The 111,733-nt window shown below is 68.5% G+C and carries 106 protein-coding genes, 2 tRNA genes and 2 pseudogenes (2 of these 110 only partly in view); 54 read left to right on the top strand and 56 right to left on the bottom strand.

Annotated elements, in window-relative coordinates; all coding sequences use genetic code 11:
• From alc to MNI96_RS08415, 3 genes and pseudogenes are all read right to left on the bottom strand, one after another.
• Positions 1–716, bottom strand: the 5' portion of a protein-coding gene (gene alc, locus MNI96_RS08425; protein ID WP_249692073.1) for an allantoicase. Its footprint begins 298 nt before the window's first position; 716 of the gene's 1,014 nt are visible here — the first part of the coding sequence; the start codon lies at positions 714–716; the stop codon falls past the left edge of the window.
• 108 nt (positions 717–824) lie between these two features.
• Positions 825–1,355, bottom strand: a pseudogene (gene uraD / locus MNI96_RS08420) (2-oxo-4-hydroxy-4-carboxy-5-ureidoimidazoline decarboxylase); the annotation flags it as partial.
• A gap of 424 nt (positions 1,356–1,779) precedes the next feature.
• Positions 1,780–2,700, bottom strand: coding sequence for a LysR family transcriptional regulator (locus tag MNI96_RS08415; RefSeq protein WP_249692071.1), 921 nt, complete (start codon positions 2,698–2,700; stop codon positions 1,780–1,782).
• Between the two features lie 262 nt (positions 2,701–2,962).
• Between MNI96_RS08415 and MNI96_RS08410 the strand changes: the two genes are divergently transcribed.
• The 4 genes from MNI96_RS08410 to MNI96_RS08395 all read left to right on the top strand — a co-directional run bounded on the left by MNI96_RS08410 (position 2,963) and on the right by MNI96_RS08395 (position 7,112).
• Positions 2,963–4,198 carry a urate hydroxylase PuuD gene (locus MNI96_RS08410; protein ID WP_249692069.1) on the top strand — a complete coding sequence of 412 codons (1,236 nt, stop codon included), beginning with the start codon at positions 2,963–2,965 and terminating at the stop codon, positions 4,196–4,198.
• A 213-nt stretch (positions 4,199–4,411) separates the two neighbouring features.
• Entirely contained in the window at positions 4,412–5,422 is a 1,011-nt protein-coding gene (locus MNI96_RS08405; protein WP_249692067.1) for a methyltransferase, read from the top strand.
• Between the two features lie 159 nt (positions 5,423–5,581).
• Positions 5,582–6,409, top strand: coding sequence for a MipA/OmpV family protein (locus MNI96_RS08400; RefSeq protein ID WP_249692065.1), 828 nt, complete (start codon positions 5,582–5,584; stop codon positions 6,407–6,409).
• Positions 6,410–6,449: 40 nt separating this feature from the next.
• Entirely contained in the window at positions 6,450–7,112 is a 663-nt protein-coding gene (locus MNI96_RS08395; RefSeq protein WP_249692063.1) for a DNA-3-methyladenine glycosylase family protein, read from the top strand.
• Here MNI96_RS08395 and MNI96_RS08390 read toward each other — a convergent pair whose 3' ends face one another.
• The 5 genes from MNI96_RS08390 to htpX form a co-directional block, all read right to left on the bottom strand.
• Positions 7,113–7,520, bottom strand: coding sequence for a YkvA family protein (locus MNI96_RS08390; RefSeq protein WP_249692061.1), 408 nt, complete (start codon positions 7,518–7,520; stop codon positions 7,113–7,115).
• Between the two features lie 186 nt (positions 7,521–7,706).
• Positions 7,707–9,323, bottom strand: coding sequence for a bifunctional phosphoribosylaminoimidazolecarboxamide formyltransferase/IMP cyclohydrolase (gene purH, locus MNI96_RS08385; RefSeq protein ID WP_249692059.1), 1,617 nt, complete (start codon positions 9,321–9,323; stop codon positions 7,707–7,709).
• A gap of 140 nt (positions 9,324–9,463) precedes the next feature.
• On the bottom strand, positions 9,464–11,221 hold the full coding sequence (locus tag MNI96_RS08380) for a heparinase II/III family protein (protein ID WP_349629140.1): 1,758 nt from the start codon (positions 11,219–11,221) through the stop codon (positions 9,464–9,466).
• A gap of 153 nt (positions 11,222–11,374) precedes the next feature.
• Entirely contained in the window at positions 11,375–12,781 is a 1,407-nt protein-coding gene (locus MNI96_RS08375) for an RsmB/NOP family class I SAM-dependent RNA methyltransferase (protein ID WP_249692057.1), read from the bottom strand.
• Positions 12,782–12,926: 145 nt separating this feature from the next.
• The gene (gene htpX, locus MNI96_RS08370) at positions 12,927–13,946 is read right to left on the bottom strand and encodes a zinc metalloprotease HtpX (RefSeq protein ID WP_249692055.1); all 1,020 of its coding nucleotides are present in this window, start codon (positions 13,944–13,946) and stop codon (positions 12,927–12,929) included.
• A gap of 173 nt (positions 13,947–14,119) precedes the next feature.
• Between htpX and MNI96_RS08365 the strand changes: the two genes are divergently transcribed.
• The 5 genes from MNI96_RS08365 to MNI96_RS08345 all read left to right on the top strand — a co-directional run bounded on the left by MNI96_RS08365 (position 14,120) and on the right by MNI96_RS08345 (position 20,458).
• Positions 14,120–14,341: a DUF1674 domain-containing protein gene (locus MNI96_RS08365; protein ID WP_249692233.1), complete on the top strand. Its 222-nt coding sequence runs from the start codon at positions 14,120–14,122 to the stop codon at positions 14,339–14,341.
• Between the two features lie 211 nt (positions 14,342–14,552).
• A complete protein-coding gene (locus MNI96_RS08360; RefSeq protein ID WP_249692053.1) occupies positions 14,553–15,785 on the top strand; it encodes an aminotransferase class I/II-fold pyridoxal phosphate-dependent enzyme in 1,233 nt (410 codons plus the stop codon).
• Between the two features lie 3 nt (positions 15,786–15,788).
• Entirely contained in the window at positions 15,789–18,617 is a 2,829-nt protein-coding gene (locus MNI96_RS08355; protein WP_249692051.1) for an FtsK/SpoIIIE family DNA translocase, read from the top strand.
• 134 nt (positions 18,618–18,751) lie between these two features.
• Complete coding sequence (locus tag MNI96_RS08350) at positions 18,752–19,396, top strand: outer-membrane lipoprotein carrier protein LolA (protein WP_249692049.1); 645 nt, start codon at positions 18,752–18,754, stop codon at positions 19,394–19,396.
• Positions 19,397–19,432: 36 nt separating this feature from the next.
• Entirely contained in the window at positions 19,433–20,458 is a 1,026-nt protein-coding gene (locus tag MNI96_RS08345; RefSeq protein WP_249692047.1) for an ATP-dependent carboxylate-amine ligase, read from the top strand.
• 477 nt (positions 20,459–20,935) lie between these two features.
• Here MNI96_RS08345 and acnA read toward each other — a convergent pair whose 3' ends face one another.
• Positions 20,936–23,686: an aconitate hydratase AcnA gene (gene acnA / locus MNI96_RS08340; RefSeq protein WP_249692045.1), complete on the bottom strand. Its 2,751-nt coding sequence runs from the start codon at positions 23,684–23,686 to the stop codon at positions 20,936–20,938.
• Between the two features lie 389 nt (positions 23,687–24,075).
• Between acnA and ccmA the strand changes: the two genes are divergently transcribed.
• The 7 genes from ccmA to MNI96_RS08305 all read left to right on the top strand — a co-directional run bounded on the left by ccmA (position 24,076) and on the right by MNI96_RS08305 (position 28,899).
• Positions 24,076–24,726, top strand: coding sequence for a heme ABC exporter ATP-binding protein CcmA (ccmA, locus tag MNI96_RS08335; protein ID WP_249692044.1), 651 nt, complete (start codon positions 24,076–24,078; stop codon positions 24,724–24,726).
• Positions 24,723–25,412, top strand: coding sequence for a heme exporter protein CcmB (gene ccmB / locus MNI96_RS08330; RefSeq protein WP_249692042.1), 690 nt, complete (start codon positions 24,723–24,725; stop codon positions 25,410–25,412). Before ccmA ends, ccmB begins: the two co-directional genes overlap by 4 nt.
• Positions 25,413–25,478: 66 nt before the next feature.
• Positions 25,479–26,237 carry a heme ABC transporter permease gene (locus tag MNI96_RS08325; protein WP_249692040.1) on the top strand — a complete coding sequence of 253 codons (759 nt, stop codon included), beginning with the start codon at positions 25,479–25,481 and terminating at the stop codon, positions 26,235–26,237.
• Positions 26,234–26,428, top strand: coding sequence for a heme exporter protein CcmD (gene ccmD / locus MNI96_RS08320; RefSeq protein ID WP_249692038.1), 195 nt, complete (start codon positions 26,234–26,236; stop codon positions 26,426–26,428). The genes MNI96_RS08325 and ccmD overlap by 4 nt, the downstream gene beginning before the upstream one ends.
• Positions 26,425–27,051 (top strand): DsbE family thiol:disulfide interchange protein, encoded by a 627-nt coding sequence (locus MNI96_RS08315; protein WP_249692036.1) that lies wholly within the window; start codon positions 26,425–26,427, stop codon positions 27,049–27,051. The genes ccmD and MNI96_RS08315 overlap by 4 nt, the downstream gene beginning before the upstream one ends.
• A 140-nt stretch (positions 27,052–27,191) precedes the next feature.
• Positions 27,192–27,914, top strand: coding sequence for a DUF1223 domain-containing protein (locus MNI96_RS08310; RefSeq protein ID WP_249692035.1), 723 nt, complete (start codon positions 27,192–27,194; stop codon positions 27,912–27,914).
• A gap of 97 nt (positions 27,915–28,011) precedes the next feature.
• Entirely contained in the window at positions 28,012–28,899 is an 888-nt protein-coding gene (locus MNI96_RS08305) for a cation diffusion facilitator family transporter (RefSeq protein ID WP_249692033.1), read from the top strand.
• Positions 28,900–28,927: 28 nt separating this feature from the next.
• Here MNI96_RS08305 and MNI96_RS08300 read toward each other — a convergent pair whose 3' ends face one another.
• Complete coding sequence (locus MNI96_RS08300) at positions 28,928–30,139, bottom strand: hybrid sensor histidine kinase/response regulator (RefSeq protein ID WP_249692032.1); 1,212 nt, start codon at positions 30,137–30,139, stop codon at positions 28,928–28,930.
• 126 nt (positions 30,140–30,265) lie between these two features.
• Between MNI96_RS08300 and MNI96_RS08295 the strand changes: the two genes are divergently transcribed.
• Complete coding sequence (locus MNI96_RS08295) at positions 30,266–31,219, top strand: AEC family transporter (RefSeq protein ID WP_249692030.1); 954 nt, start codon at positions 30,266–30,268, stop codon at positions 31,217–31,219.
• 3 nt (positions 31,220–31,222) lie between these two features.
• On the opposite strand, the gene gluQRS is transcribed toward MNI96_RS08295, so the two are convergent.
• Positions 31,223–32,110 carry a tRNA glutamyl-Q(34) synthetase GluQRS gene (gene gluQRS / locus MNI96_RS08290; protein ID WP_249692028.1) on the bottom strand — a complete coding sequence of 296 codons (888 nt, stop codon included), beginning with the start codon at positions 32,108–32,110 and terminating at the stop codon, positions 31,223–31,225.
• 68 nt (positions 32,111–32,178) lie between these two features.
• Entirely contained in the window at positions 32,179–33,045 is an 867-nt protein-coding gene (locus MNI96_RS08285) for a pentapeptide repeat-containing protein (protein ID WP_249692026.1), read from the bottom strand.
• A 201-nt stretch (positions 33,046–33,246) separates the two neighbouring features.
• Between MNI96_RS08285 and MNI96_RS08280 the strand changes: the two genes are divergently transcribed.
• Positions 33,247–33,720 carry a L,D-transpeptidase gene (locus MNI96_RS08280; RefSeq protein WP_283776376.1) on the top strand — a complete coding sequence of 158 codons (474 nt, stop codon included), beginning with the start codon at positions 33,247–33,249 and terminating at the stop codon, positions 33,718–33,720.
• A 475-nt stretch (positions 33,721–34,195) separates the two neighbouring features.
• Here the strand turns inward: MNI96_RS08280 and MNI96_RS08275 are convergent, their stop codons facing one another.
• From MNI96_RS08275 to MNI96_RS08260, 4 genes are all read right to left on the bottom strand, one after another.
• On the bottom strand, positions 34,196–35,212 hold the full coding sequence (locus tag MNI96_RS08275) for a patatin-like phospholipase family protein (RefSeq protein ID WP_249692024.1): 1,017 nt from the start codon (positions 35,210–35,212) through the stop codon (positions 34,196–34,198).
• A gap of 90 nt (positions 35,213–35,302) precedes the next feature.
• Positions 35,303–36,085 carry a 3-hydroxybutyrate dehydrogenase gene (locus MNI96_RS08270; RefSeq protein ID WP_249692022.1) on the bottom strand — a complete coding sequence of 261 codons (783 nt, stop codon included), beginning with the start codon at positions 36,083–36,085 and terminating at the stop codon, positions 35,303–35,305.
• A 180-nt stretch (positions 36,086–36,265) separates the two neighbouring features.
• Positions 36,266–37,018, bottom strand: coding sequence for a hypothetical protein (locus tag MNI96_RS08265; RefSeq protein ID WP_249692020.1), 753 nt, complete (start codon positions 37,016–37,018; stop codon positions 36,266–36,268).
• A gap of 101 nt (positions 37,019–37,119) precedes the next feature.
• Entirely contained in the window at positions 37,120–38,034 is a 915-nt protein-coding gene (locus MNI96_RS08260) for a 4-hydroxy-3-methylbut-2-en-1-yl diphosphate synthase (RefSeq protein ID WP_249692018.1), read from the bottom strand.
• 190 nt (positions 38,035–38,224) lie between these two features.
• Between MNI96_RS08260 and ispG the strand changes: the two genes are divergently transcribed.
• From ispG to MNI96_RS08245, 3 genes are read left to right on the top strand one after another with little or no spacing between them, the layout of a single operon-like run.
• Positions 38,225–39,493, top strand: a complete 1,269-nt coding sequence (ispG, locus tag MNI96_RS08255; protein ID WP_249692016.1) for a flavodoxin-dependent (E)-4-hydroxy-3-methylbut-2-enyl-diphosphate synthase — start codon at positions 38,225–38,227, stop codon at positions 39,491–39,493.
• On the top strand, positions 39,490–40,374 hold the full coding sequence (pdxY, locus tag MNI96_RS08250) for a pyridoxal kinase (protein ID WP_249692014.1): 885 nt from the start codon (positions 39,490–39,492) through the stop codon (positions 40,372–40,374). The genes ispG and pdxY overlap by 4 nt, the downstream gene beginning before the upstream one ends.
• Before the next feature lie 20 nt (positions 40,375–40,394).
• Entirely contained in the window at positions 40,395–41,123 is a 729-nt protein-coding gene (locus MNI96_RS08245; RefSeq protein ID WP_249692011.1) for a DUF429 domain-containing protein, read from the top strand.
• Between the two features lie 21 nt (positions 41,124–41,144).
• Here the strand turns inward: MNI96_RS08245 and MNI96_RS08240 are convergent, their stop codons facing one another.
• From MNI96_RS08240 to MNI96_RS08230, 3 genes are all read right to left on the bottom strand, one after another.
• Complete coding sequence (locus tag MNI96_RS08240; RefSeq protein ID WP_249692009.1) at positions 41,145–42,467, bottom strand: L,D-transpeptidase family protein; 1,323 nt, start codon at positions 42,465–42,467, stop codon at positions 41,145–41,147.
• A 214-nt stretch (positions 42,468–42,681) separates the two neighbouring features.
• Positions 42,682–43,635 carry an acetyl-CoA carboxylase carboxyltransferase subunit alpha gene (locus MNI96_RS08235; protein WP_249692006.1) on the bottom strand — a complete coding sequence of 318 codons (954 nt, stop codon included), beginning with the start codon at positions 43,633–43,635 and terminating at the stop codon, positions 42,682–42,684.
• A gap of 204 nt (positions 43,636–43,839) precedes the next feature.
• Positions 43,840–44,703, bottom strand: a complete 864-nt coding sequence (locus tag MNI96_RS08230) for a DUF3108 domain-containing protein (RefSeq protein WP_249692004.1) — start codon at positions 44,701–44,703, stop codon at positions 43,840–43,842.
• A gap of 604 nt (positions 44,704–45,307) precedes the next feature.
• On the opposite strand from MNI96_RS08230, the gene rpmB reads away from it, so the two are divergent.
• The gene (gene rpmB / locus MNI96_RS08225) at positions 45,308–45,607 is read left to right on the top strand and encodes a 50S ribosomal protein L28 (RefSeq protein WP_067340754.1); all 300 of its coding nucleotides are present in this window, start codon (positions 45,308–45,310) and stop codon (positions 45,605–45,607) included.
• Positions 45,608–45,779: 172 nt separating this feature from the next.
• On the top strand, positions 45,780–46,454 hold the full coding sequence (locus MNI96_RS08220) for a VUT family protein (RefSeq protein ID WP_249692002.1): 675 nt from the start codon (positions 45,780–45,782) through the stop codon (positions 46,452–46,454).
• A 244-nt stretch (positions 46,455–46,698) separates the two neighbouring features.
• Here MNI96_RS08220 and folD read toward each other — a convergent pair whose 3' ends face one another.
• The 3 genes from folD to MNI96_RS08205 are packed head-to-tail and all read right to left on the bottom strand — an operon-like array spanning position 46,699 to position 48,319.
• A complete protein-coding gene (gene folD, locus MNI96_RS08215; protein ID WP_249692001.1) occupies positions 46,699–47,595 on the bottom strand; it encodes a bifunctional methylenetetrahydrofolate dehydrogenase/methenyltetrahydrofolate cyclohydrolase FolD in 897 nt (298 codons plus the stop codon).
• 60 nt (positions 47,596–47,655) lie between these two features.
• Entirely contained in the window at positions 47,656–48,006 is a 351-nt protein-coding gene (locus MNI96_RS08210; RefSeq protein WP_249691998.1) for a DUF167 family protein, read from the bottom strand.
• 22 nt (positions 48,007–48,028) lie between these two features.
• A complete protein-coding gene (locus MNI96_RS08205; protein WP_186394277.1) occupies positions 48,029–48,319 on the bottom strand; it encodes a YggT family protein in 291 nt (96 codons plus the stop codon).
• A 209-nt stretch (positions 48,320–48,528) separates the two neighbouring features.
• Here MNI96_RS08205 and MNI96_RS08200 point away from each other — a divergent pair.
• Both MNI96_RS08200 and MNI96_RS08195 read left to right on the top strand, forming a co-directional pair.
• Positions 48,529–48,604: transfer RNA gene (locus tag MNI96_RS08200), tRNA-Ala, on the top strand.
• 166 nt (positions 48,605–48,770) lie between these two features.
• Positions 48,771–49,949, top strand: coding sequence for a GGDEF domain-containing protein (locus MNI96_RS08195; RefSeq protein WP_249691996.1), 1,179 nt, complete (start codon positions 48,771–48,773; stop codon positions 49,947–49,949).
• Between the two features lie 9 nt (positions 49,950–49,958).
• Here the strand turns inward: MNI96_RS08195 and MNI96_RS08190 are convergent, their stop codons facing one another.
• Positions 49,959–50,831 carry a DMT family transporter gene (locus MNI96_RS08190; protein WP_249691993.1) on the bottom strand — a complete coding sequence of 291 codons (873 nt, stop codon included), beginning with the start codon at positions 50,829–50,831 and terminating at the stop codon, positions 49,959–49,961.
• 448 nt (positions 50,832–51,279) lie between these two features.
• Between MNI96_RS08190 and MNI96_RS08185 the strand changes: the two genes are divergently transcribed.
• A complete protein-coding gene (locus MNI96_RS08185) occupies positions 51,280–51,798 on the top strand; it encodes a hypothetical protein (protein WP_249691992.1) in 519 nt (172 codons plus the stop codon).
• A 274-nt stretch (positions 51,799–52,072) separates the two neighbouring features.
• Here the strand turns inward: MNI96_RS08185 and MNI96_RS08180 are convergent, their stop codons facing one another.
• The 5 genes and pseudogenes from MNI96_RS08180 to MNI96_RS08160 all read right to left on the bottom strand — a co-directional run bounded on the left by MNI96_RS08180 (position 52,073) and on the right by MNI96_RS08160 (position 56,559).
• Positions 52,073–53,254: an ABC transporter substrate-binding protein gene (locus MNI96_RS08180; protein WP_249691990.1), complete on the bottom strand. Its 1,182-nt coding sequence runs from the start codon at positions 53,252–53,254 to the stop codon at positions 52,073–52,075.
• A 145-nt stretch (positions 53,255–53,399) separates the two neighbouring features.
• Positions 53,400–54,635 (bottom strand): flavin-dependent oxidoreductase, encoded by a 1,236-nt coding sequence (locus MNI96_RS08175; protein ID WP_249691988.1) that lies wholly within the window; start codon positions 54,633–54,635, stop codon positions 53,400–53,402.
• Positions 54,632–55,090: a cupin domain-containing protein gene (locus MNI96_RS08170; RefSeq protein ID WP_249692229.1), complete on the bottom strand. Its 459-nt coding sequence runs from the start codon at positions 55,088–55,090 to the stop codon at positions 54,632–54,634. Before MNI96_RS08170 ends, MNI96_RS08175 begins: the two co-directional genes overlap by 4 nt.
• Positions 55,091–55,141: 51 nt before the next feature.
• Positions 55,142–55,972, bottom strand: a pseudogene (locus MNI96_RS08165) (hormone-sensitive lipase); the annotation flags it as partial.
• 146 nt (positions 55,973–56,118) lie between these two features.
• Positions 56,119–56,559, bottom strand: a complete 441-nt coding sequence (locus MNI96_RS08160) for a cupin domain-containing protein (protein WP_249691986.1) — start codon at positions 56,557–56,559, stop codon at positions 56,119–56,121.
• A gap of 181 nt (positions 56,560–56,740) precedes the next feature.
• Here MNI96_RS08160 and MNI96_RS08155 point away from each other — a divergent pair, with 181 nt between their 5' ends.
• Complete coding sequence (locus tag MNI96_RS08155; RefSeq protein WP_249691983.1) at positions 56,741–57,766, top strand: AraC family transcriptional regulator; 1,026 nt, start codon at positions 56,741–56,743, stop codon at positions 57,764–57,766.
• 216 nt (positions 57,767–57,982) lie between these two features.
• Positions 57,983–58,059: transfer RNA gene (locus MNI96_RS08150), tRNA-Arg, on the top strand.
• Position 58,060: 1 nt separating this feature from the next.
• Here the strand turns inward: MNI96_RS08150 and MNI96_RS08145 are convergent.
• Positions 58,061–58,996: a LysR family transcriptional regulator gene (locus MNI96_RS08145; protein ID WP_249691981.1), complete on the bottom strand. Its 936-nt coding sequence runs from the start codon at positions 58,994–58,996 to the stop codon at positions 58,061–58,063.
• Between the two features lie 132 nt (positions 58,997–59,128).
• Here MNI96_RS08145 and MNI96_RS08140 point away from each other — a divergent pair, with 132 nt between their 5' ends.
• The 3 genes from MNI96_RS08140 (at position 59,129) to MNI96_RS08130 (ending at position 63,405) form a co-directional block, all read left to right on the top strand.
• Complete coding sequence (locus MNI96_RS08140) at positions 59,129–60,352, top strand: MFS transporter (protein ID WP_249691979.1); 1,224 nt, start codon at positions 59,129–59,131, stop codon at positions 60,350–60,352.
• A 196-nt stretch (positions 60,353–60,548) separates the two neighbouring features.
• On the top strand, positions 60,549–61,964 hold the full coding sequence (locus tag MNI96_RS08135; protein WP_249691977.1) for a lipopolysaccharide biosynthesis protein: 1,416 nt from the start codon (positions 60,549–60,551) through the stop codon (positions 61,962–61,964).
• 313 nt (positions 61,965–62,277) lie between these two features.
• On the top strand, positions 62,278–63,405 hold the full coding sequence (locus MNI96_RS08130; protein ID WP_249691976.1) for a GNAT family N-acetyltransferase: 1,128 nt from the start codon (positions 62,278–62,280) through the stop codon (positions 63,403–63,405).
• 43 nt (positions 63,406–63,448) lie between these two features.
• Here MNI96_RS08130 and MNI96_RS08125 read toward each other — a convergent pair whose 3' ends face one another.
• The 3 genes from MNI96_RS08125 to ccrA form a co-directional block, all read right to left on the bottom strand.
• Positions 63,449–65,092, bottom strand: a complete 1,644-nt coding sequence (locus MNI96_RS08125; RefSeq protein WP_249691974.1) for an acyl-CoA synthetase — start codon at positions 65,090–65,092, stop codon at positions 63,449–63,451.
• 13 nt (positions 65,093–65,105) lie between these two features.
• On the bottom strand, positions 65,106–65,624 hold the full coding sequence (locus MNI96_RS08120; RefSeq protein WP_249691973.1) for a CAP domain-containing protein: 519 nt from the start codon (positions 65,622–65,624) through the stop codon (positions 65,106–65,108).
• A 213-nt stretch (positions 65,625–65,837) separates the two neighbouring features.
• Complete coding sequence (ccrA, locus tag MNI96_RS08115) at positions 65,838–67,133, bottom strand: crotonyl-CoA carboxylase/reductase (protein ID WP_249691972.1); 1,296 nt, start codon at positions 67,131–67,133, stop codon at positions 65,838–65,840.
• 466 nt (positions 67,134–67,599) lie between these two features.
• Between ccrA and MNI96_RS08110 the strand changes: the two genes are divergently transcribed.
• Positions 67,600–69,636 carry an ethylmalonyl-CoA mutase gene (locus MNI96_RS08110; RefSeq protein ID WP_249691971.1) on the top strand — a complete coding sequence of 679 codons (2,037 nt, stop codon included), beginning with the start codon at positions 67,600–67,602 and terminating at the stop codon, positions 69,634–69,636.
• A 102-nt stretch (positions 69,637–69,738) separates the two neighbouring features.
• On the opposite strand, the gene MNI96_RS08105 is transcribed toward MNI96_RS08110, so the two are convergent.
• Together MNI96_RS08105 and lysM are read right to left on the bottom strand one after the other, a co-directional pair.
• Positions 69,739–70,458: a glycoside hydrolase family 25 protein gene (locus tag MNI96_RS08105; RefSeq protein ID WP_249691970.1), complete on the bottom strand. Its 720-nt coding sequence runs from the start codon at positions 70,456–70,458 to the stop codon at positions 69,739–69,741.
• A gap of 318 nt (positions 70,459–70,776) precedes the next feature.
• Positions 70,777–71,214, bottom strand: coding sequence for a peptidoglycan-binding protein LysM (gene lysM, locus MNI96_RS08100; RefSeq protein ID WP_249691969.1), 438 nt, complete (start codon positions 71,212–71,214; stop codon positions 70,777–70,779).
• 279 nt (positions 71,215–71,493) lie between these two features.
• Between lysM and MNI96_RS08095 the strand changes: the two genes are divergently transcribed.
• Complete coding sequence (locus MNI96_RS08095) at positions 71,494–72,297, top strand: exodeoxyribonuclease III (RefSeq protein WP_249691968.1); 804 nt, start codon at positions 71,494–71,496, stop codon at positions 72,295–72,297.
• Between the two features lie 33 nt (positions 72,298–72,330).
• Here the strand turns inward: MNI96_RS08095 and MNI96_RS08090 are convergent, their stop codons facing one another.
• A complete protein-coding gene (locus MNI96_RS08090) occupies positions 72,331–73,305 on the bottom strand; it encodes an NADPH:quinone oxidoreductase family protein (protein ID WP_249691967.1) in 975 nt (324 codons plus the stop codon).
• A gap of 165 nt (positions 73,306–73,470) precedes the next feature.
• On the opposite strand from MNI96_RS08090, the gene MNI96_RS08085 reads away from it, so the two are divergent.
• Positions 73,471–74,022 (top strand): RNA methyltransferase, encoded by a 552-nt coding sequence (locus MNI96_RS08085; RefSeq protein WP_249691965.1) that lies wholly within the window; start codon positions 73,471–73,473, stop codon positions 74,020–74,022.
• A 26-nt stretch (positions 74,023–74,048) separates the two neighbouring features.
• Here the strand turns inward: MNI96_RS08085 and holA are convergent, their stop codons facing one another.
• The 3 genes from holA to leuS are packed head-to-tail and all read right to left on the bottom strand — an operon-like array spanning position 74,049 to position 78,270.
• Entirely contained in the window at positions 74,049–75,089 is a 1,041-nt protein-coding gene (gene holA / locus MNI96_RS08080; RefSeq protein ID WP_249691964.1) for a DNA polymerase III subunit delta, read from the bottom strand.
• A gap of 6 nt (positions 75,090–75,095) precedes the next feature.
• Positions 75,096–75,674 (bottom strand): LPS assembly lipoprotein LptE, encoded by a 579-nt coding sequence (lptE, locus tag MNI96_RS08075; protein WP_249691962.1) that lies wholly within the window; start codon positions 75,672–75,674, stop codon positions 75,096–75,098.
• Entirely contained in the window at positions 75,661–78,270 is a 2,610-nt protein-coding gene (gene leuS / locus MNI96_RS08070; RefSeq protein ID WP_249691961.1) for a leucine--tRNA ligase, read from the bottom strand. Before leuS ends, lptE begins: the two co-directional genes overlap by 14 nt.
• Before the next feature lie 188 nt (positions 78,271–78,458).
• Here leuS and MNI96_RS08065 point away from each other — a divergent pair, with 188 nt between their 5' ends.
• From MNI96_RS08065 to rimM, 5 genes are all read left to right on the top strand, one after another.
• Complete coding sequence (locus MNI96_RS08065) at positions 78,459–79,157, top strand: YggS family pyridoxal phosphate-dependent enzyme (protein WP_249691959.1); 699 nt, start codon at positions 78,459–78,461, stop codon at positions 79,155–79,157.
• 277 nt (positions 79,158–79,434) lie between these two features.
• A complete protein-coding gene (ffh, locus tag MNI96_RS08060; RefSeq protein ID WP_249691958.1) occupies positions 79,435–80,985 on the top strand; it encodes a signal recognition particle protein in 1,551 nt (516 codons plus the stop codon).
• Positions 80,982–81,299 carry a chorismate mutase gene (locus MNI96_RS08055; protein ID WP_083202341.1) on the top strand — a complete coding sequence of 106 codons (318 nt, stop codon included), beginning with the start codon at positions 80,982–80,984 and terminating at the stop codon, positions 81,297–81,299. The genes ffh and MNI96_RS08055 overlap by 4 nt, the downstream gene beginning before the upstream one ends.
• Positions 81,300–81,335: 36 nt before the next feature.
• Positions 81,336–81,731, top strand: coding sequence for a 30S ribosomal protein S16 (gene rpsP / locus MNI96_RS08050; RefSeq protein ID WP_249691955.1), 396 nt, complete (start codon positions 81,336–81,338; stop codon positions 81,729–81,731).
• A gap of 181 nt (positions 81,732–81,912) precedes the next feature.
• Positions 81,913–82,470: a ribosome maturation factor RimM gene (rimM, locus tag MNI96_RS08045; RefSeq protein WP_249691953.1), complete on the top strand. Its 558-nt coding sequence runs from the start codon at positions 81,913–81,915 to the stop codon at positions 82,468–82,470.
• Here the strand turns inward: rimM and MNI96_RS08040 are convergent.
• Positions 82,428–82,922, bottom strand: coding sequence for a VanZ family protein (locus MNI96_RS08040; RefSeq protein ID WP_249691951.1), 495 nt, complete (start codon positions 82,920–82,922; stop codon positions 82,428–82,430). The two genes, rimM and MNI96_RS08040, sit on opposite strands and share 43 nt — an antisense overlap.
• A 106-nt stretch (positions 82,923–83,028) precedes the next feature.
• On the opposite strand from MNI96_RS08040, the gene trmD reads away from it, so the two are divergent.
• Together trmD and rplS are read left to right on the top strand one after the other, a co-directional pair.
• The gene (gene trmD / locus MNI96_RS08035) at positions 83,029–83,724 is read left to right on the top strand and encodes a tRNA (guanosine(37)-N1)-methyltransferase TrmD (protein ID WP_249691949.1); all 696 of its coding nucleotides are present in this window, start codon (positions 83,029–83,031) and stop codon (positions 83,722–83,724) included.
• Positions 83,725–84,004: 280 nt separating this feature from the next.
• Positions 84,005–84,466 carry a 50S ribosomal protein L19 gene (gene rplS / locus MNI96_RS08030; RefSeq protein ID WP_249691947.1) on the top strand — a complete coding sequence of 154 codons (462 nt, stop codon included), beginning with the start codon at positions 84,005–84,007 and terminating at the stop codon, positions 84,464–84,466.
• Positions 84,467–84,591: 125 nt separating this feature from the next.
• Here the strand turns inward: rplS and MNI96_RS08025 are convergent, their stop codons facing one another.
• Both MNI96_RS08025 and ftsE read right to left on the bottom strand, forming a co-directional pair.
• On the bottom strand, positions 84,592–85,638 hold the full coding sequence (locus MNI96_RS08025) for a cell division protein FtsX (RefSeq protein ID WP_249691945.1): 1,047 nt from the start codon (positions 85,636–85,638) through the stop codon (positions 84,592–84,594).
• On the bottom strand, positions 85,631–86,290 hold the full coding sequence (gene ftsE / locus MNI96_RS08020) for a cell division ATP-binding protein FtsE (RefSeq protein WP_067224277.1): 660 nt from the start codon (positions 86,288–86,290) through the stop codon (positions 85,631–85,633). Before ftsE ends, MNI96_RS08025 begins: the two co-directional genes overlap by 8 nt.
• A gap of 244 nt (positions 86,291–86,534) precedes the next feature.
• Here ftsE and MNI96_RS08015 point away from each other — a divergent pair, with 244 nt between their 5' ends.
• Genes MNI96_RS08015 through MNI96_RS08005 form a run of 3 tightly spaced genes read left to right on the top strand, consistent with a single transcriptional unit; the run spans position 86,535 to position 88,547 of the window.
• Positions 86,535–87,584, top strand: a complete 1,050-nt coding sequence (locus tag MNI96_RS08015; protein WP_249691943.1) for an MJ0042-type zinc finger domain-containing protein — start codon at positions 86,535–86,537, stop codon at positions 87,582–87,584.
• Positions 87,581–88,123: a hypoxanthine phosphoribosyltransferase gene (hpt, locus tag MNI96_RS08010; protein WP_249691941.1), complete on the top strand. Its 543-nt coding sequence runs from the start codon at positions 87,581–87,583 to the stop codon at positions 88,121–88,123. Before MNI96_RS08015 ends, hpt begins: the two co-directional genes overlap by 4 nt.
• Before the next feature lie 28 nt (positions 88,124–88,151).
• On the top strand, positions 88,152–88,547 hold the full coding sequence (locus tag MNI96_RS08005; protein ID WP_158194063.1) for a response regulator: 396 nt from the start codon (positions 88,152–88,154) through the stop codon (positions 88,545–88,547).
• Positions 88,548–88,673: 126 nt separating this feature from the next.
• On the opposite strand, the gene MNI96_RS08000 is transcribed toward MNI96_RS08005, so the two are convergent.
• From MNI96_RS08000 to argH, 4 genes are all read right to left on the bottom strand, one after another.
• Positions 88,674–91,298: a TIGR02302 family protein gene (locus tag MNI96_RS08000; RefSeq protein WP_249691939.1), complete on the bottom strand. Its 2,625-nt coding sequence runs from the start codon at positions 91,296–91,298 to the stop codon at positions 88,674–88,676.
• Between the two features lie 140 nt (positions 91,299–91,438).
• Complete coding sequence (gene lysA / locus MNI96_RS07995; protein ID WP_249691937.1) at positions 91,439–92,713, bottom strand: diaminopimelate decarboxylase; 1,275 nt, start codon at positions 92,711–92,713, stop codon at positions 91,439–91,441.
• 67 nt (positions 92,714–92,780) lie between these two features.
• Positions 92,781–92,978, bottom strand: a complete 198-nt coding sequence (gene lptM / locus MNI96_RS07990; protein ID WP_249691926.1) for an LPS translocon maturation chaperone LptM — start codon at positions 92,976–92,978, stop codon at positions 92,781–92,783.
• Between the two features lie 158 nt (positions 92,979–93,136).
• A complete protein-coding gene (argH, locus tag MNI96_RS07985; RefSeq protein ID WP_249691924.1) occupies positions 93,137–94,534 on the bottom strand; it encodes an argininosuccinate lyase in 1,398 nt (465 codons plus the stop codon).
• A 43-nt stretch (positions 94,535–94,577) separates the two neighbouring features.
• On the opposite strand from argH, the gene tlpA reads away from it, so the two are divergent.
• Positions 94,578–95,258, top strand: a complete 681-nt coding sequence (tlpA, locus tag MNI96_RS07980; protein WP_249691923.1) for a thiol:disulfide interchange protein TlpA — start codon at positions 94,578–94,580, stop codon at positions 95,256–95,258.
• An 89-nt stretch (positions 95,259–95,347) separates the two neighbouring features.
• Here the strand turns inward: tlpA and MNI96_RS07975 are convergent, their stop codons facing one another.
• From MNI96_RS07975 to MNI96_RS07935, 9 genes are all read right to left on the bottom strand, one after another.
• Positions 95,348–95,548, bottom strand: coding sequence for a hypothetical protein (locus tag MNI96_RS07975; RefSeq protein WP_158194068.1), 201 nt, complete (start codon positions 95,546–95,548; stop codon positions 95,348–95,350).
• 96 nt (positions 95,549–95,644) lie between these two features.
• Complete coding sequence (locus tag MNI96_RS07970; RefSeq protein ID WP_249691922.1) at positions 95,645–96,526, bottom strand: 3-hydroxybutyryl-CoA dehydrogenase; 882 nt, start codon at positions 96,524–96,526, stop codon at positions 95,645–95,647.
• Positions 96,527–96,775: 249 nt separating this feature from the next.
• A complete protein-coding gene (locus MNI96_RS07965; RefSeq protein ID WP_249691921.1) occupies positions 96,776–97,717 on the bottom strand; it encodes an electron transfer flavoprotein subunit alpha/FixB family protein in 942 nt (313 codons plus the stop codon).
• A 25-nt stretch (positions 97,718–97,742) separates the two neighbouring features.
• On the bottom strand, positions 97,743–98,492 hold the full coding sequence (locus tag MNI96_RS07960) for an electron transfer flavoprotein subunit beta/FixA family protein (RefSeq protein ID WP_158194071.1): 750 nt from the start codon (positions 98,490–98,492) through the stop codon (positions 97,743–97,745).
• 210 nt (positions 98,493–98,702) lie between these two features.
• Positions 98,703–99,395 (bottom strand): rhomboid family intramembrane serine protease, encoded by a 693-nt coding sequence (locus MNI96_RS07955; RefSeq protein WP_249691920.1) that lies wholly within the window; start codon positions 99,393–99,395, stop codon positions 98,703–98,705.
• Between the two features lie 73 nt (positions 99,396–99,468).
• Entirely contained in the window at positions 99,469–100,044 is a 576-nt protein-coding gene (locus MNI96_RS07950; RefSeq protein ID WP_249691919.1) for a cob(I)yrinic acid a,c-diamide adenosyltransferase, read from the bottom strand.
• A gap of 39 nt (positions 100,045–100,083) precedes the next feature.
• A complete protein-coding gene (locus tag MNI96_RS07945; protein ID WP_249691918.1) occupies positions 100,084–100,281 on the bottom strand; it encodes a twin transmembrane helix small protein in 198 nt (65 codons plus the stop codon).
• A gap of 45 nt (positions 100,282–100,326) precedes the next feature.
• Positions 100,327–101,205: an SDR family oxidoreductase gene (locus MNI96_RS07940; protein ID WP_249691917.1), complete on the bottom strand. Its 879-nt coding sequence runs from the start codon at positions 101,203–101,205 to the stop codon at positions 100,327–100,329.
• Between the two features lie 41 nt (positions 101,206–101,246).
• On the bottom strand, positions 101,247–102,476 hold the full coding sequence (locus MNI96_RS07935) for a ubiquinone biosynthesis hydroxylase (RefSeq protein ID WP_249691915.1): 1,230 nt from the start codon (positions 102,474–102,476) through the stop codon (positions 101,247–101,249).
• A 119-nt stretch (positions 102,477–102,595) separates the two neighbouring features.
• Here MNI96_RS07935 and tesB point away from each other — a divergent pair, with 119 nt between their 5' ends.
• Entirely contained in the window at positions 102,596–103,471 is an 876-nt protein-coding gene (gene tesB, locus MNI96_RS07930) for an acyl-CoA thioesterase II (RefSeq protein ID WP_249691914.1), read from the top strand.
• On the opposite strand, the gene MNI96_RS07925 is transcribed toward tesB, so the two are convergent.
• Positions 103,472–104,680 (bottom strand): CobW family GTP-binding protein, encoded by a 1,209-nt coding sequence (locus tag MNI96_RS07925; RefSeq protein ID WP_249691912.1) that lies wholly within the window; start codon positions 104,678–104,680, stop codon positions 103,472–103,474. It lies immediately after the preceding gene.
• Positions 104,681–104,725: 45 nt separating this feature from the next.
• Positions 104,726–106,132 (bottom strand): D-alanyl-D-alanine carboxypeptidase family protein, encoded by a 1,407-nt coding sequence (locus MNI96_RS07920; protein WP_249691910.1) that lies wholly within the window; start codon positions 106,130–106,132, stop codon positions 104,726–104,728.
• Between the two features lie 342 nt (positions 106,133–106,474).
• On the opposite strand from MNI96_RS07920, the gene MNI96_RS07915 reads away from it, so the two are divergent.
• The 8 genes in view from MNI96_RS07915 to MNI96_RS07880 are tightly spaced (at most 42 nt apart) and all read left to right on the top strand, a layout consistent with a single transcriptional unit that may run on beyond the window.
• Complete coding sequence (locus MNI96_RS07915) at positions 106,475–107,323, top strand: urease accessory protein UreD (protein WP_249691908.1); 849 nt, start codon at positions 106,475–106,477, stop codon at positions 107,321–107,323.
• A 32-nt stretch (positions 107,324–107,355) separates the two neighbouring features.
• A complete protein-coding gene (locus MNI96_RS07910; protein ID WP_249691906.1) occupies positions 107,356–107,658 on the top strand; it encodes an urease subunit gamma in 303 nt (100 codons plus the stop codon).
• 18 nt (positions 107,659–107,676) lie between these two features.
• Positions 107,677–107,982, top strand: a complete 306-nt coding sequence (locus MNI96_RS07905) for an urease subunit beta (protein ID WP_158194081.1) — start codon at positions 107,677–107,679, stop codon at positions 107,980–107,982.
• Between the two features lie 20 nt (positions 107,983–108,002).
• A complete protein-coding gene (locus MNI96_RS07900; RefSeq protein WP_502960313.1) occupies positions 108,003–108,431 on the top strand; it encodes a lysozyme inhibitor LprI family protein in 429 nt (142 codons plus the stop codon).
• A 34-nt stretch (positions 108,432–108,465) separates the two neighbouring features.
• Positions 108,466–110,178, top strand: a complete 1,713-nt coding sequence (ureC, locus tag MNI96_RS07895; protein WP_249691904.1) for an urease subunit alpha — start codon at positions 108,466–108,468, stop codon at positions 110,176–110,178.
• 42 nt (positions 110,179–110,220) lie between these two features.
• On the top strand, positions 110,221–110,829 hold the full coding sequence (locus MNI96_RS07890) for a glutathione S-transferase family protein (protein WP_249691902.1): 609 nt from the start codon (positions 110,221–110,223) through the stop codon (positions 110,827–110,829).
• The gene (locus tag MNI96_RS07885) at positions 110,826–111,416 is read left to right on the top strand and encodes an urease accessory protein UreE (RefSeq protein ID WP_249691900.1); all 591 of its coding nucleotides are present in this window, start codon (positions 110,826–110,828) and stop codon (positions 111,414–111,416) included. The genes MNI96_RS07890 and MNI96_RS07885 overlap by 4 nt, the downstream gene beginning before the upstream one ends.
• On the top strand, positions 111,406–111,733 hold the beginning of the coding sequence (locus MNI96_RS07880) for an urease accessory protein UreF (protein ID WP_249691897.1). It continues 419 nt past the right edge of the window; 328 of the gene's 747 nt are visible here — the first part of the coding sequence; its start codon is at positions 111,406–111,408; its stop codon lies beyond the right edge, outside the window. The genes MNI96_RS07885 and MNI96_RS07880 overlap by 11 nt, the downstream gene beginning before the upstream one ends.

The following is a 111,733-nucleotide window of genomic DNA, read 5'->3' as shown; positions in this document are numbered from 1 at the left end:
GCGCCCAGCTCGACGATGATCCAGTCGTGCCCCGGCTCGCGGCGCCGGCGGGTTTCCCAGCCGTCGCCCATGTTGAGCCCGCGTCCCGGCGCCAGCATGCGGTGATAGGCGCCGTAATGCGCGTCGGAAAAGGCGACGATCCGCGCCCCGTTCAGCGCCGAGGCGAGATCCAGCTCCGCAGCGCCCGCCGCCTGCCGGTCGAGCTCCGGCCGGCCATAGACGCGAAGGCGCGCAACGCCGCCGTCGGGATGGATGTGCAGCCGCACATGGGTCCACACGCCGGCGTCGAGACAGGTGAAATAGTGATGGGCGCTCGGCCCCAGCGGCGACATCGGCAGCAGCTCGGTCCACCGGGTCGCAGCGTCCGGCTCGCCGGCGCAAGCAGCCGCCTCGATGCGGCAGGCCGGCGGGTAGTTGCCGGTGAAATGCGAGGTGTCGACGTCGAAGCCGGTGATGCGGCCGCGCACGGCCAGGCGCACCACCGCGATGTCGTGGCCCGGTCCCCGGCGGCGGCGTGATTCCCAGCCGTCCATCCACTTGCCGTTGTCGTCGTAGCGATCCGGATAGAACACCGCCGCATCGTCCGCGAGCATCCGCGAGACCTCGGCGAAGAAGTCGTCGGTGACCGACACCGCGGCGGCTCCGAGGCCGGCGGAGGCGAGATTGATGTCCTTGCGGGCGAAGTCCGGACGGCTGTCCGGCTGATGAGACGTCATGACAAGGGTCCTTCATGCTAAGGCGCGCAAGGCGCGCATCAAAAGGCAGACAAGGGCACGCGGGAGGCGCGCCGAAAAACAGAGGCGAACAGGTCGGACCGCGCCGGCTCAACCGGCAATCAGATCCTTGAGCCGCAGCAGCGCGATCCGCTCCACCTGGGCACAGGCGGTCGAAAACTCGGCCCGCCGGTCGTTGGCGATGCGGGCCTCGAAATTCTCCAGGATTTCCGCCTTGCTGCGCCCCTTCACCGCCAGGATGAAGGGGAAGCCGAAGCGGGAGGTGTAAGCCTCGTTGAGGGCGGTGAAGCGGGCGCGCTCCGTGTCGGTCAGCGCGTCGAGCCCGGCGGAGGCCTGCTCGCCGGCGGACTCCGCCGTCAGGCGCTTGGCCGCCGCCAGCTTGCCGGCAAGATCGGGATGCGCCCGCAACACGCCGAGCCGCTCGTCCTCGCTCGCCGCGCGGAACTCCGCAACCAGCCGCGCATGCAGCCCCTCCGCCGTGTCGGCATCGGGTCCGAGCCCTTTCGCAAGCGCCCGCTCGGCGATCCAGGGCGAATGTTCGAAGACCCCGCCGAACCGGACGAGGAAGGCGGCGCGGTCCATCACCGAGGGACGCGTCGCGGAAGACGGATCGGAATGCTCGCTTGCGGTCACGGATGGATCTCCGGATGGGTTCGTCTATTGGTAATGCAAAACAATGACCCTCTCTTTCAAATTTTTCTTGAAAGAGATGTCCGCCGCGCCGGGGCTTGCGGGGCTGTACGTGACGCCTCCGGAAGCGCCCTTCACTTGTCCCCGTTTGCGCGAAGTTGATCCGGGTTTGCGACGGATTTTGCGCAGCTTTCTCGAAATCTCGCAAAATCCGTCGCAAACCCGCGCAAATTCCGCCGATTTCAGCAAATATTTCAACCGGATTCCGGTTCTTTTCGGGGTGGACGGGGATAGATTCGACCCCGATTTGCTCCCTCGCCGGTGGGGAAACGGCCTTCGCGGCAGATTTACACCCGCACCGCTCGCCTCGCGGCGTGTCGCCACTGCCCGCGCAATCCCCTCTCAGTCTCCCCGCTCAATCTCCGGCAAGGGCGGCATCGACCGCCGCCTTGCAGCGCGCGGTCACGAAGTCGATGAACAGGCGGATCTTCGGGTCCTGGTAGCGCTTGTGCGGATAGAGGCAGGCAAGCTGCACCGGCAGCGGCGGCGTCGCCCGGCAGACCTCGACCAGCCGCCCGGCCCGCAGGTGATGCGCCACCTCGAACAGCGGCTTGTTGACGATGCCGCAGCCGGCAAGCGCCCAATCGGTGAGCACATCGCCGTCGTCGGATTCGAACGGCCCCGACACTTCATGGCGCTCCGGCCCGCCCGGCCCCTTGAGCGTCCAGTTGAATTCGCTGGTGCCGGGAAAGCGCAGCAGCAGGCAGGAATGGCGGCCGCGCACCAGCTCCGCGCCGCTCTCCGGCGTGCCATGGGCGGCCAGATAGTCGGGCGCGGCGCACAGCACCCGCGCGCAGTCGACGACGGGGCGCATCTTCAGGGCCGAATCGGCCGGCTGGCCCAGCACGAAGGCGATATCCAGCCCCTCGCCCAGCACGTCGACCTTGCGGTCGGACAGGCGCAGCCGCACGTCGATATCCGGATAGTCCGCCTTGAACGCCGGGATCAGCGGCGCCACCAGCCGCCGCCCGAGGCCGAGCGGCGCGGCCACGAAGATCGAGCCGCGCGGATGGCGGGCGACATCGGCCACCGCCGCTTCCGCCTCCTCGATGGCGTCGAGGATCTTCACCGCGCCCTTGTAGAAGATCGAGCCGTGCTCGGTCGGCGTCAGCTTGCGCGTCGTGCGGTTGAACAGGCGCACGCCGAGATGCTTTTCCAGCTCGCCGATGCGGCTGGACACCACCGCCGGCGAGACCCGCTGGTCGCGCGCCGCCGCCGACATCGAGCCGAGATCGACGGCCCGCACGAAAACCCGGAGAGTGTTCACATAGGACATGGGATGCCCTTACCGCTTTCAAGAAAATCTTGATAGTGATCGAAGCATATCGCGACTTTTTTGCAAATCGCGGATCTGTCAGTCTCGCGCGGAATCCGTCAGCGCGGCCGCGCGGATCTGCGCAGGTTCTGTGATTCGATTTTGGGCACGACGGACGGCCCGGCAGCGGCGAACATGCTCCTGCCGATGCAATGACCGGGCGCGATGCATCCGGTGTAGGGGGCACGGGGCCTGCACGGCCCTTTGGGAAGGAGAGACTGCGATGGAAGTGGCGATCGCCTGGGACTGGCTGTCCTTCGCCTTGCGCTGGCTGCATGTGGTGACGGCCATCGCCTGGATCGGCTCGTCCTTCTACTTCATCGCCCTCGATCTGGGCCTGCGCAAGGCGCCCGACCTTCCCCCTGGTGCCCATGGCGAGGAATGGCAGGTCCATGGCGGCGGCTTCTACCACATCCGCAAGTATCTGGTGGCGCCCGCCAGCCTTCCCGAGCACCTGACCTGGTTCAAGTGGGAGAGCTACGCCACCTGGCTTTCGGGCTTCGCGCTGATGTGCGTCGTCTACTATGCCGGCGCCGATCTCTACATGATCGATCCCTCGGTCATGGAGCTGTCGCGGCCGGGCGCCATCGCGCTCTCCATCGCCTCCATCGCCTTCGGCTGGATCGTCTACGACCTGCTCTGCCGCTCGCCGCTCGGGCGCAGCACCACCGGGCTGATGCTGCTGCTCTACGTCGTGCTGGTCGCCATGGCCTGGGGCTACACCCAGGTCTTCACCGGCCGCGCCGCCTTCCTGCATCTGGGCGCCTTCACCGCCACCATCATGTCGGCCAACGTCTTCCTGCTGATCATCCCCAACCAGAAGAAGGTGGTCGCCGCGCTTCTGGCTGGAAAGACGCCGGCCCCTTCGCTCGGCGCCCAGGCCAAGCAGCGCTCGCTGCACAACAATTACCTCACTCTCCCCGTCGTCTTTTTGATGCTGTCCAATCATTATCCCCTGGCCTTCGCGACGCAGTACAATTGGGTGATCGCCTCGCTGGTTTTCCTGATGGGCGTCACGATTCGGCACTTCTTCAACAGCACCCACGCCCGCAAGGATGCGCCGTGGTGGACCTGGTTCGTCACCGCCGGGATCTTCCTCGCCGTCGTCTGGCTGTCGACCCTGCGTCCCGGCGAGGAGGCCAGCGAGACGGCGGAACGCACCGGCCGCCTGCCGCCGCAGGTCGCCCGCTTCGTCGAGGACGAGCATTTCGAGGCGGCGCGCGACACGGTGCTGACGCGCTGCTCCATGTGCCATGCGGCCGAGCCGCTGTGGGAGGGAATGGCGGCGGCCCCCAAGGGCGTGCGGCTGGAAAGCGACGCGGAGATCGCCGAGCACGCCCGCGAGATCTACCTGCAGGCCGGCATCACCCACGCCATGCCGCCGGCCAACGTGACCTATATCGAGCCGGACGAACGCGCCGTTCTCGCCGCCTGGTATCGCAGCGCCACGTCCCGCTGACCGGGCGCCCACCGGATGGGCAGTTGCCCGAAAGACTTGCAATCTGTCCCCGGCCGGTGGATTGCCGATCCGTTTCGTATTAAGAAGATCCCATCATCAACAGGGATCCGCCCCGGCCGAAACGTCATCGACGTTCTTCGGCGTGCCGACGTATTTCCATCCGGAATGCCGTAATACGCGGGTCCCGAACCTGACGGGAGGGACGACAGCACGATGACGGTTCTGACAGAGGCCGAGGACATCTCGGACATCGCTTTCGGCTACATGGGATCGAAGGCGCTGTTCGCCGCGCTCCACTTCGGGGTCTTCACCGAGCTGGGCGAGGGCCCGGCCTCCGCCGACGATCTCGCCCCCAGGATCGGCCTGCCGCGCGAACGCTGCCGCACCCTGATGACCGCCCTCACCTCGCTCGGCCTGACCGGGATCCGGGACGGGCGCTACGCCAATTCCCCCGCCGCCGAGCGGTTCCTGGTCAAGGGCGCCCGCCACGACTTCGGCGACTACCTGCGCCTGCAGGTCGGCCAGCAGATGTACCCGCTGATGGACCAGATCGAACCGGCGCTGGCCGGCGAGCTGCCGCAGGAGGCGACCGCCTCCTATGACGACTGGTTCTCCGACCCGGACGAGGCCCGCCTCTACTCCGAGAGCCAGCATGCCGGCTCGCTCGGCCCGGCACGCGGCCTTGCCAAGCGAGTCGACCTTTCGCAGGCGCGCAGCCTGCTCGATGTCGGCGGCGGCACCGGCGCCTTCGCCATCACCCTGTGCAAGGCCTTCCCGCAATTGTCCGCAACCCTCGTCGAGTTTCCGAACGTTGCGGATATCGGCGAGGGCTTCGTCGCCCGCGCCGGCCTGTCGGAACGCATCGAATACCGGCGGGGCAACGCTCTCGAGGCCGAGTGGCCCAAGGACCAGGACGCGGTGTTGATGTCCTATCTGCTGTCCGGCGTGCCGGACCATGCCCATGACGATCTCTTCGCCCGCGCCTTCGCGCATCTGGCGCCGGGCGGGCTGCTGATGATCCACGACTTCGTCGTCGATGCCGACCGCAAGGGCCCGCGCAACACCGCCTTGTGGCAGCTCCAGCACACGGCCTTCACGCCCGAGGCCCGCTCGATCGCCGACGATTGGCTGGCGAAGCGGCTCACGGCCGCCGGCTTTGCCGACGTCTCGGTCGAACCGCTGATCCCCGGCATGACCAAGCTGGCGCTGGGGCGCCGTCCCTGAGCCGGGCACTGCGCCACCCTGCAGGCGATGCAAGCCTGCAACAGGGTGGCGCAAGCCGGTCACATCGCTGCGAAATCGCTTCGCGGTAAGGGTTCGGTCAGCTAAACCGGAATACACAAGTCTTCACAGACGCCGACAGCCGGAGCAGGCCCGACCGCCATGCGCAAGAACACCCTCGTTTCCGCCCTTACCGCCGCCGCCCTTCTGGCCGGCGCGAGCCTGGCCGCTCCGGCGGCCCTCGCCCAGGACGGCATGGCGGCGCCACAGGATATGCCCCTGCCGTCCCGGCAGTATGTCATCGACCTCGGCGTCGGCGCGCTGGTGAAGCCGAAATACGAAGGCGCCGACAAGATGATGGTCTCGCCGCTGCCGATCATCTCCTTCGGCCGATTCTACCTGCCGGGCCTCGGCCAGGTGAGCGACGGCGAGAAGACCACCCGCGGCGTCTTCTTCTTCCCCTCGATCAACTTCGTGGGCGAGCGCAAGGCCTCCGACAGCGTCAAGCTGACCGGCACCGACAAGGTCGACTGGGCGCTGGAGCTCGGCCTCGGCGCCGGTTTCCGCTACGACTGGTTCAGCGCCTTCGTCGAGTTGCGCCAGGGCATCAACGGCCACTCCGGCCAGGTCGGCCAGGTCGGCGCAGACGTCATCCTGAACCCGATGGAACGGTTGGAAATCGCCTTCGGCCCCCGCGCCGATTTCGCCAGCGGCGATTATATGGGCACTTATTTCGGGGTCACCGCCGCCGAGGCGGCCGCCTCGCTCGGCAACCTGACCGCCTATAAGGCCAGCGGCGGCTTCAAGTCGGTCGGCCTCTCGGGTCGCGCCAGCTATGCGGTCACGGATCAGACGGCACTGCACCTGCAGGCCGGCTGGGACCGCTACATCGGCGACGCCCGCAACAGCCCGATCGTTCGCCGTGGCAACGAAAACCAGTTCTCCATCGGCGCCGGCGTCACCTACCGCTTTTCCTTCGACCTGTTCTGATCGAAGTCCCGGTCGCACCGACAAAGCCGGCAGCATCCGCATGAGGGACGACAAGCGCGCCCCGTCCCGGATCGACAACGAGGACCACCTCGCCGCCGGACTGCGGGAGCTTCTGGCCATCGCACCGGATCTCGGCCGTCTTGCCGCGGCCGGCGATCCGCTGCCGCTGCGCCGCCATCCCCCGACCTTCGCCGAGCTTGCCCGCATCGTCACTGCCCAGCAGGTGTCGCTGGCGAGCGCCGCGGCCATCTACGGCCGGCTTGAAACGCTGATCGCCCCGTTCGATGCAGCGACCATCCTGCGCCTGAGCGACGACCAGCTCGGCCAGGCCGGCCTGTCGCGCGCCAAGATCGCCACCTTTCGCGCCATCGCTGAGGCCGTTGCCGACGGCCTCGACCTCGCCGGCCTCGTCGACCTGCCGGCGGAGGATGCCCGCGCCCGCCTCGTCTCCTTGCGCGGCATCGGGCCGTGGACGGCGGATGTCTTCCTGCTGTTCTGCGCCGGGCACCCGGATGTCTTTCCCGCCGGCGATGTCGCCCTGCAGGAAGCCCTGCGCGACGCCCTTGCCCTGGATGTGCGGCCGAACCCGCGCGAGGCCGAACGGCTGGCCCGGCGCTGGTCGCCTTGGCGCGGCGTTGCGGCGCGGCTGCTTTGGGCGCATTACCGCCGCCTCACCGGCCGCGGGACCGGCCTGCCGGTCTGATCAGGCCCTGCTGCTGGCTTGGCTGTTGTCGTCTTCAGTATCGGCCTTGCCCAGCGCTGCGCGCGCCGCCTCCCGGTGCTCCTCGCGCATATGACTGCCGATCAGCGCCAGCACGCCGAGCAGGATGCTGGCATCGTCCGTGAAGCCGATGCCGAGGATGGCGTCGGGGATGATGTCGAAGGGCATGACGAAATAGGCAAGGCCGGCGAAGATCGTGCCGCGTACGCGCACCGGCGTTGCCGGATCCACGGCGCAGTAATAGGCGGCGATGACATCCTCCATGAAGGGGATCTGCCGCGCCGCCTTGCGCGCCACCTTGAAAAGGCGCGCCCCGACCCGCTCCTCGCGGCCCTTTTCGGGGCCGAGGATTTCCGGATCGATGCCGAGATCGTCGTAACGTGCCGCCATGCCTGCCGTCTCCTTGCCGGACCTTGCGAAGGTCCTGCGGACAGCCCCCAACACGGGCCGGAACGGCCCGCTTTTTACCCCATGTGTGGGCCGAAACGGCCCGCGCCCGCCCTTTATGTGGGGCGGGCGCGGTGCATTTTCAAAGATGCTGACAAAACGCGCCCGTGCAGGGCGCCATGACAGCCGTCAGTGACGGAAGTGCCGCATGCCGGTAAAGACCATGGCAAGCCCGGCCTCGTCGGCCGCGGCGATCACTTCCGCATCGCGCATCGAGCCGCCCGGCTGGATCACCGCCGTCGCCCCGGCGGCGGCCGCGGCCAGAAGTCCGTCGGCGAAGGGGAAGAAGGCGTCGGACGCCACCACCGAACCGATGGTGTTCGGCCGGTCGGCGCCTGCCGCCTCCGCCGCGTCCTCGGCCTTGCGCGCGGCGATACGGGCGCTGTCGATGCGGCTCATCTGGCCGGCGCCGATACCGGCGGTCGCGCCCTCGCGCACATAGACGATAGCGTTCGACTTGACGTGCTTCGCGACGCGGAAGGCGAACTTGAGGTCGGCCATTTCCTGCTCGGTCGGGGCGCGCTTCGTCACCACCTTGAGATCGAGATCCTCCACCGTGCCGGTGTCGCGATCCTGCACCAGCAGGCCGCCGGCCACCGACTTGACGATGCGCGCACCGGCGCGCGGATCGGCGAGCCCGCCGGTGATCAAGAGGCGCAGGTTCTTCTTGGCGGCGACGATGGCGAGCGCCTCGTCGCTGGCCTCCGGGGCGATGATCACCTCGGTGAAGATCTTGACGATCTCCTCGGCCGCGGCCGCGTCCAGCTTGCTGTTGAGCGCGACGATGCCGCCGAAGGCGGAAACCGGATCGCAGGCCAACGCCTTCAGATAGGCGTCCTTGAGGGTCGCGCCCGTGGCGACGCCGCAGGGGTTGGCGTGCTTGATGATGGCAACCGCCGGCGACACGCCCGGATCGAACTCGCTGACCAGTTCGAACGCGGCATCCGTGTCGTTGATGTTGTTGTAGGACAGCTCCTTGCCCTGCACCTGGCGGGCGGTGGCGACGCCGAAGCGGCGCTCCGGCGTCAGGTAGAACGCCGCCTTCTGATGCGGGTTCTCGCCGTAGCGCATGACCGAGGCGAGACGGCCGCCGAAGGCCACATGCGCCGGCGCGTCCTCCCCGATGGAAGCGGCGAACCAGTTGGAAACGGCCGCGTCATAGGCCGCGGTGCGGGCAAAGGCCTTCTGCGCCAGCCGCTTGCGCAGCGCCAGCGGCACCTGCCCCTCGTGTTCGCCGAGCGCCTCGATCACCTCGGCATAGTCGGCCGGATCGCTGACCATCGTCACATAGGCATGGTTCTTGGCCGCCGCGCGGGTCATCGCCGGGCCGCCGATGTCGATGTTCTCGATGGCGAGCGCGAAGTCGGCGCCGGAAGCGACCGTCTCCTCGAAGGGATAGAGATTGACGCAGACGAGGTCGATGCCGGTGATGCCGTGCTCCTTCATCGCCGCGGCATGCTCGGCATCGTCGCGGATGGCCAGCAGACCGCCATGCACCGACGGATGCAGCGTCTTGACGCGCCCGTCCATGATCTCGGGAAAGCCGGTGACCTCCGAAATGTCGAGCACCTTCAGCCCGGCATCCGCGAGCGTCTTGCGCGTGCCGCCGGTCGAGACCAACTCGACGCCGAGCCCTGCAAGCGCGGTCGCGAACTCGATGAGGCCTGTCTTGTCGGAGACGGAGAGCAGGGCGCGCCTGACGGGAACGAGATCGGGAACGGGAATGCGTTTCGACACCACGGCCATTGCGGAGGGTCCTTCGGGTTTTCGGCGGGACAGTGATCTGCGTGCGCCTAGCACGAAGCGCGGAAAACCGGAAGCCGAGGAAGGGGGATTGGGTAAAAAATGCGCAAGACGCACAGGCTGCGCACCACAGCAGGACGCCCTTAAAGGTCGAGCTCGCCGCTGGCCGTGTCGCTGACGCGCCGCCGCGTCGCCCGCCCCGCCGCCGTGCGGCAGAACTGCCAGGCCGCCTCGCGGCGATGGGCAAGCCGGCCGTAGAGCACGATCTGCTCGCACCGCCGATGGCCGGAACTGTCGGACAGATAAATGGATTCCTCGATGCCCATCTCGCAGCCCGGCGCGGTGAACTCCCACGCCTCGCCGTCCGGCGCCACCAGCAGGATGCCGGTGCCCGAGCGGATCGAGCTCGCCTTGATCGAGGGGTGCAGATGGAAGCGGATGGCGAATTCGTGGTCGCGTCCGGTGCGCGCGGTCGGGCGGAACCGGTCGATGCCGTCGAGCACGCTGCCGTCCTGCGACAGGGTAATGTCGCGCTCGTGGATCAGGCGCAGGTTGTCCTGGTAGCCGTTGTGGCTGGCGACGATGCGCACGCCGGAAGGACCCTCCTCGCGCTCCACCGGCACGCTGGTCGGCCCGGTGAGGATCGGCGCGCCGAGCCAGCCGCCGAAACGCGCTTCCGACAGGAAGCGCGCGGACGAGGTGTCGTCGATCGTCGCGGTGGAATGGGCGGCCGTTGCCCGCGAGACCGAGCGCCAGGCGCCGCGCTCGCTGTTCGAGACGCCGCAATTGACGACGATGCGCGTGCGCCGCGACGACATCTCGAAGGACAGGCACCCGGCATGGGCGGTCAGGCTCAGCGCCGGCTCCGGCGGCACGCCGGTATCCATCAGCAGCAGGGTGTCGCCGCAGGCGACGCGCTGGTAGCCCGAATGCGGCGCATTGCCCGGCGGACCGCCGCGCGCATCGTCATAGGCAAGGATCGTCGCGACGAGGTCGACCGGTGTCGCGCCCATGCCGTTGAAATGCGCGAAGGTGCCGTCGCCGTGGCGGAAAAAGCGGACCATCGGCATCATCCGGTCGATTGCCTGCATCACCATCGGCGAGGCCGGCATGCCCTGCACGGTCAGCGCCTGGCGCACCGGCAACAGGTCGACGAGGATATCCAGCAGTGCGGCCGGATTGCGCGAGATGTGGCCACCATCGGCAAGGACCTGGCGAGCGAGTTCCTGGTCCAGCCGGCGCAGGCTCTGGCGCACGAAGCGCCCCTGCCCCGACATGGAGACGGTGGCCGCGGCAACGGCCATGGCCGCCTGCAGGCGCGGCACCCCGTCCGGCGTCTCGTTCATGGTGCGGCGCAGGTAGCGGACCTGCCGGGCGAGCGAGCGCAGGAAGCGGCGATAGAACTCGCGGTCGCAACCCTCCAGGATCAGCGGCGATTGCGACAGCCAGGCCAGCACCCGGCGCGCCACCACCTGCTGCTCCCAGGCCGTGTCCTGCCAGTAGCCGCAGCTTCTGATCCAGTCGTCGACCAGCGCCCGCGCATTCTGCCGCGCGACCACGGTCTCGGCCGCCTTGAGGTGGCGGAGCCAGCCGAAGCCGTGCAGGGCGCGGGCCCAGTCGGCGGACGGCGCGTGCACCTCGAACGGGGATTGGCCGGATGTCTCGACCAGTTGGCCGGCGAACAGGAAGCGCCCGGCATAGATGTCGGCGGCATTGGTGCCGTCGGCGGTGCGCAGGTCCTGCGGGGCGATGATCAGGCGTGCGGGCGTGCCGGAAAACAGCCGCCAGCGGAACAGCGGCCCGCCATGCATCCATCTGAGCAGGGACTGCCAGGCGGCCTGCGTGAGGAGACGCCACACCCGTGCCCGTTCGGTCACCGACATTAGCGTCACCTGTGCCACCTTCCCTCCAGCCGCGCTGCCGTCGTGCCGAGCCCTTTCGCGAATCCACTTCGCCTGCAAACTTCAGTTTCCGGCAACAGGGTTAGCGATCCGTTACCCATTTCAGCACGATTCGAGGGTTTCACAGCGGATGCAAGGCGTCTTGAGGGCGGATCAGCGACGGACGAGACGGGCGGCGAAGAAGCCGTCCATGCCGCCGTCCTGGCGCGGCTCGCGCGGCAGCGACACCGGCAGGGTCCGCAGGTCGCCGTCCGCCGTCACCAGACCCGCAAAGCCCGTCTCCGCCTCCGCGATGGGCAGGCGCGCGAAACCGGGGGTGGCGGCAAGGAACCGGGCGATCACCTGCTCGCCCTCCGCCGGCTCCAGCGAGCAGGTGCAATAGACGAGGCATCCGCCCGGCTTGAGCCACCCGCTCACGCGCTCCAGCAGCAGCGCCTGGGCGGCGGCAAGGCTCGCCACATCCTCCGCCCGACGGTTCCAGGCCACTTCCGGATGGCGGCGGATCGTGCCGGTCGCCGAACACGGCGCGTCCAGCAGGATGGCGTCGAACGGCGCGGCGGGTTCGTAGTTGGCAAGGTCGGCGGCCACCACCTCGGCGCTCAAGCCCAGCCTTGCAAGGTTCTGCGAGAGCCGCTCCAGCCGGCGGGCGGAAATGTCGACGGCGGTGACATGGCCGCCGGCCGCCGCCAATTGCGCGGTCTTGCCGCCGGGCGCCGCGCACAGGTCGGCAACGCTCAATCCGGCGACATCGCCGAGCAGCCGCGCCGGGATCGCGGCGGCCGCGTCCTGCACCCACCAGGTTCCGGCGTCGTATCCCTCCAGCGCCTCGATGCGCCCGCCCGGTCGGGTGAGCCGCACCGTGTTGCCGCCGATGGCCGTGCCGCCGAGGCGCTCGGCCCATCCCTGCGGGTCGGCCTTCACGGTGAGATCGAGATTCGGTTCCAGCAGGTGCATCTCGGCAAGGGCGAGCGCCGTTTCCTCGCCATAGGCCTTCTGCCAGCCGGCGAACAGCCAGACCGGCGTGTTGCGCCAGGGCTGTGCCGTGGCGGCGAGCAGCTCCTCGCGTTCGGCCACCATTCGCCGCAGCACCGCATTGACCAGGCCCTTGTAGCGCCGCGAGCGGTTGTCCGCATCGGCCAACGCCACGGCGATGGCCACCGCCGCCCGGTCCGGCACCTCCATGAACAGAACCTGCGCGGCCGCGATATGCAGAATGTCGAGGACGAAGCCGGTCTTTTCCGGCACCGGGCGCTCCAGCAGCCGGTCGACGATGGCCGAGATCTGCCCGCGCCGGCGCAGCGCCGTGCCGAGCATTGCGCGCACCAGGGCCCGGTCGCGGGCGATTAGCGCGGCAAAGCCGGGATGGCCGCCGCTCTCCTTCAGCTCGTCGTCGAGCGGCCGGCGACCGGTCACGACACGGCCGAGGATTTCCACCGCAACGCGGCGCGCCGCCAGGCCCACCGTCGAATGGTCCGGCTGATAGCGGGTGCGCACGGGGTTGCCCCCCTGCCCCTTGCGGGGTCGGGCGCTGCGGTCGCCGTTGTCGGTCTTGTCGCTCACCGGCTCGGATCGCCTCACGGGGCGGGCAGCGCGCGAAGCGCACGGCACCGCCGCATCAAAAGAAGGATAGGCGGTATGCCCGCAAACGGCAGGGAATCACAACCCCTAAAGCAGCATGGCCGGAATCCGGTCCGGTCGACCGCCGTCAGCCCCAGGGGCCGCGCCGGCCGGAACCGCCCCCGGTGCCGCCGTCGTTGCGGCGGCGCGAACGCCCCCAGGGGCCCGGAGGATCGCTGCGCACCGGACCCTCGTTGACCGGGCCGCGATCGCGCGGCCCGGTGGACGCATAGGCGGCCCCGCCGCGCGAATAACCGCCGCCGCCCATCGATCCGGCCAGTTCCTGAAGCGCGCGGATGCGGTTGTCGGTGTTGGGATGGGTGGAGAACAGATTGTCCATCCGCTCGCCCGACAGCGGGTTGATGATGAACATATGGGCGGTCGCCGGATTGCGCTCCGCGTCCGGATTGTGGACCCGCGCCGCGCCGCCGGCGATCTTCGCCAGAGCGGAAGCGAGCCAGATCGGATTGCCGCAGATCTCCGCGCCCATGCGGTCGGCGGCATATTCGCGCGTGCGGCTGATCGCCATCTGCACCAGCATCGCCGCGAGCGGGGCGACGATCATCGCGATCAGCACGCCGATGAAGCCGAGCGGGTTGTTGTTCTCCCGGTTGCCGCCGAAGAAGAAGGCGAAATTGGCGAGCATCGAGATCGCGCCGGCAATTGTCGCCGTCATGGTCATGATCAGCGTGTCGCGGTTCTTCACATGGGCAAGCTCGTGCGCCATCACGCCGGCGATCTCTTCCATGGTCAGGCTTTCCAGCAGCCCGGTGGTGGCGGCGACGGCCGCATTCTGCGGATTTCGGCCCGTGGCGAAGGCGTTCGGCTGCGGATTGTTGATGAGATAGACCTTCGGCATCGGCAGGTCGGCCCGCTCGGCGAGCTGCCGCACCATGTGGAACAGCTCCGGCGCCTGGCTCTCGTTGGCCTCCACCGCATGGTGCATGCGCAGCACCATCTTGTCGGAGTTCCAGTAGCTGAACAGGTTCATCGCCGCGGCAACGGCGAGCGCGATCATCATGCCGCCCTCGCCGCCGATCAGAAAGCCGACGCCCATGAACAGCGCCGTCATCGCGGCGAGCAGAAGTGCGGTGCGGAAATAGTTCATCTCACCTGCCTGTGTCGTGGGGCCGCTATAGCGACAGTTGCATCTTTGATCCTATATGTTGGCGGCAGCGCGATTTTCTGCAAGAGAGCAACGCGAGCCCACCGCAGGACGGCGGCCGAAAGGCCGACCCGGACCGGAGCACGACGACAATGACCGAGACCGAAGACACCGCCATGACCGCCGCCGAAGGCACCGCGACCGAAGACGCCGCCCCGCAGCGCCGCTTCGAGGACCTGCCCCCGGCTGCCCAGCGGGCGCTGCTGGAAGCCGAGGCGCGCCGCCGCGAGATCGACGCGAAGGCCGAAGCCCTGCCGCGCGAGATCGACGGGCGCGGCGGGCTGGAGCCGACCCGCTACGAGGACTGGGAGATCAAGGGCCTGGCCTGCGATTTCTGACGCCCTCGCTCTCGGCCAACCGCACCGTCCGCCGGCAGGACGGCTGATCGCGGCTTGGTTAATGAGGGATTTACCATCGGCGAATAGGCTTGGCGCTGCAGCCGGTCTTCCGTCCGTCGCCCCGTCCGGGCGCCGGCACGGTCGGCCTGACGTCAACAGGCCGGGAGGTCCGCCGCAGGGCTGGCGGGACCCGGTGAATGGTTCGAGCCGAATGTCTTCTGACGCCGCCCCCCAGGCCGCAAGGTCCGCTTCCCTGCCCTCCTCGAATCCGTTCGAGCGGCTGGCCGCGCTGATTGCCGACCTTACACCGGGCATGGACCCGGTCGTGATGACCATCGGCGAGCCGCGCCATGCCGTGCCCGGCTTCGTCGCCCCGGTCCTGGCCGGATCCATCGGCGATTTCAGCCGCTATCCCAATATTCGCGGCACCGATGCCTTCCGCGAATCGGTGACAGCCTGGCTCGACCGCCGCTACGGCCTCGGCGGCACGCTGGACGTTGCCCGCGGCATCCTGCCGCTGAACGGCTCGCGCGAGGGACTGACCTTCGCCGCGCTCGGCGCCCGCGATTATCTCGCGAAGGACACTCTCGCCAAGACGGGCGCCCGGCCGGCCGTGCTGATGCCCAATCCGTTCTACCAGACCTATGCCGCCGCCGCCCATGTGGCCGGCGCCGAGCTGGTCGCGCTCGATGCGCGCGCCGAAACGGGCTTCCTGCCCGATCTCGATGCGCTGGCGCCCGAGCTGCTCGACCGCACCATCGCCTTCTACTATGCCTCGCCGGCCAACCCGCAGGGCGTCGCCGCCGATCTCGCCACCTGGCAGCGGGTGATCGCGCTGGCCCGCCGCCACCGCTTCCTGGTGGTCGCCGACGAGTGCTACTCGGAGATCTACCGCGACACGCCGCCCGCCGGCGTGCTGGAGGCCGCCCATGCCATGGGCGAGGGCTTCGCCAACGTGGTCGGCATCAACTCGCTGTCCAAGCGCTCGAACCTTGCCGGCCTGCGCGTCGGGTTCGCGGCCGGCGATCCGGACTTCCTGGAAGCCTGGGCGCGCTTCCGCGGGCTCGCCGCGCCGCAGGTCTCCATGCCGCTGCAGGCGGTGGCCGCCGCCGCCTTCGCGGACGAGGCGCATGTCGCCGAAAACCGGCGGCTCTACAACGCGAAATACGGCGTGGCGCAGCGCCTGCTGGCGCCGTTGTTCGGCCCGGTCGTGCCGCAGGCCGGCTTCTTCCTGTGGCTCGACGTCGCCCGCTGGGGTAGCGGCGTCACGGTCACCCGGCGGTTGTGGGCCGAGGCCGGCGTCAAGGTGCTGCCGGGTGCCTACCTGGCGATGGACGGGGCCTCGGGCAATCCGGGTGTGGACTATATCCGCATTGCCCTCGTCGACGACGAGACGACCATCGAGCGGGCGCTGTCCCGCGTGGTTGCGGTACTGGGGGACTAGAGGATGCGTCGCGCCACTCCGATGAGAAGCGGCCGGGCCGCAGCGCTCGGCCTCGAGGACACCGAAGCGCCGCTCAAGCGCTTCCTCAGGCGTAACATCATCGGCGCGGCCGGGCTGTCGCTGATCGCGCTGTGCGCCGCGCTCGCCGCCGCGCTCGCCACCTGGTCGACGGGCGATCCGAGCCTCAGCCACGCAACTTCCGCGCCGGTGCGCAACGCGCTCGGCCAGCCCGGCGCGATCATCGCCGACATGTTCATGCAGGCGATCGGCCTTGCCTCGGCCGTGTTCCTCATCCCCGTGGTCCTGTGGGGCTGGCGGCTGGTCGCGGCCCGCGCCCCCCGCATCGCCACCCGCCGCATCGTCTTCTGGGGCATCGGCACCCTGCTTGCCGCCGGCGCGCTCGCCGCCCTTCCTGTTCCTTCCGGCTGGCCGCTGCCCACCGGCCTTGGAGGCTTCCTCGGCGATTTCGTCCACCGCCTGCCGGCGCTGCTGACCGGCGATCTCACCGACGGCATGGCGATGATCGTCGGCATGCTCGGCCTCGGCGTTCCGGCCGTGATCTGCATGCTGCGCGCCGCCGGCTGGCTCGGCCGCGATCCGGAACCCGTGCGGGCTCCCTTGCCCGAGCCCTCGCACCATGCCCGGTCCGTCGGCGCGGTGCCGGATTTCGACGAGGACGACGACGACGAGGATGCCGGCGAGAGCCGCTTCGGCGCGCTGAGAGGCGCCGTCGCCCATTGGGGCCTGCTGGCGCGCGCCAATGCCCGCCGCCTGCTCGGCCGCCGCGCCGCCCCGCGCCGCGCCTCCGATCCTTACGACGATGCCTTCATCGACGAGGAGGGCGAGGACTGGGTCGAGGGGCGCGGTGCCCGCGCGCAAGAGCCGGTGGAACACGAGGACGAGGATCCGGTCGGCCGCCGCGGCGGCTTCTCCGCCCTGCGCCGCCGCCTTGCCAGCAAGCTGCTGCCCAGGGAAGACGACGGCCTCGACGCGTTCTACGACACCTCCGCCCCGGCCGAGCCGGCGTTTGCCGACGCCTATGGCGAGGACTATGACGAGGAAGCCGGCGAGGCCGACGACGCCTATGCGGGCGAAACCGGCGCCACAATCGACGACCTGCCGGATCTCGACGACGACGGCCCGCTCGACGAGCTGTCGACGCCGCTGCCGCGCGCCATTGCGGGACCGGCGAGCCGCGGCCCGGCCGCGCAGCTGCCGAGCCGGGTCGTGCCGCCGGCCGGCCGGCCCAAGCCCGGACGCCGCGCCACCGAGGAGGCGCAGCCCTCCTTCCTGCGCAATCCGTCCGTCTACGAGCTGCCGCCGCTGCATCTCCTGTCCGAGCCGAAGGCGGCCGGCAAGCAGACCGCCGTCAACACCGATGCGCTGGAGCAGAATGCCCGCATCCTGGAGGGCGTGCTGGAAGATTTCGGCGTGCGCGGCGAGATCATCGAGGTCCGTCCCGGTCCGGTCGTCACCCTCTACGAGCTGGAGCCGGCGCCCGGCATCAAGTCGAGCCGCGTCATCGGCCTTGCCGACGACATTGCCCGCTCGATGAGCGCCATTTCGGCCCGCGTCGCGGTGATCCCGGGCAAGAACGCCATCGGCATCGAGCTGCCCAACCAGCGCCGCGAGATGGTGTTCCTGCGCGAACTGCTGGCCGCTAGCGACTACGAGAAGACCAAGGCCAAGCTGGCCTTGACGCTGGGCAAGACCATCGGCGGCGAGCCGGTGATCGCCGACCTTGCCCGCATGCCGCACCTGCTCGTCGCCGGCACCACCGGCTCGGGCAAGTCGGTTGCCATCAACACCATGATCCTGTCGCTGCTCTACCGGCTGGAGCCGGAGCAGTGCAAGCTGATCATGATCGATCCCAAGATGCTCGAACTGTCGATCTACGACGGCATCCCGCATCTCCTGACGCCGGTCGTCACCGACCCGAAGAAGGCCGTCGTCGCGCTCAAGTGGACCGTCCGCGAGATGGAGGAGCGCTACAAGAAGATGTCGAAAATGGGCGTGCGCAACATCGACGGCTACAACACCCGCGTCGCCCAGGCGCTGGAAAAGGGCGAGGTCTTCAATCGCACGGTGCAGACCGGATTCGACCGCAACACCGGCGAGCCGATCTTCGAGAACGAGGAACTGCCGCTGGAGACGATGCCCTATATCGTCGTCATCGTCGACGAGATGGCCGACCTGATGATGGTCGCCGGCAAGGACATCGAGGGCGCGATCCAGCGCCTGGCGCAGATGGCCCGTGCCGCCGGCATCCACCTGATCATGGCGACCCAGCGCCCGTCGGTGGACGTCATCACCGGCACGATCAAGGCCAACTTCCCGACCCGCATCTCCTTCCAGGTGACGTCGAAGATCGACAGCCGCACCATTCTCGGCGAGCAGGGCGCGGAACAGCTGCTCGGCCAGGGCGACATGCTCTACATGGCCGGCGGCGGCCGCATCCAGCGCGTCCACGGCCCCTTCGTCTCCGACGAGGAGGTCGAGGACATCGTCAACCACCTGAAGCGCCAGGGGACGCCGCAATATCTCGAGGCGGTGACGGAAGAGGACGAGGGCGGCGACAGCCCCTACGACGCGCTGGCCGGCGGTGGCGGCAGCGGCGACGACGACGGCAACGACCTGTACGACAAGGCGGTCGCCGTGGTGCTGCGCGACAAGAAGGCCTCGACCTCCTACATCCAGCGGCGCCTGTCGATCGGCTACAACCGCGCCGCCTCGATCATCGAGCGGATGGAGCGCGAGGGGCTGGTGGGCGCGGCCAACCATGCCGGCAAGCGCGAAATCCTGGTCCAGAACGGGGTCGAGGACGACTATTGACGGCGCAAAGCACGCAGCCCGCGGCCCGTCGCAACTTTGCCACAGCTGCCTGTTAGCGCATCCTGACAATTGACGGTATGCGGCGCGCTCGTCCGGTGAGCCGCATACCCGACCGAGCCGACGGAGCCGTTTCGATGACCAGCATCGCCCGCCGCACGCTGCTTGCCCTTGCTGCCAGCGCGGCCCTTGCCCTTTCCGGCCTCGCACCCGCCGGTGCCGCCACGCTGAGCTCGGACCAGAAGACCAAGCTCGCCGAGGTGAACTCCTACTTCAACTCGGTGAAGACCATGCATGGCGACTTCATCCAGTTCGGCCCCAACGGCGAGCGGGCGGAAGGCAAGTTCTATCTCGCCCGACCGGGCAAGATCCGCTTCTATTACAACCCGCCCTCCAAGGTGGACATCGTCGCCGACGGCAAGTCGGTCTCGGTCAAGGACCGCAAGCTCGCCACCCAGGACATCTGGCCGCTGAACGAGACGCCGCTGCGCTTCCTGCTGGCCGACCGGATCAATCTGGAAGCGGACGCGGAAGTCGCCAGCGTCTCGGTCGAGCCGGATCTGGTCACCGTGGTGCTGGCCGACAATTCCACCTTCGGCACCGGCAAGCTGACGCTGATCTTCGACGCCGCCACCACCGAGTTGAAGCAGTGGACGGTGACGGACGCGCAGGGCTACGACACCTCGGTGGCGATCTACAACACCTCGGTGAACGGGCCGACCGATCCGAAGCTCTTCAACATCGACTACAACGCCAACACGATGCAGCGCCGCGGCAACTGACCGCCCGGCCGACGCTCTTCCACAGGCGCATTTCGCGTGAGCACAGCCCAGGCGACCGTGCGACGGCCCGTCTTTGTCGAGATCCTCGAGCGCCTCGCCGCACAACGCGGCGCGCGCATCGAGACCGAACCGCTCTACGGCTATGCCGGGGCGGTGATCGATGCGGTTGGCCGCCGGCATTTCTTCAAGGGTACCCATTTCGACATCAACCGGGCGGGCGCTGCCGCCCTTGCCCGCGACAAGGACTACGCCGCCCGCTTCCTGGCGGCCGCCGGGCTCGCGACCCCGCGCGGCGTGCTGCTGCACGGGCCGCGCCGCACCGTCCAGCTTTCCCTCAAGAACCCGTCCGTCGCCGCGCGCCTGCCGGACCGCGCGACCGCGCATGCCTTCGCCGAGGAGGTCGGCTACCCCCTCTTCGCCAAGCCGAACGAGGGCTCTGAAGGCGACGGGGTGACCCGTGTCGGCGACGCCGCCGGCCTCGACCTTGCCCTCGATGCGCTGCTGGCGCTGCACGACCGGGTGCTGGTGCAGCAGGCGGTCGCCGGCGAGGACCTGCGGGTCGTCGTGCTCGACGGCGAGATCAAGGCCGCCTTCGCGCGCCGTCCGCTTTCGGTCACCGGCGACGGCGCCAGCCCGCTTTCCGCGCTGATCGCCGCCCGGCTGGCGGAATTCGCCAGCGACGGCAAGGGCGCGCGGATCGCCGCCGACGATCCCCGCATCCTCAGCGAGCTCGCCGCCTCGGGCTTCACGCCGGACAGCATCGCGGAAAAAGGCGCGGCCATCGCCCTGCTGGCCAATGCCAACCTGTCGACCGGCGGCAGCGCCAGCGACATCACCGACACGCTCGCTCCCGCCGCCATCGATGCCGCGATCCGCGCCGCTGCTGCGCTCGGCTTGCGCTTTGCCGGCGTCGACCTGCTCGCCGAGCCCGGCGCGCCGCCGGTGGTGCTGGAGGTCAACGCCGCCCCCGGCCTTGCCTATTTCCACCGCATGGGCGCGCAGGCCGCCGCGCGCGTCGAGGCGATCTACGCCGACCTGCTGGATGCGCTGCTGGCGTCCTGAGGGCTTTTCCCCCTTCCCTGCCATGAACGTCATCACCTCATGGTGTCGAGCTGGCGTCCCGGTCCGGCTTTGAAGAGGGCGACGATATTTGGCAAGTCGGCGGGGAAAGCACACCGCCCGCCCCGCCCACAGAGTGTCGTCCCGGTTTCGGCGCAGCCGAAGACCGGGAACCAGTAACCCCGAACGGTTCGGCTCAGGTCGCAAGGTTGCCGCCGCAAGGCCGGAGGTTGCTGCCTGCGTGCCATCATTCGCCCCAGCGGATACTGGACGCCTGCCTGCGCAGGCGTGACAGCGGAGGGGGTGGCCAAGGCCGTCCCGCCTCACGCAAGCACGGCCCTCTCCTCTCGTCCTCCCGGACGGCGCGAGGAAAGGCATCAACCTCCCCAAAAGCAAAAGGGCCGGCGAATGCCGGCCCTTCCTTCTCAGATTGCAATGTCCGGGAACACGCTCTGGCGAACCGGAGGGCGTTCCTGTCCCTCACGACGTGACCAGGTTCCGCAGCACGTAGTGCAGGATGCCGCCGGCGCGGACGTATTCCAGCTCGTCCTCGGTGTCGATGCGGCACAGCACCTCGATGGTCTTGGTCGTGCCGTCGGCGAACTCGACCAGCATGTCGACCATCTGGCGCGGCTTGAGGTCGGTGACGCCCTTGATCGTCACCTTCTCGGCGCCGGTGATGCCGTGCGACTGCCAGCTCTCGCCGTCCTTGAAGGTGAAGGGCAGCACGCCCATGCCGACCAGGTTGGAACGGTGGATACGCTCGAACGACTGGGCGATCACGGCGCGAACGCCGAGCAGGCGGGTGCCCTTGGCAGCCCAGTCGCGCGACGAGCCGGTGCCGTATTCCTTGCCGGCGAAGATGACGAGCGGCGTGCCCGCCTCCTTGTACTCCATCGCCGCGTCGTAGATCCACTTCTGCTCGCCGTCCTTCATGGTGACGCCGCCTTCGACGCCCGGCACCATCTGGTTCTTGATGCGGATGTTGGCGAAGGTGCCGCGCATCATCACTTCGTGGTTGCCGCGACGGGCGCCGTAGGAGTTGAAGTCCTTCTTGGCGACCTGGTGCGCCAGCAGATAGGCGCCGGCCGGAGCCTCCGCCTTGATCGAGCCGGCCGGCGAGATGTGGTCGGTGGTGATGGAGTCGAGGAACAGACCCAGGACCGCGGCGCTCTCGATGTCCTCGAGCGGCTTCGGCTCCATGGTCATGTCTTCGAAATAGGGCGGGTTGGCCACATAGGTCGAGTTCAGCGGCCACTTGTAGGTCATGCCGCCCTCGACCTTGATCCCCTGCCAGTGCTCGTCGCCCTTGAAGACGTCCGAATAGCGCTCGCGGAACATCTCCTCAGTGATCGAGGAGCGGATCAGGTCGGTGATCTCCTGGTTGGTCGGCCAGATGTCCTTCAGGTAGACCGGGTTGCCGTCCCGGTCCTCGCCGAGCGGATCTTCCGCGACGTTGATGAACATGGAGCCGGCGAGCGCATAGGCGACGACCAGCGGCGGCGAGGCGAGGTAGTTCGCCCGCACGTCCGGATTGACGCGGCCCTCGAAGTTGCGGTTGCCCGACAGCACCGAACAGACCACCAGGTCGTTCTCGTTGACCGCCTCGGAAATCGCCGGGTCCAGCGGACCGGAATTGCCGATACAGGTGGTGCAGCCGTAGCCGGCGAGGTTGAAGCCGAGCGCATCGAGATCGTCCTGCACGCCCGCCTTCTTTAGGTAGTCTGTGACCACCTGCGAACCGGGAGCGAGCGAGGTCTTCACCCACGGCTTGACCTTCAGGCCCTTCTTCAACGCGTTGCGGGCGACGAGGCCGGCACCGATCAGCACAGAGGGGTTCGACGTGTTGGTGCAGGAGGTGATCGCCGCGATCACCACGTCGCCGTCGGCCAGGCCATGTGTCTTGCCGTTGACGTCGTAGCGCTGCCGGGCCGGGCCGGTGACGCCGGTGGCGCCTTCGTCGACATAACGCGATTCGCCGGTCGAGCCCGGAAGGGTGGACGGATCCTTGCCGCCGCCCTTGATCTCGTGCAGCGCGACGGCGAACTTCCCGGCCGCCTCGTCGAGCGCAACGCGGTCCTGCGGGCGCTTGGGGCCGGCGAGCGAGGGCACGACGGTGGAGATGTCGAGCTCAAGCGTGTCGGTGAAGACCGGCTCGGCCGTGTCGGAGGTGCGGAACATGCCCTGCGCCTTGGCATAGGCCTCGACCAAGGCGACGCGCTCGGGATCGCGGCCCGTCGAGCGCAGGTATTCCAGCGTGTCCTCGTCCACGGGGAAGAAGCCGCAGGTCGCGCCGTATTCCGGCGCCATGTTGGCGATGGTTGCGGCGTCCTCGAGGCTCAGGTTGTCGAGGCCCGGGCCGTAGAACTCCACGAACTTGCCGACCACGCCCTTCTTGCGCAGCATCTCGACGACGCGCAGCACCAGGTCGGTGGCGGTGATGCCTTCGCTGAGTTTGCCGGTCAGCTTGAAGCCGACGACCTCGGGGATCAGCATGGAGATCGGCTGGCCGAGCATGGCCGCCTCGGCCTCGATGCCGCCGACGCCCCAGCCCAGAACGGCCATGCCGTTGACCATCGTCGTGTGGCTGTCGGTGCCCACCAGCGTGTCCGGATAGGCGAGCGTCTCGCCGTCCTCGTCCTTGGTCCAAACGGTCTGGCCGAGATATTCCAGGTTGACCTGGTGGCAGATGCCGGTTCCCGGCGGCACGGCGCGGAAATTGTCGAAGGCGGACTGGCCCCAGCGCAGGAACTCGTAGCGCTCGCCGTTGCGCTCGTATTCCAGCTCGACATTCTTGGTGAAGGCGTCCTGGGTGCCGAAATAGTCGATCATCACCGAGTGGTCGATGACCAGGTCGACCGGCACCTGCGGGTTGACCTTCTTCGGGTCGCCGCCGAGCTTCACGGCCGCATCGCGCATGGCGGCAAGGTCCACCACGGCCGGAACGCCGGTGAAGTCCTGCATGAGCACGCGCGCCGGACGGTAGGAGATCTCGTGCTCGGAGGTGCGGGTCACCAGCCACTTGGCGACGGCGCGGATGTCGTCCGCGGTCACGGTGCGGTTGTCCTCGAAGCGCAGGAGGTTCTCCAGCACGACCTTCAGCGAATAGGGGAGCCTGGACACGCCCTCCAGCCCGTTCTTCTCCGCCTCGGGGAGGGAGAAATAGGTGTAGGTCTTGTCTCCGACCTGGAGCGTCTTCCTGGCCTTGAAACTGTCGAGTGATTTGGTCACGGCTGGCGGTCCCCTTGTTGTCCTCGGGCGGATGCGGCCCCATGGCCGCCACCCAACGAATGCGCATCCCCGGCGGAAAGCGTCGTCTTGGGATACGCCGCCGGCCGGGTTTGCCGTCTCGCGTCTGCGGGCACCGGGGTGCGCCGCGTGCGGGTTGGCGCCCGTATAGCGAATTTCCGCGCGCGGGGCCAGCGGTTAGCGGCGCGAGCCGTCTCGTCATTATGGCGAGGCCGCAAGCCTTGCCAACGGCAAGCAGCGACGCATTGCCGCTTGATCGCCGCCGGCCTGCATGCCATGCCTCCTGTTGCCGGGCGGGACCATCCGTGCGGGCACGAAAACCGCCGCTGCCGGCCATCCCTGGCCCGGCGCCTGCAGCAGATCCGGGGCCGATGCGTCTTCTTGCCGAACAGCTTGCCTGCGACCGCGGAGGCCGCAGGGTCTTCGCAGGCCTGTCGCTCGCGGTCTCGAGCGGCGAGGCGATGGCCGTCACCGGACCGAACGGCGTCGGCAAGTCGAGCCTGCTGCGCGTGCTGGCGGGCCTGGTCCCGCCGTCCGAGGGCGCGGTCCGCGTCGAGGGCGGCGAGGCGGAGGCCGAACCTTTCGAGCATTGCCACTATGCCGGCCATCTCGACGCGGTGAAGCCGGCCCTCTCGGTCATCGAGAACCTCGCCTTCTGGCGCGATTTCCTCGCCGGCCTGCCGACGCTCGGCGGTCTTTCCCCGCGTTCTCCGCAAGCGGCGCTGGAGCTGCTCGGCATCGGCCACACCGCCGACCTGCCGGCCGCCTATCTGTCCGCCGGCCAGCGCCGCCGCCTGGCGCTCGCCCGGCTGCTGACCATCCCGCGTCCCGTCTGGCTGCTCGACGAACCGACCGCCGCGCTCGACGCCGCCTCGGAGGCGCAACTGAGCGAGCTGATGCGCGACCATGTCGCAAGCGGCGGCATCATTCTCGCCGCCACCCACCAGGCGCTCGGCCTCGACGGGTTGCTGAAGCTGCATCTCGAGGCGCCCGAGCCCGCCGACACGGAGGGTCCGGCATGACCGCGGCCGACCGCCCGCGCGGCTGGCTCGCCGCCCTGTTCTCCCGCGAGCTGCGCCTGTCGCTGCGCTCGGGCGGCGGCGCGCTGATCGGCGTGCTGTTCTTCCTGGCCGTCGTCACGGTCATTCCTTTCGGCGTCGGGCCGGACCTCAACCTGCTCGCCCGCATCGGCCCTGCCGTGCTGTGGATCGGCGCCCTGCTCGCCACGCTGCTCGGCCTCGACCGCCTGTTCCAGGCCGACCGCGACGACGGATCGCTCGACCTCGTGCTGATAGCGGGCCGGCCGCTGGAGATCGTCGTCCTGATCAAGTGCCTCGCCCATTGGGCCGGCACCTGCCTGCCGCTGGTCGCCGCCGCCCCGGTGCTGGCGATCTTTCTCAACCTGGAGCCGCTGGCGATCGGCGCGGTGACGCTGACGCTCGCCGTCGGCACCCCGGCCCTGACGCTGATCGGCGCGGTCGGCGCGGCGCTCACCGTCAGCCTGCGCCGCGGCGGGCTGCTGCTGGCCGTGCTCGTGGTGCCCTTCTCGATACCCGTGCTGATCTTCGGGGTCAGCGCGTCCGGCGCCGCGGTGAGCGAACCGGCTCCCTTCCTGGCGCCGTTTCTCTACCTTTGCGCGATCACGCTGATCGCCGCGGTGGTCGGCCCCTTTGCCGCCGCGGCGGGCCTGCGCTTCTCCGCCGACTGAGGAGCACGCAAAGGTGTCGCATTCTCCCCGATTGAAAGCAGGCCCCCGCGACACTAGAACAGTCCCATGGGATTGATGGATCTTGCCAACCCGACACGCTTCATGTCGTTCTCCGGCCGGCTTCTGCCGTGGCTGGGGGGTGCCTGCGCGCTCGCCTTCGCCGCCGGGCTCTACCTGACCTTCTTCGTCGCGCCCGACGACTACCAGCAGGGCGCCACGGTCAAGATCATGTTCCTGCATGTGCCGGCCGCCTGGCTCGCCATGATGTGCTACTCGATCATGGCGATCTCCGCGCTCGGCACCCTGGTGTGGAAGCATCCGCTCGCCGACGTCTCGGCGCGCGCCGCCGCCCCCATCGGCGCGGCCTTCACCTTCCTGTCGCTGGTCACCGGCTCGCTCTGGGGCAAGCCGATGTGGGGCACTTACTGGGTCTGGGACGCGCGCCTGACCTCGGTCCTCGTGCTCTTCGTCATGTATCTGGGACTGATCGCCCTGTGGCGGACGATGGAAGACCCGATCCGCGCCGGCAAGGCGGCCGCCGTCCTCACGCTGGTGGGCGCGGTCAACCTGCCGATCATCAAGTTCTCCGTCGACTGGTGGAACACGCTGCACCAGCCGGCCAGCGTCATGCGGCTCGACGGCCCGACCATCCACCCGACGATCCTCTGGCCGCTGCTGACCATGGCGCTCGCCTTCACCCTTCTGTTCCTCGTCATGCACCTGATGGCGATGCGCAACGAGATCCTGCGCCGCCGCCTGCGCACGCTGCAGCTCGGCGCCGCCGGCACCCGCGTCGCCGCCGCACGACCACAGGCCGCCGAATGACCGGGCTTCTCGACCTCGGGCCCCATGCGGGCTTCATCTTCGCCTGCTACGCGATCACGCTGGCGACGGTCGCCGGCCTGTTCGCCTGGCTCGCCGCCGACCGCAAGGCCCTCACCGCCGCACTGGCGAAGCTGGAGGCGGACGGCGTGCGCCGCCGCTCGAATACCCCTGCCTCCGGAGAGCGCGGATGAGCACCGAAACGGAAACCGAAACCGGCGGACGGCCGGACGGCGCCGCCCCGCGCCGCCGCGTGCCCTTGCTGGCCTTGCTGCCGCTCATCGTCTTCGGCCTGCTCGCCGTGCTGTTCCTGATCCAGCTGCTCAGCGGCAAGGACACCTCGCAGGTTCCCTCCGCCCTGATCGACAGGCCTGCGCCCGAATTCTCGCTGCCGCCCGTGCCCGAGTTGGTCGACGGCGGCGCGCCCGTCCCCGGCGTTTCCCGCGCCGATCTTCTCGGCAAGGTCAGCGTCGTCAACATCTTCGCCTCCTGGTGCGTGCCCTGCCGCCAGGAACATCCGCTGCTGGAAGAGCTCGCCCGCTCCGGCAAGGCGCAGATGATCGGCATCAACTACAAGGACAAGGCGGAGAACGCCCGCCGCTTCCTCGGCACGCTCGGCAACCCCTATTCGCGCGTCGGCGCCGACGAGAACGGCCGCGCCGCCATCGAGTGGGGCGTCTACGGTGTGCCCGAGACCTTCATCGTCGATGCCGCCGGCACCATCCGCTTCAAGTTCATCGGCCCGCTGTCGCCGGAAACCTATCGCGATGTCTTCCTGCCGCAGTTGGAACAGGTCCTGGCAAGCCCGAACGGCTGACCCCCGGAACCGCCGTTCCCGATTGCGTGATTTCAAGCCCTCGTGAGTGGCCTTCGCCTGCGACCCAACCTATTGTCGGGGCACTCGGGCTGCGGCATCCGCTGCGGTCGCCGCTTTCACAGGAATGGTCAGATCCCCCGATGCGGGCACCGGCACATCTCATTCTGTCCGTCTTGCTGTCGCTGGCTGCGATGCTCCCGGCCGCGCAGGCCGGCGAGCAGCGCGCCGTGGTCGAACTGTTCACCAGCCAGGGCTGCTCCTCCTGCCCGCCGGCCGACAAGCTGATGGGCGAGCTCGCCCGCCGCGGCGATCTCGTGACCCTCACCTATCCCGTCGACTACTGGGATTATCTCGGCTGGCGCGACACGCTCGCCTCGCCCGATTACGGCGCCCGCCAGCGCGCCTATGCCGAAGCGCGCGGAGACCGCGCCGTCTACACGCCGCAGATCGTGGTCAACGGCAGCGGCCATGTGGTCGGCAGCAACAGCGGCGCCCTGCAGGCCGAGCTGGACAAGCAGGCCCCGCTGCCGGTCACCGTCGACCTGGAGATGGCCGGCGACCTTCTCGAGGTCCGCGTCGACGGCGAACTGCCCGCGTCGGTGAAAATGGCGACGATCTATTTCGTCTTCGTCTCCCGCCCGATCGAGGTGGAGATCGACCGCGGCGAGAACAAGGGCCGGAACGTCACCTATCACCATGTGGTGCGCGGCATCCGCGCCATCGGCATGTGGGAAGGCGGCCCCGCCACCTACCGCCTGCCGGCCAGCGAAATGCGCAAGATGAAAGCCGGACATTGCGCCGTGCTGGTGCAGGTGGAGCCGGGCGGCCGGCCGGGCGTGATTCTCGGCGCGGCCATGCAGTGAAGATCCCCGCCAGGTTTGTCTTGAGGGCAAAAAAGGGGTAGGGCTTTGCCCGCAATCGGGTCCTCGTGTCCCGGACCACTTGCGAGGCTGCCCTCCCATGACCCTTCGCCTGCGCGTCGCGCTCGCCAGCATCTTCGTCGGCATCGCCGTCCTCGCGCTGAAATACCTGGCCTATCGCTGGACCGGCTCGGTCGCGCTCTATTCCGACGCGCTGGAATCGATCGTCAACGTCGCCTCCGCGGTCGCCGCCTTCCTCGCCGTGTGGTTCGCCGCAAAGCCGGCCGACAGCAATCACCCTTACGGTCACCACAAGGCCGAATACATGGCCGCCGTGCTCGTCGGCGTGCTGATCGTGCTGGCCGCCCTGTCCATCGGACACGAGGCCTGGAAGAACTACGTCGATCCGCAGCCGGTCGAGTTCACGCCGGAGGGTCTGGGGGTCAACGCGCTCGCCACCGTGCTCAACGGCATCTGGGCGACCGTGCTGGTGCGCATCGGCCGCGGCCATCGCTCCATGGCGCTGGTCGCCGACGGCAAGCACCTCTACACCGACGTCTTCTCCTCGCTCGGCGTGCTGGCCGGCGTCGTCCTGGTGATGCTGACCGGCATTCGCGAGCTCGATTCGCTGCTGGCCGCGCTGGTGGCGCTCAACATCCTGTGGTCGGGCTGGGGTTTGATGAAGGAATCGCTCGGCGGGCTGATGGACGAGGCGGTCGCCCCGGCGCTGCAGGATCGCATCCGCGAGGTCATTTCGACCTCCGGCGACGGCGCCATCGAGGCGCACGACCTGCGCACCCGCTCGGCCGGCCATGTCGTCTTCGTGGATTTCCACCTGGTCGTGCCGGCCGACATGACGGTCGAGCGCGCCCACGACATCTGCGACCGCATCGAGGCGGCGATCTCCAAGGATGTGCCGGGCGCGCGCACGACGATCCATGTCGAGCCCGAGCACAAGGCCAAGCATACCGGTATCGTGGTGATCTGAAGATAGTCGCGCCGGGACGGCAGCTGGATCAGCCCGCCCGCCCGGCGATCGCCCGGTCGAGGGCGGAAAACAGCGCCGCCGGCAGCACCGGCTTTTCCAGCAGCAGGTCGAAGCTCGACAGGTCTTCCCTTTCGCGGGTGGACAGGGTCGCGGCGGTGATGCCCAGCACCGGCAGGCGGGCGGCGGCGTCCCCTCGCCCGCGGATTTCCGCCAGCGTCTCGATCCCGTCCATACCGGGCATGTTGATGTCCAGCAGCACCGCATCCACCGGCTCGCGCGCCAGCAGCTCCAGCGCCTCGCGCCCGCCGCTCGCCAGCAGCGTGTCGCAGCCGAAGGCGCCGAGCATCGCCTCCATCATCCTGCGGTTGGCCTCGTTGTCGTCGACCACCAAAAGCCGGCGGCGCACCAGGCAGCGTATGTTCGGCCGCTCGCGCGCCCCGCGCGGCTTGCCGCTCCCGCGCACCGTGCCGCCGCCCTCGAACGGGCGCAGCGGCAGACGCAGGGAAAACCGGCTGCCCGCCGGCGAACTCTCGGCCAGCTCCAGCCGCCCGCCCTGGGCGACCGCCAGCCGGCCGGCGCTCCACAGGCCGAGCCCGCTGCCCGTTGCCGTGTCGCGGGCGAGTTCCCCGCGCCGCCGGGCGCGGAACAGAAGCCCGCGCTCCTCGTCCGGAATGCCGATCCCGGTATCGGCGAGGCTCAGTTCCAGCTCCGGCGCACCCGCGCCATTCCCCTCGCCGCCGACACGGGCGGTGAGCGTCAGCCCGCCCTCGGCCGTGTATTTCAGCGCATTGTCGTAGAGAACCGAAAGAATACGGCGCAGCGCCAGCGGATCTGCGACGCGGTAGTTCGCCAGCCCGCCGGCGATGTCGCGCCGCTCGGTGAGCCCGCGCACCCGAGCTTCGGCGGAAAACAGCTCGCACACGGACAGGATGTCGGTGGCCACGTCGCAGGCGTCCTCGTCCTCCGGCGTGGCGCCTGCGAGCCCCTGCGTCGTCATCGACAGCAGCGCGTCGATGGCCATTTCCAGGGTTCTGAGCGCCGAAGCCTGGCGCTGGGTGGTGGGATCGGCGCCGATCATCTCGGCCGCCGTGCGCATGGCCGCCAGCGGCGTGCGCAGGTCGTGCAGCAGCACCGCCACCCGGTCGACGGAAGCCGCCTCCTGCGCCGCCTCCCTGTCATCGGCGCCGGCTTGCGGACCGGCTGCGGGCGCCTCGCCCCCCGATGCGATCGTTCCGACCATGGTGCCGAATCTCCTCGCGTCCCCTCGCCTGCCATGGTGCCTTACCTGCCGGGCAAATCAAGCGGGCATGGCCGGCATGCCCGACTGCGGCTTGTCGGCGCACCCCGGGCATGCGAAAGAGCCTTCATGGTCGACCAGATCCTCTCCATCGTTCTGCCCGTCTTCGCGCTGATAGGCATCGGCTATGCCGCCGCCCGCTTCGGCATCCTCGATGCGAAGATCGGCGATGCCCTCGGCCAGTTCATCTACGTGATCGCCATTCCGGTGCTGATCTTCCGCACCCTGGCGACCAGCTCGCTCGGCGGCGTCTCGCCCTGGGGCTTCTGGATCTCCTACTTCACCGGCGTCGCCGTGGTCTGGGCGCTCGGCACGGTGATCGTCCGCCGCCTGTTCGGGCGCGAGGCGCGCGCCGGGGTGATCGCCGGCATCAGCGCCGGTTTCGCCAACACGGTTCTCGTCGGCATTCCCCTGATCACCGCGATCTACGGCGACGAGGGGCTGGTGCCGCTCTTCGTGCTGATCTCCATCCACCTGCCGGTGCTGACCGTGGTCTGCGCCGTCCTGATGGAGCGGGCCGCCGTGCTCGACGGGACCCAGGAGGCGAAGCCCTTGGGCGAGCTGCTGATCGGCATCGCCCGCAATCTCGCCACCAACCCGATCGTCATCGGCATCGTCGCTGGCGGCATCTGGCGCGTGACCGGCCTGCCGATCGAAGGCGTCTTCGCCGACGTGCTCGCGCGCATCGCCGGTTCGGCGATCCCCGTCGCCCTGTTCTCGCTCGGCATGAGCATCGTCGCCTACGGCATCCGCGGCAACCTGGTGCCCGGGCTGCTGCTCAGCCTGCTGAAGATCGGCGTGATGCCCGCGGTGGTCTATCTGATGGCGGCGCATGTGGTGCATCTGCCGCCGCTGTGGGTCTCGGTGGCGACGCTCACGGCCGCCTGCCCGACCGGCATCAACGCCTTCCTCTTCGCCAACCGCTACGGCACCGGCCACGCCATGTCGGCGAACTCGATCACCATGACGACCGGCCTTGCCGTCGTCTCCACCGTGTTGTGGATGGCATTCCTCGGGCTCTGAATATCAGAGCTCCAGCCCGACCAGGCGCCGGACCTCGTCCGGCGTCGCGCCCTTGGCCCTTAGCTCGGCCAGCGCCGTATCGCCCTGCGACTTCGACAGCTTGCGCCCGTCCTCGCCCAGGATCAGCCGGTGATGGCGATAGAGCGGCTCGGGCAGGCCGAGCAGCGCCTGCAAGAGCCGGTGCACCGCGGTTGCCTCGTAAAGGTCGCGCCCGCGCACCACATGGGTGATGCCCTGCAATGCGTCGTCGACCACCACCGACAGGTGATAGCTCGTCGGCGTGTCCTTGCGCGCCAGCACCACATCGCCCCAGCGCGCCGGATCGGCAGCGATGCGCGCCGGCGCCTGCCGCCCCTCGTCGTCCTGCAGTTCCTGCCAGGAGAGCGGCGCCTTGCAGCGGGCGAGCGCTGCCGCCATATCGAGCCGCAGCGCGAACGGCGCCCCTTGCGCCTCGCGTGCGGCGATCTCGTCCAGGCTCAGAACCGCCTCGTCGCCCGGATAGAGCGGCGCCCCGTCGGGATCGCAGGGCCAGGGCGCGCCCCGCGTCTCCTCCAGCCGCGCCACCGCGCGCGCGATCTCGCCGCGGGTCAGGAAGGCCTTGCGCACCAGCCCCATGACGGAAAGGCGCGCGAGAGCGGCCGCATAATCGGGGAAATGCTCGGACTGCCGGCGCACCGGGCGCTCCCAGTCGAGCCCCAGCCAGGCGAGGTCCTCCAGCACCCCGGCCTCGAGCGCCGGCGTGCAGCGGGCGGCGTCGATATCCTCGATGCGGATCAGCAGCCGCCCGCCCAGCGCCCCCGCCATGCGCGCATTGAGCAGCGCGGACAGGGCATGGCCCAGATGCAGGCGGCCGTTCGGCGAGGGAGCGAAGCGGAAGACGGGTCGGCTCATGGCGTGATCTTGTTGGCGATCCCCGCCGCCGCGTCAATCTTCCCGCGGAAGCGAATGTCCGGACCGCCTCAGCGGTCCTTGTCGTCCATGTCGCTGCAGGTCTTGAGCGCGATGCCGTCGGGCAGCTTCGTCGTCGCGTCGCCGCAGGCCCCGACCATGCGCGCTCCGTCGAGGCCGCTGGCGCCCGAAAGATCGGCTCCCACCAGCCGCGTGCGCCGCATCAAGGCCCCGTCGAGCCGCGCGCCCGACAGGTTGGCGCCGGTCAGGTCGGCGCTGGAAAAATGCGCGCCCGTCAGATCGGCATCGCGGAAATCGGCCCCTACCGCGCTCACCCGGTCGAAATCCGCATTGGGCAGCCGCGCGCCGGCGAATGTCGCCGACATAAGGTTGGCGCGTTCCAGGTTGACGCCCTCCATCTTCGCCTTGCTGAAATCGGCTCCCGACGCGATGGCACGGATCAGCAGCGCCTGGCGCAGATCCGCCCCTTGCAGGCCGGCGTCCACCAGATTGGTCTCGACCATGTCGGCATTGCGCAGGTCCGCGCCCGCAAGGCTCGCCCCGGCCAGGATCGCCTTTTCCAGGTCGACGCCGCGCATCGACCCCTTCGAGAGGTTTGCGCCGGTAAGGTCCGTACGCTCCAGTTCGGTGCGCCGCAGGTCCGCGCCCGCAAGGTTCGCCCCGATGAGCGAAGCCTCCTTGAGGTCCGTCTCGCGCAGGTTCGCCCCTGCCAGTTGAGCTTTCTCGATGGTGAGACCGCGCAGCTCGGACAGGCGCAAATCGCACCCTGCGCAGTCGCCGCTGCGCTTCAACCGCTCAAGATCGCTTTCGCCGAGCGCAGAACCGGTCGCCGCCAGCAGCGCGACCATTGCCGCCGCTGCGGCACTCGCTTTCGCCCGGCGCGCCTGGCGCGCAAAACTGGCACCGAATATCGTCATCGCGAACCTCTCCCGTCGGCCCGGCGCCTCTCCCTGAGTCACAGTTAGGGCTGTGGAGCGGGCAATTTAAGGGCGCGGCGGCGCAATGGAGCGAGAATTCGCACCCTCGCCAGAACGGACCTTGCGGCATTGTGGAAAACGACTGTTAATACCCTGTGGAAAATCCGGAGGGAGCCGGCACGAAGGGAATTGGGGGGAGACATGAACCATCCAGGTCTTGCGCTGGCCTTTGCGCGTGCGCGCCAGCTTCTGGTCGCGCTGTCCTGCGCACTCGTCCTGATGCTTGCGCCCGGCCTATCGAGCCCGGCGAAAGCGGCCGGCATCACCGCCCGCATCGACCTGACCGACCAGCGCATGCGGGTCTACAGAAACGGCCGGCAGATCCACGACTGGCCGGTCTCCACCGCCCGGCGCGGCTATCGCACCCCGGTCGGCACCTTCCGGCCGGGGCGCATGCACCGCCGCTATTTCTCGCGCAAGTACGACGGCGCGCCGATGCCGCATTCGGTGTTCTTCCTCGGCGGCTATGCCATCCACGGCACCACCGACATCCGCAATCTCGGCCGTCCCGCCTCCCATGGCTGCGTCCGTCTGCATCCGGACAATGCCCGCCGGCTGTTCGGCCTGATCCGCGACGGCGGTAAACAGAATGCGCGAATCGTCATCACCCGGTAACCTTTACCGGCGATGGCCGGCCCGGCCGGTTGCGCAAGCGACTGGAAATGGGGAATAATCACCGGACGTAGCAGCCGAGCACTGCGCCTTGCGCAGCTTTCGGCAGTCGTCATCCGGCTTCAAGCAGCGCTTGCGTGCCGGATGAGATGCTGGCGGGACGAAGGAAGACAGCGGGGTCGCATTTGCCGCCTTCCCTCGTCCGCCGATCGCTGACGACGCACAACCTGACTATCAGCGTGCCAATGATGGAGCAAAACCCTTGCCAAATCGTTGGCACGCTGATTTTCGCAGATGTGGTGCGCGCGCCCTTTCCGGACCGCAAGATGTCGCCGCCGTTAACGGAGCGCTAACCGCCCTTGCAACGCAATCTGCAAGGCGAAGCGCGAAAGCCGGTTAAGATCGGTTAACGAAGCGTTCGAAGCCACCGGGCGGACCGCGAATCGCCGGCTCGAAAACGAATCACTTGCGGTCGACATCACAGGAATTCGGCGCGCAGGTCGATGCTCGAGCGCTTGCCCACGGCCTCGTAATTCTCGTCCGCCCAATCCTCCGCCGCCTTGCGACCGATGTCGCGCAGATGGGTGAGGAACCGCCATTCCGCATTGACCTTGGAGGACGCCTGCAGCGGATTCAACTCGGTCGCCGAGATCCGGTGCATATGGACCTTCCGGTAGTGCCCGGACTCCAGCTTGCCGTCCTCGATCAACCGGGTGACGAACTCGATGGCGCGCATTTCGCGCAAGAGCGTCGAGTTGAAGGTGATCTCGTTGAGCCGGTTCAGGATCTCGCGCGCCGTGCGCGGCGTTTCCTTGCGCTCCACCGGATTAATCTGCACCAGCACCGTGTCGCTGCTTCCGGTCGTGCCGAACAGCGGGAACAGCGGGGGGTTGCCCATGTAGCCGCCGTCCCAATAAGGCACGCCGTCGATCTCCACCGCCTGGAACACATGCGGCAGGCAGGCCGAGGCCATCACCGCATCGAGCGTGATTTCGCCGTCGGAAAACACCTTGATCTTGCCCGACTGCACGTTGGTGGCGCTGATGAAGATCTTCAGCCGGTCGCAGGCGCGCACCGCCTCGAAGTCGACCGTCTTCTCCACCACGTCGCGCAGCGGATTGATGTTGAGCGGGTTGAACTCGTAAGGCGAGGCGAAGCGCGAGGCGATGTCGAAGGCGAGGTAGCTCGGCGACATGTCGAGGCTCCACTGCCCCATGATGATGTCGATGGGCGAGCGCCGCAGCGGGCTCAGCCAGGCCTGGTCGCTGACCGCCTTCCAGAACCTTTCCAGCGCCTCGCGCGCGCCGTCCTCGCCGCCCTTGTGGAAGCCGTCGGCCAGCACCACCGCGTTCATCGCCCCGGCCGAGGTGCCGCTGATGCCCTCGATGGTGAAGCGGCGGCTCTCCAGCATCCAGTCGAGCACGCCCCAGGTGAAGGCGCCATGCGCCCCGCCGCCCTGCAGGGCAAGGTTGATCGGCTTGGGAGCTTTGCTCATGGATCGCCTCGGGCTGTCGCAGGAATGGGGGAACGGCATCGCCCGGCGGGAGGCCGGGCGATGCGGATCTGGCGGCGCGGCTGCCGGCCCTTACTGGGCGACCCAGCCGCCGTCCATCTGCAGCATGGTGCCGGTGATGGAGGCCGCCTGGTCGCCGGCAAGGTACAGCGCCAGCGAGGCCACCTGGTCGACGGTGACGAACTCCTTGGTCGGCTGCGCGGCCAGCAGCACGTCGCGCTTGACCTGCTCCTCGGTCAGCCCGCGCGCCTTCATCGTGTCGGGAATCTGGCGCTCGACCAGCGGCGTCCAGACATAGCCCGGGCAGATCGCGTTGACGGTGATGCCGCACTGGGCGACTTCCAGCGCAATGGTCTTGGTGAAGCCGGCTATGCCGTGCTTGGCCGCCACATAGGCGCTCTTGAACGGCGAGGCGACCAGCGCATGGGCCGAGCCGGTGTTGATGATGCGGCCCCAGCGGCGGGCCTTCATGCCCGGCACCGCGGCGCGCGTCGTGTGGAAGGCGGAGGACAGGTTGATCGCGATGATCGCGTCCCACTTCTCGATGGGGAATTCCTCGACCGGCGAGACGTGCTGGATGCCGGCATTGTTGACCAGGATGTCGAGCGAGCCGAACGCCGCCTCGGCCTCCGCCACCATCGCGGCGATCTCGTCCGGCTTGGTCATGTCGGCGGCCGAATAGCGGCACTTGACGCCGAACTCGCTCTCGATGCCGGCGCGCTCCGTCTCGATCGCCTCGGCATCGCCGAACCCGTTGATCGTCACATTGGCGCCGTTCGCCGCATAGATGCGGGCGATGGCAAGGCCGATGCCCGAGGTCGAGCCGGTGACGAGGGCGGACTTGTTGCTGAGCATGCGAAGGGATCTCCTGTCCTGGCGGACGCTGGAAACGGTCCGAAAATCGGTGCTGCCGGTGCCGGACCGGCGCGGCAAGGCCGCCCTTTCAGGCGGCCCGCCACATAGAACATGAGATCGCGCTGCGCTGCAACAAGGGTCGAGGCGCCGCCCGGGTCGCCCTGTCGCAGGCCGCTCGCGTCAGTCGGCCGGCGGTGCCGCCGGCGGCGCCATGTCGCGTTCGCGCAAGATGTAATAGCCGCCGGACAGGATGCCGATCTGCAGCGCGGTCAGGGCGATCTGCAGCGCCAGCGACAGGATCAGCACGGCGATCGCGGCGAACACCGCCCCCCCGCCGATCGTGTTGGCGACGAAAGACAGGAGCATGTCCACGGCGGTGATGCACAGGCCCGTACCGATGGCGGCCATCGCCATCGGCAGGCCGAGCCCCTCGCTGCGATAATACGCATCGCCAATGCCGAGCGGCTCGTCCAGCGCCGTTGCCGGCAGGATGAGGAAAAGCCGCATCAAGGATGGCAGGATGAAGAACGCCATCACGCCAGCTGCCATGATAAAGCCCGGCCACCCCGTTACAAACAAGCCTGCGATGGTTATCACCACGATGGCCGGGATCAGACCGATCAGGGACACCAGCAGCGTCTTGCCGAGATAGGCGATCTCGCGCCGGCCGAAGCTGAGATTCACCGGCCCGGGCCGCTCGCCCAGCAGCAGGTTGCGGTGCCAGGCGACGGCGATGGAGGCGGAGGAGCACACCCAAACGCCCGAGGTCACGAAGATGACGACGAAGGAATTGGCGGCGAGCAACGTCCCGAGCACGCCGAGCACGGCGACCAGCGCGTACCAGGCCCAGACGATCCGCAGGAATGCGTCGAAATCGGAAAACAATGCCTTGAACGCACCGGTGAACAGCCGGGCGGTTGTCCTTGCAAACATGGAGCCCCCTTCAAAAGACCTTCCACTTCTGCGACAGGCGGGCGCCCCAGGCAAGCCATGATCGTGCTGCGGATGCGAAGGAATGCAGGGAAGATGCGGCCTCAATCCCGGCGGGAGCGGCTCTCGATGACCGAACGCACCGCCTGGCGTGCCTTGTCGCGGCCGGCCTCCGCCCGCCGTTCTGCCGCCCGTTCCGCGTCAGCGATCTTCAGGCCGACCTGCTCCACGAAACGCTCGCGCGTCAGCGCATAGGCGGTGGCGTGCATCGAGGCGAACAGCCAGGTGACGATCACCATCACGCCCATCGGCACCAGCGCCGAGCGCAGCTCCGCAGCGAGGCCCGTCGCCGGCACGAAAGCCTCGCCGACCAGCCAGACCAGGCCGACCCACAAGCCCGACACCAGGGCGGCCAGCAGCGCCACGACGAGGGCTGCGAGAACCAGCGCCCAGCCGATGCCGGCGGTCAGGCGCCAGGACTCGCCCAGCGACATGCGGTCGTCCAGCGCGGCGGCCGGCAGCACCAGCGACAGGCGCTGCACCAGCATCACCGTCAGGAACGGGCTGCCCAGCAGCAGGGCGAAGCCGGCCGGCGCCATCACCGGCAGCAACAGGCCGGCGACCAGCAGCATCGGCACGAAGAAGACGCCGGCGAGCGTGCCGAGCAGCAAGAGCTTCCAGGCGACCCGCAGGTTGCGGGCACCGAAGGCGAGCGGAAACGCCCGCTCGCCGAGCAGGATGCGCCGCAGATAGGCAACCGCGATGGAAAAGCCGGTGGCGATATTGGCCAGCCCCGCCAGGATGCGCAGCGCCCGCTCGCGGTCGTCGCCTGCCGCCGCGCCGGCCAGCGGCTCCATCATGTAGGAGCCGGTGGAAAAGCCCGTTTCCGGCATCAATTGGCCGCTGATCGCCAGGTTCAGCGCCAGCAGCAGCAGCATGTAGCCCCAGCCGGCGGCGAACAGCGTTCCGAACCGGTCGCGGGCAAGCTCTAAGGTCCGGCTGAGAACGACGAGCAGCATGGGCGGGCTCCCTGCCCCTATTCGAGAAAATGGAGCCCCTGAGATGCGACCTCGCACCGCCCGCGTCAAGCAGGCGCGGGCGGTACCCCTGCTGCGGCCTTGCGAAAGCACGTGGCGCGCCCTATTCAATCGGCGGTATCCTTGCAGGGCGGGGGCGCAGGCCTTCCGCAAGATCGGGACGATCGGCGACATGCAGAGCAACAGCCCCATCCGCGAAACGCAGGCCGGACCGGCCGCACGGCGCGTCTCGGTCCCGGTGAAGGTCGGCTCGGTCACCGTCGGCGGCGGCGCCCCGGTCGTCGTCCAATCGATGACCAACACCGACACCGCCGACATCGACGCCACCGTCGCCCAGGTCTCGGCGCTGGCGCGGGCCGGGTCCGAGATCGTGCGCATCACCGTCGACCGCGACGAGAGCGCCGCCGCCGTGCCGCGCATCCGCGAACGGCTGGAGCGGATCGGCGTCCATGTGCCGCTGGTCGGCGACTTCCACTATATCGGCCACAAGCTCCTCGGCGATCATCCGGCCTGTGCCGAGGCGCTGGAGAAATACCGCATCAATCCCGGCAATGTCGGCTTTCGCGACAAGCGCGACCGGCAGTTCTCCGAGATCGTCGAGATCGCCTTGAAGCATGACAAGCCGGTGCGCATCGGCGTCAACTGGGGCTCGCTCGACCAGGAGCTGCTGACCCACCTGATGGACGAGAACGCCGCCAGCCCCGCGCCCGTCTCGGCCGCGACGGTGATGCGCGAGGCCATCGTGCGTTCCGGGCTTCTGTCGGCCGCAAGGGCCGAGGAGCTCGGCATGGGCCGCGACAAGATCATCCTGTCGGCCAAGGTGAGCCAGGTCCAGGACCTCATCGCCGTCTATGCGGATCTCGCCGCGCGCTGCGACTATGCCCTACATCTCGGCCTCACCGAGGCCGGCATGGGCACCAAGGGCATCGTCGCCTCCGCCGCCTCCATGGGCATCCTGCTGCAGCAGGGCATCGGCGACACGATCCGCGTGTCGCTGACGCCGGAGCCCGGCGGCGACCGCACCCGCGAGGTGCAGGTGGCGCAGGAGCTGTTGCAGGTGATGGGCTTCCGCGCCTTCATACCGGTGGTTGCCGCCTGCCCGGGGTGCGGCCGCACCACCTCCACGGTGTTCCAGGAGCTCGCCCGCGACATCCAGGACGACATCCGCCGCTCCATGCCGGTGTGGCGCGAGAAATATCCCGGCGTCGAGGCGCTCAACGTCGCGGTGATGGGCTGCATCGTCAACGGTCCGGGCGAGAGCAAGTTCGCCGATATCGGCATTTCCCTGCCCGGCACCGGCGAGGCGCCCTCCGCCCCCGTCTTCGTCGACGGCAAGAAGGTGGCGACCCTGCGCGGCACCGGCATTGCCGAGGAGTTCAAGGCGATGGTCGACGACTATATCCGCAACCGCTTCGGCGGCGAACGGTCCGCTGCGGAATGACCAAGCTCATGCCCGCCGCGGCCGACGCGCGCGACGTCCTCGTCGTCAATTCGCAGGTGGTGCGCGGCTCCGTCGGCGGCCGCGTCACGCTCTTCGCGCTGGAACGGCTCGGCCACCAGGTCTGGTTCCTTCCCACCATCCTGCTGCCGTGGAACCCGGACGAGGGGCGCGGCCACCGCCATGTACAGGACGATGAAGGCTTTGCCGCGCTCGCCGACAACCTGATTGGCGCCGACCTGCTGCCGCGCATCGGCGCGGTCGTCTCCGGTTATCTCGGCAGTCCCTCGCAGGCCGCGGCTGTCGCCCGCCTGGTCGCGGCGGTGCGCAAGGCCAATCCGCGAGCGCTCTATCTCTGCGATCCGATCAGCGGCGACGACGGCGATCTCTACGTGCCGCCGGAAACCGCCGCCGCCGTGCGCGACACGCTGCTGCCACTCGCCGACGTGGCGACGCCCAACCTCTTCGAACTGCAATGGATGAGCGGCCGCCGCATCGACAGCGAGGCCGACACCATCGCCGCCGCCCGCGCGCTCGGGCCGCAGCGCGTGCTGGTCACCTCCGCGCCCGCCATGCGCCGCAACTCCACCTGCAACCTGCTGGTGACGCCGCGCGCCACCATCGCCGCCGAGCATGGACTGGTGCCGAACGCGCCGCACGGCACCGGCGATCTGATGGCCGCCATGTTCACCGCCGGCCTGATGGCCGGGCTCGACGACGAGACCGTGTTGAAGCGCTCCGCCGCCACCGTGTTCGAGATGGTCGCCCGCTCGGTCAAGCGCCACGCCCGCGACCTGCTGCTGGCCGACGAGCAGTCCTCGCTGATCAACCCGATGGCGCTCGTCTCCTGCCGGCGCGTGCTCGACGCGCCGCTGCGCGCCTGAGCGGCCGGAAAACGGGAGCCATGCTGCGGGTCGCCGGCATCGACGGCTGCCGCTCGGGATGGATCGCGGTCCTGCGCGACTACGCCGCGCCGGACGCCCCGCCGCGCCACACGCTGTTGCAGCTCCCGCGTTTCGCGGAGCTCCTCGCCGATCCGGACATTTCCGTCCTTGCCGTCGACATGCCCATCGGCCTGCCCGAGCGCGCCGGCCTTGGCGGGCGCGGACCGGAGCGCTGCGTGCGCCCGCTGCTCGGCGAGCGCCAGTCCTCGGTCTTTTCCGTGCCCTCGCGTGCCGCCGTCTTCTGCGAGGACTATGGCGAGGCCTGCGCCGTCGCGCTCGCCAGTTCCGAGCCGCCGCGCAAGGTCTCGCGCCAGGCCTTCCACCTCTTCCCGAAGATCCGCGAGATCGACGCGCTTATGACCCCGGCGCTGGAGGCGCGGGTCTTCGAGGTCCACCCGGAGCTCGCCTTCTGGCGGCTCAACGGCGAACGGGCGATGAGCCTGCCGAAAAAGGTGAAAAGCGCGGCCAGCATGCCGGGCCTCGAGGAGCGCATCGCCCTTCTGTGCCGCCATGGCTACGACGAGGCGTTCCTGCGCCAGCGCCCGCCCTCCGGGGCCGGCCGCGACGATCTGATCGACGCCTGCGTCAACGCGGTGATCGCCGAGCGGATCGCGCAGGGGCGCGCCACGCCGTTCCCGCGCGCGCCGGAGCGCGACGCGAAAGGCCTGCGCATGGCGATCTGGGCGTAGGGCCTGCGCCGACCCCAATGATCAGGGCTTGGCGGGTGGCACCGGCGCATCCGGATCCGGCGTGCCTTCGGCAGCGTCCGCCTCCTGCGAGCCGCCCCCTGAGAACAGCCGGCTGAAGAACCCGCCGGACGTCTTCTTCTCGGTCGCAGCGAAGGCCGTCTGCTGCGTGGCGGCCTCGGTGGCGGCCTCGGTCGTCGCCGTGTCTGCCGCCGCCGTGGCTGCAGCTGCCGGGGCCGTTGCAGCGGCAGGCGCCGCCGTGGTCGCGGCGACCGCGACGGGCTGGCTCGCACCCGCCGCCGGGGTCGTCTCGCCCGACGTCTCTGGCGTCTCGTCGGCCTTGTCCGCGTCGCTGTTGCCGAAGAGCGCGGCGATCTGCGCACGCCGGCGCTCGGCCCGTTCCTCTGCCGCGGCGATCTCGATGATCTTCTGGTCGTCCTTGCGCTGCTTCTGCGCGACTGCGACCTCGATGGCGTCGGGAATGTCGTATTCCGGGCATTTGGCGGTGGCGCGGAAGGGCACGCCCTCCACCAGCGGCACTGCGTCGAAGACATAACGCTTCTCGCAGACGTCGATCTTAGGCGGCTGCTTGGTGACCTCGAAATGGTCGTAGCCGCTCTTCAGCATCCGCCAGAACTCGTAGTGTTCGGACTTGCGGTGCTTGGCCATGTTCTCCGCGGTCATGCGGAAGGGGAAAGCCTGCACCTGGAACGAACGCTGGCCGCCCTTGAAGCTCTCGCGCGCCAGGCCGTAGATGTCCTGCACCTGCTGGTCGGTCATCGCGTAACACCCGCGCGAGGAGCACGCGCCATGCACCATCAGATGCGTGCCGGTGCGGTTGTGCGAGCGGTCGAACTGGTTGGGATAGCCGAGGTTGAATGCCAGGTGATAGCTGGAATTCGGGTTCATCAGGGCCGGCGTGATCTCGTAGAAGCCTTCCGGCGCCTGGCGGTCGCCTTCCTTGATCTTCGGACCCAGTTCGCCGGACCACTTGCAGATCTCGAAGGTCTCCAGCAGCGCGTAGCGCCCCGAGCGCGTCTGCTTCCACACTTCAAGGGTGGATTCTTCCTTGAAGATGCGCAGCATGATCGGACTGGTCGTCGACATGTCGAGACCCGGCATCTTCTGCCGGATGCTGGCGCTGATCTCGCGCAGGTGCTTCGGCCCGGTGGTAATCATCTCGTCGGCCTGGCAACCGGCGAGCGCGCCGGCAAGCGCCAGCGCCACAAGCGTCCTGCGGGTGTTTGTGCGAAGCCGCGCGATCCCCTGCACCATCATGCCTGTCTGCCCGAAATTCTGCCCGAAACCATATTCGAAACTGCGCTCGAAATCACGTCCCGGCGACATCACGCGTGCCTGCCGTGCCGCCACTATCGGGCGGCGCGGCCCGCGCTTCCAGTCACTAGGGAGTTACCCCGCCAGCGGTCCTGCCCTCAGCGGCGGCCGGAAACGCAACTGTTCCGGCGCACGCCCTGCGGACGGATTTCGCAATTCTCGCGCCTTGCTGACGCAAGATTCTGGCGTTTTGGCGGCAGATCGTGATCGAAGCCCCTGGCGGAGCTTACAGCGACCGGCCGATGGCCAGGAACTTGTCGCGGCGATGGGCGCGGATCTCGGCGCCGCTCATGCCGTCGAACCGGGCCAGCGCCTTGTCGATGGCCCCGCCCGCGCGGTCGATGACGATGGCCTTGGCCCGGTGCGCGCCGCCCAGCGGCTCCTCGACGATCTCGTCGATCACCTTGAGCTGGATCAGGTCCTGCGCGGTGATCTTCATGTTGGTGGCCGCGTCCTGCGCCCTGGCGCTGTCGCGCCACAGGATCGAGGCGCCGGCCTCCGGCGAGATCACGCTGTAGATCGCGTGTTCCAGCATGGCGACATGGTTGGCCGTGGCGATGGCGATGGCCCCGCCCGAGCCGCCCTCGCCGATGATGACGGCGATGTTCGCCGTCCCCAACGCCAGGCAGGCGTCGGTCGAGCGGGCGATCGCCTCGGCCTGGCCGCGCTCCTCGGCGCCGATGCCCGGATAGGCGCCGGCGGTGTCGACGAAGGAGACGACCGGCAGCGAGAACCGCTCGGCCATCTGCATGATGCGCACCGCCTTGCGGTAGCCCTCGGGCCGCGCCATGCCGAAATTGTGCTTGAGCCGAGACTGGGTGTCGGCGCCCTTCTCCTGGCCCAGGATCGCCACCGAGCGGCCGCGGAACCGGCCGATGCCGGCGATGATCGCCGCGTCCTCGGCATAGCTGCGGTCGCCGGCCAGCGGCGTGAAGTCCTCGATCAGCCCGGTGATGTAGTCCGCCGCGTGCGGGCGGTCCGGATGGCGCGCCACCAGCGTCTTCTGCCAGGGCGTCAGCCGCGAATAGAGGTCGCGCAGCGTCTGCTCGGCCTTCTTTTCCAGCCGCTCGATCTCGCCCGACACCTCGACCGCCTCGCCCGAACCCGCGACCGACCGCAACTCATGGACCTTGCCCTGCAGGTCGGCGACGGGTTTTTCGAACTCGAGGAAGCTGTGCATCGGTGTACCGGTCCAGAAAGTCTGCGGCGCGGCCTCATGCCGCCGCCGGGTCGTTTGCGGCGCGACACTGGCGAGGGAGGCTGCCGCTGTCAAGTTGCCCGCCGCGTCGACATGGCGTGCGCGAGGCGAAAATGCAAGCGCCGGCGGGAGCGATCCGCGCCGGCGCTTGCGAAATCGGGGGGCGGCCCGCAGCTGTTTTTCGTCTCAGCGGGCGGCCTGGTCCTGGCCGGGCTTGAAGTCGAGCTGGCGCGGCTCCACCACCAGCGTGCCGCTGTTGGTGCCCATCTCGATGCGGTAGGGCACGAAGACGCGGCCGGAGCCGAGCGGTGCCAGCCACGCTTCCATGCGGCGGTTTTCGGCCATGTACTTCACCGACTTGGTGGAGGGGCGATGGCCGGCGACCGGGATCCAGCGCGCCGAGCACACCACCACCTTGCCGTCGTAGCCCTTGCCCGAGACCTCGCGGATTTCCTTGAAGCCGAGCTGGATGTCGAAGCGCGTCCAGCCGTCGAACACCGGGATGCGGCGGTCGCAGACCGCGGCGTCCGGCTGGCCCTTGGCCGCCTTCACCGGCATCAGGATGGCGCTGAGCGGGTCGACGACGTTGCGCGTGTGCTTTTTGGTGACCTCGATCCGCTCCGGATTGGGCTTGAACTTCGGCGTCACGCGCATCGAGCGCACCTTGCCCGAGCCCTGCGCCAGGTCGACGAAGAAGTCGCGGTCGGCCGCGCGCGAGGCCATCTTGTAGCTCGACGGCACCACCTTCTTCCCCGACACCCAGCCGGAGGCCTCCGCCCCGCCCTTGCCGGCGGAAAACAGCGTGCCGATGCCGGCCGGCTCCATGCCGACCTTGGCCGAATAGGCGTTGGCCTGCAGCACCAGCGACAGCGAGCCGCGGGCGATCTTGAAGCCGGAGACGGAGATATCGTAGACGCCGCCGAGCCGCGCGGTCTCCGCGCTGGCCGGGCCGGCTGCCAGCGGGGCGGCCAGCATCGCGGCGGCGGCCAGCCCTGCGGGAAGCAGGCGGCGGGCCTGTGACCTTGCAGACGAAAGGAAGAGCCTGGACATCGGAACCTCACACTCCGCACGGCCGCGGCCGGCCGGACAACACACTCGACTTCCGGCCCTGCCTGCGCACCCGCTTCGGCGGCCGTCGCCGATGCACGCGCGCCCTTGAGCTTTAAGGACACGGCGGGCCCGATGGACCCGAAAGAACCGGCCCGACAAGACCGAAAAGGGACGCCCGGGGGGACGTAAAGCTTCTCTCCGCAAGAGGCCGGCTTGGCGACTGAAACCCTGCGGGACGGCGAACCGTTCGTGCTGGCATTCTCGCGAAACACGGTAACCGCATGGTTAACGGACTGCAAATGCCGCCGAGGCCTCATCGGACGATGGGCACGCCGCGTTGCGCCCGCGCCACTCTTGCGGTATCGGGACTTGCATCCTCGGGCGCCGGCGCGCGGACGGCCCGCCGCTTTCGCGCGATTTCGCGTGCAAGACGCCTTGACGGCGCGTCGCTCGCCCCGTATAGCAGGCCGACTTTTCGACCATTGCCGGACAATGGGCGCCGGGCCGTGCGGGTCCGCGAACGCCCCGGCAATCTCCAGCAGGGGCATCCGCCCCGTCTTGAAACGATCGGGGCTCGCTCCGAGAAGAAAGAAAAAGGTGTCCCATGGCACGCCGTTGCGAACTCACCGGCAAGGACGTGATGACCGGTAACAACGTCAGCCACGCCAACAACAAGTCGCGCCGCCGGTTCCTGCCGAACCTGTGCAACGTGTCGCTGATTTCCGACGCGCTGGGCGAGACCTACAAGCTGCGCATCTCCGCGCATGCCCTGCGCTCGGTCGAGCATCGCGGCGGCCTCGACGCCTTCCTTCTGAAGGCTGCCGAGAGCGACCTGTCGCCGAAGGCCCGCATCCTGCGCACCGAGATCAAGCGTCGCCTGGCCGCTTCGGCCGCCGCGGCCTGATACGCTGGCGCGTCCGGCAGGCTCGGCCCGCCGGACCTGATGCGATCCTCGACGATCGAGCTTGCAGGAGGCGCCATGGCGCCTCTTTTCGCGTTTCCCGGTCGCCCTTCCGGCGTCGGCCGGGCCGCACCGTATCCGGCCGACGCACGGCCGAAGGTCAGGAACGAACGACATGACGCAGACCCGCTTCGCCCCGGCACCCTTCACCCTCGCGCAGGCCGTCCCGGCGGTCCTTGCCATGGCGGTCGTCGTCGTCGCCTCCAACATCCTGGTCCAGTATCCGCTGGAAGCGACTCTCGGCGGGCTGAACCTTGCCGACCTGCTGACCTGGGGCGCCTTCACCTATCCGGCCGCCTTCCTCGTCACCGATCTCACCAACCGCCGCTTCGGCCCGCGGGCCGCGCGCAAGGTCGTGCTGGTCGGTTTTGCCCTCGCCGTGCTGCTGTCGGTGTGGCTTGCGACGCCGCGCATCGCGGTCGCCTCCGGCTCGGCCTTCCTGATGGCCCATCTGCTCGACATCGCCGTCTTCGACCGGCTGCGCCGCTTCACCTGGTGGCTCGCCCCGGCCGTCTCCTCGACGCTGGCCTCGATCCTCGACACGGTGCTGTTCTTCGGCCTCGCCTTCTCGCTCGCGGCGACCCCGCTGCTCGGCTATGGCGACGAGTTCGCGACCTCCGCCGCGCCCTTCCTCGGCGTCTTCGCCCTGGAGCTGCCGCGCTGGCTGTCCTGGGCCGCCGGCGATTTCGCGGTGAAGCTGCTGGTCGCCGCCGCCCTGCTCCTGCCCTACCGGCTGATGCTCGCCGTCCTGGTCCCGGCTCCGACGGGCGAACACGCCAACCGCGCCTGATCGGCGCCACAAGCCCTTCGCACAAACGAGAAGCGCGCCCTCCGGCGCGCTTTTTCGTTTTCGGAGAGGGAACCAGCAGGAGCTCTGGAAATGAATAGGACCCGGCTCTCCGGCTTCGCCTGCGGCCGGGGTGACGGCCGAGGATGGGGCGACGGCGCCGCGACCCATTGGCACCCTCGGCAGTCGCGATCCGGGACCAAGGAGCCGACGGCCTACCGGCAGCGCCCTCAGATCCACGCTGACCTTACAGCGCCGGCGCCGGCAGGCCCCGGCGGGCGCAGGCCGCCTGCACCGTGTTCGCCAGCAGGCAGGCGATGGTCATCGGCCCGACGCCGCCCGGCACCGGCGTGATCGCCCCGGCGACCTTCACCGCCTCCTCGAAGGCGACGTCGCCGACGAGGCGCGTCTTGCCCTCGCCGCGCTCGGGCGCCGGCACCCGGTTGATGCCGACATCGATCACCGTCGCCCCGGGCTTCACCCAGTCGCCGCGCACCATCTGCGGCCGGCCGACGGCCGCCACCAGGATATCGGCCCGCCGGCACAGCTCGGCGATGCCGCGCGTGCGCGAATGCGCCATGGTCACCGTGCAATTGGCGTTCTGCAGCAGCAAGGCCACCGGCTTGCCCACCAGGATCGAGCGGCCGAGCACCACCGCGTCGAGGCCGGAGAGGTCGCCGCCATGCGCCTCGCGAGCCAGCATCACGCAGCCCTTCGGCGTGCAGGGCACCAGGCCCGGCCGGCCGAGCACGATCCGCCCGGCATTGGTCGGGTGCAGCCCGTCGACGTCCTTGGCCGGGTCGATGGCCAGCACCACCTTGTCCGTGTCGATCTGCGCCGGCAGCGGCATCTGCACCAGGATGCCGTCGACCTCCGGGTCCGCATTGAGCCGCGCCACCAGGTCGAGCAGCTCCGCCTCGGGCGTCTCCGCCGGCAGCCGGTGCTCGATCGAGCGCATGCCGCATTCCTCGGTCTGGCGCACCTTGTTGGCGACATAGACCTGGCTCGCCGGATCCTCGCCGACCAGCACCACCGCAAGGCCGGGCATCGCGCCGTGATCGGCCTTCAGCGCGGACACCGCCTCGCGCACGTCGGCGCGCAGGCGCGCCGCCCGCGCCTTGCCGTCGATCAGCTTTGCAGTCATGGAACCTCCGGAAACACCGTCAAAGTTGGGCAGAGTTGGGCAGAGTTGGGCAAAGTCCGACTACCTTAACTGCCCGCCGCCGGCGATGTCGGCAAGGCGAGCGGCAATCGCTTGCGCATCCGCGTCATCGCGGGCGGCAAGGAGAAACGTCTTGAGCCGCGCCGTCGCGCCCGCGGTCAGCCGCACGTCGCGCTTCGCAAGGCCGAGTTCCGCGGCCAGCACGTCGGCGACCGCCTTGTTGGCCGCGCCCTTGTCGGCGACCGCCCGCACCCGCACGCAGAGCACGGCCCGCCCGTCGGACAGCCGCGTCACCCCGTCGATGCCGTCGCGGGCGGCGCGCGGCGTTGCCCGCACCGCAAGGCGCACCCCGTCCCGCGTCGTACTCCAGGCGGTCTCGGCGTCGCCGGTCATCGCGGCCGGGCCGGCCCAAGCGTCAGAAGACGTTGGGATAGACGTAATAGGCCAGCACCCGCTGCAGCAGGAAGATGCCGAGCAGCAGCACGATCGGCGACAGGTCGAGCCCGCCCATCGCCGGCACGTAGCGGCGGATCGGCCGCAACAGCGGTTCGGTCAGGTTGTAGAGCACCTGCCCGATCATCGCGACGAACTGGTTGCGCGAGTTGATCACGTTGAAGGCATAGAGCCAGGAGAAGATCGCGCTGGCGATGATCACCCACGTATAGAGATTGAGAATGAGGAAGATCACGTCGAGGATGGCACGCATGGGCGGCGGGTCTCCGGATTGGACCGTCGAGGGCTTGGACAAACGGGCGATTTCCCCTCATGTAGCCGCCGCGCGCGCCCGCCGCAAGGCTCCAAAGACCCGCGTCCCGGGCCGCGCGCACGGCTTGTCTACAGGCTGTCCCCGCGCACCGGGGAAATGCTTGACAGGGGCACCCGCCCTCTCCTAAATGCCGCTCACGCTCAAAGAGCGGGGCCGTAGCTCAGATGGGAGAGCGCTGCAATCGCACTGCAGAGGTCAGGGGTTCGATTCCCCTCGGCTCCACCAATTTCCCCCTTGCGTTGAAATCACTGGCCGAAAGCGCCCACCGCAGCCGGTGCCTGCGGCTTCAGGTTCGCCCGCGCCCACTCGCGTCTCCAGCGCCGATCCCTAAAATTGTAGCGATCCGGTTCAGCCGATGTTCATCCGCCCTCTCCTACTGGGAGGCGACAGGATGAGACCGATGCCGCATCTCGACTTTCAGACCCTTTATATCCTGATCTTCCTCAACTCGCTGGCCGTGACCGCGGTCTGGGCCGGGTTCGCCTGGATATACCGCCCGCACACTGCCGCCCAATACTGGCTCGCGGGGACACTGTTGTCCTTGGTGGGCGGCCTCGTGCTGGCGACGCAGGGCAATGCCGGCGCGCTGGTGCCCGCCGTCCTCGGCAACACGATCGTCATCCTCGGGTTCTCGCAATTCTGGATCGGATTGCGGCGGTTCGAGCATCGGCAGGGCGGATGGGCCGTGGCCGTCGCGTTCACCCTCGCCGCCGCCGCCGTGATGATCGCCCTGCACGACAGCGGCCGCGGCCGCGCCATCGTCTACGCCTCGGGCCAGTCCGCCGTGATGCTGGCCTGCCTCGTCCAGCTGCTGCGCAACCGGATCTCCGGCATCGGCGCGGTGATCGCCGCCACCGCCTTCGCCGTGGCGCTTGCCGGCCAGCTCCTCGTCGTCGGCTCGAACGGGGCGGTGCTCGCCGGCATGCTGGACTACGAGGTCTATTACGCGCTCGCCTCTTACGCCCTGCTCTGCACGGTGTTCAGCGGCATCGTCTGGAACCTCGGCTTCGCGCTGATGGCCGTCGACAGTCTCCACCGGCAACTGAAGGGTCTTTCGGAGACCGATGCCCTGACGGGCCTTGCCAACCGCCGCGCCTTCGCGGCCCGCGCGGATCTGCTGCAGCAGCAGGCGGAGATCCGTCCCTGGAGCCTGATCCTGATCGATCTCAACGACTTCAAGCCCCTCAACGACCGCTTCGGCCATCTAGCCGGCGACCGGGCGCTGGCGCATTTCGCGCAAGTTCTGCTCTCCTGCGCAAGGCCCGGCGATCTGGTCGCACGGCTCGGCGGCGACGAGTTTGCCCTGCTGCTCCCCGGCACGTCCCTTGCCGAGGCCGAGACGCTCGCCCGGGCGATCCGCCGCAAGGTGGCCTCGTCTCCCTTGCCGCTCGGCGAGGGCACCGTGCCGATATCCGCCGCCATCGGTCTTGCGGGGTCCGGCGAGGAACCGGCCAGCGGCGACCGGCTGTTCTCCCTCGCCGACGCGCGGCTCTACGAGGACAAGAAGGCGTCGAAGGAGCAGCGCCCGCGGTCCGGTCCGACGCGCCTCCAGCTCGCCACGCAAGGCTAGCGCCCGCCCTCACGAAGCCGAGAGCAGGACGACGCCGGCGATCAGCACCGCGCAGCCGGCGAGCCGAAACGGGCCGACGCTTTCGCGCAGGATCACCATGCCCATCAGGGCGCCGACCATCATCGACATCTCCCGCAAGGGCGCGACGGGGCTGAGCGGCGCGCCGTCGCTCAGGGCGGCGAGCACCAGGATATAGGACGCCGGGGCCAGCAGCCCGACCCCGACCGCCGTCCACCAGTGGCCGCACATCGCCGCCATCGCCTGGCGCGGGCGCGCCATCACCACCGGCAGCAGCATGAAGAACCGCAACAGGTTCGACACCCATTCCAGCACCACCGGCGCGATGCCGAGCGACTTCACCGCCACCGCGTCGACCACCGTGTAGCCGGCTATGAACCCGCCGGTCGCCGTCCCCCAGCGCAGGCCCGCCTGCCCGCCGGGGCGGGTGAAGGCGGCGATCTTTCCTTGCGTCGAGATCAGCAGGATGCCGGCGACCACCAGCAGCAGACCGACGACGCCGGTGCCGGTCGGCACCTCGCCCAGCAGCACGAAGGCCCCGAGGCTGGAGAGCATCGGCCCCGTCCCGCGCGCTACCGGATAGACGACCGAAAGGTCGGCCACCTGGTAGCCGCGCTGCAGGCACAGGCTATAGGCGAGATGGATCAGGCTGCTCAGCACGATGAAGGCGGCGCCCATCGCCGTCCAGGCGATGCCGCCCTTGGCCAGCAGGTAGATCACCCAGGGCGCATAGGCGATGCAGGCGACGACGTTATAGGCGAGGACGAAGGCCGCGCCGGCATGGGCCGCCCGTTTCGCCAGGAGATTCCAGGTGGCATGGATGAAGGATGCGAGAACGACGAGACACAGAGAGGCAAGCGTCATTGAGACCCCCCCTTGCGCGATGCGCGGTTGATCTCGACGTCTCCTCCCCTGAGCTTTTGTCCCTTGGGTGCAGCCGGGGAACTCCCCCGGTTTCTGCAACGCTCGGTCCTGCGGCGAAGCGCCCGGATCCCTAGTTGCCACTCGGTCGATGGCCCATCCTAGCCCCGGCCCGCCCGCCATCGCAAGCCGGCTAAGCAGTTTGCCACCGGAAGATGCGCGCACATGCAGGAAAATTCCGGCTGGTTGCACCGACGACCTCTCGTATATGAAGACGGGAAATCTTGCGGACAACGGTAAGGGGAGAGACCTATTGGGCGCGGACGGCGGACCCCCACATGAGCCGTGCATCTGGTTGGTGCAAGGCCACGGCATATTGAACTCGCGTGGTTGGGTACCGCGCGAAGAATTCGAGAATGGCGGAAGAACGCCGGAGCCGATCCTGGAAGCGATGGGACAGACCAAGATCGGCTGGTTCCTGCCGCAGGACCGGTTTCCGACAGACAATTATCCGCTCCCGAACAGCCATCCGTCGGCGCACAAACAACGCGTGCCGCAGATCTTTTCCAACGGCTTCATTTTCCTGGCGGGCGAAAGCGCCGAGGTGGTGCGGAGCTTCGACATGGGCAAGGGCGCGCTCTATCCCGTGCGCCTGTGGCATCCGGACGGCAAGACGCCCATGCCGGGCGAGTTCTTCTATCTCAGCCAGGGCAACAAGAAGGACGCCCTCCTGCCGGAGAAGAGCGCGAACCTGGATCAAGTTGCGCTGGGTCGCTGGCGAGTGCCAAGGGCACGTCGCGACAAGCCCCTGGCTGTTTTCTCCGGGGCGGCGCTCGAAGGCCCCGATCTGTGGTGGGACAAACTCATTGTAGATGACTTCTTCATCAGCGACCGGTTGAAGCGCGCCCTCGATCAGCGACGCCTGTCGAGGGACTGGCTCCTCGTCCGCTGTCCGGTCGTCTTGGACTGAGTTTGGCCGGCACGGTTCCCTCAGCCCCTCCCTCCCAAAAAAAACGCGCGCGAACCCCAGTGTGGTGAATTTGACATACGCCTCAGTCAGGCAGCACCCACAGAGCGTATGTCAAATTCGAAAACCACACTGGAAACACATGCTTGCCAGTCATCTTATCGAATCTGAAGTTCGTACGGAGCATGCCGCGAAAGGTGACGAACTTCAGATTCGGATGACTGCCAGCCCGCGCGCGCCAGTCGCCATCCCCGCCGGAAGGGCCGGCGGAAGCTCCTTACATCTTGCAGTCCTGGGCCAGGCTGTCCTTGTAGTCCGAGACGACCTTGCGCACGAAGGACGTGGCGTATTTGCCGTCGTCCCGCTTCACCACCGTCAGCATGTGGAAGTCCTGGATCGGATAGTGGTTGGTGTTGAAGGAGAACTTGCCGCGCACCGAGGCGAATTCGGCCGCCTCCAGCGCCGTGCGCATGGCCTCCTTGTCGTCCGTGTTGCCGCCGGTCTTCTCCAGCGCGCTGGCGATCAAGAGCGCCGCGTCATAGGACTGGGCGGCGTAGGAGCCCGGCACATAGCCGTATTTCTCCTCGAAAGCCGCGACGAAGGCCTTGTTGGTCTCGTTGTCGAGATCCGGCGCCCAGGACCCGGCGGACAGGAAGCCGACCGCTGCGTCCTGCTGGCCCGGCAGCGTCGATTCGTCCGTGGTGAAGACCGACAGGAACTTCATCTTGTCGGACAGGCCCGCCGCGTCGAACTGCTTGACCAGCCGCACGCCCATCCCGCCCGGCATGAAGGCGAACAGCGCGTCGGCGCCCGAGGTGGAGATGCGGGCGATCTCGGCCGAGAAGTCCTGATGGCCGAGCGGGGTATAGACCTCGTCCGCCAGCGTCCCCGAGAAGGTCTGCTTGAAGCCTTCGACATTGTCCTTGCCGGCCTGGTAGTTCGGCACCATGGCGAAGACGTTCTGGAACCCCTCCTCCGTCGCGATCATGCCGCTGACTTCGGCCGGCTGGTTGTTCTGGTAGGAGGTGACGAAGAAATACGGGTTGCAGTTGCGCCCGGCGAAGGTCGAGGGGCCGGCATTCGGGCTGATCAGGAAGGTCTCGGCCTCCACCACCGGCTTGAAGATCGCCTGCAGCATGTTCGAGAACACGGTGCCGACGACGAAGTCGACCTGCTCGCGCTCGATGAGCGAGCGTGCCTTGAGCAGCGCCACGTCCGGCTTCAGTTCGTCGTCCTCGACGATCAGGCTGACCGGCTGGCCGCCGAGCTGCCCGCCGTTCTGCTCCAGCGCCAGCTGGAAACCGTCGACGATCTGCTGGCCGAGCGCTGCGGGCGGGCCCGACAGCGTCACCACCATGCCGATCTTGATGTCCTCGGCCCATGCCGCCGAGCTCATCAAGGCGCCCAGCGCGACGCCCGCGGCAAGGCCGGTCAGTTTACGCGTCCACGTGCAAGTCATGATCATTCCCCTCTTTTCGCCCCTTTGTCGGGGTCGATTTGCCTCTGGCGGCATCAAGGCGCGCAGCGCCCCTGCCTGCCGTATCGTCCTGCCGTATCGTCCTGCCGGCCTCCCGTCCGCCGGTCTTCTTGTCTTGTCTCGTGCCTCAGCCGGCCTTGCGCGCGGCAAAGCCCGCCATCTTGGCATAGCCTTCGACGATCGCCTTGCGGTCCTCGTAAGACAGCACATCGTCGATATGGTCGAAGCGGCGCGGGCTCAGCCGCTCCACCTCGTCGATCACCCGCTCCGGCCCGCCGCGTCGGTTGGTGCGCACCACCTCCGCCGTCTTCGGCAGCCGCTCTTCCTCGTAGCGGTAGAGCGCCTCGCGCGGGTGCTCGGCCGCCGCCATGTGGTCGGCCAGGCACCTGGCATCGAGGATCGCCTGCGCCGCCCCGTTGGAGCCGACCGGATACATCGGGTGCGCCGCATCGCCGAGCAGCGTCACCCGGCCATGGGTCCAGCGCGGCAGCGGGTCGCGGTCCGCCATCGGATATTCGAAGATCGTGCCGCTGGCGCGCACCAGGGCCTCCACGTCGAAACCGGGCACCGTGAAGCGCCTTGCATAGGGCAGCACCCGCGACAGCGGCGCCTGGCGCGACCAGCTCTCGGGCGGCGGCGGCGACACCGAGCCGTCGGCAACGCGCACATTGACCACCCAGTTCATCAGCTGCCGGCCGTCCTTCGCCGGGGCGATCGGGTAGAGCACCAGCTTGGCGCCGAGACCGCCGGCGATCGCCATCGTCTCGCCGTCCTCCCACACCGGCCATTCGGCCGCCCCGCGCCACATCACGACGCCGGCCCAGCTCGGCGGACCCTCGTCGGGGTAGAAGCGCTTGCGCCCCATGCTGTGGATGCCGTCGGCGCAGATCAGCACCTCGCCGCGCAGCGTGCGCGAGGCGACGCCCTCCGCCGCATCGGTGAAATGCGCCGTGACGCCGGCCTCGTCCTGCACGAAGCCGGACAGCCGCAGCCCGGTCAGCACCGCGTCCTTGCCCATCCGCTCCACGGCCGCGTCGTAGAGCACCTTCTGCAGCCGGCCGCGATGGATCGAGAATTGCGGGAACGCGTGGCCCGCATGCTGGCCTCGCAGCTCGCGCCACACTTCCTGGCCCTGGCGGGTCAGGTAGCGCAGCTCGCGGGTCCTCAGTCCCACCTCGTCCAGCCGGTCCAGCAGCCCCAGACCCGCCAGTTCCTTGATCGAATGCGGCAGCGTGTTGATGCCGACGCCGACCTCGCGCACCTGCGGCGCCTGTTCCACCACCTGCACCTTGATGCCGCGCTCGTGCAGCATCAACGCGGTGGTCAGCCCGCCGATGCCTGCGCCCGCGATGAGGACGGTCATTGTCCCGCCCCGCTGTCTTCCGGCGGCAGGAAGTCGATGGCATGGGCGGCCGACACCGCGACGATCTCGGCCGGATCCGCGCCCGGCCCCATGTTGTGCAGCGCCCAGAACAGGTCGTAGAGCTGCAGCGTCGGCGTCACCCAGAACAGCGTCTTGATGGTGCTGTCCGACTTGTTGAAGATCCCGTGCGGGATGCCGCGCGGCAGCTTGACCAGGTCGCCCGGCTCGCCGATCGCCTCCTTGCCGTCCAGCAGGAAGGTGAAGCGCCCTTCCAGGATATAGAGGAACTCGTCCTGGTCCGGGTGGATATGCGGTGGCACGAAAGTGCCGGGCGGCAGCGAGGCGTGCCAGGAGAAACACTCCTCGGTCATCTGCTTGGGCACATAGGTCTGGCCCAGGATGTTCCAGCGGATCTGGTCCAGGCTCTCGCGGGACTTGACGATACCGGGCTCCATCGCGGTCTTTCTCCGTTCTGTCTTGCGCGCGCCAGCCGCTCCCGCCGGGGAGCCGACGAAGGCGTCGGTGATCGGCGATGCCGGGTCCTTCAGGGCCTCCAGCACCGTGAAATGATTGTGCTCGCCGTCGACATGGGCGCGCGCCGGCACGTCCAGCCCGCCCCAGATGTCGGCGAGCAGCTTCGCCTGGCGGATGAATTCGGGCCGCTCGCCGCCGCCCACCCAGCAGGTCAGGGGAGCGGCCAGCCCCGGCTCGGCGAGCGCGGCGCTTTCGGCCCGCGCCTCGGCAAGGTCGAGATGCAGCGTGTCGTTCATGCCCGTGTGCAGCAGCGGGCGCAGGTCGTGCAGGCCGCTGATCGACAGCGTGTGCTCGATGCGGTTGCGCACGCCCGCCTCCAGCAGGCTGTCGGCGCAGACCATCCGCGTCACCAGATGCCCGCCGGCCGAGTGGCCCGACAGGCGGATCGGCCCGTCGACCCGCGCCGCCGCATGGGCGATCGCCCGGGCGATCTGGCCGGTGATCTGCGAGATGCGCGCCTCGGGGGTCAGCGTGTAGCTCGGCAGGCACACGGCCCAGCCGCGCGCCCGCGCCCCTTCGGCGAAGTCGGTCCAGTAGGACTTGTCGAGGCGCATCCAGTAGCCGCCATGCACGAAGACGGCGAGGCCGCGCGGCGTGCCTTGCGGCCAGACGATGTCGTAGGTCTCGCGCGGATGCGCGCCATAAGCGATGTCGAGGTCGAGCCGGTGGCCGGCCGCCTGCATGGCGGCGCGGTACTCGGCCGCACGCGCGGACCAGAAGCCGGGCAGCTCGTGCGAATTCGCCACATGCGCCATGTTGGCGAAGGCGTCGTCCCAGTCTCGGGCGGGGGGCAGCAGGGGCATCGGTCTCGCGTCTTGGCTCTCGGGTGAAGACTGCGGCGGGCGCGGCGGCTCGGCCTCAGGCGAACCGTCCCCCGCGGAGCCGCTCATCAGCCGGGCGAACAGACGACGCAGCACGCCGCCCGCTCCCGTGCCCGACATGTTGCTGGTCAGGCACCCTCCGGCGGCGGCAGGAAGTCGACCTCGTGCAGGGCCGACAGGCGCACCAGCTCGGCCGGATCGGTCACCCCGTCCAGCACGGTGAACAGCTCGTAGAGCTTGCGTGCCGGCGACACGCCGAAGACGCAGCGCGCGGTCTTGCCCGAGCGGTTGAAGATGCCGTGGGCGATGCCCATCGGCATGCGCACCGTGTCGCCCGGCCCGGCCCGCACCACGTCCGCACCGAACTCGACCTCCAGGTTGCCCTCGATCAGGTAGATCCACTCGTCCTGGGTCGGGTGGATATGCGGCGGCACGAAGGTCCCGTCCGGGATCGTCGCATGCCAGATGAAGGCGTCCTCGCTCTTCAGCTTCGGCACATAGGTGTGCCCCACCACGTTCCAGGAATGTCCGTTGAGGCCGGCATCGGCCTTTGTCACGCCAGGTTCCATTGTGCAGGCTCCGTCTGGATAGGGTTTTTGCGGTTTTGTTCGCCCGAGCCTGCACCGGAACCGCAAAATCCCTTATCCAGAAAACGAACGCGTGTTGCGGCGAAATATTTTAGACTTGAAATATCACAAGGAACTTGCGTTCATCTCAGGCCAAGAGGCTTGAACGAGCCCGGGGAACGCCATGACCGCCGAACGGACACTGCCGCCGAGGGAGTACTTCGCGAGCCATCCGGTGCTGCGCACCAGCGACCTCGACGAGGCCCGCCACCGGGTCGGCCAGAAATTCTGCGACCACCGGCTGGAGATCGGCAACCGCCGCGCCAGCCTGTCCGTGCGCCACAACGCGGTGCGCGGGCTGAACCTGTCGGTCAACTATCTTTCCTACGGTGCGGAAGTCAGCGTCGATCCGGGCCTGCTCGGCTCCTTCTATCTCTTCCACCTTCCGCTGTCGGGCCGCACCCGCATCCAGCACCGCGGCGAGGAGATGACGGCAACGCCCCTGGCCGGCGCGATCCTCAACCCGGACCGGACCGCGCGGCTCGACTGGGGCGAGGGCTGCAGCAAGGTCCTGGTGCAGATCGACCGCACCCATCTGGAGACCGTCGCCCGCGATCTCGTCGGCGCGCCGCTGCCCGGTCCCGTCCGCTTCGACATGAAGGTCGATCTCACCTCGCCGCAGGGCCGGCAGCTGCACCGCATGGTCACCGCCTGCGTCGAGGCGGTGGAGGGCGGCCGCCTGTTCCAGCGACCGCTCGGCGGCGGCGACCTGCGCGCCGAGCACGACCTCGCCCACGCGCTCCTGATGCTCCAGCGCAGCAACATCACCCACATCATCGAGCGCGCCGACCATCAGGCGCGGCCGCGGGCGATCCGCCTGGCGCTCGACTACATCCACGCCAATCTCGCCGAGCCGATCACCCTGGCCGACATCGCCCGCGCCGCCGGCATCAATGTCCGCACTCTCCAAAAGGGCTTCCAGCGGGTCTTCGGCTTGTCCCCGATGCAGGTGCTGCGCAATGCCCGCCTCGACACCGCGCATTACCAGCTCCTCGCCCACCGGGATGCCCCCAGCGTGACCGAGGCGGCCTTCTCCTGCGGCTTCTCCCATCTCGGCCGCTTCTCGCGCGACTACAAGGAGAGGTTCGGCCACTCGCCGAGCGACCGGCGGACCCTGAGACCGGCCGGCAGCCGAGACCGGCCGGATTGAGAGCGGAAACTCGAAATTTCGCGAGATTGAGACGGAATTTCGCAAAATCCTGCGCAAAATTCGAGACGGCTTCGATACGTCCCGGCGCAGGGAGAGGCTCTGCCCTGTCCCCGCCCCTTGCGAAAAGCCGGTGCGCCAAAGGAAATTGATTTTTCACGCCAGTTTGCTATCAAGCCCGGCAGGATGGCTCAGCTGTCCCCGCCGCACACGCAGCATGGTCCCGTAGCTCAGCAGGATAGAGCATCAGATTCCTAATCTGAGGGTCACAGGTTCGAATCCTGTCGGGATCACCATTTATCCCCGCACCGCCGTTTCGGCCGCAGACGGGGACAAGGCCGCCTCGGCCGGGCCGACCCGGCGGGCGATCTCCAGAAAGCCCTGCAGGTAGTCGGTCGCCAGCTCCGCCCGCCGCACCCCGATATTGATGCTTTTGCCGAGCCCGCCCTGTCCGATTCCGATGCGGGCGAGGTCCAGCCCCGCCGCGCTCTCGACCAGCAGCCAGTCCGGCAGTACCGTCACTCCCCGCCCGGCCATCACCATCTGCAGGGTCAGCTCGACGCTTTCCACCGTCACCCGCCGGCGCGGACGATAGCCGGCCGGAATGAGAAAACGGGTAAACAGATCAAGGCGTTCGGCCGCAACCGGCACGGTCAGGAGGTCCTCGCCCAGCAGGTCTGCCGGCTCAATGAAGGCACGCCGGGCGAGCCGGTGATCTGCCCGCACCGCCAGCTTCAGCTCGTAGTCGAAGACCGGCTCGAACTCCAGGTCCGGCACGTTGACCGGGTCGGGCGTCACCAGCACGTCGATCTCGTGCGCCGCCAGCGCCGCGACGCCGTCGAAGCGGAAGGCCGTGCGGATCTCGATGTCGACGTCCGGCCATGCCGCCAGGAACGGCCCCGTCGCCCGCATCAGCCACTTTTCGCAAGGATGGCACTCCATGCCGATGCGCATCGCCCCGCGCCGGCCCTGCGCGATGTCGGCCAGAACCTGCTCCGCATGGTCGAGCTCGGGCACCAGCCGGTCGGCCAGCCGCAGCAGATATTCCCCCGCCTGGGTCAGCTGCAGGCTGCGGCCCTTGCGGTGCCAGACCTTTACGCCGTAACGGTTTTCCAGCTTGGCGACCGCATGGCTGATCGCCGACTGGCTGAGGTTCATCCTCTCCGCCGCGGCGGTGACGCTGCCCGCCCGCACGACCTCACGGACGAAGACGAGATGCTGCCGGTCGAGCATTCATGCAACCCTTTCATGAATGTGTGAAATATCATCATTTCTGCTCATATTCCCGATCTGCTATGCGATGGTCAATGCTTGGCGCGTCGTCCCCCGTGCCGGATTTTGCCCACCAGTCAGGTTCAAGCCCCAATGTCCGACGCTGCGGCGGCCCAGCCCGCTTCCTCCGAGCTCTCGTCCCTCTACCAGTACGCGCGCGGCAATGTCGTCCGCCTCGCCGTCGTTCAGGCGCTGGCCGGCGCGAACTCCGTCGTGGTCTTCGCCACCGGCGCGATCGTCGGGCACACGCTGGCGCCGACCCCGGCGCTGGCAACGCTGCCGATCACCATCTTCGTCGTCGGCATGGCCGCCTGCACCCTGCCCTCCGGCGCCATCGCCCAGCGCTACGGCCGGCGCGCCGCCTTCCTCGCCGGCACGGTCTGCGGTGTCCTGGTCGGTCTGCTGGCAGCACTTGCCGTCGTCGTCGGCTCGTTCTGGCTGTTCTGCGCGGCGACCTTCTTCGGCGGCGCCTATGCGGCGGTTGTCCTCTCCTTCCGCTTCGCCGCCGCCGACTGCGTGCCGGCCGACAAGCGGCCCCGCGCCCTGTCGCTGGTGATGGCCGGCGGCGTCTTTGCCGGCGTCATCGGGCCGCAGCTGGTCACCTACACGATGTATCTGTGGATGCCCTACATGTTCGCCGCCACCTTCCTGGCGCAGGCGGGCGTGGCGGCGCTGTCCGCCTTTATCCTCGCCGGCATCCGCCTGCCGAAGCCGACCGCCGCGGAACGCGCCGGCGGCCGCCCGCTCGGCCTGATCGCCCGCCAGCCGCGCTTCATCGTGGCGGTGGCCTGCGGCGTCGTCTCCTATCTCCTGATGAACTTCCTGATGACCGCCGCCCCGCTCGCCATGCAGCTGTGCGGTCTGTCGCAGGAATCCGCCAATCTCGGCCTGCAGTGGCACGTCATCGCCATGTATGCGCCGAGCTTCTTCACCGGCAGCCTGATCGCCCGCTACGGCGCCACCACCATCGTCGTCACCGGCCTCGGGCTGATCGGCGCCTCCGCCGTCGTCGGCCTGACCGGCATCGAGGTAACCCAGTTCTGGGTGACGCTTGTCCTCCTCGGCATCGGCTGGAACTTCGGCTTCATCGGCGCCTCCGCCATGGTGCTGGAGTGCCACCGGCCGGAAGAGAAGACCCGTGTCCAGTCGCTGAACGACTTCGTCGTCTTCGGCACCATGGCCTTCGGCTCGCTGCTCTCCGGCGGCCTGCTCACCGCCTATGGCTGGACCACGGTCCTGTGGTTGTCCTTCGTGCCGCTGGCGCTCGCCTTCATCGCCATCGCCGCCTCGCGCAGCCTGTCTCCCGCCCGGAGCTGACCGGCAGGCAGCGGTTCACCGCGACGACGGCCCCAGCGGCGCACGGCTCTGGTTCCGATCACCCGATTGTGATCCGGCGCCTGTCGCGCTCGGGTTCCGCTTGCGTCCATACCCTTGCTCCTGCACGCAGACCGCACGGAAAATTAAGCCACTGCGGCTAGTTTCTCCCGGTTGACCCGAGAAGGAGCTCCCGGCGTTGCGCCTGTCGCCAGTGACATGGGCCGAAAGGATCCTGCCCGCCGCCCTTTTCGCGCGCGTGCAGCCCTTGCTTGCCCGCTGCGAGCTTGTCCTCAACGGCGAGCCTGACGCCTCGCGCGCCCAGCGCATGGCGCTCACCGTGTTCGCGATCCGCGTTCTCGGCGCCGTTCTCGCCTATGTCATGCAGGTTATCCTCGCCCGGCTGATGGGCGGCCACGAATACGGCATCTACGTCGTGGTGTGGACGCTCGTCGTGGTGCTGGGCATCTTCGCTCCGCTCGGCTTCTCGTCCTCGGTGCTGCGGCTTATCCCCGAATACCGGGCCCAGGGCCGGCACGGACGGCTGCGCGCCCTGCTCGTCGGCAGCCGGCTTGCCGGCGGCCTTGCCGCCACCACCATCGCCCTTGTCGGCATCCTTGCCGTGTGGCTCGCCGGCGACCTCATCGCCTCACACTATGTCCTCCCCCTCGCGCTCGGCGCCGTCTGCCTGCCCCTCTTCACCATCGGCAGCATCCAGGACGGCATCGCCCGCGCCCACGACTGGCCGCTTCTGGCCATGTTGCCGACCTTCATCTGGCGCCCGCTGGCGATCCTCGCCGGCATGGCCGCCGCCATCTGGGCCGGCATTCCGGCCACCGCGACCAACGCCTGCATCGTCACCATCCTCGCCACCTGGGGCGTTGCGCTGGTGCAGATGCTGGTCCTCTCCCGCTCCCTGCCGCGCGCGCCGGCGAGCCGCCCGCTGCGCAGCGATTGGACCTTTCGTGACTGGCTGCGGATCTCCCTGCCGATCCTGCTGGTGGAAGGCTTCTTCCAGCTTATCACCAGCGCCGACGTGGTGATGGTCAGTCTGTGGGAGGATCCGCATCAGGTCGCGATCTACTTCGCCGCGTCCAAGACGCCGGCCCTCGCGCACTTCGTCTATTTCGCGGTGCGCTCCGCCACCGCCCACCGTTATTCCCGCCTCTATCACGCGGGCGCGCGCGAGGAGCTGGGTGCCTTCGTCGCCGACACCGCCCGCTGGACCTTCTGGCCGACGCTGGCCATGTGCGCGCTGCTGGTGCCGGTGGGTCCGCTGCTGCTGTCGCTGTTCGGCCCCGGCTTCACCAGCGGCTATCCCGCGATGCTGATCCTGCTGGCCGGCGTGCTCGCCCGCGCCTGCGTCGGCCCGGCCGACGCCCTGCTGACCATGGCCGACCAGCAGGGGCGCTGCGCCCGGATCTACGCCCTCGCCTTCGCCCTCAACCTTGCGCTCAACATGACGCTGATCCCGCTGCTCGGCATCAACGGCGCGGCCATCGCCACCGCCGGCGCGATGATCTTCGAGGCCTGCGCCCTGCGCCACCAAGCCCGCCGGCATCTTGGCGTGGACCCGTTCATCCTCGCCCCGCGCGCACCGCAGGCCGCGCCGTGACCCTGGCCCCGATGCCGGCCGGCGCCCCGCAAAGGTTAACCAAGTATCAACGAAACACGTTCAATTGCCCGCATGCTGTGGCATCTTCCCTGCCTGAAACCGACGGTTGCCCCCGACTGGGATCGGGATCGGCAGGCCGGCGGTCGAGGGGGCCGGCATGGCAATCGCCGAAGACATCAGGACGGACGGCGCAGCCGGGGCGGGGCGCTCCGGCGAGCCGGCAACCCGCCCGCATGAGGCCGGTTCCCGTCGCCGCAAGGACCCTCGCCAGCCGGTCCGGGATGCCCGAACGCCCCAGCGACAGGACAGAGCGATGAACGCCCTCGTCTTCCGTGCCGGCGAGGCCGAGGCCCATCTGCCGCACTGGCGCGCGCTCGCCGAGACGGCGCTGGAGCCGAACCCCTTCTTCGGTCCCGACTTCCTGCTGCCCTACCTCGCACATATGCAGTCCGCCGACGTGCCTATCCTTGCCGTGCGCGATGCAGGCGACGGCAGCTTCCTCGCCCTTGTTCCGTTCCTGCGCCGCCGCGCCGGCCTTGCCGTGCCGGTCGTTGCCGCCTGCGCCGGCGACTACGGTCCGCTCGGGACCCCGCTGCTGGCGCCCTCCGCCGACAGCGCCGTCCTGTCGCTGCTGCTGGACAAGGCGGCAGAGGAATTCGGCACCCGGACCTTCCTTATCCCCTATCTGCGCACCGACGGGCCGGTCAGCGAACTCTTCGATGATCTCGCCCACGACGCCGGCTGGCAGGTCACCCGCACCGCCAGGGCCGTGCGCGCCGGCCATGCCGCGGGACCGACCGGCGAGGAGCAGTTCCGCCTGATCGGCACCCGCCGCCGCAAGGAGCTGGACCGCCAGTTGCGCCGGCTGGAAGAAACGAACGCCTCGGCCGAGTTCGGCAGCGTGTCCGATGCAGAAGAGGTGAAGGCCGCCTTCGAGCAATTTCTGGCGCTGGAGGCTGCGGGCTGGAAGGGCCGGCGCGGCACCGCACTGGCGAGCAACCCGGAGCGCGCCGCCTTTGCCCGTGCCTTCATCTCCTCGCTGGCCGCAAGGGGACGGGTGCGCATCGACACCCTGGGCGAGAGCGATACCCCCGCCGCAATGCTGGTGACGGTACGGGATCGCGACCGGGTGTTTTCCTGGAAGATCGCCTATGACGAACAGCTGGCGCGCTTCTCGCCGGGCGCGCAGGTAGCCCGCCAGGCGATGCGCCGCAATCTCAACGAGGCCGGCTTTTCCGATGCCGATTCGCTCGCTGTTCCCGACCACCCGATGATCGCGCCGCTGTGGCGCGGTTCGGTGCCCTTTGCCACCCTGGTCGTCTCGAAAGGCGCGGCCGGCGCCGTTCGCGGCGCGCTTGCCCGGCTCGACATCGCCGCCGACCGCAGGCTGCGCAAGCTGGCCAGGGTGCTGCTCGCGCGCCTGCGCAAGGGGCGCAACTGAGCGCAGGCACCAAGAGCACCGAGGCTTGCTCGTCAGGCGGAGCCTACTCGTCGGTCTCCAAGGTGCTGCGCACAGCGTCCTCGCGCAACAGCCGGCGGATGACCTTGCCCGTGGTCGTCATCGGCAGTTCCTCGACGAAGGCAATTTCCCGCGGATATTCGTGCGCCGAAAGCCGCGTGCGCACATGGTCGCGGATTTCCTCCTCCAGCGCCGCATCGGGCGCAACGCCACTTGCCGGCACAATGAACGCCTTGACGATCTCCGTGCGCAGCGGATCCGGCTTGCCGACGGCGGCGGCCAGCGCCACCGCCGGATGCGACAACAGGCAATCCTCGATCTCGCCCGGGCCGATGCGATAGCCGGCCGAGGTGATGATGTCGTCGTCGCGCCCGACGAAATGGACATAGCCGTCCTCGTCGACCACGCCCTGGTCGCCGGTGGTCATCCAGTCGCCGATGAATTTTCCGACCGTCGCCGCATCCTGTTCCCAATAGCGCAGGAACATCACGGGGTCGGGCCGGCGTACGGCGATCTGCCCCTGCTGCCCCGCACCGAGAACACCGCCGTCCGCGCCGATCACCGCCACCTCGTGTCCCGGCACCGGCTTGCCGATGGCGCCCGAACGGCTGACGCCGAGGGCAGCGCAGGATGCCAGGATCGCGTTGCACTCGGTCTGGCCATAGAACTCGTTGACCGTGAGCCCGAGATCCTCGCGCGCCCAGTCGTAGGTCTCCCGGCCCAGCGCCTCGCCGGCCGAACCGACGGTGCGCAGCGCCAGATCGAAGCGCGCCCGCGGATCGGCCACCGCGCGCATCATCTTCAGCGCCGTCGGCGGGATGAAGGCATTGCGCACGGCAAATCGCTCGAGCAGCGCGAAGGCACGCTCGGGATCGAACTTCTCGAAGCGGTAGGAAACGACCGGCACGCCGAGCGTCAAGGCCGGCAGCAGCGCGTTGAGCAGCCCGCCCGCCCAGGCCCAGTCGGCTGGGGTCCAGAACAGGTCACCCGGCTGCGGCAGGAACTCGTGCGCCATCTGGATGCCCGGCAGATGGCCGGCGAGCACCCGGTGGCCGTGCAGCGCGCCCTTGGGCTGACCCGTGGTGCCGGAGGTGTAGATCATCATCGCCGGATCGTCCGGCCCGGTCGCAACGCTCTCGAAGGAGGCCGCCCCTTGCGCCGCCAGCGTCTCGAAACACAGCGCGCCCGGCGCTGCGCCATCGGTGGAGACGACCAGACGCAGCATGCCGAGTTCGTCGCGGATCTCCGCCATCTTGGCAAGTCCGGCCGCATCCGTGATCACCGCTGCCGCGCCGCTGTCGGCGAGCCGGTAGCGCAGCGCATCGACGCCGAAGAGATTGGCGAGCGGCACCGCGACGGCGCCCAGCTTGTAAACGGCAAGATGGCTGAGCAGCGTCTGCGGCGACTGCGGCAGCAGCAGGGCCACCCGGTCGCCGCGAGCGATGCCCTGCGCCCTCAGCGCGTTGGCAAGCCGCGAGGAGGCCTCCTCGAGCCGGCCATAGGTCCAGCGCTCGATGCTGCCGTCCTCGCGAAGATGCAGCAGGGCCTCGCGCTCCGGCTCACGGGCGGCGAAGGCGCCGCAGGCGGCGTCGGCGATGTTGTAACGCGCCGGGATCCGCCAGCGGAATCCGGAAACGAGAGCCTCGTAGGTGTCGGCGCGCTCCAGCATCGTTCAAGCCGCCTCAAGGCTGCCCGGCCGGCCCGGCGAGCACCAGCGACCAGTACACCTTGTGCCGGGACCCGGGCGCATAGGCGGTGGCGATGCCCATGCGGGTCGCCTTGCCGTCGAGCATCACCGCATTGTGCTTGGGCGAATCGCGCCAGCCGGAAAACGCTTCGGCGATGGTGCGGTAGCCGGCGCTGACATTCTCCACCGCGTAGGTCTTTTCCTCGCCGGCGGCGGCAAGGCGCACCGCCAGGCTGTTGCCGCGCTGAAGCGAGGCCTGGATGTCCTGGGCGCGGGCCATGGCGAGGGCCTGCTTCTGGGCCACCTGCATCAAGGCCGGATCGATGGAGAGCGAGCCTGCGCCGTTGGACTGGCGATAGCTGGTGATCATCTGCTGCGCCGCGGCCGCATCGACGGAGGCGTCGACCCGGGCAAGGTCCTTGTAATAGGGCGGAACGACGTTGCGCTCCGGCATGCAGGCGGCGGCAAGCAGCCCGACAAGGGCGACACAGCCGATACGAAGCCGAAAGGTCATGGGGATCTCATAGCGTCCCGCGCGGCGCGGGGCGAGGAAAAACGAAGGAGCGGCGGCCGCGCGGCGCCCCTCAGGCCATGCTGTCCGGCCCTGCCGGTCATGGTCAGGGGCGCAAGGATAGGGCTCTCCTCTTGAGAAAGCGTTGATGGGCAAGACGCCTCGGCCCTGCCGCGGGAAATCCCGCAGCAGGGCCAAAGAGAGGTTTCTTCGCCGTCAGCGCTCGCTTGCCGCCAAAACGTCCTCGAAAGTGCGCAGACCCGTGGTCGGTGCGCAGACCAGCACCGCCATGTTGCCCGGCGCGTGCTGGTTCTTCCACATCTTGGTGTGGGCGCGCGGGATGTCTTCCCATGGGAAGACCTCGCTCATGCACGGATCGATGCGCCGGTCGATCACCGCCTTGTTGGCCTCCGAGGCCTGCTTGAGATGAGCGAAATGCGAGCCCTGGATGCGCTTCTGCCGCATCCAGACGTAGCGGGCGTCGAAGGTCAGGTTGAAGCCGGTCGTGCCGGCGCAGAACACCACCATGCCGCCGCGCTTGACCACCAGGCAGGAGACCGGGAAGGTCGCCTCGCCGGGATGCTCGAACACCATGTCGACATCGTTGCCCTTGCCGGTGATCTCCCAGATCGCCTTGCCGAAACGCCGAGCCTCCTTCAGCCACTCGTTGTACTCGGGCGAGTTGACCTTGGGCATCTGGCCCCAGCAGTTGAAGTCCTTGCGGTTGATGACGCCCTTGGCTCCGAGCGAGAGCACGTAGTCGCGCTTGTCCTCGTCGGAGATGACGCCGATGGCATTGGCGCCGGCCGCCGCCGCCAGTTGGATGCCGAAGACGCCGAGGCCGCCCGAGGCACCCCAGACCAGAACGTTCTGCCCGGGGCGCAACTGGTGCGGCGCATGGCCGAACAGCATGCGATAGGCGGTGGCCAGCGTCAGCGTGTAGCAGGCCGCCTCTTCCCAGGTCAGGTGCTTGGGACGCGGCATCAGCTGCTGCGACTGCACCCGGCAGAACTGCGAGAACGAGCCGTCCGGCGTCTCGTAGCCCCAGATCCGCTGGGTCGGCGAGAACATCGGGTCGCCGCCGTTGCACTCCTCGTCGTCGCCGTCGTCCTGGTTGCAGTGGATGACGACCTCGTCGCCGACCTTCCAGCGCTTCACCTTGGAGCCGACCGCCCAGACGATGCCCGAGGCGTCGGACCCGGCGATGTGATAGGCCTCGTCATGCACCTTGAAGACCGAGATCGGCTCGCCGAGACCCGCCCAGATGCCGTTGTAGTTGACGCCGGCGGCCATCACGAGGACCAGCACCTCGTTGCTGTCGAGCTCCCAGGTGGGCACCACTTCAAGCTTCATCGCATCTTCCGGCGGCCCGTGCCGGTCGGGCCGGATGGTCCAGGCATACATCGACTTCGGCACATGGCCGAGCGGCGGGATCTCGCCGATCTCGTAAAGGTCCTTCACCGGGCGATCCCCCGCCTCGCGATTGTCGTTTGCCTGCTGAGCATTGCCCATGTCCCGCATGTCCTCCCGTTATGTCGCCGGCAGATGCGGCAAGGGTCGAGACCGCTGCTGCACCGCCCTTCAGATGTCCGCCCCCGCGTCCTCTCCGGCGTCCCCGTCCGCCCGTCCTGCGGAGCTCTGGATCGTTGCCGGCGCGAGGCCGTCGACCGCCCGTCCCCTTGCGGCCGATTTGTTGCGACGCATCATTCCGAAACCGGAAGATTCGCCTCTCTGCGAAACTATCGCACCAAAAACAGGCGTTCCGCTATTGGACTATTGCTTAATTGGCGCGTTTGCCCAAGAGTGTTTTTGCATCGCACCTAGAAATAGTGCGTTGCGGGCGCGGGAGGCGCGCTTGATTTCGGGAGGACGGCACCCTGCCACCGGGCGGGGAGCTTGAGGAAAATCAGGAAGATGCCCGGTCATGCGGCCCCTCGCGGGTGCCGCCGCGGGCACGAAGCTTGCGAGGAGTGTTTCCATGGGCGACAAAGCGACCCCCGGCACGGAGCCGGCGACGAAGCGCACGGGCGGGGCCGCAACGGTCCGGCGCGACAAACCCTGGATCTTCCGCACCTATGCCGGCCATTCGAGCGCGCAGGAGTCCAACGAGCTCTACCGGCGCAACCTTGCCAAGGGACAGACGGGCCTCTCCGTCGCCTTCGACCTGCCGACCCAGACCGGCTACGATCCGGACCACCCGCTGGCGCGCGGCGAAGTCGGCAAGGTCGGCGTGCCGATTGCCCATCTCGGCGACATGCGGACGCTGTTCGACCGCATTCCGCTGGAACAGATGAACACCTCGATGACGATCAACGCCACGGCTCCCTGGCTGCTGGCCCTTTACGTCGCGGCGGCCGACGAGCAGGGCGCCGACCGGGCCGAACTGGCCGGCACGACGCAGAACGACATCATCAAGGAATACCTGTCGCGCGGCACCTATGTGTTTCCGCCCGCGCCCTCGCTGCGGCTGACCCGCGACGTCATCGCCTGGACCTACGGCGCCATGCCGAAATGGAACCCGATGAACGTGTGCTCGTACCACCTGCAGGAGGCCGGCGCGACGCCGGTGCAGGAGCTGTCCTTCGCGCTGGCGACCGCGATCGCCATTCTCGACGAGGTGAAGGCGTCGGGAGCAATTCCGCCGGGCGACTTCCCGCAGGCGGTCGGCCGCATTTCCTTCTTCGTCAATGCCGGCATGCGCTTCATCACCGAGATCTGCAAAATGCGTGCCTTCGCCGAACTGTGGGACGAGATCTGCCAGACCCGCTACGGCGTCGATGACGAGCGCTACCGCCGCTTCCGCTACGGCGTGCAGGTCAACTCGCTCGGGCTGACCGAGCAGCAGCCGGAAAACAACGTCTACCGCATCCTCATCGAGGCGCTGGCCGTGGTCCTGTCGAAGAACGCCCGCGCCCGCGCGGTGCAGCTGCCGGCCTGGAACGAGGCGCTCGGCCTGCCGCGTCCCTTCGACCAGCAATGGTCGCTGCGCGTGCAGCAGATCCTCGCCTACGAGACCGACCTGCTGGAGTTCGAGGACATTTTCGACGGCTCCTCGGTGATCGGCGAAAGGGTCGAGGCGCTGAAGAGCGAGGCGCGCGAGGAACTCGCCCGGATCGAGGAGATGGGCGGCGCCGTCGCGGCGGTGGAATCCAGCTACATGAAACAGGCGCTGGTCGCCTCGAACGCCGCCCGTCTTGCCGCCATCGAAGCGGGCGAACAGGTGGTGGTCGGCGTCAACCGCTTCACCGAAAGCGAGCCCTCGCCGCTCGCCACCGGCGAGGACGGCGGCATCCTGACCGTGCCCGAGCATGTGGAGGCGGACGCCGTCGCAACGCTCAAGGCCTGGCGCGAGGCGCGCGACGAAGGCGCCGTGGCGGGCGCCATCGCCGCACTGAAGCAGGCGGCGAGCGAAGGCAGCAACATCATGGAGCCGTCGATTGCAGCGGCGAAGGCCGGCGTCACCACCGGCGAGTGGGGCGCGGCGCTGCGCGAGGTGTTCGGCGAATACCGGGCACCGACCGGCGTCGGCAAGGCGGCGCGCGCCGATGCGCAGGACCTTGCCCCGGTGCGGGCGGCGGTGGAGAGCGTGTCGGCCAAGCTCGGCCGGCGGCTGAAGTTCCTGGTCGGCAAGCCCGGTCTCGACGGCCATTCCAACGGCGCCGAACAGATCGCCGTGCGGGCCCGCGACTGCGGCATGGAAGTCGTCTACGAGGGCATCCGCCTGACCCCGGCGCAGATCGTCAACGCCGCGCTGGAAGAGGACGTCCACGTCATCGGCCTGTCGATCCTGTCCGGCTCGCACCTTGCCCTGGTGCGCGACGTGATGGACCGGCTGCGCGCGTCCGGCATCGACGATATCCCGGTGGTGGTCGGCGGCATCATTCCCGAGGAAGACGCCGCCAGTCTGCGGGCGATGGGCGTTGCCGCCGTCTACACCCCAAAAAACTTCCAGCTCACCGACATCATGAAGGAAGTGGTGGAGATCGTCGGCTTACGCGCAGAAGCGGCTGCGTGAGCGAGTGGAGCGGAAGGAGCCCGTCGCCATGGACACCATCGACTGATCGCGCGGGCGGAGCAGTCTCTGCCGCCCGCGCCGCGCCCTATCCGTTCAGGACTCTTATTTCAGTTCGCCCTTGAGCCAGCGGCGCCACTGCGACCGGGTGCCGAAGAAGACGTTGCGGTCGACATTGCCCTTGATGCCGTCGACGCGGCCTTCCGCCGTGTACTGCCAGAACACCCAATTCTGGCGCTTCTCGTATTTCCGGTCCGGATGACTTGCCACCGAGCGCAACCAGAAATCGTAGTTGTGCTTGGCATCGACCAGCCGGTCGCGGTGGAAGTCGACGGAAGAATAGATCACCGGCCGCTTGCCGTAATGAGCTTCCACCGTCTCCAGGAAGTAGCGCATGTCGCGGATGACCTGTTCGCGCGGCGGCCGGTCGCGGCATGTACGCGAATGGGCGTTCCACTCCATGTCCAGCACCGGGGGCAGCGCGTCCGGGTCGACCGGCACGTTCTGGATGAACCAGGCCACCTGTTCCTCCACCGGCCGGCAGAAATAGTAGAAATGATAGGCGCCGCGCGGCACGCCGGCCGCCTTGGCCTGCACCCAGTTGTCCATGAACTTGGGGTCGAGATAGTCGCCACCCTCGGTCGCCTTGATCCAGGCGAACTCCGTGCCGGCCCGCTTCACCCGATGCCAGTCGATGTCGCCCTGGTAACGGGCGACGTCGATGCCATGGACCGCAAAGTCCTCCGGCGTCGGATCCGGAAAATCGAAGGCCGCACAAGACGCCATGAACAGAGTGCAAAACAGGATCAGCACGCGCGCAATCATCGCTCTCTCTTCGGTCCAAAGCCCCCTTTCAACCGGGGCCGGACACTATGGCCAAAGCGTTAAGGAAGCGCTTACCAACCGAGCCGGGCGAAAACGAGGTGAGGCCGAACGCCGGTCGCCCAAACCTGAACTCCACCACGTTTCGCGGCATGCTTGAGCGAACCTCAGGTCCATAAGAGGCGACCGGCAAGCCTATGTTTCCAGAGCGGTTTCCGAATTTGACCCACGCTGTGGGAGCACATCCGAGGTAGGCGTATTTCAAATCCCCGTTCTGGCGATCCGGCCTCACAAGATCGTGATCGAAACGGCCCGAAAGCCTCAGCCGAGCGGCGGGATGCGCAGCACCTGGCCGGGATAGATCTTGTCCGGGTCCGACAGCATCGGCTTGTTGGCCTCGAAGATCGCGGTGTACTTGGAGCCGTCGCCATAGGCCTTCTTGGCAACCGCCCACAATGTGTCGCCCTTCTCCACCGTGTGGAAGCCGGCTTCCGGCGCGCTGTTCGCGACCGCGATCTCCTCTTCGACCTTGGCGACACCCAGCACGTTGCCGGCGGCCAGGATCAGCTTCTCGCGCGCTTCCTGCGTCGGGGCGGCGCCGGCGATCTTCACCGTGTCGCCGGACACCTCGACCTTGACGTCGCCGTCGAGACCGAGCGCTGCCACTTCCTTCTCGATCGCCGCGGCCGCATCGGTCTCCGGCTCGTCGCTGCCCCACAGGGACTTGCCCGCATCCTTCACGAAATCAAAAAAGCCCATGTGACGGCTCCCCTTATGTCCTGCCCAAGCGCGGCTGATGCCGCGCCAGAAAAGCGACGCGGCTGCTGCCGCTCCACTCAAACGACGCGGCGTGTGCCGCGCCTTTCGACACCAGTGTCGGATGCAGTCATTACCGTCCGCAAGCGCCAATTCATGTGACACGCAGCACAGAAATCCGCATCGCGCCCGAAAGCCCGGCCTTGCACGCCGGGTCCGCAACTGGCAATCAGGCAGGAAGCCTCTCAGGCTCGCCCCGCCCTGCCCAGATCCGGATCGCCCATGACCGACCGCCTGACCATCGCCACCTGGAACATCAACTCGGTGCGGCTGCGCCTGCCGATCGTCGAGAAGCTGATCCTCGACCATGCGCCGGACGTGATCTGCCTGCAGGAAACCAAGTGCGCCGACGGCAACTTTCCGCTCTCCGCCTTCCGCAAGCTCGGCTACGAGCATATCGCGATCAAGGGCCAGAAGGGCTATCACGGCGTCGCGACGATCTCCCGCCGCCCCTTCCTCGACGAGGAGCGGATCGACTACTGCACCAAGGGCGACAGCCGGCATCTTGCGACCGGCATCCCGTTCGCCGGCGACCGCTTCACGCTGCAGAACTTCTACGTGCCGGCGGGCGGCGACGAGCCGGACCCGGAGATCAACGACAAGTTCGCCCACAAGCTCGCCTTCCTCGACGAGATGGCCGACCGCTTCGCCTCGATCTCCGGCAATGCCATGGTCGTCGGCGATCTCAATGTCGCGCCCTACGAGCATGACGTATGGTCGCACAAGCAGCTCTTGAAGATCGTCAGCCACACGCCCATCGAATGCGAAAAGCTGGAGGCGGTGCGCACCGCCGCCGGCCTCACCGACGTGATGCGAGCCTTCGTGCCGCTGGAGGAAAAGCTCTACACCTGGTGGAGCTACCGGGCAAAGGACTGGTCGGCCGCCGACAAGGGCCGCCGGCTCGACCATGTCTGGGCGAACCCGGCCCTGGCCGGCCAGGCGGTCTCCATGCAGGTGCTGCGCGATGCCCGCAGCTGGGAACAGCCGTCCGACCACGCGCCGGTGCTGGTGCGGCTGGAGGCGTAAGACGCCTCCCCGCCTCCTCGGAACGCCTTGCCCTTAAGGGCGGATGATCACCTTGCCCTGCACCTTGCGGTCGGCAAGCTCGCGCAAGGCCCTTGCCGTTTCCTCGATCGGATAGACCGCATGCAGGTGCGGCCGGATCCGCCCTTCGCGCATCCAGGCGAGCAGTTGCTCCATGTTGTCGCGATGCGCTTCCGGCTCGCGCACGATGGCATCGCCCCAGAACACGCCGAGCACGTCGCAGCCCTTCAGCATGACCAGGTTGAGCGGCAGCTTGGGGATCTGGCCGGCAGCAAAGCCGATGACCAGATGGCGGCCGCGCCAGCCGGTGGCGCGCAGCGCCGCCTCCGAAAGATCGCCGCCGACCGGGTCGTAGACCACATCGACGCCGCAACCGTCGGTCAGCTGCTTCAGCCGCGTCTTCAGGTCCTGCTCCGCGTAGTTGACCAGAACGTCGGCGCCATGGGCACGGGCCAGTTCCAACTTTTCCGCACTGGAAGCGCAGGCGATCACCCGCGCGCCCATCGCCTTGGCGATCTCCACTGCGGCAAGGCCGACGCCCCCCGAAGCGCCGAGCACGGCAACGGTCTCGCCCGGCTCCAGATGCGCCCGGTCGCGAAAGGCATGAAGCGAGGTGCCGTAGGTGACCGACAGCCCGGCCGCCGCCTCATCAGTGATCTCATCCGGGAGGGCAACCAGGTCGTCTTCGGTGGCGATCACCGCGCCGCGCACCGCGCCCCAGCGCACATAGCCCATCACCCGGTCGCCCGGCTCGAAGGCCTCGATCCCTTCGCCCGTCTCCAGCACCCGGCCGGCGAACTCGGCGCCCGGCGAGAACGGCAGCTCCGGGCGGAACTGGTACTTGCCCTCGATGATCAGCGTGTCGAAGAAATTGAGCGCCGCCGCGCTCACCTCCACCAACAGCTCTCCCGGCCCGGGCGAGGGCATCTCGATGTCCCGCAGGACAAGGTCCTCGGGCGCGCCGAGGCGTTCGCACAAAACAGCTTTCACACACGTTTCCCCCAATGTTTCCCCAGGTTCGCCTAGCACGGGATCAATGTCCGGAAAAGCCGCGAAGCCCGTCAATCTTGTCAGGGCGGTGCCCAGCCGCTATCTCCGGTCACCTGCGGTTGCCCGCAGGGTTGCGGGCACAACGACAAGGAGGTCGCAAGGACCATGCGCGGTTATTTCGCCGTCGGGGCGGAAGGCATTTCGAAGCAGATGAACCTGGGCAACCTGATGCGCTCGGCGCATGCCTTCGGGGCAAGCTTCTTCTTCACCGTCGATGCCGACAAGCGGATCCGCAAGGCTCCCGCGTCCGATACCTCCAAGAGCACCGGCCACCTGCCGCTGTTCCACTGGCCGTCCATCGCGGAGATGGACCTGCCGCAGGGTTGCCAGCTGGTCGGCGTCGAGCTGACCGACGAGGCGGTCGACCTGCCGAGCTTCATGCACCCGCTGCAGGCGGCCTATATCCTCGGCCCCGAGCGCGGCTCGCTGTCGCCGGAGATGCAGGCGGCCTGCCAGCACATCATCAAGATCCCGACCAAGTTCTGCCTGAACATCGCGATTGCCGGCGCCGTGGTGCTCTACGACCGCCACCGGGTGCACGGACAATATGCCGAGCGCCCGCTCACCGCCGGCGGACCCAAGGCTCCGCGCCCGGCGCACAAGCATGGCGGCCCGATCATGCGCACGGGGCGCAAGATCCCCGGCCAGACCGGCTGATCCGAACGACAAAAACGGATAGGGGCTCAGCGCCGGGCGCGCGAGCGCGCCACCCGGCCGAGCGTCAGCAGCACGTCGCCGACCAGCGCCTCGGCCAGCGCCGGCGACTTGCGCGCCGCCGCCACCGCATCCGCCAGGCGCTCGCCCGCCTTGGCTAGATCGGCTCCCGACCAAAGCGACAGCTGGCGCGAGACAAGGTCCCGGCGCTTGTAGAAGACCGGGGGGCGCGCCTGCTCGACCACGCGGGCCGGCGGCACGCCGCGGTCGACCTCCGCCCGTGCCCGGGCGAGAAACTGGAAATGGCGCAACGCCGCCGAAGCGATCATGTCCGCGCGCTGGCCGCTGGCCGACAGGCGCTCCAGCCCGTGGTCGAGCTTGCCGAGATCGCCGAGTGCGGCCGCATCGATCAACTCGTCGACGGCAAAGGCCGAGGCATCGCCGATCACCGCCTCGACATCGGCAAGGTCGATGCGCTCGCGGCCATGGGCATAGAGGCAGAGCTTGCGCACCTCGCCGCGGCTCGCCAGCCGGTCGGCGCCGAGCAGCCCCATCAGCGCCTGCCGCGCCTCGCGGCTGATCGAAAGGCCGGCCTCGCGCAGCTCACCGTCGATGACCCGCTCCAGATCGCGCGCCTCGTCGCCGTAGCAGGGGATCGCCACCGCCTTGCGGTCGCGCTCGAACTTGCCCCTGAGGCCGGTGCCCTTCTTCAGGTCGCCTGCCTCGATGACCACCAGCGCGCTTTCCGCGCGCTGCTCGCCGAACAGCGGATCGACGGCCGGCGTCAGGTTCTTGCCCGCTCCGTCGCGCAGCCACACCACCCGGCGCCCGCCGAACAGCGGCACGGTGGAGGCCTCGTCGATCAGCCGCGCCGGGTCCGAGACCACCTCGCCGGCATCGAGACGAACGAGCGAGAAGGGATCGTCGACGCCCCCGGACACGCGCGTCACCAGCGCCTGGGCGCGCTCCGACACGAGCCCGGTATCGGGCCCGAACACGAGGATCAGGGAAACGTCGGCCGGGGGATCGGCGATGAAACGGTCGATCTCGCCGGCCTTGAGCGCCACCATCGCGGATCAGCCGCGGGACGCGAAGAAGCCGGCAAGCCGCGTCTGGATGTCGCCGGCGACCGTCTTCGCCGCCCGGTCCTCCGCATCGCGCTCGGCGCGCAGGTTGGCGAAGCGCTGGCTGGAGAAGTCGAAGGAGGCGGAGCCGAAGGCGCGGCCCGTGGTCACCGTGCGCCCGGTGCCGATCTCGCTCAGCACATAGGTCGCATTGACCGTCACCGTGTAGGCCGACGGCACGTCGGCGAGCCGCTCGACGCCGACCTCGTTGAGCGGCCGGTCGATCAGGATCCGCAGCCGGTAGCGCTGCTCGCCGGCCTCGCGGCCGCGGCGGAAGCCGAAGATCAGCTCGTTGCGCAGCACCTGTCCGACCCGGTCGAGATCCTCGCTCGAGGCGGTCTCCACCGTATCGATGTCGATGGCCGCAAGCTCGGTGGTCACGGCCGGCGTCGATCCGCCCACGCCGCCGATCGTGCCGTAGAGCGGGCGCACCTGACAGGCACCGGCCAGCAGCGCCGCCCCCATGACGAGAACGGCCAGCGCCCGCCGGCGGGTGGGCTGCTGCGGTTGCGGATGGTCACACGACGACATTCACGATCCTCTGCGGAACCACAATGATCTTGCGGGCGGGCTTGCCGTCCAGCGCGCGCTGCACGGCGTCGAGCTGCAGGGTAGCCGCTTCGACCTCCTCTTTGGAAGCCTCGCGTGAGACGATAAGGTCGGCGCGCTTCTTGCCGTTGACCTGCACCGGCAGGGTGACCGTCGCCTCGACCAGCAGGTCCGCCTCGATTTCCGGCCAGCCCTGCGTCGCCAGCATGCCGTCCTGGCCGAGCACCTGCCAGCATTCCTCGGCAAGATGCGGCGCCATCGGCGCCATCATCTGCACCAGGAAGCCAGCCGCCTCGCGCTGCGCGAAGCGCATGTCGTCGGCCTCGGCCCCGCCCTGCACGGCGCGCGACAGGGTGTTGACCAGTTCGTAGATGCGGGCGACGGCCCGGTTGAACGACAGAGCCTCGATATCGGCCGAAACCGCCTGGCAGGCCTTGTGAGTGGCGCGGCGAAGGGCGGTTGCCGCCTCCCCGAACGCCTCCGGGCGCGCCGTCTGCGGCACGCTCTCGCCAATCTCCGAGATCAGCCGCCACACGCGCTGCATGAAGCGCCAGGCGCCCTGCACGCCGTCCTCTGTCCACTGCACGTCGCGCTCGGGCGGGCTGTCGGACAGCATGAACCAGCGGGCGGTATCGGCGCCGTAGGTCTCGATGATGTCGGTCGGGTCGACGGTGTTCTTCTTCGACTTCGACATCTTCTCGATGGAGCCGATGGCGACCTTCTCGCCGGTCTCCACCAGGAATGCCCGACGCACCTCGCCGTCGCCCTCGATGCGTACCTCGGCCGGCGAGACCCAGCCGCCGCCCGGCGCCTTGTAGGTCTCGTGCGTCACCATTCCTTGCGTGAACAGGCCGCGGAACGGCTCCTTGACGCTAAGATGCCCGGTCACGCTCATCGCCCTGGCGAAGAAGCGCGAATAGAGCAAGTGCAGGATCGCGTGCTCGATGCCGCCGATATACTGGTCGACCGGCAGCCACGCATCGGCGACGGCCTTGTCGGTCGGCGTCTTGGCGCGCGGATCGGTGAAGCGGGCGAAGTACCACGAGGAATCGACGAACGTGTCCATCGTGTCCGTCTCGCGGCGGGCCGGCTTGCCGCAGGTCGGGCAGGCGACGTTGCGCCAGGTCGGGTGCCGGTCGAGCGGGTTGCCCGGCTTGTCGAAGTCGATGTCGTCGGGCAGTTGCACCGGCAGGTCGGCGACCGGCACCGGCACCACGCCACAATCGTCGCAATGGATGACTGGGATCGGGCAGCCCCAGTAGCGCTGGCGCGAGATGCCCCAGTCGCGCAGGCGGTAATTGACCTGGCGCTGCGCCTGCGGCGCCCCGTCCAGCGTCTCCGCCTCGAGCCGCGCGGCGACCGCTTCCTTGGCATCCGTGATCGACAGGCCGTCCATGAAGGCGGAATTGTAGATCGTGCCGTCGTCGGTATAGGCCTCGCCGCGGATCTCGAACGTCTCCGGATCCGCCCCGTTCGGCAGCACCACCGGGCGCACCGGCAGGTGATACTTGCGGGCGAAGTCGAGGTCGCGCTGATCGTGCGCCGGACAGGCGAAGATCGCGCCGGTGCCGTAGTCCATCAGGATGAAGTTGGCGATGTAGACCGGCAGCGTGATCGAGGGGTCGAGCGGGTGGACGACCGTCAGCCCGGTGTCGACGCCGATCTTCTCCGCCGTCTCGATGGCCTCGGCCGACGTGCCGATGCGCCGGCACTCCTCGATGAAGGCCGCGATCTTCGGGTCGTTCTCGGCGAGCTTGCGCGAGATCGGATGATCCGGCGACAGGCCCATGAAGGACGCGCCGAACAGCGTGTCCGGCCGGGTGGTGAAGATCTCCAGCGACGTGTCGCCGGTCGGCGCGGGCGTCGAGAAGGCGAAACGCACGCGCAGGCCCTCGGACCGGCCGATCCAGTTCTTCTGCATCAGGCGGACCTTGTCCGGCCAGCGGTCGAGCGTGTCGAGCGCCGACAGCAGCTCTTCCGACCAGTCGGAGATCTTGAAGAACCACTGGGTCAGCTCGCGCTGCTCGACCAACGCGCCGGAGCGCCAGCCGCGGCCGTCGATCACCTGCTCGTTGGCCAGCACGGTCATGTCGACCGGGTCCCAGTTGACCTTGGAGTTCTTGCGATAGGCGAGACCCGCCTTCAGGAAGTCCAGGAACAGGTGCTGCTGCTGCGTGTAGTACTCGACGTCGCAGGTCGCGAACTCGCGCTCCCAGTCGAGCGACAGGCCCATGATCTTCAGCTGGCCGCGCATCGTCGCGATGTTCTGGTAGGTCCAGTCGCGCGGATGCACCTTGTTCTGCATGGCGGCGTTTTCCGCCGGCATGCCGAAGGCGTCCCAGCCCATCGGATGCAGCACGTTGAAGCCGCGCGCCCGCTTGTAGCGGGCCACGACATCGCCCATGGCGTAGTTGCGCACGTGGCCCATGTGAATGCGCCCCGACGGATAGGGGAACATCTCGAGCACGTAATACTTCGGCCGGGGATCCTCGTTGCGGGTGGCGAAAACCTTCGCCTCGTCCCAGACCTTCTGCCAGCGGCTTTCCGCTTCGCGGGCGTTGTAGCGCTCCGTCGCCATGATCTCGTGTGCTTCGCTCGTTTCAGTGAAAAGAAATGATGTGGCGCGACTGTCACCAGAAATCGCCGGCCCGGTCAACCTGCAAGGGCGGCCCCGCGCGCCTCTCCCCTCCAGGACTTGCATTCGCGCCGCGCCCGTCGCATGTCCATGGCAGGAACCCGAACGCCAAAGCACCAAGAGGCAGCAAGATGTCCCCGCACGCCGCAGAACCGACCCCGACGGATGCCGCCGGCCGGATCGCCGGGATCCGCGACCGGATCGCGGCCGCCGAGCACGACGGCGCGCGCGCGCAAGGCTCCGTCACGCTGATCGCCGTCAGCAAGACCTTCGACGCCGACGCCATCCGCCCGGTGATCGCCGCCGGCCAGCGCGTCTTCGGCGAGAACCGGGTGCAGGAGGCGCAAGGCAAGTGGCCGGCGCTGCGCGCGGAGTTTCCCGATATCGAGCTGCACCTGATCGGGCCGCTCCAGTCGAACAAGGCGAAGGACGCTGTCGCCCTGTTCGACGTGATCCACACGCTCGACCGGGAGAAGATCGCCCGCGCGCTCGCGGCCGAATGCGCCGAGCAGCAGCGAAAGTTGCACTTCTTCATCCAGGTGAACACCGGCGAGGAGCCGCAGAAGGCCGGCATCTCCCCGCGCGAAACCGACGATTTTGTCGCCTTCTGCCGGGACGAGCTGCGCCTAGAGCTGCTCGGCCTGATGTGCATCCCGCCGATCGACGACACGCCCGGCCCGCATTTCGCGCTGCTGCGCAAGATCGCGGAGCGCAACGGTCTTGCCGGCCTGTCGATGGGCATGTCCTCGGACTTCGAAAGCGCCGTGCGCGTCGGCGCCACCCATGTGCGCGTCGGCTCGGCGATCTTCGGCTCGCGCGACTACGCGTAAGCCGGCATGCCGCGCATGCGGCGTTTTGCACGGGAATGCGCCGGCTCCCTTGACTTTCGCTGGCGTTTGCGGGTATCAGCCCGTCAACTCCGAAAGAGTGACGACAGCACGATCCGCCGCCCGGGACCCGCAAAGGTATAAAGAGATCCCGGAGGTTCACACCCGACAGCGCGATGCGCCCTCGGGTGCCACACCGCTTTGCGGATCGCGCTCCGTCCCGTACGGGGGACACGGACGCAGCGACAACCGCTGCCTCGAAAGGGTTTAAGGAGACGGCATGTTCGAAAGTCTGTCAGATCGCCTCGGCGGCATTCTCGACAAGCTGACGCGGCGCGGTGCGCTGTCGGAGGCCGATGTCTCCGAGGCGCTGCGCGAGGTTCGCCGCGCCCTGATCGAGGCGGACGTCGCGCTGCCCGTGGTCAAGTCGTTCACCGACAAGGTGCGGACCCGGGCCGTCGGCCAGGAAGTCCTCAAGTCGGTCACGCCGGGCCAGCAGGTCGTCAAGATCGTCCACGACCAGCTCGTCGAGATGCTCGGCGGCGCCGGCGAACCGATCGACCTCAACGCGGCCGCGCCCTTCGCCATCATGATGGTCGGCCTGCAGGGCTCGGGCAAGACCACCTCGACCGCCAAGATCGCCCTGCGGCTGACAAAGAACGAGCGCCGCAAGGTGCTGATGGCCTCTCTCGACACCCGCCGCCCGGCGGCGCAGGAGCAGCTCAAGGTCCTCGGCGAACAGACCGGCATCGACACCCTGCCGATTGTCGCCGGCCAGACGCCGGTCCAGATCGCCTCGCGCGCCATGACGGCAGCGCGGCTCGGCGGCTACGACATCGTCATGCTCGACACGGCCGGCCGCACGCATATCGACGAGCCGCTGATGGTCGAGATGGCCGAGATCAAGGCGGCGACCAATCCGCACGAGATCCTGCTCGTCGCCGACAGCCTGACCGGTCAGGACGCGGTCAATCTCGCGACCTCCTTCGACGAGCGCGTCGGCATCACCGGCATCGTGCTGACCCGCATGGACGGCGATGGCCGCGGCGGTGCGGCGCTGTCGATGCGCGCGGTCACCGGCAAGCCGGTCAAGCTGGTCGGCACCGGCGAAAAGGCCGATGCCCTCGAGGAATTCCACCCGGCGCGTATCGCCGACCGCATTCTCGGCATGGGCGACATCGTGTCGCTGGTGGAGAAGGCGGCCCGCGAGCTCGACCAGGAAAAGGCGGCCAAGATGGCCGCCCGCATGCAGAAGGGCAATTTCGACCTCGAGGACCTTGCCGAGCAGCTTCGCCAGATGGAGAAGCTCGGCGGCATGTCCGGGATCATGGGCATGATGCCCGGCGTCGGAAAGATGAAGAAGCAGCTCGATGCTGCCAATATCGACGACCGCGTGATCAAGCGCCAGGTCGCGATCATCCAGTCGATGACCCCGCAGGAGCGCCGCAAGCCCGACATTCTCAAGGCCAGCCGCAAGAAGCGCATCGCCACCGGCTCCGGCGTCGACGTCGCCGATGTCAACAAGCTGCTGAAGATGCACCGGCAGATGGCCGACATGATGAAGCAGATGGGCAAGGGCAAGGGCCTGCTCGGCAAGATGATGGGCGGCATGGGCATGCCCGGCGCCGGCATGCCGAACATCGACCCGAAGGAACTGGAGCGCATGGCCCAGTCCGGTCAGCTGCCGGGGCAGATGCCCGGCCAGATGCCGAACCTGCCCGGCGGGCTTGGCGGTTTGGGTGGCCTGGGTGGTCTCGGCGGACTGGGCGGGCCGAAGCTGCCCGGCGGTCTCGGCGGCCTTCCGGGTCTGGGACGGGGGAAGAAGAAATGACCGACAGCGCCGAGGAGATCCTCGAGCCGGCGTCCGCCGCGATGGACGAACTGCTGCGCCTGCGCGGCTCCATCGACAATATCGACGCCGCACTCGTTCACATGCTTGCGGAGCGCTTCAAGTGCACGCAGAAGGTCGGCCTGCTCAAGGCCACCCACAGTCTTCCGCCCGCCGATCCGGCGCGCGAGGAACGGCAGATCGCGCGGCTGCGCGCGCTTGCCCGGGACGCCAATCTCGATCCCGATTTCGCGGAGAAGTTCCTGAACTTCATCGTCAAGGAAGTGATCCGTCACCACGAAGCCATCCGCCGCTGATCCCGGCGTCGCACTGAAGTACCAAAGGAGACTACCATGGCCCTGAAAATTCGCCTTGCCCGTGGCGGCGCCAAGAAGCGCCCGTTCTACCGCATCGTCGTTGCCGACGTCCGCTCGCCGCGCGACGGCCGCTTCATCGAGAAGGTCGGCCTCTACAACCCGATGCTGCCGAAGGACAATGCCGACCGCATCGTCCTCGACGTCGAGCGCATCCAGCACTGGATGAGCCATGGCGCGCTGCCGACCGACCGCGTTCTGCGCTTCCTCGACGCTGCCGGCGTGCTGAGCCGCGAAGCCCGCAGCAACCCGAAGAAGGCCGAGCCGGGCACCAAGGCCAAGGAGCGCGCCGAGGCCAAGCGCCAGGCAGCCGAGGAGGCCGCAGCGGCCGAGGCCGAGGCTGCCGGCGGCGGCGAGGAAGCTGCTGCCGAGTAATCGGCGCGCTGCCTTCACGCACCTTCTGGACCCGCGCCGTCTGCGGTGCGGGTCCGCCGGGCCCGCGTTGTCCCGCGGATCCGCCCGGCACGAGAACGCGGCGCCCTCATGAAGGGCGCCGGTCTCAAATGACACGTATCGGGGACTGCCGCCCCGCCTCTCCCGTCAGGAGCACTGCCGCGTGAGCGAGGATCGCATTCTCATTGCCCGCATCGGCGCCGCGCACGGCGTGCGCGGCGAGGTCCGCGTCAAGCCTTTCGGCGACGATCCCCTGTCCTTCTGCGATTACGGTCCGCTGGAAACCGCCGACGGCAAGCGCCGGCTGGTGGTCAAGTCCGCGCGCCTGCAGAAGGCGATGGTCGTCACCCGCTTCGAAGGCATCGACGATCGCAATGCCGCCGAGGCGCTGAACGGCGTCGACCTCTACATCCCGCGCGGTGCCCTGCCCGAGCTGGACGACGAGGACGAGTTCTACCACACCGATCTGCTCGGCCTCGAAGCCGTATCGCCGGACGGCACGGCCATCGGCAAGATCATCGCCCTCCCCGATTTCGGCGCCGGCACGCTGGTGGAGATCCGCCCGGAAGGAGCATCGTCCTTCTACGTCCCCTTCACCCGCGAGGCGGTGCCGGAGATCGATCTGGCCGCCGGCAAGGTGACCGTCGTGGTGCCGGAGAGCACGGACGACGAAGCCGATCAGGACGGACGCGAGCGCCCGGACGACGGCGCGGCCGGCTGAGCCTGCGCCGCATCGGTGGCCTCGTCTTCTTCCGGGACGGAGGCTCCGCCGGAAAGGGCGGCCCGCACCTCGAGACGCAACAGCATGATCGCCGCGACCACCAGCGTCACGCCGAGCATGTTGGCCGCGATGTCGCCCAGCGAGAACTCGCGGTTGGGCACCAGCGCCTGAACGAGTTCCGCCGTCAGGCCAAGCGCTGCGGCGATCCCGGCGGAGATGCGCAAGCGGCAGCAGAAGAAGGCGTGGATCGACAGCGTCAGCAGGCCGAAGAAGACGAGGTGCTGCAGCTTGTCGAAAGGATGATCCATCCCCGGATTGTAGATGAAGCCGGCGACGATCCCGTAGGCGACGAGGACGCAGAGCGGCCAGACGCGGGCCGCCGACAGGTCGAGATAGTGCCGCTGCACCAGGGCGCGGACGAGTTCGGCAAGGCGGGCAACCGGCTGCAACATGAAGATCTCCGGGGATCGGGCCTTCCTTGCTACACGGGAAAGCCTTAAGCGGGGGTTGCGAGAGTGATCCAAAAGGCCGACGGCCTGCCGATTCAGGGAGTATGCGATGACGTTCCGGGCGTCGATCCTCAGCCTTTATCCCGAGATGTTCCCTGGTCCTCTCGGCACATCGCTGGCCGGGCGGGCGCTGGAGCGCGGCGACTGGGAGTTGGCGCTTCACCAGATCCGCGACCATGCGACCGATCGCCACCGCTCCGTCGACGACACCCCGGCCGGGGGCGGCGCGGGCATGGTCCTGCGCGCCGATATCCTGGCCCTTGCCATCGATGCGGCAAGCCCTGCCGACGACACGAGGCCGCGCCTGTTGATGAGCCCGCGCGGCCGTCCGCTCGACCAGGCGCGGATCCGCGACCTGGCGCAGGGGCCGGGCGCGGTGATCGTCTGCGGCCGGTTCGAGGGCATCGACCAGCGGGTGATCGAGGCGCGGGACCTCGAGGAGGTGTCGATCGGCGACTACATCCTGTCCGGCGGCGAGCTCGCCGCCATGGTCCTGCTCGACGCGGTCGTCCGCCTGTTGCCCGGTGTCATGGGCAATGCCGAGAGCGGCGCGCTGGAGAGCTTCGAGACCGGCCTGTTGGAGCATCCGCATTACACGCGGCCGCGCGAGTTCGAGGGGCGCACCATCCCCGAGGTCCTCACCTCCGGCGACCATGCCCGCATCGATCGCTGGCGGCGCGAGGAGGCCGAGCGGCTGACCCGCGAGCGCCGGCCCGACCTGTGGCAACGCTTCACGGACAGCTGAAGCGCAGGTTTCTGCGCCGAACGGGCGCAAAAGGGCATGACAAACGCGGCAAGTTGCGCTAGACAGCGGCCACTCGGGCGCCTGCTGGCGCGAGCCGTGCCGTTTGTCTTTTGCCTTTGCCCTGCTATCGGGCGCAAGCGACCGGTCTCTCGCAAGCGGGATGCCTCGAACCGAATTCCGCGGCCGGATGCGTCCGGCCAGGCCAAAAACGCGGTGAACTCGCCCCTACGGCTCGACCGTCAGCGGACGCTCTGACCGACACGAACCAAAAGGTAGTGCCATGAACATCATCGAACAGCTCAACGCCGAGGAAATGGCGAAGGTCGAAGCCCAGCGCAAGCTGCCGAGCTTCTCTCCCGGCGACACGATCCGCGTGAACGTGCGCGTGACGGAAGGCAACCGGACCCGTACCCAGGCCTATGAGGGCGTGTGCATCGCCCGCTCCGGCGGCGGCATCAACGAGAGCTTCACCGTCCGCAAGATCTCCTACGGCGAAGGCGTGGAGCGCGTGTTCCCGATCTTCTCGCCGATGCTGGAGGGCGTCGAGGTCGTGCGCCGCGGTAAGGTCCGTCGCGCCAAGCTCTATTACCTGCGCGGCCGTCGCGGCAAGTCCGCCCGTATCGTCGAGGCGACCAATGTTCGCGCCCGTCGTCTGAACGACGAGATCAAGGCCGACATCGCCGCCGCCAAGGCCGCGAAGGAAGCCGATCAGGCCGCCGCTGCCAGCCAGAGCGCCGAGTAAGACGCCGAATTTGGACAAGGGTCCGGCGCGGCGCCGCACGCACGCCGTTCCCTCCAAAAGAAAAGCCCCGGCCAGACGGCCGGGGCTTTTTCGTGTCCGGATACGGCTCGTGGCGAAGGCCCGCCCTACTCGATCCGCCTCAAATGGGCGCGCACCGCAAGTCGCGAGGTCGCCGCGGTCAGCACCGTGACGAGGAAGATGATGGCCAGCACGCCGAGATAGCCGCCGACGCCCACCGACACCCCGCCGAACATGTCCATGGAGCGCGCAAGGCCCTGCAGGCCGGTGCGCTCGTCGGCCAGGAAGCCGAGGACGAGGAAGACGAGAATGGCGGCGACCCCGCCGGCAAGTCCGCCCTGCAGGCCCAGCAGCAGGAAGTGGCGCTGGAACTCGCGGGCGACGAAACTGTCCTCGGCGCCTACGAAATGCAGCACCTCGACCACGTCGCGATTGCCGGCCATCGCCGCCCGCGTCGCGAAGACGACGGACAGGACCATCGAGCCGAGCACCAGCAGCAGCACGGCGATGCCGCCCAGCACCACCGCATTGGCCATGGCTGCCAGCCGGCTGGTCCACAGGCTGTGATCGTCGACGCTGGCCCGGCTCACCTCCGCACTGATCACCGCGCGCAAGCCGGCGAGATCGAAGGCGGACGGATCCGACACCTGCACCTGGATCAGGCGCGGCACCGGCAGGCTCTCCAGCTCCAGCCCCGCGCCCAGCCAGGGTTGCAGCAGCTCCCGCGTTTCCTGGTCGGAGAGAGCCCGAACCGTTCCGACACCGGCCTGCGCCCTGGCCGCCGCCGTCGCCTTCTCGATCTCGCGCAGCATGTCGACCCCTTCCGCCGGGCGGATCTGGATCGTCACCTCGCGCAGCAGGTCGTTCGACCAGGCACTTGCCGCCTCGTGGATGATGGTCACCCCGCCCACCGTCAGGCAGGCGAGGAAGCTCATGATCGCCACCACCAGCGTCAGTGCACGCCCGGCAACCGCCTGCGGTGGAACGATCGGCGCGGAGGGACGCAACTCGTCCGGCGTGCCGCGCTTGCGGGTTTTCGCGCCGGCCTTGGGGCGGCGGGAGACCGCCGGACGGCTGCCGGACGGGCGGGAACGGCGCCCTTCCCCGGCGCCGGCGCCCTGGCCTGCCGTTGGTGTCCTGTGGTCGTCAGTCATGGATCTGCAACCGTCCTTCGCCCAGTTCCATGCGCCGCGCGTCCACCTGCTCCATCAGGGCGAGGTCGTGGGTGGCGATCACCACGGAGGTGCCGAGCCGGTTCAGCTCGATGAACAGGCGCAGCAGGCGCCGCGCCAGCGGCGGATCGACATTGCCCGTCGGCTCGTCCGCCAGAAGCAGTTCCGGCCGGGTGATCAGCGCCCTCGCGATGGCCGCGCGCTGCTTCTCGCCGCCGGAAAGGACCGGCGGCAGCACATGCATGCGCTCGCCCAGCCCCACCCATTTCAGCAGTTCCACCACGTCGGAGCGATACTGGCTCTCTTCCTGGCCGATGACGCGCAACGGCAGGGCGACATTCTCGTAGGTCGTCAGGTGCTCCAGCAGGCGAAAGTCCTGGAACACGATGCCGATGCGCCGGCGCAGCGCCGGGATCTGGCTCTTCTTCAGCGCCGATGTGTCCTTGCCGAAGGCGCGGATCAACCCGCGTGTCGGCGTCAGCGACAGGAACAGCAGGCGCATCAGGCTGGTCTTGCCCGCACCGGACGGCCCGGTGAGGAACTGGAACGACTGCGGCCTGATCTCGAAGGTCAGGTCGCGCAGGACTTCCGGCCCCATGCCGTAGCGCAGACCGACATTTTCGAATCGGATCACGGAAACCTCTCGTTAACACGTTGGCCGGACACTATCGCTTTGGCATTAACGCTTCATTAACGATATCCGGGCGTCATGGGGTCGAAAACTCCGGCAAGCGTCCGGCGGGGCAAAACATCGTCTCGCCGTTTGCGGCGTGTTTACGGTCTCGGGCCGACACTGTCCGTCTCGCGAACCGGCTTCACCGGATGTCGACCATGCCTTTCCGGCCGGTATTTGTGGGCAAGACGAGGCCGCTTCCACAATGAAGATAACCTGTCCGGATTGCGCAACCGCCTATCGGGTCAGCCCTGCGGCTCTCGGGCCGGAAGGCCGCGACGTGAAATGCGCGCGCTGCGGCACCCGCTGGTACGCTCTCCCTACCCCGGACACCGCCTCCATCGAGACGGAACTGCCCGGCCGTGCCGACGCGGCGGAGGGAGAGACTGTGCGCGCCAGGGGCGCGGCGATGGCCGAAGCCGGCGAGGCGGGCAGCATCGACCCTGCCGACGAATGGGAAGCCGCCCTGTCCGCCGCCGACGAAAACGACGACGAGCAGGACGACGGCGAGGCCGGCACAGCGGCAGAGGACGAAGACGTCTTCTCCTCCATGCTCGATGCGGACGAGACGTCGGCGGATGACGCCGACGGCCTTGCCGGCGAGGACGCGGCCTCGAGCAGCGCGCCCTCCTCCCTGCCGGTAGCGGCCGATGCCATGGCTGCCGGCGAAGCCGAGACCGCGGCTGCCAAGACGGTCGATATCGAAAGCCTCGCCCGCAAGCCGAAGATCCTTGTGAAGCCGCGCTCCAGCGAGCCGATCCTGCGGCGGGTCCTGTCCGCAGCGGGCCAGCAGGCGCGCCGCGTGCGCCCGCGCCGGGTGGTCGGCATGATGATGTTCTTCGGTGCCGTTGCCCTGTGCGCGCTGGCCGTGACCTTCCGCACGCCCATCGTGGCGCGCATGCCCGATCTTGCGGGCCTGTTCCAGCTGGCGGGTCTTCACGTCAACCTGCGCGGCCTCGAGTTTCGCGACCTGCGCACCTTCCGGGAGATCGAGGACGGCTCGATCGTTCTGGTGATCGAGGGCACGATCGCCAATGTCGAGAAGCAGCCGATGCCCGTGCCCGCCATCCGCCTGGCCCTGCGCAGCGAGGATGCGCAGGAAATCTACGCCTGGACCATGGAACCGCGCTTGCGCCGGCTCGATGTCGGTGGCACGACGCGGTTTCGCACCCGCCTGTCGGCTCCGCCCGACCTGGCGGCCGATATCCAGGTGCGCTTCGTGGAGCGCGAACAACGGCAGGCCAGGCTGAAATGAACGACAGCGTCGACATCCGCACCCTTTACGACGAGGCGGCCATCGCGGTCCGGGTCGAAGAGATCGCCCGCGAGATCGCGGCGTCCCGGCCGCAGCGACTGCTGGTCGTCGCCGTGCTGAAGGGCAGCTTCATGTTCGTCGCCGACCTCGTGCGCGCCATGCACCGGGCGGGTCTTGCCCCCGAGATGGAGTTTATCCATCTGTCCAGTTATGGCTCCGGCACGGAGTCAAGGGAAATCCGCGTCCTGCGCGATGTGGAGAGCGATGTGGCCGGCCGGGATGTGATTCTCGTGGATGACATACTGGAAAGCGGGCGCACGCTGGCTTTTGCGCGAGACCGACTCATCGAGCGTGGCGCAGGCTCAGTGCGCATCGCCGCCTTGCTCGACAAGCCGATGCGCCGCAAAACCGCCATTTCTGCGGATTATGTCGGGTTCGAGTGTCCCGACAAGTTCGTGGTCGGTTACGGGATGGACATGGGCCACAAGTGGCGCCAGCTCCCGTTCATCGGTCACGTCGTCCAGGACGCCCCGGCCTAGCGCCGATGCTTGAAGAACGGAGAGGGACATGGCCCGCATTCTGATCGCCGAAGACGACGACGCCGTTCGCAGCTTCGTCAAGCGCGCGCTGGAGCTCGACGGTCATGCCGTCATCGCCCAGGAAGACGGCGCGGCGGCAGCCGAAACGCTGGCGAAGGAAAAGGGCGCGTTCGACCTCATCCTGTCGGACATCAAGATGCCGGTGATGGACGGCATTGCCTTCGCCCTGATCGCCGCGCGCGACCATCCAGAAATCCCGATCCTCTTGATGACCGGTTTCGCCGACCAGCGCGAGCGCGCCAACGGGCTCGACGCGCTGATCCACGACGTGGTGACCAAGCCCTTCTCGCTCGCCGAGATTCGCCGGGCGGTCAGCGATGCCCTGCTCGGCATCTGCCGCGAGGAAACCCGCCGCTACGCCTGACCGCGTGGCGGCGCTGGGCCGCGCTTCGTCCCTTTCCCGACATCGATAGCCTGAATTGCAACGGGCCCGCGCGTGTTCCGCGCGAGCCCGAAATCGCATGTGCGCGCCCGGCAGGCGCTGCACGCATCAATACCGGCGCAGCAGCCGCTCCAGATAGTCAAGCTCCAACATCGGCCGGCTCGGGTCCGAGAAGCGCCGGCGCAGCTCTTCCAGGATGCGGCGTGCGCGCTGCACGTCGATCTCGTCCGGCACGCGCACCCGGTCGCCGAAGTCGGGCCCTTCCGTGCGGCGAGGCCGCCCCAGCGGGTCCTCGTCCATCGGACTGCCCTGGCGACCGGCCATCCCCGGCCCCTCGCCCTGCCCCTGTCCCTGGCCGAACATCTGCTCAGCCATGCCCTGCGCCCCGCGGCGCAGCGCGTCGAGCGCATTGCCTTGCTGGCCGACGGCATCGCCCGGCTGGCCCTGGCCGAGGCTGTCGCGGGCATTGCCCATCTCCTCGCCGGCCCGGCCCAGCTCCTCGTTGGAGGGCATGCCGTTGCGCGCCATCTGGTCGAGCAGCTGCTGCAGCCGCTCGCCGAGCTGGCCCTGTCCTTCCTGCAACTGCCGCAGGGCCTCGGCCAGCTCTTCCGGCGTCATCTGCCCCTGCTGCGGGCCCTGTTGCCCCTGCTGGCCTTGCTGACCTTGTTGTCCCTGCTGCTGGCGCTGGTCCTGGTCGAACCGGTTGGTCTGGTCCATCAGCTCCTGCTGCCGCTGGATCATCTGGCCGAGCTCGTTGAGCGCCTGCATCATCTCCTGGGTCATGCCGTCGGGCATCTGCTGCGGACGGCCCGCCTGCAGGTTCTCCAGCATCCGCTGCATCTGCGCGAGCAGTTCGCGGGCCGCATCGCGCGAGCCGTTGCGCGCCAGTTCCTCAATCCGCGACAACATCTCGTCGAGATCCTGCGGCCGCAGGTTCTGCGCATTCGGGTCCATCGGCTGCATGGCCTGCGGGTTCTGCCGCATCTGCTCGGCCAGGGCCTGCATGTACTCGTTAAGCGCCTGGCGCAGCTCCTCGGTCAGCCGGGCGATCTCCTCATCGGAGGCCCCGTCCTCCAGCGCGCGGCGCAAGGCCTCCTGCGCATCGCGCAGCGCCCGCTCGGCCGCCGACAGATCGCCGTCCTCGATGTTCAGCGCCAGCTCCCACAACAGGTCGACCACCTCGCGCAACTCGTCGTCCGACTGCGCGGCGACAAGCTGCCCGCGGGCGAAGCGCATGCCGAGATAGGTCCTCACCTTCTCGCCGAACACGTCCGGCGCCAGCATCAGGCCGTCCATCGCATCCAGCACGCGCACCTGGGAATTGGCATCGAGCGCCAGCTCCCGGCGCTGCTCGACCACGGCCCGGGCCAGCGGCTTGGCGAAGCGGCGCTGCGGAAGGGTGAAGCGATGCGGCTGCGAATAGCCGGTCTGCCCGGCGTGATCGGTGACGCTCAGCACCAGTTCGACCTCGGATCCCGCCCAGGGGTGGCTCGTCAGGTCGCGGATCGTCTCGCCGGTTCCGGTGCGCCGCTCGCCGGCCGCCGGCGACAGGGGAAAGCTCGGCGCCTCGACCAGCGGGCGGATCGCTGCACCGCTGTCCTGGTTGAGGCGCTGTGCCGGGCGGATGTCGGCACGCGCGCCGACGATGCCGTAATCGTCCTGCATCAGATAGGTCAGCTTGAGCGCCCCGCTCAGCTGCTCTTCCGGGTCGTCGAGCAGGCGGATGGTCGGGGCCTCGTCCGGCTCCACCGCCACTTGCCAGGCATGCAGCACCGTGTCGCCGTCGCGAATCTCAAGCGCCGCGGACGCCTCCAGCCGGCTGCGCAGCCCGTCGCCCGTGGTGTTTGCGGCCACGCGCGGCGCCGCAACTTCGCCCTCGCCCGTCTCGCCCGCAGGCGGCTCGGCCAGGTTCACGGTGCCCTCGGGCGAGACCAGCAGCACCGCAAGATCGTCGACGCCCTGTGCGCGGACGATCACCTCGCTGCCCTCCGGCACGCTGATCGCCTTGCCGGGCTCGCGCAGCTCCGCCGTCGCCCCGGTCAGGAACACCGGCGCGCGGCCCGTATAGACCGGCGGCGTGATCCAGGCATCGATGCGGGCGGGAATTGCGGCGACCTGCGGCCCCGCCCCCGCGACGGGCGACAGGCGCGACAGATGGCTGCCCTCGGCGACGAAATAGCCGACCAGCAGCAGCATCACCGCCAGCACGCGCAAGGCGAAGGGATCGCGGCGGAAGGCCTGCGGGCTCGGCAGGTCCGTGCGCACGCTGGCAAGCGCCGCGCTGGCGCGCCGGCGATGCACGTCCCACATCGCCCGCGTCTCGGCGCTCTCGCTGCCCTCGAACAGCCGGTCGTCCAGCGTCGCCAGCGGCCGGTGGCTGAGACCGGACACCCGCTCGATGCGCGACAGCGCCTCCGCCCGGCCGGGCAGGCGCAGGCGAAGGAGAGGCAGCGCCGCCCGCACGGCCAGGGCGAGGAAGCCGAGCGCCGCGATCACCGACAGCCAGCTGGGCAGCAGCGACCACAGGCCGAGCCAGGATAGGCCGACATAAAGGGCAAGGGTGATAAGGACGGATTGCAGGAGCGGCCAGGCCTGCTCCCAAAGAAGTGATAGGCGCGTTTGCAGGATCGCGCGCTCCAGGCGCGCCCGCGCGGCAGCCACGCCGCTGCCCGGCCGGGCGGCGTCTCCCCCGGCCCCTTGCCCGGAGCCGGCAGGTTTCCTCGCGTCTGTCACTGTCTGCCTCCGCGGCCCGACCCTTGGGTCACACGCCCCCCGCACTCAGGAAGGGTGGGGCGTTTTGCCCGCTTTGGCAAGGCCGGGCCGGGCAAAGGTGACCGGCCGGCCGTTTCCCTCGCGTTGGCTATCGCCCCGACTCAGTCCTCGTGGAGCCAGGACGGCAGCCGGTCGAGCCCAAGCAGCTCCTCGTAGGTCGGGCGCGGACGCACCACCGCGTGGCGTCCCTCCTTCACCAGCACCTCGGGAACCAGCAGGCGGCTGTTGTAGGTGCACGCCTGCACCGCGCCATAGGCGCCTGCCGAATGCACGGCGAGCAGGTCGCCCGGCTCGACGGCCGGCATGTCGCGATCCTGGCCGAGATAGTCGCCGGTCTCGCACACGGGACCGACCACGTCCGCCTTGATGCGCGGATGGTCGGGCGCCGGGCGCACCACCGGCCGGATCTCGTGATAGGCTTCGTAGAGCGTCGGGCGGATCAGGTCGTTCATCGCCGCGTCGACGACGACGAAGGTCTTGGCCGCGCCCTGCTTCACGTAGATGACCCGGGTGACGAGGATGCCGGCATTGCCGGCGATCATTCGTCCCGGCTCGAAGATCACCTTGCAGTCGAGATGCTCGACATGCCGGCGCACGACCTGGGCATAGGCCTCCGGATGCGGGGGCGGCTCGTTGTTGTCATGGTAGGGAATGCCGAGACCGCCGCCGAGATCGACATGATCGATGCTGTGGCCGTCGGAGCGCAGGTCCGCGATCAACCCGCCGAGCCGCGAAAAAGCCGCGTCGAACGGCTCCAGTTCGGTGATCTGCGAGCCGATATGCATGTCGATGCCCGACACCTGGATGCCCGGCAGGGCCGCCGCATGGGCATAGACCTCGCGCGCCCGGCCCCAAGGAATGCCGAACTTGTTCTCGGCCTTTCCGGTTGCGATCTTGGCGTGGGTGCGCGCATCGACGTCCGGATTGATGCGGACCGAGACGCGGGCGGTCTTGCCCTTCTGCGTGGCGATCTGCGACAGCTGCACCAGCTCCGGTTCGCTCTCCACATTGAAGCACAGGATGTCTTCGTCGAGCGCGTAGGCCTGCTCCTGCGCGGTCTTGCCGACGCCGGAGAACATGATGCGCTTGCCGGGCACGCCGGCCGCCCGCGCGCGCCGCAACTCGCCTTCCGAGACCACGTCCATGCCCGCACCGAGCCGCGCCAGCGTCGACAGCACGGCCTGGTTGGAATTCGCCTTCATCGCGTAGCAGACGAGCGTCGGGATGCCGGCAAAGGCTTCCTTGAACACCTTGTAGTGCCGCTCCAGCGTCGCGGTGGAATAGCAGTAGAACGGGGTTCCGACCTCGGCGGCGATCGTCTCCAGCGGGACGTCCTCGGCGAAGAGCCGGTCATCGACATAGTGGAAGTGGTGCAAGGCCGTATCCTGACCGTGGGTGCGGGCGGGGGAACCGCCCCTTCAGCCGGCGGAAACCCGCGACGGCTCAGATGATGCTGTCGAGAACGAAGGGCCGGTCCGGTTTCGCCGGCGCGGGTGCGGCGGCGGGAGCCGGCTCGCCCGGTGCTGCAAGCGCGGGATCGACGTCGCCCGGGCGGTCGAGCGCGCCCCGACGGCCGCAGCCGGCGAGCGTCAGCGCCAGCACGGCCGCGATGAGCACGCCGCCATTCAGGACCCGAGACATGCCAGCTTTCGCCATTTCTGAGCGCCGCTCCCGTTGAAAAGCCCGTCCGAAGCGGCCGGCATGGCCGGCCCCTGCCGTTTCCTCGCATGCGGCGGCGTCCGCCGCAAGCCCCCAGGGTCAGGACCCTGGGCCCCGCCGCTGCCGAGGGCAGCGGGCTGTCAGCGCCTCGCCGCCTCGCGCTCCAGCGCCTTCAGCCAGCGCTTGGCCTGCTTGCGCACGTTGGCCGGTGCCGTGCCGCCATAGCTGGTGCGCGAGCGCACCGACTTGTCGACCGACAGCACGGTGAAGATGTCCTCGGTGATGCGCGGCTCGATCGCCTGCAGGTCTTCCAGCGGCAGCCGGTGCAGCTGCACCCCGCGCTCCACGGCAAGGCCGACGGCGCGCCCGGTGACGTGATGCGCCTCGCGGAACGGCATGCCGATCACCCGCACCAGCCAGTCGGCCAGATCCGTCGCGGTCGAATAGCCCGAGCCGGCGGCCGCCTTCATCGTCTTGGTGTTGGCGGTCAGGTCGCGGACCATGCCGGTCATCGCGGCCAGCGCCAGCGACAGGCTCGGCAACCCGTCGAAGGCCTGTTCCTTGTCTTCCTGCATGTCCTTCGAATAGGCCAGCGGCAGACCTTTCATCATCACCAGCAGCGCCGTCAGCGAACCGTAGATGCGGCCCGTCTTGGCGCGCACCAGCTCGGCCGCGTCCGGGTTCTTCTTCTGCGGCATGATCGAGGAGCCGGTCGAGAAGCGGTCGGACAGGGTGACGAAGGCGAACTGCGCCGAGCACCAGATCACGATCTCCTCGGCGAGGCGCGACAGGTGCATGGCACAGATCGACGCCGCTCCCAGCGCCTCGATGATGAAGTCGCGGTCGGACACCGCGTCGAGCGAATTGGCCGTCGGCCGGTCGAAGCCGAGCGCTGTTGCCGTCATCTCCCGGTCGATGGGGAAGGACGTGCCGGCCAGCGCGGCCGAGCCGAGCGGGCACTCGTTCATCCGCTTGCGGGCATCGCGCATGCGCGAGCGGTCGCGGGCGAACATCTCCACATAGGCCATCAGGTGGTGGCCGAAGGTCACCGGCTGGGCCGACTGCAGGTGGGTGAAGCCCGGCATGACGTCGCCGGCATGGGCGAGCGCACGCTCGCTGAGCGCCTGCAGGAGCTCGGTCAGCTGCTCGTCGAGCGTGTCGAGCGTGTCGCGCACCCAGATGCGGAAATCGGTGGCGACCTGATCGTTGCGCGAGCGCGCCGTGTGCAGGCGGCCGGCGGTCGGGCCGATCAGCTCGGCCAGCCGTGCCTCGATGTTCATGTGGATGTCTTCGAGCGCGCGCGAGAAGGTGAAATCTCCCGCCTCGATCTCTGACCGGATCGTGTCTAGACCGTGAGCGATCTTCTCGGCATCGTCGGCGGCGACAATTTCGCGCGCCGCAAGCATGCGGACATGAGCCTTCGAACCCTCTATATCCTGCCGGTAGAGCTTGCGATCGTAGTCGATGGAGGCGTTGATCTCCTCCATGATGGCGTCCGGCCCATCCGAGAACCGGCCTCCCCACATGCGATTGCTCATGAACGTGCCTTTCTGGCGCCCCTAAGGAACGGGTAATGGATCGATGACCAACGGAACCAGGCCTCCCCGGCGCACGCTCCTCGTCGGGATTGCCGCCGTGGCCCTGATGGCAGGACTGGCGGGGATATACGTGATCGGCGGGGCCGATGGCAACCGGCAGCAGGCCGGCGCCTGCAGCGCCGCAGCCACCCTTGCTGCCGAGATCGCTCCACTCGCCCGCGGCGAGGTGGCGGCCTTCCTTCCCGCGAAGGCGCCCTCGCAACTCTCCGACCTTGCCTTCAGCAACGATGCCGGCACGCCCCTCACCCTCGCCGACTTCCGCGACAGGGTCGTGCTGGTCAATCTCTGGGCCACCTGGTGCGCGCCTTGCCGCAAGGAGATGCCGGCGCTGGACCAGTTGCAGGCGGAGCTTGGCAGCGACGATTTCGAGGTGGTCGCCGTCAGCGTCGACCAGACCGGCGAGGAAAAGCCGCGCGCCTTCCTGAAGGAGATCGGCGTTTCCAATCTTGCCTTCTATGCCGATCCCAGCATGAAGATCTTCCAGGACGTGCGCGCGCGCGGCCGGGCGCCGGGCCTGCCGACGACCCTGCTGGTCGACGGCAAGGGCTGCGAGATCGGCGCGCTGATGGGGCCGGCCGAATGGGCCTCGGAAGACGCCAAGGCCCTGGTGCGCGCGGCGATCGCCGCCCAGCGCAAGACCGCGTCAAGCGGTTCGGGCAGCTGAAGAAGTCGGGGCCGAGGAAAACAGAACGACAAAAGCGCCGGGCGGTTGCGTCCGGCGCTTGATGTTTCCGATAGGTCTTGAGCGAAAGATCAGGCGGTGACGTCGAGCTTGCCGCCCACGCCCGCCGGCGTCGGAGCCTTGGCCGCGGAGGCGGCAAGGTCGGCATTCTGCTCCAGCATGGCGGCGAGAGCGGCCGTGGCATCGGCATTCTGCTTCATGAAGGTCGCGGCAAGCTGGTTCTGCGTCTGCGCCTGCGACATGCCCACCATGGTGGCGGCAACACTGGACATGGGAGCCTCCTGGTTCGAGCCTTCCCCATCCCTCGCACGATCAGCGTTAACGACAGGTTAACCCGCCCGTTTCAGGCGGCGGGTTCCCGCCCGCCTTCAGCGGGTGGGAACCGGCACGTCGCCGCGGTAGTCGTAGAAGCCGCGCTGGGTCTTGCGACCGAGCCAGCCGGCCTCGACATACTTCACCAGCAGCGGGCACGGGCGATACTTGGTGTCGGCAAGGCCCTCATACAGCACCTGCATGATCGACAGGCAGGTGTCGAGGCCGATGAAATCGGCCAGCTGCAGCGGCCCCATCGGATGGTTGGCGCCGAGCTTCATCGCCGTGTCGATGGCCTCCACCGAGCCGACGCCCTCGTAGAGCGTGTAGATCGCCTCGTTGATCATCGGCAGCAGGATGCGGTTGACCATGAAGGCCGGGAAATCCTCGGCGACGGCGATGGTCTTGCCGAGCTTGCGGGTGAACACCCGCGCCGCCTCGAAGGTCTCGTCCTCCGTGGCGATGCCGCGCACCAGCTCCACCAGCTCCATCAGGGGAACCGGGTTCATGAAGTGGATGCCGATGAAACGCTCCGGCCGGTCGGTGGTCGCTGCCAGGCGGGTGATCGAGATCGACGAGGTGTTGGTGGCGAGGATCGCCTCGGGCTTCAGCAGCGGACACAGCTGGCTGAAGATCTTGCGCTTGATCTGCTCGTTCTCGACGGCGGACTCGATGATGAGGTCGACCTCGCCGAGCTCGTCCATGCTCTCGGCCGCGACGATGCGGGACAGGGCGGCGGTGCGCTCCTCCTCGCTCAGCTGGCCCTTGGAGACTTGACGGGCCATGTTGCCGTTGATCGAAGCCAGGCCCGATTGGATCCGGTCCCGGGAAATATCGTTGAGCTGCACCTCGAAGCCGGCCACGGCGCAGACATGGGCAATGCCGCTGCCCATCTGGCCCGAGCCGATCACGCCGACTTTCTTGATCTCGACCACCATCGTCCGTTCCGATTTCGTTTCGGTGCTGCCGTGTCGGCGCACGCCGGGAAAGTGAGGGGCTATTCATGGCAACTTCGCGAGCCCGCCGCAAGGACCCGCCTGCGCTTTTTCGCAAGGGCGCTGCGGCCCGCATCGGCCCACCGCCCGCAACGGCCCTGCAACGGGCCAGAAACAGGCCAGAAACAGGAAAGGGCCCGCGCATGGCGGGCCCTTCGAAAGCGTCCGGGGCGCGCCGCAGCGCGCGCAGTCTCAGCCCTTGGCGGCCTCGACGGCAGCCTTGAACTGCGGCAGCACCTCGAACAGGTCCGCGACGAGGCCGTAGTCGGCGACCTGGAAGATCGGCGCTTCCTCGTCCTTGTTGATCGCCACGATCACCTTGCTGTCCTTCATGCCGGCAAGATGCTGGATGGCGCCCGAAATGCCGCAGGCGATGTAGAGGTCCGGCGCAACGACCTTACCGGTCTGGCCGACCTGCCAGTCGTTCGGCGCGTAGCCCGCATCGACCGCCGCGCGCGAGGCGCCGACGGCGGCGCCCAGGGCATCGGCGACCGGCAGCATCACCTCCTCGAACTTCTCCTTGGAGCCGAGCGCGCGGCCGCCGGAGATGATCACCTTGGCCGAGGTCAGCTCCGGACGGTCGGACTTCGACAGCTCCTGGCCGACGAAGCTGGAGAGGTCGGACTGCGTCGCCGAGATCTCCTCGATCGAGGCCGAGCCGGTCTCCTCGGCGGCAGCGAAGCTTGCCGTCCGCACTGTCACGACCTTCTTGGGATCGTTCGACTTCACCGTCTGGATGGCGTTGCCGGCATAGATCGGGCGCTCGAAGGTCGCCCCGTCGATCACGGCGGTCACGTCGGAAAGCTGCATCACGTCGAGCAGCGCGGCGACGCGCGGCAGGATGTTCTTGCCGTTGGCGGTGGCCGGCGCGACGATCGCGTCGTAGCCGTCGGCCAGCGAGACGATCAGCTCCGACATCGGCTCGGCCAGCTGCTGGGCAAGGCCGTCGCCGTCGGCGAGCAGCACCTTGGCGGCACCGGCGATCTTGGCGGCCTGCTCGGCGGCAGCGCGCGCGCCCTTGCCGGCGACCAGCACATGCACGTCGCCGCCCATGGCGGCTGCGGCGGTCATCGCCTTGTGGGTGGCGTCGTTCACGGCATCGTTGCTGTGTTCGGCAACAAGAAGGATGGTCATCTTCAGTGTCTCCCTGTCGGTCCGATCAAAGCACGCCGGCTTCGTTCTTGAGCTTGGCGACAAGCTCGGCAACGTCGGCCACCTTGACGCCGGCCTGGCGTGCCGGCGGCTCGACGGTCTTCAGCACTTCGAGGCGCGGAGCCACGTCGACGCCGTAGTCCTCAGGGGACTTCTCGTCGATCGGCTTCTTCTTCGCCTTCATGATGTTCGGCAGCGAGGCGTAGCGCGGCTCGTTGAGGCGCAGGTCCGTCGTGACGATGGCCGGCAGCTTCAGCTTCACCGTCTGCAGGCCGCCGTCGACCTCGCGGGTCACGTCGACCGTACCCTCGCCGAGATCCACTTTCGAGGCGAAGGTGCCCTGGCTCCAGCCGAGCAGCGCGGCGAGCATCTGTCCGGTCTGGTTGCAGTCGTCGTCGATGGCCTGCTTGCCGAGGATGACGAGGCCGGGCTGCTCCTCCTCGACCACCTTCTTCAGGATCTTGGCGACGGCGAGCGGTTCGGTGGTGGCGTCGGTCTTGACCAGGATGCCGCGGTCGGCGCCCATGGCCAGACCCGTGCGCAGCGTCTCCTGCGCCTGCTGCGGACCGACCGAGACCACGATGATCTCCTCGGCCTTGCCGGCCTCGCGCAGACGGATCGCTTCCTCGACGGCGATCTCGTCGAACGGGTTCATCGACATCTTCACGTTGGCCAGGTCGACGCCCGTGCCATCGGCCTTCACACGCACCTTGACGTTGTAGTCGATCACCCGCTTCACGGGCACAAGGATTTTCATGGGTTTTTCAACCTCCCGCTCACGCGACCGCTAGTTTCCGCCGCCGGTCGCCTTTCGTATCCGCAACGCCTCAGGACGCCCGGGAACCGCAGCATTCCGCAGGTTCCTTGTCGTCGGGCCGGGACCGTACTGACGCGCTCGATGGCTGTCAACGCCACGTAAGGGAAGCGGACTGCCGCAGAACCGGCATGCTCCCTTGCGCATCCCCGGCTACAAGCCTCTGTCGAACAGCGGCACGCCGCGCCGACGCAGCGGCACAACCAGCAGGGCCCCGGCGAGCGCGCCGACGACATGCGCCCACCAGGCCACCTGGTGGTCGCCGAAGCCGAAGGCCATCGCCACTTGGAAGGCGATCCACGCGCCCAGCACCCAGGAGGCCGGCAGGCGCAGCGGCAACCGGCCGAAGGCCAGCACCCAGACCCGCACCTTCGGATGCAGCACCAGATAGGCGCCGATGACCCCGGCCACCGCGCCCGAGGCGCCGATCAGGGGCACCACCGATCCCGGCTCCGTCAGCGCATGGCCGTAGCCGGCGGCAGCTGCGCACAGCAGGTAGAAGACAAGGAAGCGGACATGACCCATCGCATCCTCGACATTGTCGCCGAAAACCCAGAGGAACAGCATGTTGCCGCCCAGATGCATCCAGCTGCCATGCAGGAAGGCATAGGTCACGAGCGCAGCCGGCTCCGGAAACACCGCCAGATGCGGAGCGAGGTCGCGCACGTCGAACAGCACCGCCGGGATCAGCCCGTAGGAAAGGCTCGAAGCCTGCATCGCCGGCTCGGACAGCCCGCCCTGCTGCACGAGTAGGAAGACCGCCACATTGGCGAGGATCAGCCCCCATGTGACAAATTGCCGCCGCACGTGCACCAGCGGCTTGTGGTCGTAGAGCGGGATGAACATGGGGCCAAGCGTCCTGTTGTCTGGGGCAGCTTTCCGGCGGGCAAGGCCCTGCGTCAAGTGGCGCGGGGCTCGACTAGCGGTTCTGCCCCGGCACCCAGAGCACGTCGGCGGTACCCTTGTCGTTCGCCCAGCGCGCGGCGACGAAGAAGAAGTCGGACAGCCGGTTCATGTAGACCAGCGCCGGCCGGCTGACGGTCTCGCGCGCGGCCAGTTCCGTCATCAGCCGCTCGGCGCGGCGCGACACGGTGCGGGCAAGGTGCAGCTGCGCCGCCGCCGGCGAGCCGCCCGGCAGCACGAAGGAGCGCAGCGGCGACAGGTCCGCATTGAACCGGTCGATGGCCGCCTCGATGGCCGAGACCTGCGCATCGGTGACGCGCAGCGGCGGATAGGCCGGCGGCTCGTCGCTTTCGGGCGTCGCAAGGTCCGCTCCCAGATCGAAGAGATCGTTCTGGATCCGCGCCAGCACCGCGTCGAGCTCGGGATGCGCGCCCGCCGCCGCCTGGCGCGCCAGTCCGACCACCGCGTTCGTCTCGTCGACCGTGCCGTAGGCCTCGACCCTGAGATCGTGCTTCGGCCGCCGTTCGCCGGAAGCCAGCGCCGTGGTGCCGGCATCGCCCGTCTTCGTGTAGATCTTGTTCAGCACCACCATGGCGCGTCCTTTCTGGAAACGGTCTGTCGGAAAAGCGCCTTACGGCCGCGTGCCCGTCAGATAGAGCACCACCATCACGATGACCACGGCGAGGAACTGCAGCCCGACGCGCCAACGCATCAGGGTCTGCGAGCGCGACGAGGATCCGCCGCGCATCATGTTCCACAAGCCCAGCAGCAGCACGACCGCCACCGCCCCGACGGCGAAGGGAATGGTCATGCGCAGGAAGTCGGCCATGGGTAGTCCTTTCTCAGCGACGGCCGCGGCTCGTGCCGGCAGCCTCTATTCCTCGGATCGCGCCGCCCGCGACAGAACCCAGTCGAACCCGCGGGTCGGCAGCAGTCGTTTCAGCCCGGCCATCACGGTGGTCGGCACGGTCACCCGGTAGCGCGCACGCGGCCGGGGCGCCTCCACGGCATGGACCAGGCGCTTGACCACCGCCCGGGCCGGCAGCTTGAACAGCGACGGTTCACCGGCCCGCATACGGGCAAAGCGCCGCTCGTAGATCTCCCGGTGGGGCGAGGCGGCCGCCCCCTCCTCGCCGATAACCTTCTCGAAATTCGCCATCGCGTTCTGGGTGAAGCGGGTGGCGATCGGGCCCGGCTCGATCAGCGAGACACGGATGCCGGTGCCGGCGAGCTCCAGCCGCAGCGTGTCGCTATAGCCTTCCAGCGCGAATTTCGAGGCATTGTAGGCCCCGCGATAGGGCATGCCCATGAAGCCGAGGATCGAAGAGCATTGCACGATGCGCCCGTGGCCCTGCCGGCGCATATGCGGCACCACGGCCCGCGTCAGCGTGTGCCAGCCGAAGAAATTCGCCTCGAACAGCCCGCGCAGCGCATCGGAGGGGATGTCCTCCAATGCGCCGGGAATGGCATAGGCCCCGTTGTTGAACAGCGCATCGAGCCGCCCGGAGGTCCGCTCGAACAGTTCCGCGGCGGCCGCGCTGATGCTCGCCTCGTCCTGGTAGTCGAGGCGGAAGCTCTCGAAGCCCTCGTCCTTCAGCCGGTCCACGTCCTCCTGCCGGCGCGCCGTCGCGAAGACGCGCCAGTCGCGACCGCGCAGCGTATGGGCGGCTGCGGCTCCGATCCCTGAGGAACAGCCGGTGATCAGGATGATGCGTTGCGGCCGGACATGTTCGGCTGCCTGTGACCCGGCCATGCGTCCGGCCTTCTCCCGTCCAGTCCCCTCGCCCGATACCGTCAGATCGCCTCGCCGGTCAGCAGCCGCGGCGACGGGCCTTCCAGTCCCGCCGCCTGGCGAATGAAGAAGCGCTTCAGCGAAGGCATGCGGTCGACAAGGCCGAGGCCCACGTCGCGGACCGCGCGCACGACATCCATATCGTTCGAAAAGAGCCGGTTCAAGACGTCGGTCACCACCCCCATACGGAACGTGTCGAAGCGCCGCCAGCGCTCGTAGCGCTCCAGCACGTCGAGCGCGCCGATATCCTCGCCGAGCCGGCGTGCCTCCACCAGCACCTCGGCCAGCGCCGCAACGTCCTTGAAACCGAGATTGAGGCCCTGCCCGGCGATCGGGTGTATGCCGTGGGCGGCATCGCCTGCCAGCGCCAGCCGCGGCTGCACGAAGGCGCGCGCCAGCGTCAGGCCAAGCGGGAACGCGTATCGCGGCCCGTCGAGCGAGAGCTTGCCGAGATGGTGGCCGAAGCGCCGCTCCAGCTCCAGCTCGAAGGTGAAATCGTCGCCCTTCACCAGCCGCTCGGCATCGTTGCGCCGCTCGGTCCACACCAGCGACGAGCGGTTGCCGGTCAGCGGCAGGATGGCGAAGGGGCCGGAGGGCAGGAAGTGCTCCTCGGCGCGGCCCTCATGCGGCCGCTCGTGGGCAACGGTGGTGACGATGCCCGACTGGTCGTATTCCCAGCGGACCGTGCCGATGCCGGCCAGATCGCGCAGCTTCGAGCGCACGCCGTCGGCGGCGACCAGCAGCTTCGCCTTGCGCACGGCGCCCGAGGCGAGGCGGATCTCCACGTCCGAGGGCCCGCTGGCGAAGCCGGAGACCGCATCCGGCGTGATCAGCTCCACGCCCAGTTCCTCGGCCCGGTCGGCGAGCACCGCCACCATGTGCCCGTTCGGCACCATATGGGCGAAGGGTTCGCCCGGTTCCACCTCGCCGTCGAAGGTCAGGAACACCGGACGCACCGCATCGCGCAGGCGCGAATCGGTGACGATCATCTCCATCATCGGCTGGGCATGCGGCGCGATCTTCGACCACACGCCGAGCCGGTCGAGCATGCGGCTTGCCGCGGCCGCAACCGCCGAGGCGCGCGGATCCTTCGACAACGCCTCGCGCGGGCGCATGTCGACCACGGCGACGCGGAGGCCGGGGTCGGCCTGCTTCAGCGCCACCGCCAGCGAAAGGCCGACATAACCGCCGCCGCCGACCAGAACGTCGAGCTCGTCCATCTGGATGCCCATCCTGTCGCTCCCGTGTTCCTTGCGACCCGCAGGGCATATGCCCCTGGGTCAGCCTTGACATTGCCGCCCCGTGCCCCGAAGGCTCTCGCACCCTTTCCGTTCATGCGAACAGGTGCCGGATGCGCTCAGCCGTCGACGACCTCCTCTCGATACTCGATCTCGAGCCGCTGGAACACAATCTCTTCCGCGGCATGAGCCCGCAGGTCGGCTGGCAGCGCGTCTTCGGCGGCCAGGTGATCGGCCAGGCGCTGGTCGCCGCCTCGCGCACCGTGCCGCAGGAGCGCAGCGTCCACTCGCTGCACGGCTATTTCCTGCGCCCCGGCGATCCGGCCGTGCCGATCATCTACGAGGTCGACCGCATTCGCGACGGCGGCAGCTTCACCACCCGCCGGGTCGTCGCCATCCAGCACGGCAAGCCGATCTTCTCCGTGGCCGCCTCGTTCCAGACCTTCGAGGACGGGCTCGATCACCAGGCGACCATGCCCGACGTGCCGATGCCCGAGGACCTGCCCGGCGAGGCGGAGCTGAAGGAAAAGTTCCTCGCCCACGCGCCGGAGGCGGTGCGCCGCTACTGGGAGCGCGACCGGCCCATCGAGCTGCGCCCGGTCGACATGACCCACTATTTCAGCCGCAGCAAGCTGACGCCCTCGCAGAACGTCTGGGTCCGGGCCAGCGCCGCCCTGCCGGACGACCCCCGCATCCATTCCTGCGTGCTCGCCTATGCCTCGGACATGACGCTGCTCGACACCTCGCTCTTCGCCCACGGCACCAGCGTGTTCGACCCGAAGCTCCAGGTCGCAAGTCTCGACCACGCCATGTGGTTCCATCGCCCCTTCCGCGCCGACGAGTGGCTGCTCTATGCGGAAGACAGCCCGTCGGCCTCGGGCGGGCGCGGCTTCACCCGCGGCTCGCTCTTTTCCCGCGACGGCCAGTTGGTCGCCTCCGTCGCGCAGGAAGGCCTGATCCGCGTGCGCCGCGAGCCGCCGAAAGACTGATCAGCGGAAGCTGCCGCTGAAGCCGCGGATCGCCAGCGGGTTATCCGACAGCGCCGCCGCGTCGGGCGTGTCGGTCGCAGGCTGCCCGGTGAAGGCGTCGAACAGCTTCCGCACGAAGGCTTCCGGCAGGTCGCGGGTGATGAATACCAGCCGGCTGCGATGGTCGTCGTCCGGCCAGGCCGGCAGCGTCGCCGGCGGGTGGAACACGTGCTGCACCCCGTGCAGCACCACGGGCCGGTCCGGGTCCTCGGCGATCTGCACCACGCCCTTCATCCGCAGCAGCTTCGGCCCATGCGCCGAGCGCAAGAGATCGAGAAACATCTCCAGCGCCGCCGCCGGGATCGGCCGGTCGGTCGACAGCGAGAAGGCGCGGATCGAATCGCCGTGGCGGTTCACGTCGTGCGAATGATCGTGGTCGTGATGACCGTGGCTGTGTCCATGGTCATGCGCGTGCGTGTGCCCATGCGAATGCCCACCATGGCCGTCGCGATAGGCTTCCTCGTTCAGCCAGCGCGCCACGTCCGCCGTCTTGGTCGCCGGGTCGTAGAGCCCGGTGCCGATCAGCCGCTCGGCGCTCGCCTCGCCGCTTGCCGCAATGATGACCGGCGCCGCCGGGTTGAGCCGGGCGATGCGCCGGCGCAGCGGACTGTCCGGATCGAGCGCACCCACGCCCTCCGCCAGGTCGGTCTTGGTCAGCACGATGCGGTCGGCCACCGCCACCTGCTTCACCGCCTCCTCCTGCGCGTCGAGCGTCGCAAGGCCGTTGACCGCGTCGACCAGGGTCACCACCCCGTCGAGCTGGTAGCGCATCACCAGATAGGGATGCTGCATCACCGTGTGCAGCACGGGAGCCGGATCGGCGAGCCCCGTCGTCTCGATCACCACCCGCGACAGCCGCTCGGTGCGGCCGTTGTCGACGCGCCGCAGCAGGTTCTCCAGCGTCGTCACCAGGTCGCCGCGAATGGTGCAGCACAGGCAGCCGGAAGACAGCTGGACGATGCCTTCCTCGCCGCCTTCGACGAACAGGTGGTCGAGGCCGACCTCGCCGAACTCGTTGATGATCACCGCCGCATCGGCAAGCGCCGGATCCTTCAGCAGGCTGTTGAGCAGCGTCGTCTTGCCCGCGCCCAGAAAGCCGGTGATGACGGTCAGCGGGATAGGCGGCTTCGGCCCGCGCGCGCGCTTGCCGGTCTGGTCGGTCTCGGTCACGTCGCTGTCCTCTCGCGGACGCCGCCTTGCGGACGGCGCACCGGGCTACGGGCGGGGGTTGGGGATGGGCCGAGGCAGGATCACCAGCGGCTGGCCGCGGAAGATCGCACCCGGCTTTGCCTCGCCGGTCGGCGCCTGCGTCGTGGCGGCCGGCAGCAGGGCCGACGACCCCGCCCCCATCACCGCGACCGGCTTTTCCTTCGGCATCGGCACATTGGCGAGCGTCGCGACCTTCGCCTCCGACGCCGGCGCTCCGCCCGTCGGCACGCCGAGCCCGACCTGCACCGCCTGGTCGACGCGGGCCCGCGGACCGATGATCTCGTCCATCACCTTGCCCCAGTCGGTCTTGCCGTCGTCGCGGGTCGGCACGTCGTCGTCGCCCGAGACCACCTGCTGCGGTGCCGCGCCGACGATCGGCCGGCGCACGCCGTTGATCGACGGGTCGAGCTGGGCATAGGACAGGGCCGTGGTGCCGCGCAGGCCGCCGGTGCCGTAGGTGGCCAGCAGTTCCTCGGCCGTCGGCTTGGTGTTGCGCTTGCAGTAGCCGTCGGCCGGCGGGCCACCGGCAACGCCGGTCATCGAGGAAAGGTTGCGCCCGGAGCGCTGGCGAAAGCCGGCATCGACCAGCACCCGCGCCTTGGCAGCGCGTTCCACGCCCGAGGCCGCGCCCAGCACCACCGCCAGCACGGTGCGCCCGCCGCGCGTCGCCGAGACGACCACGTTCAGTCCGGAATTGCAGATATAGCCGGTCTTCATGCCGTTGGCGCCGCGCACCCGCGCCAGGAACTCGCGGTTGGCCGAGCGCAGCGTCTTCTTGCCGACCTTGATCGCCGGCAGGCCGTAATAGGCGTGGTATTGCGGGAATTCCTGCCACAGCACCCGCGCCAGCACGGCAAGGTCGCGCGCGGAGGAAACCTGTCGATTGTCCGGCAGCCCGTGCGGGTTGACGAAATGGGTCGCAGTCATGCCGAGCCGGCGCGCCTCGGCGTTCATCATCTCGATGAAGGCGGGCTCGGAGCCGGCCAGCGATTCGCCGACCGCAACGGCGATGTCGTTCGCCGACTTGACGATCAGCATCTTCAGCGCGCTGTCGAGCGTCAGCTGGGTGCCGGGCTTGAAGCCCATCTTGCTCGGCGGCTGCGCATGGGCATTGGCGCTGATCGCCACCGCGCTCTCCAGCGTCGCGCGTCCCTCGCGCACCGCCTTGAAGGCGAGATAGGCGGTCATCAGCTTGGTGATCGAGGCCGGATACCACTGGCGCAGCGCGTCCTTGTGGTCGAGCACCGCCCCTGTCTCCGCGTCGACGACGATCCAGGCGGCAACCTCGGCCCGGGCGCTCTCGCCGGATTGCAGCAGGCAGGCAACGGCAAGGCTGGCCGCAACCGCAAGGCCGCACAGGCGCCTGCCCAGATGGCATCCGGTAATCTTCAGCACGTCAGAAAGCCTCCGCATGTCCGGCCGCCGCGGCGACCCTGCGGCGTTGGCGGACCCTCCCGGCCGGGAGTTTCGGTCCGTCGATGCTCCCCCTATGTAACCGATCCTGAGGGCAGAATGCAAAGCGTGCCCGCAGGCACCCCCTTTCGCAAACTGCCCGCCAGACAGGCAATTGCCGAAGTTTGCGGCAATTAGGTGGCCCGCCGGCGAAGCCGACGTCGCGCCTTTCGGGAGCGAACCGACTGGCCCCTCTCTTGCTATGCTGGAGACAGCAAGGGACGGCGACCGTCGTTCCGCTCTCAGCCGATCCGGCACAAGCCCCGGATTCCCATCAGTATTCGAGCGAGGCCGGACACCGGAATGACTGTCGAACCCGCCGCCCCGGCCACACCGATCCCCGCGATGCAGCGGGTGCGCGGGCATGCGCATGTCTCCTTCGCCAGGCAGGGCGAGACCACCCGGCTGAAGGAGCTCGGCCAGAGCGGCTCGGCCAAGATCCGCCTGCCGAAGACCCACGGCACCCCGCCGGTCGCCGTCTTCCTCAACACCGCCGGCGGCCTGACCGGCGGCGACCGGATCGAGTTCGACGCTACCGCCGGCCCGCGCGCCCATGCGGTTCTCACCACCCAGGCGGCCGAGCGCGTCTATCGCAGCATCGACGGCGCGGCAGAGGTGGCCAGCGCCCTGCGCGCCGAAGAGCACGCCGTGCTGGAGTGGCTGCCGCAGGAGACCATCCTGTTCGACCGCGCCGCCCTGCAGCGCTCGCTCACCGTGGACCTTGCCCCCGGCGCCCGGCTGCTGGCGATCGAGAGCCTCGTGCTCGGGCGCGAGGCGATGGGTGAGGACGTGCACGCGCTCGGCTTCCGCGACCGCTGGCGCATCCGCCGCGAGGGCCGGCTGGTCTTCGCCGACGAGGCCCGCATCCAGGGCGATGCCACCGACATTCTCTCCGGCTCGGCGACAGCGGCCGGCAGCCGTGCCTTCGCCACGCTCGTGGACTGCCGCGAGGGGGCGCCCGGCCTGCTGGAGCGGGCCCGCGAGGCACTTTCGCCCCTGCTCGGCGAGCGGCTGCGCGGCGGCGTAAGCGCCCTTCCCGATCTTCTCGTCTTCCGGTTTCTCGCCGACAGCGGCCAGGACCTGCGCGCCGGCCTCGTCTCCTTCCTGGAGGCCTGGCGCGGCTCGGCCCTGCCCCGGACATGGTATTGCTGAGCGGACGGATGGCTCCAGATGAGGACTGACGCATGAAACTGACCCCGCGGGAAAAGGACAAGCTGCTGATCGCCATGGCGGCGGAGGTTGCCCGCCGCCGGCTCGCCCGCGGCGTCCTGCTCAACTATCCCGAGGCCGTGGCCTTGATCAGCGACTTCGTCGTCGAGGGGGCCCGCGACGGGCGCAGCGTCGCCGAGCTGATGAGCGCCGGCGGCCGGGTGCTGACCCGCGACCAGGTGATGCCCGGCATCGCCGAGATGATCCACGACGTGCAGGTCGAGGCGACCTTTCCCGACGGCACCAAGCTCGTCACCGTCCACCAGCCGATTCGCTGACAGCAGGAGGAGCGCCGGATGATCCCGGGTGAACTGATGCCCGCCGAGGGCGATATCGAGCTGAATGCCGGCCGCCGCGTGCTGGAGATCGAGGTCGCCAACACCGGCGACCGTCCGGTCCAGGTCGGCTCCCACTATCATTTCGCCGAGACCAATCCGGCGCTCGCCTTCGACCGGGCGGCGGCGCGCGGCCACCGGCTGGACATTCCCGCCGGCACGGCGATCCGCTTCGAGCCGGGACAAAGGCGCAAGGTCGCCCTCGTGCCCTATGTGGGGGATCGCGCTGTCTACGGTTTCAATGGCAAGGTGATGGGCACGCTCTGACCAACCATGGGAGACCCCTCGTGACCCGTCTTGCCGTCCTCACCGCCTCCGCCGGCCTGCTCGCCCTGCTGCTGCCGGCCGCCACCGCCACCGCCCAGCAGAATCCGGACATCGACTGCGAGAACGCCGTCGTCCAGATGGAGCTTACCTACTGCGCCGAGAAGGAGTGGGAGGCCGCCGATGCAAAACTCAACACCGCCTATTCGGCGGCGATGAAGTCGATGCGCGAAATGGATGCCGAGCTTTCCGCCGACCTCAAGGGCGCCGCCGAGACGCTGAAGGAAGCCCAGCGCGCCTGGATTCCCTATCGCGACAAGGCCTGCGCCGCTGCCGGTTTCCTCGCGCGCGGCGGCTCGATGGAGCCGATGCTCATTTATTCCTGCCTTGCGGAGCTGACCGAGCAACGCACCCAGCAACTCGAACACCTGGCCGAGGGCCTGGGGAACTGATCCCCGCCCCGGTCGTCCCGCCACGGAGACGCCGATGCCCTTCAAGATCAGCCGCGCCGCCTATGCGGACATGTTCGGACCGACCACCGGCGACCGGCTCCGCCTTGCCGACACCGATCTCGTCATCGAGATCGAGAAGGACTTCACGATCTATGGCGAGGAGGTGAAGTTCGGCGGCGGCAAGGTGATCCGCGACGGCATGGGCCAGTCCCAGCGCACGCGGGCGCAAGGTGCCGTCGACACGGTCATCACCAATGCGGTGATCGTCGACCATACCGGCATCTACAAGGCCGATATCGGCCTGACCGGCGGTCGCATCTCCGGCATCGGCAAGGCCGGCAACCCGGACATCCAGCCCGGCGTCGACATCGTCATCGGCCCGGGCACCGAGGCCATCGCCGGCGAGGGCAAGATCGTCACCGCCGGCGCCCTCGACATGCATATCCACTTCATCTGCCCGCAGCAGATCGACGAGGCGCTGATGTCGGGCGTCACCACCATGCTGGGCGGCGGCACCGGCCCGGCGACCGGCACCAACGCCACCACCTGCACCCCCGGCCCCTGGCACATGGAGCGCATGCTGCAGGCGGCCGAGGCCTTCCCGATGAACCTCGCCTTCGCCGGCAAGGGCAATGCCGCGCTGCCGGCGGCGCTGGAGGAGCAGATCCTGGCCGGCGCCTGCGCGCTGAAGCTGCACGAGGACTGGGGCACCACGCCGGCGGCCATCGACTGCTGCCTTGCGGTGGCGGACGCCTACGACATCCAGGTGATGATCCACACCGACACGCTCAACGAGAGCGGCTTCGTGGAAAACACCACCGCCGCCTTCAAGGGCCGCACCATCCACGCCTTCCACACGGAAGGTGCCGGCGGCGGCCACGCCCCGGACATCATCAAGCTGTGCGGCGAGGCGAACGTCATCCCCTCCTCGACCAATCCGACGCGGCCCTACACGGTCAACACCATCGACGAGCATCTCGACATGCTGATGGTGTGCCACCACCTCGACAGCTCGATCCCCGAGGACGTCGCCTTCGCCGAGAGCCGCATCCGCAAGGAGACCATCGCGGCGGAGGACATCCTGCACGACATAGGCGCCTTCTCGATCATCGCCTCCGACAGCCAGGCCATGGGCCGGGTCGGCGAGGTGATCATCCGCACCTTCCAGACCGCCCATAAGATGAAGGTCCAGCGCGGGCGCCTTTCCGGCGAAAGCGGCGACAACGACAACCTGCGCGTCCGCCGCTACATCGCCAAGGTCACGATCAACCCGGCCATCGCCCACGGCATTTCGCAGCATGTCGGCTCGGTCGAAGTCGGCAAGCTGGCCGACCTGGTGCTGTGGGATCCCGCCTTCTTCGGCGTCAAGCCGGAGCTGGTGCTGAAGCTCGGCACCATCGCCGCCGCGCCGATGGGCGATCCCAACGCCTCGATCCCGACGCCGCAGCCCGTCCACTACCGGCCGATGTTCGGCGCCTATGGCCGCTCGATGACCGCCTCCAGCGTCACCTTCGTCTCGCAGGCCGCCTACGACGACGGCATTGGCGAGCGGCTAGGCCTCGACCGGCTGGTGCTGCCGGTCTCCAACACCCGCTCAGGGATATCCAAGGCCTCGATGGTGCTGAACGACGCCACGCCGATGATCGAGGTCGACCCGGAGACCTACGAAGTGCGTGCCGACGGCGAGCTGCTGACCTGCGAACCCGCAAAGGTCCTGCCGATGGCCCAGCGCTATTTCCTGTTCTAGGCTCGGAGACGGAGGAAGCGTCACCGACCGGAGGTTTTTTGCATGTACACGCTGATCGGCTATCCGCGCACCCGCGCCATGCGCGTCCTGTGGATGCTGGAGGAACTGGGCGAACCTTACGACTACATCCCGGCGGCCCCGCACGCCCCGGAGGTCACCGCGCTCAACCCGACCGGCAAGGTGCCGGTGTTCAAGGACGGCGACACGACGCTCACCGATTCCGTCGCCATCTGCCAGTATCTCGCCGACAAGCACGGCAAGCTGACCTATCCCGCCGGCACGCTCGACCGGGCACGCCAGGACGGGGTCACCCAGTTCGCCGTCGACGTTCTGGAAGGCGCTCTGTGGACGGCCTCCAAGAACAGCTTCATCCATCCGGAGGAACTGCGCGTGCCGGAGGTCAAGCGCGTCTGCGCGGCCGAATTCGCCGAAGGCCTGCGCCATCTGGAGCAGCTTCTGGGCGAAGGCCCCTTCGTCATGGGGGCGAAGTTCACCGTGCCCGACATCCTGATCGCCCACTGCGCCAATTGGGCGAAGCTCGCGAAATTCGACCTGCCGGAGAGCGGCCCCGTCGCCGACTACCTCGAGCGCGTCCGGTCGCGTCCGGCGCTTGCCGCCGCCATGAAACGAGGAGCCGAGGCCATCGCATGATCCGCGTGCAGGAGATCCTTTCCGCCGGCAGCTGGGAAGGTGCGCCGGCCGACAGCGTCGTGCTCGACCGGGAAGACCGGCACCGCCGTCGCGCGGTGCTGGACTGCGCCGGCGGCACCCGCGTGCTGCTCGACCTGCCGCGCGCGGTGCAGCTGCATCACGGCGACGCGCTGCGGCTGGAGGACGGCCGCATCGTCGCGATCCTCGCCGCCGGCGAGGAACTCGTCGATATCGAGGCGGAGACGGCCGACGACCTGCTGCGCATCGCCTGGCATCTCGGAAACCGCCACCTGCCGACCCAGCTCCTTCCCGGGGCCTTGCGCATCCGCCGCGACCACGTGATCGAGGACCTGGTGGTCCGGCTCGGCGGCAAGATCACGCCGCTCGTCGCCCCCTTCGATCCGGAAGGCGGCGCCTATGGCCACGGCACGGTAGAGGGGCACGATCATGCCCATCACGACCACGCGCATTCCCACGGGCATTCGCATTCCCGTGAGGCCGGCCACCACCACCATCACGGCCACTCGCACTCCCATTCCCACTCGCACGCGCACTCCCATGACGGCACAGCTGCGGATGGCTCCTGAGACAAGCACCGGGTCCGGCGCCGTCTCCGGCGCGGGGCTGCATGCCCTGCTCGCCTGGATGTCGCCGTCCTTCCCCGTCGGCGCCTATACCTACAGCCACGGCCTGGAATGGGCGGTCGAGGACGGCGCTGTGCGCGATGCGGCAACGCTGCAGGCCTGGACAAGCGGCGTCCTGCGCCACGGCGCCGGCTGGAGCGATACGCTGCTGCTCGTCCATGGCATGCGGGCCGCCGCCCTCGGCGACGAGGCGGCGTTCCGCGAACTGCTCGACCTCTCGCTTGCCCTGCAGCCGAGTTCGGAGCGCCGGCTGGAGGCGA

The sequence above is a fragment of the Stappia sp. WLB 29 genome (assembly GCF_023507705.1).
In the GTDB taxonomy this organism is placed as follows: Bacteria; Pseudomonadota; Alphaproteobacteria; order Rhizobiales; family Stappiaceae; genus Stappia.
The sequence above is the reverse complement of the archived record's forward strand: the minus strand, read 5'-3'. Positions and strand labels throughout refer to the sequence as shown.

Bases quoted from the DNA above. Each gene is read 5' to 3' on its own strand.
- MNI96_RS08140 (WP_249691979.1), top strand. From the start codon at position 59,129: ATGTCCGACGCTGCGGCGGCCCAGCCCGCTTCCTCCGAGCTCTCGTCC.
- lysM (WP_249691969.1), bottom strand. From the start codon at position 71,214: ATGGGCTTTTTTGATTTCGTGAAGGATGCGGGCAAGTCCCTGTGGGGC.
- ccmA (WP_249692044.1), top strand. From the start codon at position 24,076: ATGCGTCTTCTTGCCGAACAGCTTGCCTGCGACCGCGGAGGCCGCAGG.
- rpsP (WP_249691955.1), top strand. From the start codon at position 81,336: ATGGCCCTGAAAATTCGCCTTGCCCGTGGCGGCGCCAAGAAGCGCCCG.
- MNI96_RS08110 (WP_249691971.1), top strand. From the start codon at position 67,600: ATGGGCGACAAAGCGACCCCCGGCACGGAGCCGGCGACGAAGCGCACG.
- MNI96_RS08195 (WP_249691996.1), top strand. From the start codon at position 48,771: ATGAGACCGATGCCGCATCTCGACTTTCAGACCCTTTATATCCTGATC.
- MNI96_RS08405 (WP_249692067.1), top strand. From the start codon at position 4,412: ATGACGGTTCTGACAGAGGCCGAGGACATCTCGGACATCGCTTTCGGC.
- MNI96_RS08285 (WP_249692026.1), bottom strand. From the start codon at position 33,045: ATGACGATATTCGGTGCCAGTTTTGCGCGCCAGGCGCGCCGGGCGAAA.
- MNI96_RS08300 (WP_249692032.1), bottom strand. From the start codon at position 30,139: ATGGTCGGAACGATCGCATCGGGGGGCGAGGCGCCCGCAGCCGGTCCG.
- holA (WP_249691964.1), bottom strand. From the start codon at position 75,089: ATGGTGGCGCTCAAGGCCGGCGAGATCGACCGTTTCATCGCCGATCCC.
- MNI96_RS08280 (WP_283776376.1), top strand. From the start codon at position 33,247: ATGAACCATCCAGGTCTTGCGCTGGCCTTTGCGCGTGCGCGCCAGCTT.
- MNI96_RS08325 (WP_249692040.1), top strand. From the start codon at position 25,479: ATGGGATTGATGGATCTTGCCAACCCGACACGCTTCATGTCGTTCTCC.
- ccmD (WP_249692038.1), top strand. From the start codon at position 26,234: ATGACCGGGCTTCTCGACCTCGGGCCCCATGCGGGCTTCATCTTCGCC.
- MNI96_RS08235 (WP_249692006.1), bottom strand. From the start codon at position 43,635: ATGCACAGCTTCCTCGAGTTCGAAAAACCCGTCGCCGACCTGCAGGGC.
- ffh (WP_249691958.1), top strand. From the start codon at position 79,435: ATGTTCGAAAGTCTGTCAGATCGCCTCGGCGGCATTCTCGACAAGCTG.
- MNI96_RS08310 (WP_249692035.1), top strand. From the start codon at position 27,192: ATGCGGGCACCGGCACATCTCATTCTGTCCGTCTTGCTGTCGCTGGCT.
- MNI96_RS07905 (WP_158194081.1), top strand. From the start codon at position 107,677: ATGATCCCGGGTGAACTGATGCCCGCCGAGGGCGATATCGAGCTGAAT.
- MNI96_RS07920 (WP_249691910.1), bottom strand. From the start codon at position 106,132: ATGCGGAGGCTTTCTGACGTGCTGAAGATTACCGGATGCCATCTGGGC.
- MNI96_RS08125 (WP_249691974.1), bottom strand. From the start codon at position 65,092: ATGCTGGAGCGCGCCGACACCTACGAGGCTCTCGTTTCCGGATTCCGC.
- MNI96_RS08190 (WP_249691993.1), bottom strand. From the start codon at position 50,831: ATGACGCTTGCCTCTCTGTGTCTCGTCGTTCTCGCATCCTTCATCCAT.
- MNI96_RS08270 (WP_249692022.1), bottom strand. From the start codon at position 36,085: ATGCTCAGCAACAAGTCCGCCCTCGTCACCGGCTCGACCTCGGGCATC.
- MNI96_RS07970 (WP_249691922.1), bottom strand. From the start codon at position 96,526: ATGGTGGTCGAGATCAAGAAAGTCGGCGTGATCGGCTCGGGCCAGATG.
- MNI96_RS08265 (WP_249692020.1), bottom strand. From the start codon at position 37,018: ATGTTTGCAAGGACAACCGCCCGGCTGTTCACCGGTGCGTTCAAGGCA.
- MNI96_RS07945 (WP_249691918.1), bottom strand. From the start codon at position 100,281: ATGGCCGACTTCCTGCGCATGACCATTCCCTTCGCCGTCGGGGCGGTG.
- rpmB (WP_067340754.1), top strand. From the start codon at position 45,308: ATGGCACGCCGTTGCGAACTCACCGGCAAGGACGTGATGACCGGTAAC.
- trmD (WP_249691949.1), top strand. From the start codon at position 83,029: ATGACGTTCCGGGCGTCGATCCTCAGCCTTTATCCCGAGATGTTCCCT.
- MNI96_RS08220 (WP_249692002.1), top strand. From the start codon at position 45,780: ATGACGCAGACCCGCTTCGCCCCGGCACCCTTCACCCTCGCGCAGGCC.
- ureC (WP_249691904.1), top strand. From the start codon at position 108,466: ATGCCCTTCAAGATCAGCCGCGCCGCCTATGCGGACATGTTCGGACCG.
- MNI96_RS08260 (WP_249692018.1), bottom strand. From the start codon at position 38,034: ATGCTGCTCGTCGTTCTCAGCCGGACCTTAGAGCTTGCCCGCGACCGG.
- MNI96_RS08410 (WP_249692069.1), top strand. From the start codon at position 2,963: ATGGAAGTGGCGATCGCCTGGGACTGGCTGTCCTTCGCCTTGCGCTGG.
- MNI96_RS08015 (WP_249691943.1), top strand. From the start codon at position 86,535: ATGAAGATAACCTGTCCGGATTGCGCAACCGCCTATCGGGTCAGCCCT.
- pdxY (WP_249692014.1), top strand. From the start codon at position 39,490: ATGACCAAGCTCATGCCCGCCGCGGCCGACGCGCGCGACGTCCTCGTC.
- tesB (WP_249691914.1), top strand. From the start codon at position 102,596: ATGCGCTCAGCCGTCGACGACCTCCTCTCGATACTCGATCTCGAGCCG.
- MNI96_RS08395 (WP_249692063.1), top strand. From the start codon at position 6,450: ATGAGGGACGACAAGCGCGCCCCGTCCCGGATCGACAACGAGGACCAC.
- MNI96_RS08210 (WP_249691998.1), bottom strand. From the start codon at position 48,006: ATGACCGGCGACGCCGAGACCGCCTGGAGTACGACGCGGGACGGGGTG.
- ispG (WP_249692016.1), top strand. From the start codon at position 38,225: ATGCAGAGCAACAGCCCCATCCGCGAAACGCAGGCCGGACCGGCCGCA.
- MNI96_RS08415 (WP_249692071.1), bottom strand. From the start codon at position 2,700: ATGTCCTATGTGAACACTCTCCGGGTTTTCGTGCGGGCCGTCGATCTC.
- gluQRS (WP_249692028.1), bottom strand. From the start codon at position 32,110: ATGAGCCGACCCGTCTTCCGCTTCGCTCCCTCGCCGAACGGCCGCCTG.
- MNI96_RS08360 (WP_249692053.1), top strand. From the start codon at position 14,553: ATGTCTTCTGACGCCGCCCCCCAGGCCGCAAGGTCCGCTTCCCTGCCC.
- MNI96_RS08145 (WP_249691981.1), bottom strand. From the start codon at position 58,996: ATGCTCGACCGGCAGCATCTCGTCTTCGTCCGTGAGGTCGTGCGGGCG.
- MNI96_RS07975 (WP_158194068.1), bottom strand. From the start codon at position 95,548: ATGTCCAGTGTTGCCGCCACCATGGTGGGCATGTCGCAGGCGCAGACG.
- MNI96_RS08160 (WP_249691986.1), bottom strand. From the start codon at position 56,559: ATGGAACCTGGCGTGACAAAGGCCGATGCCGGCCTCAACGGACATTCC.
- MNI96_RS07910 (WP_249691906.1), top strand. From the start codon at position 107,356: ATGAAACTGACCCCGCGGGAAAAGGACAAGCTGCTGATCGCCATGGCG.
- MNI96_RS08130 (WP_249691976.1), top strand. From the start codon at position 62,278: ATGAACGCCCTCGTCTTCCGTGCCGGCGAGGCCGAGGCCCATCTGCCG.
- MNI96_RS08055 (WP_083202341.1), top strand. From the start codon at position 80,982: ATGACCGACAGCGCCGAGGAGATCCTCGAGCCGGCGTCCGCCGCGATG.
- MNI96_RS08185 (WP_249691992.1), top strand. From the start codon at position 51,280: ATGGGACAGACCAAGATCGGCTGGTTCCTGCCGCAGGACCGGTTTCCG.
- MNI96_RS08120 (WP_249691973.1), bottom strand. From the start codon at position 65,624: ATGACCTTTCGGCTTCGTATCGGCTGTGTCGCCCTTGTCGGGCTGCTT.
- MNI96_RS08240 (WP_249692009.1), bottom strand. From the start codon at position 42,467: ATGTCGCCGGGACGTGATTTCGAGCGCAGTTTCGAATATGGTTTCGGG.
- MNI96_RS07965 (WP_249691921.1), bottom strand. From the start codon at position 97,717: ATGACCATCCTTCTTGTTGCCGAACACAGCAACGATGCCGTGAACGAC.
- MNI96_RS08350 (WP_249692049.1), top strand. From the start codon at position 18,752: ATGACCAGCATCGCCCGCCGCACGCTGCTTGCCCTTGCTGCCAGCGCG.
- MNI96_RS08025 (WP_249691945.1), bottom strand. From the start codon at position 85,638: ATGACTGACGACCACAGGACACCAACGGCAGGCCAGGGCGCCGGCGCC.
- leuS (WP_249691961.1), bottom strand. From the start codon at position 78,270: ATGGCGACGGAGCGCTACAACGCCCGCGAAGCGGAAAGCCGCTGGCAG.
- MNI96_RS08305 (WP_249692033.1), top strand. From the start codon at position 28,012: ATGACCCTTCGCCTGCGCGTCGCGCTCGCCAGCATCTTCGTCGGCATC.
- rplS (WP_249691947.1), top strand. From the start codon at position 84,005: ATGAACATCATCGAACAGCTCAACGCCGAGGAAATGGCGAAGGTCGAA.
- MNI96_RS08230 (WP_249692004.1), bottom strand. From the start codon at position 44,703: ATGTCCAGGCTCTTCCTTTCGTCTGCAAGGTCACAGGCCCGCCGCCTG.
- ccrA (WP_249691972.1), bottom strand. From the start codon at position 67,133: ATGGGCAATGCTCAGCAGGCAAACGACAATCGCGAGGCGGGGGATCGC.
- tlpA (WP_249691923.1), top strand. From the start codon at position 94,578: ATGACCAACGGAACCAGGCCTCCCCGGCGCACGCTCCTCGTCGGGATT.
- MNI96_RS08365 (WP_249692233.1), top strand. From the start codon at position 14,120: ATGACCGCCGCCGAAGGCACCGCGACCGAAGACGCCGCCCCGCAGCGC.
- MNI96_RS08005 (WP_158194063.1), top strand. From the start codon at position 88,152: ATGGCCCGCATTCTGATCGCCGAAGACGACGACGCCGTTCGCAGCTTC.
- MNI96_RS08295 (WP_249692030.1), top strand. From the start codon at position 30,266: ATGGTCGACCAGATCCTCTCCATCGTTCTGCCCGTCTTCGCGCTGATA.
- MNI96_RS08400 (WP_249692065.1), top strand. From the start codon at position 5,582: ATGCGCAAGAACACCCTCGTTTCCGCCCTTACCGCCGCCGCCCTTCTG.
- MNI96_RS08180 (WP_249691990.1), bottom strand. From the start codon at position 53,254: ATGACTTGCACGTGGACGCGTAAACTGACCGGCCTTGCCGCGGGCGTC.
- hpt (WP_249691941.1), top strand. From the start codon at position 87,581: ATGAACGACAGCGTCGACATCCGCACCCTTTACGACGAGGCGGCCATC.
- MNI96_RS08390 (WP_249692061.1), bottom strand. From the start codon at position 7,520: ATGGCGGCACGTTACGACGATCTCGGCATCGATCCGGAAATCCTCGGC.
- MNI96_RS07890 (WP_249691902.1), top strand. From the start codon at position 110,221: ATGTACACGCTGATCGGCTATCCGCGCACCCGCGCCATGCGCGTCCTG.
- MNI96_RS08085 (WP_249691965.1), top strand. From the start codon at position 73,471: ATGCGCGGTTATTTCGCCGTCGGGGCGGAAGGCATTTCGAAGCAGATG.
- argH (WP_249691924.1), bottom strand. From the start codon at position 94,534: ATGAGCAATCGCATGTGGGGAGGCCGGTTCTCGGATGGGCCGGACGCC.
- MNI96_RS08155 (WP_249691983.1), top strand. From the start codon at position 56,741: ATGACCGCCGAACGGACACTGCCGCCGAGGGAGTACTTCGCGAGCCAT.
- MNI96_RS08245 (WP_249692011.1), top strand. From the start codon at position 40,395: ATGCTGCGGGTCGCCGGCATCGACGGCTGCCGCTCGGGATGGATCGCG.
- MNI96_RS07950 (WP_249691919.1), bottom strand. From the start codon at position 100,044: ATGGTGGTGCTGAACAAGATCTACACGAAGACGGGCGATGCCGGCACC.
- htpX (WP_249692055.1), bottom strand. From the start codon at position 13,946: ATGAACTATTTCCGCACCGCACTTCTGCTCGCCGCGATGACGGCGCTG.
- MNI96_RS08205 (WP_186394277.1), bottom strand. From the start codon at position 48,319: ATGCGTGCCATCCTCGACGTGATCTTCCTCATTCTCAATCTCTATACG.
- MNI96_RS08315 (WP_249692036.1), top strand. From the start codon at position 26,425: ATGAGCACCGAAACGGAAACCGAAACCGGCGGACGGCCGGACGGCGCC.
- MNI96_RS08355 (WP_249692051.1), top strand. From the start codon at position 15,789: ATGCGTCGCGCCACTCCGATGAGAAGCGGCCGGGCCGCAGCGCTCGGC.
- MNI96_RS08040 (WP_249691951.1), bottom strand. From the start codon at position 82,922: ATGTTGCAGCCGGTTGCCCGCCTTGCCGAACTCGTCCGCGCCCTGGTG.
- MNI96_RS07885 (WP_249691900.1), top strand. From the start codon at position 110,826: ATGATCCGCGTGCAGGAGATCCTTTCCGCCGGCAGCTGGGAAGGTGCG.
- MNI96_RS07915 (WP_249691908.1), top strand. From the start codon at position 106,475: ATGACTGTCGAACCCGCCGCCCCGGCCACACCGATCCCCGCGATGCAG.
- MNI96_RS08105 (WP_249691970.1), bottom strand. From the start codon at position 70,458: ATGATTGCGCGCGTGCTGATCCTGTTTTGCACTCTGTTCATGGCGTCT.
- MNI96_RS08170 (WP_249692229.1), bottom strand. From the start codon at position 55,090: ATGGAGCCCGGTATCGTCAAGTCCCGCGAGAGCCTGGACCAGATCCGC.
- MNI96_RS07940 (WP_249691917.1), bottom strand. From the start codon at position 101,205: ATGGCCGGGTCACAGGCAGCCGAACATGTCCGGCCGCAACGCATCATC.
- purH (WP_249692059.1), bottom strand. From the start codon at position 9,323: ATGGCCGTGGTGTCGAAACGCATTCCCGTTCCCGATCTCGTTCCCGTC.
- MNI96_RS07955 (WP_249691920.1), bottom strand. From the start codon at position 99,395: ATGTTCATCCCGCTCTACGACCACAAGCCGCTGGTGCACGTGCGGCGG.
- MNI96_RS08095 (WP_249691968.1), top strand. From the start codon at position 71,494: ATGACCGACCGCCTGACCATCGCCACCTGGAACATCAACTCGGTGCGG.
- MNI96_RS08275 (WP_249692024.1), bottom strand. From the start codon at position 35,212: ATGAGCAAAGCTCCCAAGCCGATCAACCTTGCCCTGCAGGGCGGCGGG.
- folD (WP_249692001.1), bottom strand. From the start codon at position 47,595: ATGACTGCAAAGCTGATCGACGGCAAGGCGCGGGCGGCGCGCCTGCGC.
- MNI96_RS08065 (WP_249691959.1), top strand. From the start codon at position 78,459: ATGTCCCCGCACGCCGCAGAACCGACCCCGACGGATGCCGCCGGCCGG.
- lptM (WP_249691926.1), bottom strand. From the start codon at position 92,978: ATGTCTCGGGTCCTGAATGGCGGCGTGCTCATCGCGGCCGTGCTGGCG.
- lptE (WP_249691962.1), bottom strand. From the start codon at position 75,674: ATGTCGTCGTGTGACCATCCGCAACCGCAGCAGCCCACCCGCCGGCGG.
- MNI96_RS07960 (WP_158194071.1), bottom strand. From the start codon at position 98,492: ATGAAAATCCTTGTGCCCGTGAAGCGGGTGATCGACTACAACGTCAAG.
- MNI96_RS08175 (WP_249691988.1), bottom strand. From the start codon at position 54,635: ATGACCGTCCTCATCGCGGGCGCAGGCATCGGCGGGCTGACCACCGCG.
- MNI96_RS07935 (WP_249691915.1), bottom strand. From the start codon at position 102,476: ATGGGCATCCAGATGGACGAGCTCGACGTTCTGGTCGGCGGCGGCGGT.
- ccmB (WP_249692042.1), top strand. From the start codon at position 24,723: ATGACCGCGGCCGACCGCCCGCGCGGCTGGCTCGCCGCCCTGTTCTCC.